A 98,244-nucleotide genomic window follows, 5' to 3' on the forward strand; every position below is an offset into this window, starting at 1 on the left:
AACCAACGGCAGGTCAACTGGCACTTCACCACCACCGACGCCCGCACCAAACTCCGCCACCTATACCCAGAAAATTAGACACGACGCTCTACTAGACGGTCTATTCCAAGGGTTCAGTGGTCGTAGGCGATCAGGGATCGCATGACGGGCTGGCCGGTGTGCCAGTTGTGCCAGATCGCGGCGGTCATGGCCAGGAGGCGTTGCAGGATGCGGACGGCCGCGCCCGCAGGGGTGCGGCCGCCGTGCCGTTCAAGGTGGAGTTGGTCTTTGAGGGTTTGGTTGACCGACTCGATGTTCTGGCGGACGGCGTGTAGGAGGGGCCGTCCGGGGCGTGGTGTTTCGTTGCGGGAGGCGGGTCGTATGACGTCGATACCTGTTTCGTTGAGCCAGTTCTCGGTGATGCGGTCGCGGTAGCCCTTGTCCACGATCAGGATGAGTCCGCCGGGGTGGTGGAACATGGCTGGTTGCAGCGAGATCAGGTCGATGAGGTCGTTCCGGAGCGCCGAGGGTTGCGGATCGGGCGCCATGGTCGCCGTACTCGTTGCGCCGCTTCTAGATCTGTTTTGCGGACGGCGCGGGCGGCGGTGAGGACGAGCTCGGCGGTCGCGGCAGCGGCTCGCCGCTGCGATTCGGGCGTGACGCTGGTGTAGGTGTCGGCGGTCAGCACGATGCTGGCGTGGCCGAGCTGGTCCTGGACGGTCTTGAGGTCGGCGTCGGCCTGGTGGGCGAGGGACGCGGCGCCGTGGCGCAGGTCGTGCAGGCGGACCGGCGGCAGGTCAGTCGTGCTGCGGAGACGGCAGAACCGGTGGCCAGCTGCCGTGCCCGCGTTCGACCAGGCGGGGGCAGGTGCGGTTCCGGCGGCGGCCGGCCTGGCCGCTGGCGCTGCAGGTGCAGGACTTGAAGATCACACCACGACTGGCCATGAGACATCTCCACATTGAGCGGGGTCGACTGACACCACCCAGGCTGTGACTCGCGATGCAAGCACGGTCCCGGGTTTACCGAGCTCGCACCTGATGGTGTCAGAAACCGCAGAGCACGTCTTCGTGATCGCTTGATCGAAACCGTGGCTCGCTTGATCACATTTCCGCACATGCCGATGAGCGCGCCGCGTCGCCGCTCCTGCGACAGCGTCGACGCCGCCGGCTCATCGAAGGACGGATCTGGTCATCCCCACGACCAGGACACTCCTTCGATCTCGACCCGAGATCGCATCGGCGCGAACGATGGTCCGCGCCACGCCGGTACGTGCCATCCGGACACCGCCACCGCAGCGCCCTAAACCTGCAGACCTCCGACAACGGGTAACGAAATCGGGGTAGGCGCACCGAGTTCCTTTACCCGTTGTGCGTCACCCGTTGGCAGCGGCCGTGACAACCGGGCCGATGGGTAGCGGGTTGGTCGGCGTGCTCCGATGTGAGGGGGCGTGTCGGTCACCGGTGAGCCGGCCACCGTGGGGTTGGTGTTAAACATTGTTGACACCATGTCAGGACTGCTTTACCTTCGATATGTCAAGTTTCTTTTACATGGGAGCAGGACATGTCCTCCGAAGAGAAGCGCACCTGGATCTATGCCGTCATCGGCGTCGCCGTCCCGGTCGCCTACCTGGCAACCGTCCTGTCCAAGGTGCCGGGCACGGACGTGGCGGGGATCGCCTACGTGAGACCGATGCTCACGGCGATCGGCGTCGGGATCGGCGCGGGCATCGTCCTGTCCATCGTGGCCGCCATGGCCTCGCCCAAGGACGCGGGCCGGACCGACGAACGCGACCGGGAGATCAACCGGCGAGGTGAGTACGTCGGGTTCTACGTCATGAGCATCGCCGCGATCGCGCCGCTGGTCCTGGCGATGGCGGAGGTCGAGCAGTTCTGGATCGCTCATGCGCTCTATCTGGCGTTCGTCCTGGCCGCGGTGACCTCGGCGGTGGTGAAGATCGTCGCGTACCGGCGGGGCTGGTAGCCGTGGGCAAGCCGACCAGAGTCACCAACTCGATCCGGGCGCTGCGCTTCGCCCACGGGGAGATGACGCAGGCGGAGCTGGCCGACCGCATCGGGGTGACCCGCCAGACCGTCATCGCCATCGAACAGTGCCGCTACTCGCCGTCGCTGGAGGTGGCCTTCCAGATCGCGCGGGTGTTCCGGGTGCCGCTCGACGACGTCTTCAGCTACCCCGAAACCGACACCGACCAGTAGCCCCCACAGCCCGACCCGGCGCGCGAGGCATCCGCCTCGCGGCCGGCTCCACGCACCCAAATCAAGGAGCGATCGCGCAATCCCACACCCGGATCGAGAAGGAGCCACGATGCACACGCTCACACGTACCGCCCGCATCACCGGACTGTTCTACCTCGGCAACGCCATCACCGGCGTCCTCGGATTCCTCATCGTCCGCCCGCAGCTCTTCGCAGCCGACGACCCCAATGCGACGCTGGCGAACCTGGCCACGCACGAGTCACTCGCCCGCGCCGGCGTTGCCCTGGAACTGGGCATGGTCGTCACCCAGACCCTCGCCGCCGTCTGGTTCTACCGCCTGTTCCGTACTGCAGACCCCTTTACCGCGAGCGGCATCACCGCCTTCGGCCTGATCAACGCGACCGTGGGCCTCATAAGCGCGGCACTACTGGCCACGGCGGTCGGGATATCGGTCGACCCGGTCGGCGACCCGGCGGCCAACGTCCAGGTCCTGTACCTGATCAGCGACAACCTGTGGGGGGTGGGAGCACTGTTCTTCGGCCTGTGGCTCATCCCCATGGGCTGGTGCGTGCTGCGTTCGGGCTGGATGCCCCGCGTCCTGGGCAGGATCCTCGTCGGCGGCGGGGTCGGGTACGTCCTCAGCGCCTTCATCAGATACCTCGCCCCCGACGCACAGATCGTCGCCGAGGTACTTACGTATCCCGCATCCGTAGGCGAGTTCTGGATGGTCGGCTACCTGCTCATCCGCGGCGTACGCCGGCAGGCACCGGACGAAGCGCCGCCGACCGTTACTGCTGGTTGAGCACGACCGGGATGTCCGGGCAGCTCAGGCACGCAAAGATGCGCAGGGCACCCCACCTGCCGACCATCACGCCGGTCGGTTCCTGCGCGGCGGCCGGCTGCGGATCGTTCGCGGGCCGCCACCGCCTCTCCGTACCGCCGTCGTACTCCTTCGAGTCGATCACCAGGACCAGCGAGGTCGGGCCCTCGCAATGCCGGCACCGCGTGTCACCCCAGGTCCGTCAGGCTCCAGTTCGCGTATCCGCCGACCTTCCATCCCGGCACCATGGCAAGGTCGACATAGGTCTGCCCGTCGTCGTCCTCGTCGGCTCGCTCATCCCAGGCGTCGATCCGCCTGACCAGGCCCATCGGCAGTTCCTGCGGGAACGGATACTCGAGCACCTGCTCCGGATGCAGACGGCACGGGACCTCGATCGAATGGCCCTGCGAATCGGCGTCGAAACCCGAACTGTCAACCATGTCCAGAACGCTGAACCGCCGTACTGCTGGCCAGCGGTACACCGAATTCGGCCGATATACGGCACCAAGGGATCATCGTGGCATCCGGATCTCCCAGAGCGCTCGCTACGCACCGAGGCGATGATCGCCTCGCGGGAACGTATGACCGTGCGCGAGCCTGTCCAGCGAAAAACCATGTTGTGTCGATGATCTGGCGATGTAGCGTTCGCCGAGTGTCCATGCAGGTGTCGGCGCTGCCTCCGGTCATCGACGTTCCACCGCCGATCGGCAGTTCCGCCTGGGATCGAGAGCTCGTGGCGCTCGGTGTCGACCGCGCGACCGTCGACCGGGAGTTGCGGCTGGCGGTCGCCGCCGGAATTGCCGAGCCCGACGGCCACGACGTATACCTCAACGACGCCTCCCCACAGACGGCGGCGGTACTTGTCCTGTTCCATCAGCAGCGTCCGTCGTACTCCGCACTGATGTATCTCCGCTTTGTCTGGGACGGTTCCGGCGGTCGGCTCCGCAGCTGGATCGTGCGCCAGTACGCCGCCATGCTCGTCCACGGCCCCCGTCCGGTCACCGATTCGGCCACGTACGGGCTGACGATCGACTATTTCGAGCATGACAAAGACGCTGCCGCCGTTCTCGCCGCGCTGCTGACACAGGTTCAGGCTGCGCAGTGGGGTGGAATCCTGCGCGCGGCGGGGCCGTTGCCATGGCCGGCGAAGCGGCACCTCTTCCTGACCGCCGCAGAGATGCCGGCACTGCACGCACCGCTCGGGGAGGCGATGGCGGCGTCCTTCTACGGCACGTACGGCGACATCGACGCGCCCGAGGCGGCCGAGCTGCTCCGGCGCATCACCGTTGTCGACGACCGGGTCCGAGCGGCTCTGGTCGAGGCCACAAGCCAGCCGATTGCTGATGCGGTCCGGTTCGGCGATCGTGGTGACCGACGCGCGTTGGGCCTATCCAGACAGCTTTCTGCTGGAGATGACCGCTGCCGGCGGCCAATGGCGTTGGTCCTCGCGATCCGAGCTGGTCGTCGACGGGCAGGCACGCGCCCGGATCGCACACTGGAGCTTTCCGTTCCGGCCCGAACTCGAGCACCTCACGCTGCCTGGCCGGACGCTGGACAAGCCGCAGCTGCACCGGATCGAAGGACCCCAGAACGACCCGCAGAACTTCGTCGACCGGGAACTCGAACTGTGGCCGGCCGGGCTGCGGGAGTACCTATCCCAGCACCGTTGAGCCGATCGGCAGCACATCCCGCCGCGCCGATGGGCGGACGATCTCAGTTGGCAGTGGTGAACCCAAACACCGCTTGATCGGGTGCCTGCACATGCCGCTGGTCGGGCGCTCTGCCTTCGACGGTCAGCGACTGGGCTGAGCGGCATTGACGCGCTCGCCGGTGTCCGACAAGCGAAGGTACGTTCCCCGAGACCTGTGCTGACGCAGGACCGTCACGATAGCTTCGATGGCCTGTGCACGCGGGATTGAGGCGTCGACCTCGACGTCGAGATTGCTTCCGGACACACCGACACCCGCACCTACGACCTCGAAGCCGTCCAGCTCATCCAAGGCATCTTCGAGGTCGTCGCGATCGACGGGGAGTTCGCTGGGGAAGTAGATGTCGATGTACACGCGCCCATTCTCTTCGACCCACCGCCAGGCGTCTGGCCACTCATCCGATCAACTCACTTCCGGCCACGCGATCGGCTTGGCCAGTTTGATCGGCTGCGCGGTAGCCGCCGACCGGGCGCTGCTTGCATCTGCCGTGGAGGTCGGATTCGTGTGGAAGGCGTCGCTGCTGGTGGATCACATCACCCGGTGACGCACGCCAGGCGGTACAGCTACGTTGGTCCGCCCGAGCTGCGCGACCGACTGGTGAGGGTGGACACGGTAGGTGTCGATACGGCTGCCACCCTCGCGCGCTGGCTCGCTGGGCGCGACCGCGGTGAGCTCGTCGAGCCGTTCACCTTCGTCGTGGCGCTCGACGGCGACCTCAGGTTGGCGCCCCGGCGCTCCGAGCATGTCGCACTGGCCGCCGGACACGATGTCCTCGCGGCCGGCGAGATTGCGTTCGCCCCCACCGCCGCCGGCTGGCACGTTGTCGAGGTGACCAACCAGTCCACCGGCTACTGCCCCGATCCGGACTCCTGGCCAGCGGTTGGCGAAGCGCTCGACCGCATCGACGTACAGCATCCAGATGACTTCACCGACAAGGTCATATTCCGGTGCTGCCCGGCCTGCCGCCAACGCAACGTCGTGCGGGACAACGACTTCGCCTGTGCCCAGTGCGACAGCGCCCTACCTATGCAATGGAACTTCGCGTCGAACTGATCGTCCACAATCCGCGGCATGCGAATCTGTCGCCGACCTTGCGCAACACCGCGCCACCAGGCGGACGACTTGATCAGCTGCACGCTATTTTCCAAGGTCAACTTTGGATCGATGGCAACGCCGGCACCCTGTCGCTGGCGCGGCGGTGACAGAATCGTGCGTCTATGGAACCGAGCAGGGTCCTCGCCGCGCTCGCCGACCTCGCCCCGGCCGGCCGGGAGCGCACGTTCGACGTCGCCAAGGGCGAACAGCCGATCGCCTGGCTCGACGACCCGGACCGGGCGCCGCGCAACCGCACCGTCGACCGGCTCGCCGCCCTCGACGCCCTGCACCGCGACGAGCGGATCCTCCGTCGGGGCTGGGCCTGGCTGCTCGGGGTCGCCGACATCGACGGCGCGATCCGCAAGCTACGGCTGCCGCTGATCGCCGAGCCGGTGCGGCTGGAGCGGACCGGCCGCGGCTACCGGGTGGTGCCCGCCGGCGACCTCGAGCTGACCCCGCTGGTCACCGACCGTGACCTCGCCGCCGTTCTGGAGTCCGCGCCCGGGCTGGGCACCGCCGCCTGGCTCAACACCACCGGCACGGCCGCCTGGGTCGCCACCGCCGCCGAGGCAGCCGGGCTGAAACCGGACCGGCTCGCCAACGACGACACGCCGATCAGCCGGCTGCCCGACGACGAGTTGGTCGGGCAGGCCGTTGCCGCCCTCTACGTGGTCCGCGACGTCTCCTCCGCCGGGCTGCGCGACACGCTGCGCGCCTGGGCGGCCCGCACCGGCCTGGACGCCACGGCGCTGGCCGTGGTGTACGGCGACGGCGCCGACGTTCCAGACATGTCTGACATGTCGCCCATGACTCGGGTCACGTCGCCGCTGCCCCTCAACGCCGCGCAGCGGGAGGTCGTCCGGCGGACCCGGTCCGAGCGGGTCGTCGTCGTGTCCGGCCCGCCCGGCAACGGAAAGAGCCATGCCGTCGTCGCCGCGGCGCTGGACACGGTGTACCGCGGCGGTTCGGTGCTCGTGGCCACCCAGGCCGCGCACGCCGCCGAAGTGCTCGGCGAACTGCTCGCCCGCTATCCGGGCCCGGAGCCGGTGCTGTTCGGCAACGCCGAGCGCCGCAACCGGTTCGCGGTGTCCCTGGCCTCCGGCCGGCCGGACGGCGTGAAGGCCCGCCAGCTGCACGCCGACCGGGAAGCCGTCGCCGCCGCGGCGGCCGGCGTGCACGCCGTCGAGCAAGGGCTCGCCGCGGCCCTCGACCTGGAGTGCCGGGCGGCGACCATGGCCACCTGGGAGCCGCTGCTGGCGGGCCTGCGCCTCGAAGCGCCGAGGGTTTTCGCGGACGGGTTCGACGTACCGAAGGCGAGGAGGCTGCTGCAGGGCGGTCTGGCCCGGCGGTGGCGGCTGCGCCGGCTGGCCGGGGTTGGGCAGGACCAGCTGCCGCCCGTGCTCGAGGCACTCGAGGCCGACCGAGCCGCTGCCGTCCTCGCGGTCGGCGGCGGCACCGACCTGGGCGCGTCCTGGGCCGCGCTCGTGGCCGCCGACGAGCGCCTGGCCAGGGCCGTCGGCGCCGCCATGCACAACGCCGCGGCCAGCGCCGGCCTCCGGCAGGGTCTCCGTGATCGTCCGGCGGGCTGCCGCTGAGAACTTCACCGCATAGGTCACTGCGATGTGCGCCTACGGGCGGCGAACTCGGCCACGACGTCGTCCAGGTCATGCACTCGGCCGGCGGCGATGTCGGCGGTTCCCTCGATGAGGCCCGCCAGGGCGGCCGGGTCGCTGAGGACCGCGACGGTCTCCTCCAGGGCCGCCAGGTCGTCGGCGGACATCAGTACCGCCGCAGGTCGCCCGTAGACGGTGATCTCGATGCGCTCGGACGGATGCAAGGGGCGGCCGTCGACGCGGGTGAATACATACCCGGTGTCCTGCCAGGCTCGACCGGCGGCGAGTCGTTCGAGGCGTTGCCTGCGGGCGTGCTCGCGGAGCGCTTGGACGGTGTGCCGGTCCAGTGCGACGACGCGGCGGCTGGCGGCGTTTTTCGGCGGCCCTTGGAGGATCTTGTGGCCGATGCAGGTGAGTTGCTGGGCGATGGTCATCGTGCCGTGTTCGAGGTCGACGTCGCACCACCGTAGCCCGGCGGCGTCGCCGCGGCGGAGCCCGCGTAGGGCGATGAGCCACCACATCGCGAAGAGCCGGTCGGCGGCAACTCGGTTCAGGAACGTGGCGAGGTGCTCGGCGGTCCAGACGGCGACCTTCTCCCGAACGCCCTCCCGCCGCCACACCTCGACCCGCTGCGGTGTCCGCACGACGGCGTGTGACCGGGACCGGCTGGGCAGTTCGATTCGGCGGGCGGGGTTGTCGCTGATCATGTCGTTGCGGACGGCGGCGTTGAGCGCGCCGCGCAGCGTGGCCTGGATGCGGTGCAGCGTCGCCGGCGCGAGCGGCTCCCCGGAGCGCGTCGTGTGTTTCGCGAGGTCGGCGAACATGACGGTCAGGTGCCGGACGGTGACCTCCGCCAGGCGGAGCTTGCCCAGGTGCGGGATGAGGTAATGCTCGATGTGCTGGGTGTAGACCCGCAGCGTGGTCGGCCGGATGGATGTGCGGGTGGTCAGCCGGTACCGCAACCACCGCTCGACGGTCCACCGCTGCCCGGTGAACCGTTCCAGGGACTGGTCGAGCATGTCGTCGCGGGCTCGGGTGGCGGCGGCCTGGGACGGGAACCCGCTGCGGCGTACCTGGGTGGAGCGGCCACGGATGTCGCGGACGCGGCAGTCGAACTGCCAACTGCCGTGCCCGCGCTCGGTCAGCCGCGAGCAGGTGCGGTTGCGCGCCGGCCGGGTCGACCGTCGAGGTCGCAGGTGCAGGACTTGAAGATCACGCCGCGGCTGGCCATGATGCACCTCCACGCTGAGCAGGTCACGAGCCGTCACCTCCAGGTTGCGCCTCCACGGCTCGACTCGCCGAACCTGCACCCGGCGCAACATTCTCCCGTTCGTGGCTGTGGCCTGCGGGAGTGTAGCCACCTGACCAGCAAGTTCGTGTGCCCCGCTGACGCTCGTTGCGGCCCGCTACGGCGGGCCGAGGGTGATGGTCCTGTCGCTCGGGGCGCCGACGGCCGTGGTCCTGGTCACCGTGCCGTCGCGGGTCAGGGTGCGCACCTCGCCGTCCCGGCCGGTGAGCAGCACGTCGTCGCTCACCCACACGGCGGCGAACGGGAACTCCACCCGCTGCCCGGTGAGCACGTCGAACCGCCACCAGTTGGTCGTCGTACCGTTCGGACCGTCCGACTCTCCGGGTTCGGGACCGGCGACGACGTACCGCCCGTCGGGCGACCAGGCGAACGGCCCGGCCGGCATCGCGGTCACCGGCAGCGACCTGGTGGGCTCGCCGGTCTCGGCGTCGAACAGCTGCAGGCCGGTGACCTGCTCCAGGGCAGCACCTTCCGAGCGGTAGGCGACGGCCATGACGATCTCCTTGCCGTCCCGCGTCCAGGTGAAGAAGCACCGGCTGCAGGGGTACCTGTCCGCGTCGATCCACTGCGTGCGCACCTTGCCCGTGCGGGCGTCGATCACCCCGAAGCCGACCTTGAACGGATCCTTCCGGGTCAGCCCGCCGACGAGCCGGTCGCCGGTCGGTGACCAGCTGTACGTGCCGATGAAGCCGGACGGCTCGACGGTCACCGGGTGGCCGCCACGCACGTCCGTCACCTTGGCCTCGCTCGGACCGGGCGTGACCAGGAGCCGGTCGCCGGTCGGGGCCGGCTGGCCCTGGTTGCGCACGGAGATGTACCGGCCGCTGGACCGCTCCAGCACCTGGTCCCCCTTCTCGATGACGACCCAGCCTCCGGGCAGTCCACCGGGGGTCGTGGGGGTCGGCACCTGCGTGGTCAGCCGGGCCTGCGGCCGGCTCGATCCGGCGGCCGCGGGTGGCGGGGCGACGACGCCGGGGCGGGACAGGACCGCCCAGGGCAGCACGACGGCGATCACCGCCAGGACCGCGCCGCCGGTCGCGGCCAGCCTGCGGTTGCGCCGGATGCGCCGGCCCTTGACCATGCTGCGCGCGGCGAGCCCGGCGGACGGCCCGCGCAGCTCGCCGGACATCTCGTCGATCGTCTCGTGGAGCAGCTCTTCGAAGCGCATCAGTGCCGTCCTTCCACGAAATCTTCGCTCCAGTCGAGCTGCGGCACGAGCTCGCGCAGCTTGGCCAGCCCCCGCGAGGCATGGCTGGCCACCGTGCCCCGGCGGCAGGAGAGGATCTCCGCGGTCTCCTCGACGCTGCGGTCCTCGAAGTACCGCAGGATCAGCACCGCCCGCTGCCGGGGTGGCAGCGTCTGCAACGCGTCGCGCAGCAGCAGCCGCAGCGCGATGTCGGCCTCCAGGTATCGGGAAGCGGCCCGCTCCGGCGGCTCCGCCACCGACACCTCGGCCTGCCGGCGCCGGCTGCGCCACCCGGACGCGAACTCGTTGTAGATCATGCGCCGCAGGTAGGGCTCCGGCTCGTCGATCCGCCGCCACCGTGCGAACGCCTTCGCCAGGGCGGTCTGCACGAGGTCCTCAGCGGCGTGCCGGTCGCCGGTCAGCGCGTACGCCGTCTTCAGCAACGCATGCGCGCGCTGCTCGACGAAGGCCGAGAACTCGGCCTCCAGTGAGTTCTGCACGACGGGTACCTCCTTCACCCCCCTCAGACGCCAGGAGTGCCGGAAACTTTGCACTCAATCCGCACCGGGTGTCCGGACCCAGGCGGGCAGCGGCTCACGCTGGGTGCGCCAGGCCGCGGGGATCGCGTCCCGGCCGATCGCCGCGGCCACCACCCCACCGACGATCGCTGCCGTGGTGTCGACGTCGCCGCCGGCCGCCACGCAGGTCAGGATCGCCGCCCGGTAGTCGGCGAGGTGGGTCGCGGCCGCCCACAACGCGAACGGCACCGTGTCCTGCGCCAGCACCCGCGACCCGTTGCCCAGGACGTACGCCGCCTCGGCGACCCCGGCCCCGAGCATCCCCCGGGCCCGCTCCAGCCCTCGTTTGACCTGGCTTTCCACCTGGTACGCGAGTCCTCCGCGGTTGCTCCGTGGTTGCTCGGATGTTCACCAACCTGGACGGACGCACACGGACGGAAAAGGAAAAGCCCCCGAGGTGCCACCTCGGGGGTTTGCTACGCAGCGTCAACAGCGCCTGGATCAGTGCGGATGTACCGGGACAGTTATAGACTCAACACGGACGATGCTCCGTTACCGTCTGAAATCATATAAATATGTAAAATTCGGACTTTTAATCCGTAGGTTCAGGGTTCGAGTCCCTGGCGGCCCACAACCCCGCCCCGCAGCCCCCATGCGCCGCGAGCGGCGCACTGCCTGCGCTTCGGGCGGCAGCTTCTGCGCTTCCGCGAACCCATCCCAGTGGCTCGGGTCCTTCGCCGGCCCGACGATGCACTAGACCGACGCGGCGAAGCCCTGGCATCGTCTTGCTGCCGGGGGTTCTGTTTCGTCCGGCGACAACGCCGGTGAGGGCGTCGCCGGAGCTCCTCGATGGCCTCGTTCAGGCGGCGGGCGTTGGCGGGGCTGGCCATCAGGTACGCCGTCTCCTTCAGTGACTCGTACTCACGCAGCGAGATGATGACTGCGGACTCCTGGCCGGAACGGGTGATCACGACCTCTTCCGCGTCGTCCACCACGTGGTCGAGCATCTTGGCGAGGTTCTGCCGAACCTCCGAGTAGCTGACCGTGCGCATGGCACCCCCGAACCTGGACCGAAACCGACGTACAGAAAGTTTGCGCCGAACCCGTCAGTGGTACACCGGATCACTGTCCGCCGGATCGTAGGCAGTCGTTGCGGGTACGCCAGGAGACGGCGGCCAGCCAGCTGGAGATGACGATAGCGCCGAAGGCGAAGCGCAGGCTTGCGGATTCCTCGCTCCACGGCAGCGCCGTGAGGATGAACGCGGCGGCGCTGCTGGCGTAGCTGTGGACCATCCACGCGCGGCGACCCTGGCGGGCGTACCGCCGGGCGAACACGAGGCCGGCCACGATCAGGGACATGAACGCCATGGCGCCGAAGACGGTGTGCAGGGTGTTGCTCGTGCTCAGGTGCTCGGGCAGCCCGGCGGGGGCGCCGGAGGGCCAGCCGAACGCGGGGTCGGGGGTGAAGATCCCGCCGCCGATCATCCCGATGCCGTACGTGCCGATCAGGGCGGGGCCTGCCCAGCCGGGCCTCAGCGCTCGCCGCAGTCCGACGGCGAATGCGAGCGCCAGCAGGCCGGTGAGCACGAAGGTGGTCACCTGCAGCCAGCCGAGGTCACCCAGGGTGAGAGCGCTCAGTGCATGCCGGCGCAGGTCGAATCCCGGGCGGGTGAATGCTTGCGCGAACGAGCCGCCGAGGAAGACGAACCCCGCGATCGCGCCGCAGTTCACCAGGTGCACGTTGCTGGGGCGGTGGATGGCCGTCATGGCGTGGATCTCTCCTGGAGGTCGGGTGAAGTTGCCTTTCCGCATGACTACGAACGGGACGCGGTCGGATGGACATCCGGTCCGGCCGCCGCAGCGGGAAGCCGGACGTTCCAACCGCGCGCGACGTCGACCGTGCGGCAAAGCTCCGGGAGAAGTCAGGGTCCGTACGACAGGGGAAGTAGCGGGGTCTGCGACGCTCGGGGAACGACCCGGCCGGGGAAATGCGGCACGCTCCACAGCTATGAAGTTCACGCCGCGGTGGCGGAAGGCGGTCCTGACCCTGCACGTGGTCACGGCGGTGGGGTGGCTGGGGACCGACCTGGTGCTGCTGACGTTCGGGATCGCGGGGCTGAGCGGGGGCGCCGGCAAGGACGTGGTCTACCCGGCGATGCGGATCGTCGGGACGGCGTTGTTCGTGCCGTTGACCTACCTGGTGTGGGTGGTCGGGGTGGTCAACGCGGTCGGGACGCCGTGGGGGCTGCTGAAGTGGTGGTGGGTGGCGGTGAAGCTCGGCATCGTCACGGTGATGCTGTTCCTCGTGACGTTCCTGCTGTACCCGGGGCTGCAAAAGGCGGGAGAACAAGGCGAGGCCCTTCCCCGCAGGGACCAGATCAACCTGGTGGTGGCGCCGAGTGTGTCATCGACGCTGCTGGTGCTGTCGACGGTGCTGTCGACGTATAAGCCGTGGGGGCGGAGAGTCCGGACAGCGCGGTGACGCCCCAGCAGGCGGCGCTCGCGCACGACAGCACCGCCATGGCGATCATCACCCGGTCGATCGACGTGCTCAGGTGCCAGTGGATGTCGTACGGCGTGATCAGGTAGATGAAGACGAGGCCGGCGGTGTGGATCGCCGTGACGGCCCACAGCCAGCCGTCGGCGCCGAGGTCGAGGTCGGCGCGGGCCCGGCGCAGGAAGAGGTGGCCGAGCAGGGCGGCGGCGACGGTGAGCAGGACGATCCAGCCGACCCGGCCGGCCATGAAGCCGAGGATCGTCGGCAGCCGGCCGAGGGTGTCGGCGTCGCCGTGCAGGAGGGCGTTGAAGCGGCCGCCGGCGAGGACGTCGGTCTCGGCGCCGAGGAGCCGGGCGGTCACCGACCAGACGGCGGCGACGCCCACCGGGATCCAGAGCGGCCCGGCACGGCGACGGAGCTTCACCGTGCCGACGAGGGCGAGCGCGACCACGAGGCTGAGGCCCTCGTTCTTCATGAGCGCGGCCGAGGACGCCAGGAACAGGGCGAGGGGCAGCAGGCCGGCGAACGGCCGGGCGAAGAACAGCAGCACGGCACCGGCGGCGAAGGCGCACGCGCACATGGCGTCGCTGAAGCCGGCGGTCGGGATGATCCAGAGCGGGGTCCAGGCGGCGTACCCGGTGGCGATCGCGGCGGGCCAGGACAGCAGCGCGTGACCGCGGGCGGTGGCGACGCGGACGGCGTGGACGAGCATGGCGATCGCGGAGAGGGTCAGGAAGCCGGTGACGAACGCGGCCGGGTAGAAGTCGCGGATGTCCAGCACCTGCCAGGCGAGCGCGACGGGCGCCGACGCGAGGGGCGGGTAGTCGGGGTGGCTGAAGGTGAGGACGGGGTTGCCGATCGCCGAGCGCGCGAAGTCGCCGCCCTGCGTGAAGTACCCGGCGTGCAGCCACCAGATGAGGTGGGTGTCCCAGGTGACGGGCTCGGAGCCGAGGCGCAGCATCGGCGGCACGAGGGGCAGGGTGGTCAGCGCCGCGTCGCGCCAGCCGCTGGACGGCAGCCTGGGCCGGTCGCGCAGCCGCCACGCGAGGACGCCGGTCAGCAGGTACACGGGGACGAACCAGACCATGAGCGGCCCGGTGAAGGCGAGCATGAGCAGCACGGCCGCGGTGGCGACGGCGGCGCCGGCGATGGGGGCGAGCACGAGCGCCAAGGGCACGGCGCGGGTCAGCGCGTAGGCGAGCGGCAGGCCGGCGACGACGAGGATGAGGACCGCCAGCACGGTGGTGATCATGCGGTCACCGGCTTGCGGGTCAGCAGCCGGACGCCGTGCGGCGCGGCCGGGTCCTCCTGCAGGTAGATCTCGAGATCGGGCTTGTCCTCGGGCGCGACGACGAAGACGCCGTGCATGTAGGCGAACTCGACGAGGCGCAGCTGCAGGTCGACGACCTTCTCCACGACCACGATCCTCGTGCCGGCCGGGACCTGGCGGTGCAGCTCGCGGCTCAGGTATTCGAGCTTCTCGCGATACACCCGGGTCACGTTCTGCTCGCCGGCGGCGCGCACGGTGTCCACGCCGACGCGGGTGGAGTAGACGGTGGGGCGCATCGCCTGCAGCAGTGCCGCCGCGCAGAGCGCGGCGACGAGGAGCCGCACGGCTGTTCGAGGAGTGGGCAACCGCATCGCCCCACCCTAAAAGAAGCACCTTGATCGTTTTGCCATCGGGCCGAATTGGCGGGCAATAGGGTCGGATCGACGAAGGGACATTGTGATGGCTTCTCGGCTCAACCCGTATCTCAGCTTCCGCGGCAACGCCCGCCAGGCGATGGAGTTCTACCAGGGCGTGTTCGGCGGCACGCTGCGGCTCAGCACGTTCGGCGAGTTCAACCCAGACGCCGGGCCGATCGCGGACCAGATCATGCACGGCCAGCTGGAGACCCCGAGCGGCTACACCGTCATGGGCTCGGACACGCCGCCGGAGATGGCGCACAACCCCGGCGACACCATCACGGTCAGCCTCAGCGGCGACGACAGTGCGGAGCTGCACGGGTACTGGGACAAGCTGTCGGCCGGCGGCCGGGTCAACGTCCCGCTGGAGAAGCAGATGTGGGGCGACGAGTTCGGCAGCTGCGTCGACCGGTTCGGCGTCCCGTGGATGGTGAACATCGGCCAGCCCTCGTAAAACCTGCAAAACCGACAAAGCGGCGGGATCTCGATGGAGATCGCGCCGCTTTTGCGTGGGAAGGGCGCCGCAACGATGGCGTCAGTTTTGTGCAACAAACCGACAAGCCGCCGACAATTCTGACTCTGTGCTTGCGTAAATATCTCGCAGGACCTTGTGGAGCGCGGGACGAGGGTCCTAAGGTCACCTCACCCTCATCCTCATGGCGCCGCCCCGCCGTAGAGCGTCTCGGGCGTCCGCCCTCCTCCCGAGAGAATCGAGTCTTCGATGTCACGGAGCACAGGACCTTTAGCGCGGTGGTCCAGCGGACCGCCGCGGTGGGCCGCGGCGGCGACGGCCGCTGCCGTCGGTCTCGGCGTCGTGGTCACCGGCGCCGCACCGGTCGCCGCGGCCGGAGCAGCGTCACCAGCGGTGACCCGCGCCGCCATCGACCCCGCGCTGAGCGTGGGCCGCGGTGCGAGCGTCGCCTTCGTCGAGCAGGAAGCGGAGAAGGCCAAGACGAACGGGACCGTCATCGGCCCGGACCGCACGGCCTACACGCTGCCCGCCGAGGCCTCCGGCCGCAGCGCGGTGAAGCTGACCCCCGGTCAGTACGTCGAGTTCACGCTGCCGAAGAACGCCAACGCGATCAACGTCCGCTACAGCATTCCCGACGCGCCCAACGGCGGTGGCATCACCTCGCCGCTGGACGTGACGGTCAACGGCGGCAAGAAGACCACGATGACGCTCACGTCGCAATACTCGTGGCTGTACAACCAGTACCCGTTCTCGAACGACCCGAACGCGGGCCTGTTGCACCCCGACTGGTGGATCACCGAGTGCGCCTGCGTGCCGGCCGCCACCACGCCCGCGCCGACCATCACCACCCCGTTCCGGCCGAACCACTTCTACGACGAGCAGCGCCTGCTGCTCGGCAAGACCTATAAGGCCGGCGACAAGGTGCGGCTGACCGCGCCGAGCAACAGCGCCGCCTGGACGGTCATCGACCTGCTCGACTCCGAGCTCGTCGGCCTTCCGAAGATCAGCCTCATCGCCGCGAACGTGTGGCTGTTCGGCGCGGACCCGACGGGCAAGCGCGACTCGGCCGACGCGATCGACAAGGCCATCGCGTTCGCCAAGAAGACCGGTCTCAAGGTCTACATCCCGCCGGGCACGTACCAGGTCAACCGCCACATCGTCGTCGACAACGTCACGATCGAGGGCGCCGGCAACTGGTACACCATCATCAAGGGCAAAGAGGTCGCGCTCAGCACGCCCGCCCCGGACAACTCGATCCACACCGGCGTCGGGTTCTACGGCAAGTACGCCCAGGACGGCGGCAGCAGCAACGTCCACCTGTCCGGCTTCTCGATCATCGGCGACGTGCGCGAGCGCATCGACACCGACCAGGTCAACGGCGTCGGCGGCGCGATGAGCAACTCCACCATCGACGGCCTGTACATCCAGCACACCAAGGTCGGCCTGTGGTTCGACGGCCCGATGACGAACACGAAGGTCACCAACAACGTGATCGTCGACCAGATCGCGGACGGCCTGAACTTCCACACCGGCGTCACCAACTCGAGCGCGTCGAACAACTTCGTCCGCAACTCGGGCGACGACGGCCTGGCCATGTGGGCCGAGAAGACCACGAACGCCGGCAACACGTTCGACCACAACACGGTGCAGACCCCGGTCCTCGCCAACGGCATCGCGATCTACGGCGGCAAGGACACCACGGTGTCCAACAACCTCGTCGCGGACCCGATCCGTGAGGGCAGCGCGATCCACATCGGCTCCCGCTTCGGCGCCGAGCCCTTCACCGGCTTCGTGAAGGTCACGGACAACACCACGGTCCGTGCCGGCACGTACGAGCTGAACTGGAACATCGGCCTCGGTGCCATCTGGTTCCTCGCGCTGGAGAAGAACATCGACGCGGACATCCAGGTGACCGGGGACCACTTCCTCGACAACACCTACAACGCGATCATGCTGGTCGCCGACTGGCCGGTGAAGGACCTGTACTCCATCACCAACGTCAAGTTCAAGAACATCCGGGTCGACGGCACGGGCACCTCGGTGCTCAGCGCCCGCGCCGCGGGCTCCGCCTCGTTCGAGAACGTGGACGCCCGCAACGTGGGCGCCGTCGGCATCAACAACTGCGGCACGTTCCACTTCACCCCGGCCGGCTCCGAGTTCTCGGTCGTCGACCTGGGCGGCAACGACGGCGGCGGCACCACGGGCCCGTGGCTCGCCCCGTGGGAGCTGCCGAACACGATCACCTGCGACGACCGCCCGCCGGTCGTCGTGCCCCCGGCGCCCCAGCCGTGGTGATGCACTGACAGCAGCACCCCTGTGACAGGGAAGGGCGGGCGCTTCGGGGCGCCCGCCCTTTTCCATGCGCCGAAAAGGTGGTGTTTTCACCACCCCTGGCCGGCCCGCTGGCGCCAGTGACCAGAGGCTGTCCATGGCGAAGAGTCGATGCCATGGACATCAACGTTTCCCGCCGCGCCCTGCTCGGCACCGGTGCCGCCCTCGGGGCGGGGTTCGTCGTCGGCGCACCCGCCGCCGCCGCGACCAAGGGTGCCGTGGCGATCGTCGGCTGCACCGTCATCGACGCGACCGGCGGCCCGCCCCGCCATGCCGACCGCCGACCGCCGACCTGGTCGTCCTCGACGCGGACCCGCTCGCCGACATCCGCAACACCCGCCGCATCCACGCCGTCGTCGTGCGCGGCGAGCTCATCACCCCCGAACGCCGCGACGCGATGCTGACCGCGGTCGCCGAGGCGGCCCGCACCGCCGCGCCGGTCGCGGCGCCGGTCAGGTGCTGCTAATGCGACTCGAGCAGCGGGACCGGCAGCGGCGGCGGCGGCGGGAACGGGGGCGGCGGCGGCAGGAACAGCAGGCGGTCGTTGAACGCGGCGGTGACGTCGGCGCCGATCCCGCAGCGGACCGCGAGGTCCAGCATCGAGGTGTACGGCCCGCGGGCGGCCCGGTCGGCGAGGATGCGACGGGCCAGGCCGCGGCGCAGGCCGGGGACCTCGAACAGCACGTGCTCGGGCACCGCGTTGACGTCGACGAGCCCGCCGTCCTTGTGGGTCCGCATGAGGTCGGGCCGGCCGATCGCGAACGCGAACCTCGACACCGGGTTGGTGACCAGCAGCTGCCGGGCCCGCTCGCGCCGGTCGATCGGGCCGTTGCGGCGGCGCCGCCACACGTGCCGCAGGTGCTCGTTGAGCAGCACCACGTGCACCGGCACGCCGAGCGAGACGAGGAACAGCGCCGACACGCTGACCACGCTGGCCCAGTCGGGCTGGGACCCGTCGTCCTCGACGGTCGCGATCATGACGACCCAGAAGGCGACGGCCACGGCGAAGTAGCCGATCGCGGCGAAGGCCAGCGGCGCGCTGCGCCGGCGGGTGGCGTGGTACAGCACCGGGACCCAGGCCAGCAGGGTCATCGTGCAGCCGCTGAAGAGGACGCCGACGAGCGTCTCCATCCAGGTGACCCACGGCTGGCGGTTGAACTCCCGGCCGAAGAACGGGTCGACCCCGACGGCGAAGGGGGGCCACCGCTGCGCGCCCGCCGGTGCCTTGACCAGCGGCGGAATTCCCGGGAACCGGGGCGGCACCGGATCCGCCGGGACCTGGTCCACGAGGAACGGCGCGGGGCTCACCGGCGACTGCGCGGCCGGCGCCGGGCCGACCGGGTCCCAGGACGCCGCCGAGACCGGCTCCGCGGCGGAGGAGGTCGTCGGGAGCACCAGGGACGGATCGGAGCGCAGGATCCGGCGCTGCAGCTCCTGCAGGGCCTCGCCGGGTTCGATGCCGTGCTCCTCGTCGAGCAGCGCCCGCAGCTCACGGAAGGTCTGCAACGCGTCGGTCGGGCGGCCGCTGCGGTACAGCGACAGCATCAGCAGCTCGCGCAGCCGCTCGTGCAGCGGGAACTCCTCGACCAGGGCGGCCAGGTCGGCGATCAGGTCGCGGTGCTCGCCGCGGCCGAGCCGGATCTCCGCGAGCGCCTCGGACGCCGACACGCGCCGCTCGCCGAGGCGCACCCGCACCGCCTCGAACACCGGCCCGCTCAGCCCGGCGAACGGCTCGCCCTTCCACAGCCGCAGCCCGGCGCGGAAGCCGTCGGCGGCGTCCTCGTCACGCCCGGCGGCGTGCGCGGCGGCGGCCGTGTCGACATACGCCTCGAACACGGTGACGTCGACGGCGGCGGGATCGATGGCGAGGCGGTAGCCGGCGTCGTCCAGGGTCAGCAGCCGTGACGGGGTCCGCGGGGACCGGTCCGGCTCCAGCAGGCGGCGCAGCGCGGCGATGTACTTCTGCAGGACGTTCGTCGCGTTCTCGGGGAGGTCCTGCGGCCAGACCGCGTCGATGATCTGGGCGGTCGGCACGGGACGGCCCGGCTGGAGCAGCAGCACGCCGAGGACCGCCCGCTGCTTGGCGGGTCCGAGGTCGAGCGGTCGCTCCCCGGCCCATGCCCGGGCCGGCCCGAGAATCTCGAAGCGGAAGACCCCGTCCATCCCTGCGTTTCCTTATGAGGTGGTCCGGCAAAGGCGCTGGTCAGTGCCGTAGCCAGTCGGACGGCAGCATACCGGCAGCGGCACGGCAGTGGGAACCGGCAGCATTTCGGCAGTCGGGACGGGCCGGCGACTCAGACGGGGGGTCGCCGTCCCGACCGGACTCAGGACGCGGACGCCCGCGTGAGGCGGTCGTGGATCGCGAGCCAGTCGTCGCCTTCCGGCGGGAGCTGGGCGAGGATCGTCGCCACGCCGGCGTCGTCGAGGCGGTGCAGGGCGGCGTACAGGTCGGCGCCGTATTCGAGTGGATCCGCGGACAGCAGCTCGACGTGCGCGCCCTCCGCGACCGCCGGCAGGTGGGTCAGGATGCCGACGGTGCCGGGGTCGGCGCCCTCGGCGAGGGTGGCGGGATCGTCGACGAGTCGCAGCCGGGCCCGCGGCGCGTAGTGCCGGTGCGCGAGCCCCGGCGAGCGGGCGTCTCCTTTGTCGAGCGCGCCGGGCAGTCGCAGGGCGCCGACGACGTCGCGGATCGCGCGGAGGCTCAACGCGCCTGGGCGCAGCAGCCGCGGCGGCGACACCGTGACGTCGACGACCGTGGACTCGATGCCGAAGCGGCACGGCCCGCCGTCGAGGACCAGCGGCACGTCGGGCAGGCTGCGGATCACGTGCTCGGCGGTCGTCGGGGAGATGCTCTCGGACCGGTTCGCGCTCGGCGCGGCGAGCGGCAGCCCGCACTCCCGCAGCAGGGCGAGCGCGACCGGGTGCGCGGGGACGCGGACGGCGACGGTCGCCGGTCCACCGCTCGCCGGCAGATGGTGCGCCCGCTCCACGACGAGGCTGAGCGGGCCCGGCCAGAACCGCTCGGCGAGCAGGCGCGCCGCCTCCGGCCACTCGTGCGCCAGCGCCTCGGCGTCCGCGGCCGACGCGACGTGCACGATCAGCGGGTTCCAGGAGGGGCGGTGCTTCAGCCGGTACACCTCGGCGATGGCCTTGGCGGAGAAGGCGTGCGCGCCCAGCCCGTATACCGTCTCGGTCGGGAACGCGCAGACGGACTCCTGCCGCAGCAGCTCGGCGGCGCGGCGCAGCCCGGCGGCGTCGGCCGCCACCACCCCTTCACTCACGCCCGCAACAGTAGAGGGTCACGCGGCCGGACCCCGTCGAGCATCGCCGCGGGACCACCCCGTCGCGGTCGGCGACTGTGCTGCTTCCAGCCGGAGACCACGGGTCACACCAGGCGGGTCAGCCACTCTCCGAGGAGGGTGCGCTCCGCGCTCGTCAGTGCCGTGAGGTCGGGCAGTGCCACCCGCAGCGCTCCGACCGCGCCGGCGAGACCGTCACCGGCGTGTGCGCGTGCGCCGGCGCCGTCGCTGGAGCTGGGACTGGAGCTGGGACTGGAACCGGCGCTGGAGGCCGGGCCGAAGCCTGAGCCGGGGCCGGTGAAGGTGACCGCGGCGATGGTCGCCTCGCGGGCCAGCGTCGGCAGGGCGGGGTCGCGCCGCTCGGGCGGCAGGGCGATGAGGGTGAGCGTCATGCCGCAGCCCGCGGCGTGGATCAGGTGCGCGGCGCGCTCCTCGCTGACCCGCAGCCGGCCGGCGGCCGCGATCCGCCGCACCTGCCCGGCCAGGACCTCGGCGGCGGCGCGGGCGGCCGGTGACCCGGTGCCGGGCCTGGGCTCGCCGTAGATCAGGGTGTAGACCGCGGGGTGCGCGAGCCCGAAGGCGACGTGCAGGTCCCAGCCGCGCCGCAGGTCCTCGACCGGATCCTCGGAGTGCCCGATCGCCGTTTTGCCGCTGAGGTACGACACGAAGCCGTGGCTGGCGACGGCGTCCAGCAGGCCCTGCTTGTCGCCGAAGATCCGGTAGATGGTCGGGGCCTGCACGCCGGCGGCGGCGCTGACCGCGCGGGTGGAGATCGCCTCGCGGCCGCCCTCGTCCAACAGGGCCGCGGCGGCTTCGACGATCTTCTCGCGGGTAGTGGTCACGGTAACAACGCTAACACTTGCGCGTTAGCGAGTTAATGCTAACGTCGAACTGTTAACGCCGCTAACATGCTGGAGGAAGTCGTGAACAGAGTCGCCGTCGTCACCGGAGGATCCCGCGGCATCGGGCGGGCCGTCGCCCTGCGCCTGGCGCAGGACGGGCAGGCCGTCGTCATCGCCTACGGCCACTCGTCCGCCCCCGCGGACGCCGTCGTATCCGAGATCACCGGCAAGGGTGGGCAGGCGCTGGCCATGCGGGCGGACGTCGGCGACGAGCAGGCCGTCAAGGCCCTCTTCGACGCCACGGAGCAGCACTTCGGCGGTGTCGACGTCGTCGTCAACGCGGCCGGCGTCATGACCCTGCGACCGCTGGCCGACATCGACCTCGACGAGCTGGACCGCATGCACCGCACCAACATCCGTGGCACGTTCATCGTCGACCGGGAGGCCGCCCGCCGGGTCCGCCGCGGCGGTGCGATCGTCAACTTCTCCACGTCGATCACGCGGCTGTCGCTGCCGACCTACGCCGCGTATGCCGCGAGCAAGGCCGCCGTGGAGGCGATCAGCCCGATCCTCGCCAAGGAGCTGCGCGGCCGTGACGTCACCGTCAACGCCGTCGCGCCCGGCCCGACCGCCACCGACCTGTTCCTCGACGGCAAGGACGACGCCACGATCGAGCGGATGTCGAAGGCGAACCCGATGGAGCGGCTCGGCACCCCGGAGGACATCGCCGAGGTGGTGTCTTCGCTGGCCGGGCCCGCTCGCTGGGTGAACGGTCAGACGATCTACGTCAACGGGGGAGCCGCCTGAGACAGTGTCGTCGGACTCTTGTCTCATCGCCGGCAGACGACACCAGCGCGAGGGATGTACCGTGTCGGGCACGAGGATGAATTCAAGTTGTCACGACGCCGGGCGCGGCACTGCCACCGCCGCTGGGGCGCACGGGAAACGGGGAGCCGACATGGGACGTGGACGGGCCAAGGCCAAGCAGACGCGGATCGCCCGGGAGCTGAAGTACTTCACCCCGCCGACCGACCTCACCGCCCTCCAGCACGAGCTCGCCGGCGTGCACCTCCCCGAGCCCGAGGACGCGGACTCCTCCGACTACACCCCGGACCGCGACGACCGCACGCCGCGCTGAAGCGGCCGGCGGGCGCCCGGTGGCGGCGAAATCCTTGGGATCTCCGCCGCCACGGGGCCATGGCCGTCAGCCTATGAGCTGCACCTCCGCGAGCTGCGTCTCGGCGGCGCCGTGGTTGGCCGTGATCTGCAGGCGGTAGCGTGCACCGGGGCCGGGTCGACCACGGCGAGGCCGCCGGTGAGCAGGGCGACCGCCCAGAGCTTCCGCATCAGCCGAACACCCGCAGCTCATAGATCCGGGTGGCGACCTCGGTGCCCTGGGTGGGCGTGCCGACGTTGAGCCGCACGTACCGGCCGGACACCCCGCTGACGGTGTGGGTGGTGTTCGCCGCGGTGTTGCCGGTGACGTTCACCGCCTGCGACCAGGTCGTGCCGTCGTTGGAGACCAAGATCGTGAACGCCTTCGTGTTCATGCTCGCGGCCTCGCCGCCGGCCTGGGCGTGCGCCAGCTCGAACCGGCTGATGCTCTTCGTGCTGCCCAGGTCGACCTGCAGCCACGCGCCGGCGCCCGACGAGCAGAACTTGTCGCTGTTGCCGCCGCTGACGCTGCCGTTGACCGCCTTCTCCGGCCCTTCCGACGCCCCGCACGGGGTGGAGCCGGTCGCGGGCCTGCCCTGCGCGATGTTGACTCCGGCGCCGACCGGCGCCCCGATCGCCACGTTGTCGAACGTGGCCGCCGCGTTGAACACCCGCACCCCGTCGCTGCCGGACGCGAACGTCCCGTCCGTGACGCTGATCTTCGGGGTGGTCATGTCGTTGACGTACACCTTGATCGACTGCCCGATGGCGGTGACCCGCAGGTGGTAGTTGGTGCCCGCGGTGACGGTCAGGTTCGCGGTGCCGAGCTGGGTCCAGTTGTTGGCGGCGCGGCCCAGCACGACCCGGCCGGCCGGGCTGATGCCCGCGTAGTAACCGTTGTAGCTGTCGGTGCCGCTGGCCGCGTTGCTCACCCGGAACGTGAGGCCGGCGTCGCCGCCGCCACTCGTCACCGTCACGTCGGCGTCGTAGGAGAAGTCGCCGAAGTTCGTGTCGAGCTGCGCCTTGCCGCCGAGGCTGTTCCCGGCCGTGTATCTGCCGCCCGTCGCGCTGAAGGAGCCGCCGTACGTCTTCCAGCCCAGCGCGTTGTTGTCGGCGAAGTTGTCCTTCACCCGCATCGTGATCCGCGGGATGGTGCCGTCGGCGTTGAACGTCATCCGGTCGTAGGCGAGCTGCCGGTGGTTGCCGTCCGTCTCACTCAACGGCCGGCGGTGGTAGAGGATGTACCAGGTGTCGGTGCCCGGCACGTTGATCACCGAGTTGTGCCCGGAGCCCTTGGCGACCGCGGAGTCCTGCGCGAGGACCTTGTCCAGCTTGTTGAACGGTCCCAGCGGGGAGTTCGATATCGCGTAGGACACCGAGTAGTCGGGGCCGGTCCAGCCGCCCTCGGACCACATCAGGTAATACCTGCCGTTGCGCTTGAACATCTGCGAGCCCTCGGTGTACCCCGACGGCGTGATCTCCTTGAACGTGCTGCCGTCGCCGAACGTCCCGAGGCTGATCATGTCGGCGTTGAGCTTCGCCACGTTCGCGTGGCCCCAGCCGCCGTAGTAGATGTAGGCCTGACCGTCGTCGTCGATGAAGACGTCCTGGTCGATCGGCTGCGCCCCGTTGTAGAACTGCCCGATCAGCGGCCTGCCGATCGCGTCCCGGTAGGGCCCGGCCGGGTTGTCGGCGACGGCGACCCCGATCCCGCCGAGCGCGGAGTTGTTCTGGATGTCGTTCGCGCCGAAGTACAGGTAGTACTTGCCGTTGCGCTGGATCGGCGCCGGCGCCCACATCGCGTAGCTCGCCCACGACACGTCGGCCTTGGTGAGCACGTTGGGATGTCTGGTCCAGGTGACCAGGTCGGTGGAGGAGAACGCGTCGAGGTAGGTCTGCTCGGAGTATCCCTTCGACGTCGTCGGATACACCCAGAACGTGTTGTTGTAGACCGCGACATCGGGGTCGGCGTACCACCCGTCGACGAACGGGTTGCCCGCCTCGGCGGTCGTGTAGTCGGGGATGGCGGCTTCGGCCGCGACGGGCGCGAGCACACTGCCCGCGATCGCGGCGACGGTCAGGACGGCGAGACGGCTGGCGGCGGTGAACATCGGTGGCGGCTCCGACGGTGACGCGCTGGCGGGCGCGGAAGGGGTGGAGGTTCCCACATGTTCCGTAAATATTGAACAGAACCCTCACCCTGGTCAAGGTTGTCGCACCACTTGAGCCACCAAACTCCAACACTTTCTGTCAAAACTTCCCCGAACCTGGGTCGGCGGTACGGTCTGCGGCGTGGACGTTGAGGTGCGGGCGGGGACCGTTGACGATGTGGGCGCGGTGCTGGCGTTCTGGAAGGTCGCGGCGGAGGGGACGAACCGCGGCGGTGACGACGCGGCCGCCGTCGAGGCGCTGATCGGGCGGGACCCGTTGGCGCTGCAACTGGCGGTCCAGGGCGGGGAGATCGTCGGGTCGCTCATCGCCGGGTTCGACGGGTGGCGGTGCCACCTGTACCGGTTCGCGGTGCACCCCGACCGGCGCCGGCAGGGGATCGGCACACTGCTGCTCGCGGCGGCCGAGGAACGGTTCCGGCAGTTCGGCGGGCGGCGGGTCGACGCGATGATCCTCGACGACAACACCCTGGCGCACCACGCGTGGCACGCCGCCGGATACGCGCCGCAGGACGACTGGCGGCGCTGGGTCAAGGGCCTCTGATCGCCGATTGGCCCTCGACGCCGCAAGCGTCCGGCTGGCAACGTCAAGAGCGTGATCACGATGGGCGCGGCGGTCGGCGTGGCGCTCGTGGCGTTGGGGATGGTGCTCACGCCCGGGCCGAACATGATGTATCTCGTCTCACGCAGCATCTCCCAGGGGCGGCGGGCCGGCATGATCTCCCTGGCCGGGGTCGCCGCGGGGTTCCTCATCTACCTGACGCTCGCCTCGGCCGGGCTGTCGGTGGTGTTCGCGACCGTGCCCGCGCTGTACACGACGGTGAAGCTCGCCGGCGCTGCCTACCTCGCCTACCTCGCCTGGCAGGCGGTCCGGCCCGGCGGCACGTCCGTCTTCGCGCAACAGGAGCTGCCACCGGACTCGACGCGGAAGCTGCTGACGATGGGGCTGATGACCAACCTGCTCAACCCCAAGGCCGCGATCATGTACGCGTCGCTGATCCCGCAGTTCGTCGACCCGCGCGCCGGGCACCTGATGACGCAGGGGTTTCTGCTCGGCGGGGTGCAGATCGCGGTGAGCCTGCTGGTCAACGCGGGCATCGTGCTCGCCGCCGGCGGCATCGCCGTCTTCCTCGCGGAGCGACCCATGTGGCTTCGGATGCAGCGGTACGTGACGGGCACGCTCCTCGGGATGATCGCGGTGAAGCTGGCCACCGACCGGGCGAAACCGCTACCCGTGTAACGAGGCCGCCTTCGACAGCAGATATCGCTGCTCGGGGAGGCTGGTCGTGCGGCGGGCGGCGACCTCGTACGCCGAACGCGCCGCCGAAACGTCGCCGGACATCTCCAGGAGGTGGGCGCGGACGGCCGCGAGCCGGTGGTGCCGGGCCAGCCGCTCGTCGGCGTCCAGCGGCGACAGCAGGCGCAGGCCGGCCTCGGGGCCCTGCACCATGGCGAGGGCGACCGCCCGGTTGAGCGTCACCATCGGGTTCGGCGCGACCCGCTCCAGCAACTGATACAGCGCGAGGATCTGCGGCCAGTCGGTGTCCGCCGCCGATGCGGCCTCGTCGTGGATCGCGGCGATCGCGGCCTGCAGCTGATACGCGCCCGGCGGCCCCTTCGGCAGCGTCCGGGTGATCAGCTCGACGCCCTCGGCGATCATCGTCCGGTGCCACGACGACCGGTCCTGCGCCGCGAGGGGGACCAGCGTGCCGTCCGGCAGGGTGCGGGCGGCGCGACGGGCGTCGGTGAGCAGCATCAGCGCGAGCAGCCCCGCGACCTCGCCGTCGTCGGGCAGCAGGCGGTGTACCTCGCGGGTCAGGCGGATCGCCTCGGCGGTCAGCTCGGGCCGGTGCAGGTCCTCGCCCGAAGACGCCGTGTACCCCTCGTTGAAGATCAGGTACAGCACCTGCAGGACGACCTGGAGCCTGGCGGCGCGCTCGGCGGGTGGCGGCATGCTGAACCGCGCGTCGGCGGACCGGATCTTCTGCTTGGCGCGGCTGATCCGCTGCGCGAGCGTGGCCTCCGGGACCAGGAACGCGTGCGCGATCTGCGCGGTGGTCAGGCCGCCGACGGCGCGCAGCGTGAGCGCGAGCTGTGACGCGCTCGAAAGGGACGGATGGCAGCACAGGAACAGCAGGAGCAGCGTGTCGTCTTTGTCGGGAATGTCAGTGCTGTCGGATGTTTCATGTGAAACAGCGACGGCGAACTCGCGGCGCCGGCGGGCGTCCTCGCTGCGGAACTGGTCCATCAGCCGCCGCGAGGCGACCGTGATCAGCCACCCGCGCGGCTGCTCCGGCACGCCCTCGACGGGCCACTGCGTCGCCGCCGCGAGCAACGCCTCCTGGACCGCGTCCTCGCAGGCGTCGAACTGCCCGTGCCGCCGGACCAGGACCCCGAGCACCTGCGGCGCGAGACGGCGGAGCTCCTCTTCGACGTTCACAAGGAGTCACCATCTCACGCCGCAGGTGGACGAGCCGTCAGCGACGGACGGTGCCGGCCGATCCGGTGCCGCGCCGGACCGGCTCCGCGCAGGCCAGGAGCTTCCCGCGGGGCAGGAACTCGATCGCGGTCGCGGCCCCGATCTCCGCCATCGGGGTGAACGTGTGCCCGAGCCCGCCCAGCGCGACGCCCGGCCCGGCGATGAACGCCGGCTCCGCCACCACGGCGGCGGTGTTGCGCTGCGTGGCCCGCGGCGCCGCGAGCGCCTCCGGCAGCGTCATGCCGAGGTCGATCCGGTTGATCAGGATCTGCAGCACGGTGGTGATGATCGTCGAGCCGCCGGGGGAGCCGAGCGCCAGGAACGGCCGGCCGTGCTGCAGGACGATCGTCGGCGCCATCGAGCTGCGCGGCCGCTTGCCGGGGCCGGGCAGGTTCGGGTCGTCGGCGGGCGCCTGGGTGTTGGTGAAGTTGAAGTCGGTCAGCTCGTTGTTGAGCAGGAAGCCACGGCCGGGGACCACGATCCCGTTGCCGCCGATCTGCTCGATGGTGAGCGTGTACTCCACGACGTTGCCCCATTTGTCGGCGACGGTCAGGTTCGTCGTCGACTTGCCGAAGTCGGTGCTCGCCCCGCCCGTCGCGGTGGCGCAGCCGTCGTAGAGGCCGTCCGGTACACCCGGCGGAACAGGCTTCTGCGCGGCCTTCGCCGGATCGATCAGGCAGGCCCGCTCGGCGGCGAAACCGTTGGTCAGCAGCGCGTCGAGCACCCGGCGCGGGGTGTTGTCGCCGACGTAGCGGTTGCGGTCGGCGAAGGCGAGGGCGCTCGCCTCCAGGTAGCGGTGCAGCGCCTGCGTGCCGTCGAGTTTGCCCAGGTCGGAGCGCTCGAGGATGTTGAGGGCCTCGCCGACGGTCGAGCCGCCCGACGACGGGGTCGCCATGCCGTACACGTCGTAGCCGCGGTAGTTCATGTGCGTCGGGTCGGGGCGGCGGACGTCGTAGTCGCGCAGGTCGGCCAGGGTCATGCCGCCGGGGCGGATCTCGTACTGCCACGGCTGGGCCGGGCTCGTCGCGACCGGCGGGTGCTGCACGGTCTGGACGATGTCGCGGCCGACCTCGCCGCCGTAGAACGCGTCGATGCCCCGCCGTCCGACCAGGTCATAGGTCGCGGCCAGGTCGGGGTTGCGCAGCGTGCTGCCGACCGCCGGCGGCTGCCCGCCCGGCAGGAACAGCGCCGCGGTGGGCGTGAACTGTGAGAACGCGGCGGCGTTGTCGCTGACCTGGGTCGCGAACGTCTTGTCGACGGTGAAGCCGCGCCGGGCCACGTCGGCGGCCGGGCGCAGGTTCGTCGCCAGGGACCGCGAGCCCCACCGGCGCAGCGCGGTGTCCCAGGTGGCGAGGGTGCCCGGTACACCGGCGGAGAGGCCACTGACGCGGGCCTCCTGGAACGCGTAGGGCTGACCGGTCGCCGGGTTCACGAACGCCGTCGACGTCATCGACCGCGGCGCGGCCTCCCGGCCGTCGAGGGTGGACACCTTGCCGCTGCGGGCGTCGTAGTACACGAAGAACCCGCCGCCGCCGATGCCGGCGGAGAACGGCTCGGTCACGCCGAGGGTCGCCGCGACCGCGACGGCCGCGTCGACCGCGTTTCCCCCGCGGCGCAGCACCTCCAGGCCGATCGCGGTGGCCGTCGGATCGACCGAGGTCACCGCCCCGCCGTAGCCGGTCGCGGTCGGGCCGTTGGTTCCAGCGGCAGCGGCAGCGGCGGGCGCGGCCGGCACGAGCAGTATCGGTATCAGGACGAGCGGGACGAGCCTGCGCACAATGCCTCCGGGAGGATCGACGGTGATCGTTCCTCCTGCCTACCGTCCCGGCGCTCCCGGCACAACCCGGAATGTCCGGCGGTACGCGCTCGGGGCGACCCCGATCGTGGTCTGCAGGTGCTGGCGCAGCGACGCGGCGGTGCCGAGCCCGGACCGGCGGGCGATCTGCTCCACCGCCAGGTCGGTGCTCTCCAGCAGGCCGCGGGCGTGATCGACCCGCTGCCGCAGCAACCACCGGGCCGGGCTCACCCCGGTCTCCTCGCGGAAACGGCGGGTGAACGTGCGCACGCTCATCGTGGCGTGCGCGGCCATGTCCTGCAGCGTCAGCGGCTCACCCAGCCGCTGCAGCGCCCATTGCCGGGTCGGGGCGGTCGTGGTGTCGGTGATCCGCGGCAGGGGGCGTTCGATGTACTGCGCCTGCCCGCCCTCCCGCCACGGCGGCACGACGCTGCGCCGGGCGGCCCGGTTGGCGACCTCGCTGCCGAAGTCGGTGCGCACCACGTGCAGGCACAGGTCGATCCCCGCGCCGACGCCGGCGGAGGTGAGCACGTCGCCGTCGTCGATGAACAGCACGTCGGGGTCGAGCTTGACCTGCGGGTACAGGTCCCGGAACTGGTCGGCCCAGCCCCAATGCGTGGTCGCCCGCCGGTCGTCGAGCAGCCCTGCGGCGGCGAGCACGAACGCCCCGGTGCAGATCGACATGACCCGGGCGCCGCGCGCGTGCGCGTCCCGCAGCGCCCGCGCGACCCCGGGTTCGACGCTCGCGTCCTCGACCGGGCCGCCGCGGTGGATGCCGGCCACGATCACGGTGTCGGCCACCTCGGTGATCTCCAGGCCGTGATCGGGCAGCACCTGGAACCCGGCCGCGCTGCGGACCGGCAGGCCACCCGGCGTGCACACCTGGATCTTGTACCGTCGGCGACCCTCGTCGTCGCGGGCGGCGCCGAAGATCTGTGGCGGGGTGCCGAGGTCGAACGCCACGACGCCGTCCAGGGCGATCACGGCGACCAGGTGCCTGTCCATGGCCCAATTCTTGCGCACTATGGCTGCCGGGCCACTCGCCTCTTTGTGCAAACTCCAAGACGATGCAGCAGTGAAACGACTCCACCCGGCCTGGCTGGTCGCCGCGGTTGCCTTCGTCGCCCTGGTCGGGGCGGCCGGCTTCCGGGCCACGCCCGGCGTCATGCTGCACCCGCTGCACGAGGAGTTCGGCTGGTCGCTGGGCACGATCTCGCTCGCGGTGTCGATCAACCTCCTGCTGTTCGGCCTCACCGCCCCGTTCGCCGCGGCCCTGATGGAGCGCTTCGGGATCCGGCGGGTCGTGGCGTACGCGCTGCTGCTCGTCTCCGCCGGCAGCGGGCTCACGGTGTTCATGCGGCACAGCTGGGAGCTCATCGCGCTGTGGGGCGTGCTGGTCGGCCTCGGCACCGGCTCGATGGCCCTGGCGTTCGTCGCCACGATCACCGGCCGCTGGTTCGTCAAGCGGCGCGGTCTCGTCACCGGCATCCTCACCGCCGGTGGCGCCGCCGGTCAGCTGGTGTTCCTGCCCGTACTGGCGCTGCTGGTCGAGGCGCGCGGGTGGCGGGCGGCGGCGCTGACGGTCGCCTTCGCGGCGCTGCTGGTCGTGCCGCTGGTCCTGTGGCGGCTGCGGGACAACCCCGCAGACCTCGGCGTGACCGCTTACGGGGCTACAGACGCTTCTCCTCCTGTGGTCGTTTCCGGTGGCGCGGCCCGCCGGGCGCTCGGCGCGCTGCGCGGCGCTGCCAGGGTGCCGGCGTTCTGGCTGCTCGCGGGCGGGTTCGCGATCTGCGGCGCCACCACCAACGGGCTCATCGGCACGCACTTCATCCCCGCCGCGCACGACCACGGCATGACCGAGCCGGTCGCCGCTTCACTGCTCGCGCTCATCGGGCTCTTCGACATCGTCGGGACGATCGCGTCGGGCTGGCTCACCGACCGGATGGACAGCCGTGTGCTGCTCGGCTGGTACTACGCCCTGCGCGGGCTGTCCCTGCTGGTGCTGCCGGTGCTCTTCGCCGCGACGGTCCGGCCGAGCATGCTGGTGTTCATCCTCTTCTACGGCCTGGACTGGGTGGCGACGGTCCCGCCGACGGTCGCGCTGTGCCGGGAGTACTTCGGCGCCGCCGGTCCGGTGGTGTTCGGCTGGGTGTTCGCGTCGCACCAGTTCGGCGCGGCGATCGCGGCGACCACCACCGGCCTGCTGCGCGACCGGATCGGCAACTACGACCTCGCCTGGTACATCGCGGGTGGCCTGTCCATCGGCGCCGCCGCGCTGTCGCTGTTGTTGCTGCGCACCCGGCGCGGGGTCGCGACGCCCGCGCCGGTCGCGGTGCCCGCCGTCTAGGGCAGTCGGTAGTCCAGGTCGGGGGCGATCTCCAGGGTGTCCATCTGGGCGCGCTGGAGTTTGCCGGAGTAGTCCCAGTTCATCGACTGCCAGCGGGTGAACTGGTCGAGCACCCAGACACCGGACTGGCGGCTGCCGTTGCCGGACTTGCCGTTGCCGCCGAACGGCAGGTGCGCCTCCGCGCCCGACGTCGAGTTGTTGACGCTGACCATCCCGGCCCGCGTGCGGCGGCGGAACGTGAACGCCTTGCCCGGGTCGGTGGTGTAGATCGCCGCTGACAGGCCGTAGCCCGGCGCGTCGGCGAGCTCGACCGCCTGGTCGAGGGTGGTGTAGGCGATCACCCCGACCAGCGGGCCGAAGGTCTCCTGCTGGAAGATCTTGTCCTCCGGTCGCACACCGTGGACCAGCACCGGATGGTAGAAGAGGCCGGCCTCCGGGTCGCCGACGAACCCCTCGCGCGGGTTCGCGGCGCCGATCCTGCCGGTCCGTCCGTTGATTTGGTGATGATCCTCGACCCAGCCGAGGTACTCGTCGAACCGGGCGGCGAACCGTTCGGTCATCAGCGGGCCGTAGAGCACCGACGGGTCGGTAGGGTCGCCGATGGCTGCTCTTCGGATGGCTTCTTCGAGCCGCGTGGTGAACTCGCCGAGGACGCTGTCCTGGACGATCAGCGTGCCGAGCGACGTGCACCGCTGGCCGGCGGTGCCGAACCCGGCGAACAGCGCGCCGTGCACGGCCAGGTCCAGGTCGGCGTCCTCGGTGACGATCATCGGGTTCTTGCCGCCGAGCTCCAGGCAGGCGCTCTGCAGGTGCCGGCCGGCGAGCTCGCCGATCCGCGCGCCGACCTCCGACGAGCCGGTGAACCCGACCTTGTCCACCAGGTTGTCCTGCAAGGCCCTGTCCAGACCCTCGAACGTGGTCGCCCCGTCGGCGAACACCACGTCGAACACTCCGTCCGGCACGCCCGCGCGCCGGATGAGCTGGGCGAACGCGTCGGCGCAGGCGGCGGAGTACTCGGCCGGCTTCCACACCACGGCGTTGCCGCACAGCAGGGCGGGCACCAGATACCAGCTGGGGACCGCGACCGGGAAGTTGCCGGCGGTGATGATCGCGGTGACGCCGACCGGCACGCGGAACGTGAACAGCTGCTTGTCGGGCATCTCGCTCGGCACGGTCTGCCCGTAGAGGCGGCGGCCCTCGCCGAGGAAGAAGTCGCAGGTGTCGACGATCTCCTGCACCTCGCCGCGCGCCTCGGCGATGGTCTTGCCGACCTCCCGTGTCACGAGTCTTGCGAGAGTCTCGAAGTTGGCCTCCACGAGCCGGCCCAGGTTGGCGATCACCCGGCCGCGGACGGGCGCCGGCACGTCGGCCCACTCCCGCTGCGCGCTTTTCGCCGCCCGGCACGCGGCGACGAACGTGTCGGCGTCGGCCAGGGCGACCTCGGCGACGACCTGGTCGAGGTGGGCCGGGTCGACCGAGAGGAAACGGGCATCGCCGGGCGCGTCGAGGGATCTGCCGCCGACGGTGGAGACGAGAAGCTTGCTCATGCCCCCATCTTGCCGTGCGGCGTGTCCGCCGGATGCTGCGACGTGGGCGGTGGCGCGAACGCCAGCTCGCCGCCGAACTGGTCGTGCAGCCGCACGTCGTAATAGTCGGCGGCGTCGGCGACCCAGTCGCAGGCGTTGCGCAGCTCGGTCGCGTCGAGGGTCTCGGCCATCAGTTCGTAGGAGGCGATGACGGAGTCGTCGCGCCAGAACAGGCGGACGAAGTTGAGCCTGCCGTTGAGGTCGTTGAGCTCGGTCAGCAGCTTCGGCGAGCACTCCAGGCGGCGCAGCAGCGGGGAGAAGACCCGCACGAACGGCGGATCGTTGGCGACCAGGCGCAGGTAGACCACGGCGGTGCCGCTGCGGATGGCGGCCGGGGTCGCGCTCAGGTCGGCAGGCACCGGCTGCCCACCGAGATAGTCGGTGAGCAGCCGGTGCACCCGCGTGCGCACAGCGTCGTCGATCGACACGCCGTCACCCTATCGAATCGCCGCCATGCTCAGTGATCGCCGTTCGCCGCTGGGCTTTGCCGGGGTGGCGGGTGGTCAGCCGCTCTTGCCGGGGCGGCCCGGGGGGAGGAAGCCGCGGCGGCGGGCCTCCTTCACCCAGCGGTGTGCGGTGCTGACCGGGACGCCGTGCTGGTCGGCGAGGTCGCAGGCGGGCCGCGGCGAGTCCTGGGCGAAGTCGAGATAGACGTCGGCGACCTCGCGGTAGAAGACATCCGGACGGCCACGCGACCGGCCGGCACCGCCGCCGGCGGCCCGGGACACCGCGAGAGCGGGCTCGACCATCTCCCATCCGGTGTCCACGACGACCGGCGGCACGACCGGCCGGGCCCGCAGGTTGAGCACCGGGGGCGTGTCGAACGACTCGTGGACGACCGCGAGCTGCGCGTTGGCGGCCGCCTCGATCCTGCCGACGGGGATCGCGCGAAGCAGGTCGGCGCTCGGGCTGCCGTCGATGTGCAGGCCCGTCAGCACCAGCCGACCACCGTCCGCGACGCCGACCCGCACCTGGACGCTCTGCGCCAGGGGCGGCTCCTGGCGCCATTCATACCAGCCATCGGCGACTGGAAAGAGCCGGCCACGCACCTGGCAAATCTAGACCACCTTTCCTCAAATCAACAATTGCGCGAACCTAGACGTCTAGATACGCTGAACTGGACACACCAGCCCAGCGGCTTCAACGGGGGGTGTTCGGAGCAGCCGATGCATGGCCGTGCATCGACCAGCTCCGGCCGAAGCTGCGGCACGTCCGCGTTCCAGGGGGAGCAGGGGGGAGGACGCGGACGGGTGGTCGCCGGGCGGATGCGCAGCGATGCGCGTTCCGCCCGGCGGCGACGGTGACGAGCCGCGGTCGCGAGGTCTCGCCGGGCGGCGCTCCGAGTCCTTGGCCGTCGGCGCCTTTTGTGTGAGCCCGGCCGGTGGGCTCAGTTGCGCCCGGTGAGGACGATGAAGACGCCGGCCAGGACGACGCCGACGCAGAGCAGCGACACCATGGCCACCGTGATGAGGACCCAGAGGATCGCGCCGAGCTTGCGGCCGGGGTTGATCTCGATCGGCGCGGCGGGTTCAGGGTCCTCGCCGGACGCACCGCCGGCCAGTTCGGCGGCCAGCTCGTCGGGGTCGCCCAGCAGGTCCAGCACCGAGTGCACCTCGGTCCCGGCGCCGGGCGCATGGTTCTGGTCGCCCGGCTCGGCCTGCCGGGTCTCGGCGAGCTTGGCGGCGATGTGGTCGCTGAGGTCGCTGAGCAGCTCGTCGCGACGGCCGGCAGGCACGCCGTGCAGCGCCTGCTCGACCGCGCGGAGATAGTCGTTGACCTGATGATCGTAGGCGTTCACGGCATCCCCGTCCGGAAAAACTGGCACTCTCCAGCATGATCAGTAAGACTTTTCGCACATGCACGCAGTCGTGGAGGGGAGCGATGTGAGCACACCGACCCGCTGGCTCGACGCCGATGAGCAACTCGCCTGGCGTGCGTTCTACTCCGCCGCGACGCAGCTCGTCGACCGGCTCGACCGTGAGCTCCAGCACGACGCGGGCATGCCGCACGCCTACTACGAGATCCTCGTCGTGCTGTCGGAGTCGCCTGGACGCACCCGGCGGATGAGTGAGCTCGCCGACCTCACCCGGTCCTCCCGTAGCCGGCTCAGCCATGCCGTCACCAAGCTCGAGGCGCGCGGCTGGGTCAGCCGGCGCGACTGTGACGACGACAAGCGCGGCCAGTTCGCGGATCTGACGGACGCCGGGTTCGCCGCGCTCGATGCCGCCGCGCCCGGGCACGTGGAGACGGTGCGCACGCACCTGTTCGACCCGCTCACCCCGGAGCAGGTCGAGCAGCTGCGGAAGATCAGCGAGGCGATCACCGCGTCGCTGCGCCTGCCCTCCTGATGTTCCCCGCCGCCCGGTGAACCGTCCGGCCGCCTCGATCCGATGAGGTGGTAGACGGCGGGGGAGCGATGGGGATCTCTGGTTCGGCGGTGGTGCGCGGAAGCGTGGGATGCCGCGTCAAGCCTTGTGTCGATCATCTTGTGTCGATACGTTCACGGCCTGCCGCGAGATAGTGGGGCCCGCCATGAAGCGTCTGAAACTCACGCAAGCCATCGCAGCCGCGGGCGTCGCGGTGGCCATGCTCGCCGCGGTGCCGGGGAGCGTGCCGACGCTCCCGGAGCAGGCGAAGACGCCCAGTGGCTATTCCAGCGGGGTGCCCCAGTGGGAGGGTGAGCCGTCGATCGCCAGCCTGCTCGCCGGCAACGTCGAGCGGCACGCCGAGCAGTTCTATTTCGTGCTCCCCGACCGCTTCGCCGACGGCGACCCGGCCAACAACACCGGCGGGCTGCCCGGCGACCGGTTGAGCACCGGCTATGACCCGACCGACAAGGGCTTCTATCACGGCGGCGACCTCAAGGGCGTCATCGACAAACTCGACTACATCGAGCATCTCGGCACCACCGCGATCTGGCTCGCCCCCGTGTTGAAGAACCGGCCGGTGCAGGGCAGCGGCGCCGACATCTCGGCGGGTTACCACGGTTACTGGACCACCGACTTCACCCAGATCGACCCGCACTTCGGCACGAAGGACGACCTGCAGCGGCTGGTCAGGCTCGCGCACAACCGCGGTATCAAGGTCTATCTGGACGTCATCACCAACCACACCGCCGACGTCATCCGGTATGCGCAGGACCAGTATTCGTATAGGAACAAGACGGATCATCCCTACAAGGACGCGGCCGGCAACAAGTTCGACGACCGCACGTTCGCCGACGGGCGGCACGGCTTCCCCGCGGTGAACGCGCAGTCGTTCCCCTACACGCCCGTCTTCGGCAGCGAGGCGGACAAGACGGCGAAGAAGCCGGCCTGGCTCAACGATCCGCTGATGTACCACAACCGCGGCGACTCCACGTTCAGCGGTGAGAACAGCGAGTATGGCGACTTCTTCGGCCTTGACGACCTGTGGACGGAGCGGCCCGAGGTCGTCCGCGGCATGACGAAGATCTACGCCGACTGGGTCAAGGACACCGGGATCGACGGCTACCGCATCGACACCACCAAGCACGTCAACATGGAGTTCTGGCCGCAGTTCGTCGAGGGCATCGACAAGGTCGCGAAGCCCGGCTTCTTCATGTTCGGCGAGGTGTATGACGCCGACCCCCAGTTCACCTCGACCTATGTGCGCAAGGGCCGGCTCCCGGCGACCCTGGACTTCCCGTTCCAGCAGGCCGCGACCGACTACGTCGCACGGGGCGGCTCCGCCGCCGGGCTCGCCGGCGTGTATGCGCAGGACGACCTGTACACCTCGGCCGGCACCACCGCCGGGACCCTGCCGACCTTCCTGGGCAACCACGACATGGGCCGCATCGGCATGTTCGTCGCCGGCGGCGGCACCGACCCCGCCAGCCACCTGCGGCGCGACCAGCTCGGCCACGAGCTGATGTTCCTCACCCGCGGGCAGCCGGTCGTCTACTCCGGCGACGAGCAGGGCTTCACCGGCGCCGGCGGCGACAAGGACGCCCGGCAGGACATGTTCCCCAGCCGGTCCGCCGACTACCTCGACGACGACATCCTCGGCACCGGCACGACCCACGCCACCGCGCACTACGACGAGGGCCACCCGGTCTACCGCACCATCGCCGACCTCGCCCGGCTCCGGCAGGCGCACCCGGCGCTCAAGCAGGGCATCCAGGTGACCCGCTACGCCGCGCAGGGCCAGGGCGTGTTCGCGTTCTCCCGGATCGACCCGAAGCAGCGGGTGGAATACCTGGTCGCGACCAACAACGCCACCACCACCCAGGCCGTCACCGTGCCGACATCCATGGCGAGCACCACCTTCGACCGGATCTACCCGGCGACCGGCGGGATCGCCGCGTCCGCCGGCGACGGCCGGCTCCAGGTCGACGTGCCGCCGCTGAGCACCGTGGTGTTCAAGGCCCGCGGCGCGATCGCCAAGCCGGCCGCCCGGCCGACCGTGCAGCTGGTCGCGCCCTCCGCCGGGCAACCCGTCCCGGGCCGCGCGGAGATCAAGGCGGAGGTCACCGGCGACCCGCTGTCGACCGTCACGTTCGCCGCGAAGGTCGGCAACGGGCCGTGGAAGCTGCTCGGCACCGACCACGCCGCGCCGTACAGCGTCTATCACGACCTCGACGGGCTGCCCGCCGGCACCACGCTGGAATACAAGGCCGTCGTGCGGGACGGCTCCGGCCGCGCCGCCGAGACGAGGATCACGGCGAAGGTCGGCACACCGCCGAGCGCGGCCGCACCCGACTACGCGATCGTGCACTATCAGCGTCCCACCGGCGGATATGAGCCCTGGAGCCTGTATGCGTGGGGCGACATCGAGTCGCCGATGACGTGGCCGGCCGGTGCCCCGTTCGCCGGCGAGGATTCGTACGGTCGCTTCGCATGGGTCAAGCTGAAGCCGGGGGCGGCGAATGTCGGCTTCCTCGTGGTCGACTCGGGCGGGGTGAAGGACGTCGCCGTCGACCGCTCGCTCGACCCGACGAAGACGCCGGAGATCTGGCTCAAGCAAGGAGACGCGACCATCTACACCTCACAGGCCGCGGCCACCGGCACCGTCGCCGTGCACTACGGGCGATCCGACGGCGACTACACCGGCTGGGGCCTGCACCTGTGGGGCGACGGGCTCGCGCCCGGCACCGGCACCGACTGGGCCACGCCGCGGCAGCCCGACGGCACCGACGCCTTCGGCGCCTTCTGGCACGTGCCGGTCACCGACCCGGGCAAACCGGTCAACTTCATCGTCCACAAGGGCGACGTGAAGGACCCCGGCGCCGACCAGCAGGTCCTGCCGAGCCGGCAGGGCGAGGCCTGGGTCCGCTCCGGCGAGGCGACCGTCCACCCGACCCGCGCCGCCGCCGAGCACACCGCCGTCCTGCACTACCGCCGCCCCGCCGGCGACTACACCGGCTGGGGCCTGCACGTCTGGACCGGCGCCGCGACCCCCACCGAGTGGGCGAGCCCGCTGCCGCCGGAGGGCACCGACGCGTTCGGCGCACGGTTCCGCGTCCCGCTGGCCGACAACGCCACGGTCCTCAACTACATCCTGCACAACGGCGACACCAAGGACCTGCCCAGCGACCAGGCACTCGACCTCGTCACCGTCGGGCACGAGGTCTGGATCCTGTCCGGCCAGGAGAAGTATCTGCTGCCGATCCCGCCGCAGGGCACCCCCGACACCGACCTGACGAAGGCCAAGGCGGTGTGGGTCGACCGCGACACCATCGCCTGGCGCGCCGGGCCGACCGACGGGCACTCCTATGAGCTGCTGTCCGCGCGGGCCGGTGGGCTGTCGGTCGTCGACGGGCAGGTCGTCGGCACCGCGACCGCGCTGCCGGTGCGGGCCGTCGGCAGCCTGACCGAGCCGCAGCGGGCGAAGTTCCCGCACCTGTGGGCGTATCAGGCGTTCCACGTCACCGGCGACCGGGCCGCGCTGGCCACCGCGCTGCGCGGGCAGGTCGTCGTGGTGGAGCGCGACGCCGCCGGCACCGTCACCGAGGCCAGCGCCGTGCAGGTCGCCGGCGCGCTCGACGACCTGTACGTCGGCGCGGTCGGGGCGAAGCTCGGCCCGCACTTCGACGGCGGCCGTGTCGCGGTCAGCGTCTGGGCGCCGACCGCGCAGAACGTCGCGCTGGAGCTGTTCGACGACCCCGCGGCGCAGCCGGTGCTGAAGACGATGAAGCGCGACGAGCACACCGGCGTGTGGAGCGTCACCGGCGACCGCTCCTGGAAGGGCCGCTACTACCGCTTCCGGGTCACCGCCTGGCAGCCCGCGGTCCGGGGCGTGACGACGGCGTCGGTGACCGACCCGTATTCGGTGTCCCTCGCCGCCAACTCCACGCACAGCCAGATCGTCGACCTGTCCGACGCCACGCTGCAGCCCGCCGGCTGGTCAGCGGTGCAGAAGCCGCCGGCGCCGGCCCGGCCGCAGATCCAGGAGCTGCACGTCCGGGACTTCTCCATCGCCGACACCACGGTGCCGGCGCAGCAGCGCGGCACGTATCTGGCGTTCGCGCAGCCGCAGTCGGCGGGCATGACGCACCTGCGGGACCTGGCGAAGGCCGGCACGTCCTATGTGCACCTGCTGCCGACGTTCGACATCGCCACGATCCCCGAGCGGCGCGCCGACCAGCAGCAGCCGCCGTGCGACCTGGCCGCGCTGCCGCCGGACTCCAGCCAGCAGCAGGCGTGCATCGCGCAGATCGCCGAGCAGGACGGCTACAACTGGGGCTACGACCCGTTGCACTACTCGACGCCCGAGGGCTCCTACGCGACCGACCCGCAGGGCACCCCGCGGATCAACCAGTTCCGCCAGATGGTCGCCGGGCTCAACGGCGCCGGCCTGCGGGTCGTCGTCGACGTGGTCTACAACCACACGACCGCCGCCGGCACCGACCCGCACTCGGTCCTCGACCAGATCGTGCCCGGCTACTACCACCGGCTCCTCGACGACGGCACCGTGGCCAACTCGACCTGCTGCGCCAACACCGCGCCGGAGAACGCGATGATGGGCAAGCTCGTCGTCGACTCGGTGGTGCTGTGGGCCAAGCAGTACAAGGTCGACGGCTTCCGCTTCGACCTCATGGGCCACCACCCGAAGGCCAACATCCTCGCCGTCCGCGCCGCCCTCGACCAGCTGACCGTCGGCAAGGACGGCGTCGACGGCAAGAAGATCCTCATCTACGGCGAGGGCTGGAACTTCGGCGAGGTCGCCAACGACGCCCGCTTCGTCCAGGCCACCCAGGCCAACATGGGCGGCACCGGCATCGGCACCTTCAACGACCGGCTCCGCGACGCCGTCCGCGGCGGCGGCCCCTTCGACGGCGACCCGCGCATCCAGGGGTTCGCGTCCGGGCTGTACACCGCGCCCAACGGCGACCCGGCCAACGGCACCTCCGCCGAGCAGCGGGCCAGGCTCCTGCACTATCAGGACCTGATCCAGGTCGGCCTCACCGGCAACCTCGCCGCCTACGAGTTCGTCGACTCCACCGGCCGCCGGGTCTCCGGCGCGCAGGTCGACTACAACGGCTCACCCGCCGGATACACGAAACTGCCGGCCGAAGGCGTCACGTATGTCGACGCCCACGACAACGAGATCCTCTACGACGCGCTCGCCTTCAAACTGCCGACCGGCACGACCGCCGAGCAACGCGCCCGCCTGCAGGTGCTCGCCCTGTCGACCACGGTCCTGGGGCAGGGGACGGGGTTCGTCACCACCGGCTCCGACCGGCTGCGTTCCAAGTCCCTGGACCGCAACTCGTTCAACTCCGGCGACTGGTTCAACCAGATCCGCTGGGACTGTGCCGGCGGCAACGGCTTCGGCGCCGGCCTGCCACCCGCCGCCGACAACCAGGACAAGTGGCCGTACGCCCAGCCGCTGCTCGCCAACCCCGCCCTGATCCCCGACTGCGCCGCCGTCGACCTGGCCGCGGCCCGTTTCCAGGAGCTGCTGCGCATCCGGGCCAGTTCCCCGGCGTTCGCCCTCACCACCGCCGCCCAGGTCCAGCAGCGCCTGGCGTTCCCCCTGTCGGGCACGGCGGCCACCCCCGGCGTGATCACGATGACCCTGGACGCCCGCGGCCTCGACCCGCGCTACCGCACCATCGTCGTCGTCTTCAACGCCGGCCCGGCCACCGCCACCCAGACCCTCGCCGGCTACACGGGCGCCCGGTTCACCCCGCACCCCGTCCAGGCCGCCTCGGCGGACCCGCTCGCCCGCCAGGCCACGTTCGACGCGGCGGGCGGCACGTTCACCGTCCCCGCACGCACCGTCTCCGTCTTCGTCCTGCCCGCCTAGCAGGAGGACCACCGTCCCCGGCGTGGTGGCGCCTCACCGCCACGCCGGGGCGAAGTCGGGGAGGCAATGTCCTCAAGAGCGGGTGGCTGGTGCCGTTTTGTCCGGTGTGAGGCATCATCGGGCGTTCAGTGTTGCGGGGCTGCTGCTGGTCGCGGTGCTGTCCGGGGCGACCGGAAAGCCGTCGCCGCCGCCCGGGCCGCCCTTGCCCGGACCGCCCGCGGTGATCGAGCCGGGGGCGCCGCCGTCCACGTTGCCCACGTTGACTGGGCCGCCGTCGCTGCGGGAGCCGTCCGGGCGGTCGGTGACGCCGTCGGTGAGCGCGGCGCCTTCGGAACAGAGCGTTAAGGCGACCTCAAGCCCGAGCCCCGTCGCGAAGACCGGGACCAGCCGCCGGTCGACCGGATGGATCGGGCTCGGCGTGGTCGTCGTGGTGGCCGGAGCAGTCGCTTTCGTCGTACTGCGACGGCGCCGTCACGCCTAGTCGCGAATCGCGGGCCGTTTGGTCAGTGCGGGCCGCCGTTCGGCGAGTGAAGTCTTATCGGCGAAGCGCGTTTCCAGTAGCGTGCCCTTTCGTGCTCCTTAACGACCTTTCCGGCTACAGCGGGTCGCGGGGGCGCCGTCACCTTCACTCTTCGCATGCGCGCGTGTACGTCGCGTGTCTTCTGTGACGGGCAGGGGATGACGGTTGGCAGGCAGCGGCTCCTCCCGAGCGACGTACGGCGTCGAGCCCCGCGCGATCGGCGGCGGCGTCAGGGGCAGTGGCGGCGGTCGGCAGCGCCGGTCGGGCGCGCCTGACACGTCGGTCGCCGGGCACCGGCGCGGCGGCGCGGCCCGGCCCAGCCGGCTGCGGTCCGTCCGGACGCAGCTGATCACCCCGATCGTTGTCGCCATGATCGGTCTGGCGGCGTTGAGCACCGCCCAGGCCGACACGGCCACATCCGCCGCGGCGGACGCCGCCCGCGCCCGCACGCTGGCATCCACCGCGACGAGTGCGGTCAGCTTCGTCCACGAGCTCGAACGCGAGGTCGCCGAGACCGCGGCACTGCGGCAACGTGGCGGCAAGTCCGGCGTCTCCCTCGTCGTCGCCCAGCGGGGGCGCACCGACGAGGCCGCGAAGCGGTATCTCGCCGACAGCCGCGCAGCGGTCAAGTCCGTGCCGGCCCTGGAACGCGCGGTCCGGACGGTCAACGACATCTACAGCCGGCTCGGCGCGACCCGCGAGGCCGCCGACAACAACGCCCCGATCACGCTCATGGCGGATCCGGTGTACCGGCCGCTCGCCGAGGCGCTGCTCGCGATCGCTGACGCCGTACCGGCGCAGATCGCCGACATCGAGCTCGCCAACGCCGCCCGGGCGGTCGCGTCGGTCGCCGCCGTCGAGCACTTCGCGGCGCTGGAGCGGGACCTGCTGCGCGTGGTGTTCTCCCGCGGCGCGCTCGAGCCCGGCGACCTGGGCGCCATGTCGGAGCTTCGGGGCGCCCGTGACCAGCGGGTCGCGGAGTTCCAGCGGGCCGCGACGGGCACCGAACGCACCGTGTACGACGACGAGATCCGCGGCCTGGACGTCGACAAGGCCGACAAGCTCGCCGCCGCCGCCCGCAACGCGGAGAAGGACCCGGCAGGGCTGAAGGTCGACGCCGACACGTGGTTCGTCGCGCAGTCCGGCTTCATCCGGCGGCTCAACAACGTCAGCCTCGACCTGTCCGACCGGCTCGACGGGCGCGCCGAGCAGATCGCGGTCACCGCGCAGCGGCGCGCGTGGGCGACGCTCATCGGCACCGCCGTGATCGGTCTCGCCGCGCTCGCGATCGCGATCACGCTGGCCGTACGGACGGCGCGGCGGCTGCGCAGGCTGCGGGCGGCGGCGCTGACGGTCGCGCGCCAGGAACTGCCGGACGTGATCCATTCCGTGACGACCGGCGCGCCGCTGCCGACGGCGACTGCGGCCGCCGCGGCGACCCGGAGCATCGCCGCCACCAACGACGAGATCGGCCAGGTCGCCGACGCGTTCGCCACCGTCCACCGCACCGCGCTGCGGCTCGCCGGTGAGCAGGCCGAGCTGCGCGTCGACGTGTCCCGCATGGCCGAGGTACTGGCCCGCCGCATCCGCACCCTCATCACCCGGCAACTGCGCCTGCTGGACGAGTTCGAACGCGACGAGACCGACCCCGACGTGCTGGCCCGCCTGTTCGCCCTCGACCACATCGCGGCCCGCCTGCGCCGCAACGGCGAGAACCTGCTGGTCCTCTCCGGCGGCGAGCCGGGCCGCCCGGCGACGCAGGCGATCGGCATCGGCGCGGTCATCACGGCCGCGGCGTCGGAGATCGAGGACTTCCAGCGGGTCGAGGTCCAGCCCGCCGACCTGGCCATCACGGGTCCGGTGGTCGGCGACCTCGTGCACCTCCTGGCCGAACTCCTCGAGAACGCCACCACCTTCTCTCCGCCGACGCAGCAGGTGCGCGTCGATGCCCGGCCCACGGTCGACGGGGCGATCATCCGCGTCCACGACAGCGGGATCGGCATCGCGCCCCGGCGCCTCGCGGAGATCAACTCCCGGCTGGCGACGCCGACGACGCTGAGCAGCGCGGCGGCCGGCACGATGGGCCTGCACGTGGTGGCGCACCTCGCCGCCCGGCACCGGATCCGGGTCGAGCTGCACGCCACCGGCAGCGGCACGGTCGCCTACGTGGCACTGCCGCACCGGGCACTGGAGCGGATCAGCGCACTGCCGGTCGGGGCCACGTCGGTGGCCGCACCGGTGGCCGCACCGGTCTTCGCCGTGCCGGTGTCGTCCGTGCCGGTGTCGTCGGCGCCCGTCTCGGCCGTGCCCGTCTCCGCGTCGCCGACCTTCGGGCCGCCGCCGGTCGTCGTGCCGTCGACGGTCGGCGCACCACTCGGCCGCCCCCGGGTCCCGCAGCCCTACGTTCCGCACCAGCCGGTGACGCGGGTTCCGCAGCAGGTTTCGCCGCGCGTACACCAGCAGCAGCCAGATCCGTCCGGGCCGCCCGCACCGTGGTTCCGCCCGTATCTCAGCAGCGGTGGCGACACCCCCACGCCGCCCGTCTCGTCCGCCCCGCCCCCGCCTGCCCCCGGTGCCTGGCCGCCGCACCCGGGGGTCCTGTCCAGTGCCGGAGATGGCTCGATGGACGACCAACGCGACCTACCCCGCCGTCGCCCCGGAGCGCAGCTCGCGCCCGGTGTCACCGAACCACGGCAGCAGCCGGCCCGCGGCAGCTCGGTCGACCCGGAAGCCGTCAGAAGCCGGCTGTCCGCGTTCGCCGAGGGTGTCTCGGCCGCCGGCCGCCGCGCGAACAGCACCACCTCAGGACAGAAGGACCAATGATGGCGATGCCAGACGCTCAGAACCCGACCGGCGCGGGCCAGCTCGACTGGCTCATGGCCAGTTTCGCCCGGCAGGTCCCCGATGTCGCGCACGCGATCACCGTCTCCGGCGACGGCCTGCGCCTTGCCTGCTCCGCCGACCTGCCGGTGGACCAGGCCGACCACCTCTCCGCCGTGATCAGCGGCCTGGCCAGCCTCACCTTCGGCGCCGCCCGCGTCATGCAGGCCGGCCAGGTGCGCCAGACCATCGTCGACATGGACGGCGGCGTCATGATCGTCATGTCGGTCGGCGACCGCGCCCTGCTCGGGGTGCTCGCCGCCCCCGGCTGCGACCTCGGCCAGGTCGGCTATGAGACGGCGATGCTCGTCCACAGGGTCGCCGACGCGCTCGACCCCCTGCCGCGGGATGCGATGCTCAGGTGAGGCGTTTCGCGGCGGTACTGGCGCTGCTGACGACGCTCGCCGGTTGTGGCTCCACGGCAACGCCGCAGGCCGGCGCGGGTCTGTGGCACGGCGGGCGCATCTACATCGCGACCGGCAACACGACCGGCGTCTACTACCAGTTCGGCGGCGGCTACGCAGACCTGGTCACCAGGCACGTGCCGGGCTACGAGGCGCGTGCCGAGGCGACCGGCGCCTCCGCGGAGAACATCCAGCGCGTCGCGACCGGGGACATGGACGTCGCTTTCAGCATCGCCGACATCGCGGGGGACGCCGTCACCGGCAAGGGCGCCTTCGAGGGCCGGCCGCAGAAGGTCGTCGCGCTGGCCAGCCTGTACCACAGCTACGCCCAGGTGGTCGTGCGCACGAGCCTGCGCATCACCAAGTTCACCGACCTGCGCGGCAAACGGGTCTCCACCGGATCCGCCGGCTCGGGCGCCGACATCTTCGCCGGCCGGCTCCTGTTCGCCGGCGGGATCAACCCCGACACCGAGATCGTCCGGCAGCGGCTCTCCCTGCCCGAGACGACCAAGGGCATGCAGGCCGGGACCACCGACGCGCTCGTCTTCACCGGCGGCCTGCCCACGCCCGGCATCGCCGACCTGCTGGCCAGCGCTCCCGGGGAATACACCCTGCTGCCGCTGGCCGATCTGCTCAAGCCGCTCACGTTCCGGTACGGCGCCGTGTACGCCGCGGGCAAGCTCCCCAAAACGACCTACGAGACCCCCGCGGACGTCGACACGATCGTGATCGGCAACCTCCTGCTGGTCTCGCCCGACATGCCCGAACAGCTCGCGCACGACCTGACCAAGATCCTGTTCGACTATCAGATCGAGCTGAGCCGCGTCCACCCGGAAGGCGCCAACTATGACAAAGCGCGCGCTCTGGGCACCGAACCGGTGCCCCTCCACCCGGGTGCCGCAAGGTTCTACAGCAGCGGCTGACCGCCGACGTTATGGATCTCTCATTCGCCGGACGCGAGGAGGGTGATCATGCCCGTGGGCTGTCAAGATGACCCGGTGACCGCCACTGCACACGACCTCGTCCGCCTGGACGACATCCGCGACGCCGCCGCGCGGATCTCCGGCCTCGTGGTCCGCACGCCCCTGCTGCCGTGCCCCTGGGCCGACGAACTGTGGCTGAAGCCGGAAAGCCTCCAGCCGATCGGCGCGTTCAAGCTCCGCGGCGCGACGAACGCCCTGCACCGCCTCGACCTGGACCGCCGCCGCGCAGGCGTGGTCACCCACTCCTCCGGCAACCACGGCCAGGCCCTCGCCTACGCCGGCCGGGCCCTGGGCGTCCCCGTCACCGTCGTCATGCCCGACGTCTCCAACCCTCTCAAGATCGAGGCGACCCGCGGCTACGGCGCGGAGGTCCTCCTCGTCCCCCAGGCCGAACGGGAGACCGTGGCCAGTGGCCTGGTCGCCGAGCGGGGCCTCACCCTCATCCCGCCGTACGACCACCCCGACATCATCGCCGGCCAGGGCACCGTCGGCCTGGAGATCTTCGAGGACCTCTCCAACGTCGACGTGGTCGTCGTCCCCGTCGGCGGCGGCGGCCTCTCCTCCGGCGTCGCAACCGCGATCAAGGCCCTCGCCCCGCACGTCGCCGTGATCGGCGTCGAACCCGCCGTCGCCGCGGACGCCGCCGAGAGCCTCGCCGCCGGCGTCGTGCGCATCTGGCCCGAGCAGCGCATGCTGAGCACCATCGCCGACGGCCTGCGTACGCCGCTGTCCGAGCTGACCCTCGCGCACCTGAGCACCCACCTCGACGCGATCGTCACCGTCGCCGAGGACGAGATCCTCGACGCCGTGAAGGTCCTCGCCCGCCGCGGCCGCCTCATCACCGAACCGAGCGGCGCCGTCTCCACCGCCGCCGTCCTCCACCACCGCGACGAACTCCCCGCCGGCCGCACCGTCGCCGTCGTCAGCGGCGGCAACATCGACCCCCGCCTGGCCGCCAGCATCTTCGCCGACTGACAGTTATCCACAGCCTGTGGGTAACACCTGTGGGCATCCTCCCGGCGCAACCCCCTCACCCGGGCAATCCTCAGCAACACGCAGGTGGATCCGAGGTGTACTCCGCGCGGTTATCCACAGCCCCGTCCACAGTCATCCACAGGTTTCCGGTGGGTTATCCACAGCTGGGGACATCTCCCTGTGGATGACCGCTCTTCCATCCACAACCCCACACCACCGGCAAGATCAGCGTCCGCCGCATGCGGCTACGCCGCTGCCGCCGTTGTGCGGCGCCCCCGCCAGCGGACACGGGGAGGCGTGCCCGGATACCCGGACGGACCCACACCACACACCGACGTCGACCCGCCGCCGGTGTCGGCAAGCGGCGCGGCGTGCGGTTCTCCACCGTCCTGCACCGCGCCGGGATCCGTCCCGACGCGGTCGACGCCGCCGCCCTGTGCGGCACCGCCGGGCCCGGCGGTCAGAAGACCCGAACGGTGGTGCACGGACCCGCTGCCCTGCCAGGTCAGCCCGCCACATTCGCCACGGTGCCGATGCGCATGATCCGGAAGCGTCCTGCGAACCGGATCGCGGGACAACGTGGTGGATCGCTGTGGTCAGCGGACCAGCGATCCACCGGGTAGTCACGGGTCGCGGTCGGTTGGCGGGTGCGGTGGGGGTCACCTCGGCGCGGCGGTCACGGTGACCGCGCAACCTGTGATGGAAGCGTCGGCCGGCCGCCGCAGCGTCCAGGCGGCGGAACCGGGCGCACCGGCACCGCGACGGGCCATCCACCATCTCCCCGGACACGACCCGGGGGCGTGAACCGGCGGCCGAACGAGCACCAGCCCGGGTCGCCGGAGGGCGGTCCGGCCGACGGCAACCGCGTCCTCGTCACGGGCAACCCGCAGCCTGCCGATCGAACGATGCCGCCCACCGCAGCAGGACAGGCACAAGGGGCGGATCTACCCCTCGCAAACTCAGACGGCATGTCCCGACGCCAGACCCGTCATGCAAGCCGACCCCGACCCAGGCGAGGCGCCCAGGCCGGGCGTTCCCGGCCGAGGCCATGCCCAGGGCCGACCCGCGCGGGAGCCGACCTCAGCGAAGCTCGAAGGAAGGGCCGACACAGACGAAGGCGAAAGGTCCAAGCAACGGCCGGCCCGAAGCGCCGGCCCGATCGAAGGCCGACCCATGCGCCCGCCCAAGCGAAGGCGAAGCGGGCCGGCCCAAGCGGAGGTCCAAAGCAAGGGCCGACCCAAGCGAAAGCCGTAGCGAGGGCCGGCCCAAGCGGAGAACCGTCAGGCGAGGCCGACGCGGTCGAGGACCCAGGCGGTGACGAACGCCTCCTCGCGCCAGGCGTCATAGCGGCCGCTCGGGCCGCCGTGGCCTGCGCCCATTTCGGTTTTCAGCAGGACGTCGGAGCCGGGGGAGAGGCTGCGCAGGCGGGCGACCCACTTGGCCGGCTCGTGATACAGGACGCGGGTGTCGTTTAGGCTGGTCACGGCCAGGATCGCCGGATACGGACGGGCCGTGAGGTTCTCATACGGGGTGTAGGACTTCATGTACGAATACACCTCGGGGTCCGCGAGCGGATTGCCCCACTCCTCCCACTCGGTGACGGTGAGCGGCAGCGAGGGGTCGAGGATGGTGTTGAGGGCGTCGACGAAGGGGACCTGGGCGACGATGCCCGCGAAGGACTCCGGGGCGATGTTGGCCACGGCGCCCATGAGCAGGCCGCCGGCGGAGCCGCCGCGGGCGATGAGCTTGTCCGACGACGTCCAGCCGGCCTTGACCAGGTGCTCGGCGCAGGCGACGAAGTCGGTGAACGTGTTCTTCTTCGCCAGGAGCTTGCCCTCGTCATACCAGCGGCGGCCCATCTCGCCGCCGCCGCGGATGTGGGCTACGGCGAAGACGACGCCGCGGTCGAGCAGGGACAGGCGTGCGATGGAGAACCAGGGGTCCATCGAGGCCTCATAGGAGCCGTAGCCATACAGCACCGCGGGGGCAGAGCCGTCGCGGGCGGTGCCGGCGCGCGCCACGATCGAGATCGGGACGCGGGTGCCGTCCTCGGCGAGGGCCCACTCGCGGTGCTGCTCATAGCGGGACGGGTCGAACTCGCCCAGGACCGGCTTCTGCTTGCGCAGGGTCAGCTCGCCGCTGCCGAGGTCGCAGTCGAAGACCGAGTCGGGCGTGACGAGCGAGACGTAGTGCAGGCGGAACGACGTGGTGTCGTATTCGAGGTTGGCCTCGGGGCCCGCGGAGTAGATCGGCTCGGGGAAGGCGATGTCATAGGGCGCGGCGCCCTGCAGCGGCACGACGCGGATGCCGGTGAGCCCGTCGCGGCGCAGCGAGACGACCAGGTGGCCGGAGAACGCGTCGACGCCGAGCAAGCGGGTGCCCGGCTCGTGCTCGATGAGCGTCGTCCAGGCGCCGGGCGCGTCGACGGAGGTGTAGGACAGCGCGAAGTCCTCGGCCTCGTCGTTGTGCAGGATCAGGAACCGGTGGCCGTGGTGCTCCACCGAATACTCGATGCCCTGCCGGCGGGGCGCGATCGACCGGGGCGGGCCGGTCGGCGCGTCGGCCGGGATGACCAGGACCTCGCTGGTCATCTTGCTGTGGATGTCGATGAGGATGAAACGCTCGGAGCGGGTCAGGTCGACGCCGACCCAGAAGCGCTCGTCGGTCTCCTCGTGGACGATCACGTCCTCGCTGGAGGCGGTGCCCATCGTGTGCCGCCAGACCCGGTAGGGCCGCCACGCCTCGTCGACCGTGATGTAGAACAGGGTCGAGCCGTCACCGGACCAGGCGGAGCCGTAGAACGCGTCCTCGACGGCGTCGGGCAGCAGCTCGCCGGTGTCGAGGTCCTTGACCCGCATGGTGAAGCGCTCGTCGCCGGCGAAGTCGGTGCTATAGGCCAGCAGGCGGCTGTCGGGGCTGATGTCGAATGTGCCCAGCGCGAAGAACTCGGAGTCGCCGGCGAGCGCGTTTCCGTCGAGGAGGACCTGCTCGTCGGGCAGGGCGCCGCCGTCGCCGACCTCGGGCGGGGTGGTCTGACCGGCCGTCACCGGGACGCGGCAGTGGATCCCATACTGCTTGCCCTCTTCGGTGCGCGTGTAATACCAGAATCCGCCCTTGCGGGTCGGCACCGAGAGGTCCGTCTCCTTGGTGCGGGACTTGAGCTCGTTGAACGCCGTCTCGCGCAGGCTCTCCAGGTGTGCGGTGGCGGCGGTGGTGAACGCGTTCTCCGCTTCCAGATAGGCGACCGTGTCTGGGTCTTCCTTGTCCTGGAGCCAGAAATACTCGTCGACCACGGTGTCGCCGTGGTGCGTCCGCTCGTGCGGAACCTGCTTCGCCGTCGGCGGCTGAGCGCCCGTCACACCTGAAGTCACGCCCAGCACGTTACCCGCACCCCCCGACACTTTCCGGTGCGAAGCCCCCCTCAAGACACCCCACGAAAAAAGCAACCAAGCGGGGAACTCGGCAGTCTGTCCAGGTAGGAGAAAGCGGCGCCGGTACCGTCATGGTCTCGAAGTTCGGGCGAGCCCATGGAGGAGTGCGGTGCGGCGTCGCGGGGTGTTGCACATCGGGGTGGCGGGACTGGCAGCGATGCTGGTCCAAGCGTGCGCCGGGGAGTCGAAGGCACCTGAAGTGCGGGGCGGCACGGCGTCGGGCTCCTCCGGCGCGGTCCAACCGTCCTCCACATTCGACCCCTCGGCGTACGTGCCCGCCGCCGTGCCGATCGCAGAGCTCAAGAAGCTTTTCGGCTACGACGCCAAGGCGACCCTCAACGCCCAGCTCACCGACAAGCGGACCGGCGACGGCGTGATCCTCGAGGACATCACGTTCTCCGACACGCGCGGTCGCGAGGAGATCCCGGCGTACGTGGTGGGCCCGGAGCGGTTCACCGGACGGCTGCCCGCCGTGGTCTACGCGCACGGCGGCGACGGCAACCGCGACACCCTGCTGAAGGAGGCGATGGCGGTCGCCAGGCTGGGCGCGCTGGTGTGCGTGCCGGAGCTGCCGCTCACCCCGACGGGCGACCCCCTCGCGGACAGCAAGGCGGCCGCCGACTCGGTGGTCGCCCTGCGCCGGGCCTTCGACCTGCTGATCCGCCGCTCCGACTGCGACGGCTCACGGGTGGGCTTCGCCGGGCACAGCTGGGGCGCCGCCCAGGGTGCCGTCCTGTACGGCATCGACTCCCGCATCACCGCGACCGTGCTCGCGTCAGGGTTCAGCAGGTTCTCCCGGTGGCTGGTCAGGGAGAAGACCCCGCAGGACTGGCACGCCTACCTGGACGCATTGTCCCGCTTCGACGCGGTGCCGTACGTCGAAGTGACCGGTCGCAAGCCGATGCTGCTGCAGTTCGGCAGGCAGGACACCGAGACGACGGAGGCCGAGCGGGCCGAACTCGCCGGCGGTGTGGCCGGGCCCAAGGAACGCAAGGACTACGACACCGGCCACGACCTCGTCGGCTTCGAAGCGGCGAGCAGCGACCGGGTGATGTTCCTACGGAAGCAGTTGCGGCTCAAGTAAGGACCCATTACGCTTTCGAACAGATGTTCGATGTCGCGTGGTGCACCATGTGCATCTTTTCCTGCGCTCGATCATATTTGAACGCGTCGTTGGGAAAGCCTGAGTCATGCCCTCACCGGCGGATCCAGGCTTCCGCGAATCCCGCCGACGAGCACTTCCCCGTGTGGTCGTCTCGTCGGACGGTCCAGCTGGTGCTGGCCCGTGAGCAGGGAAGCGTGGGCAGCGGTGAGCGTGATCGAAGCGTTGGCGGAGGCGTGCGGGCCGGAGCACGTGTGGGAGGCCGGCCCCGCGGACAGGGTGGACGGCGTGCCGGCCGGCTGGGTGGTGGCACCCGGCACCGCCGAGGAGGTCTCCGGCGTCCTGCGCGCCGCGGCCGCCGCCGGACTGTCGGTCGTGCCGTCCGGCGCCGGCACCAAGCTCGACTGGGGACCGCCACCCACACACGTCGACGTCCTGATCGACCTCGGCCGCATGAGCGGCGTCCTCGACCACGCACCCGACGAACTCGTCGCGACCGTCGCCGCCGGCACCCCGATGCGGGCACTGCGGGCGCACCTGCTGCGCGAAGGCCAACGCATCGCCCTCGATGTCGCCTCGCCCGGCGCGACCCTCGGCGGCGTCCTCGCCACCAACGAGGCCGGCCCGCTGCGCCACCGCTTCGGCACGCCCCGCGACCTGGTCGCCGGCGTGCGGGTCGCCCTGGACGAGGGCAGCCTGGAGCGGCACGTCGACGGGCACGACCTGACCCGGCAGATCTGCGGGTCGTTCGGCACCCTCGGCGTGATCACCGAAGCGACCGTCCGGCTCGAGCCGATGCCCTCCGCACGCGCCTGGGTGGTCCGCCCGGTGTCCACGCCGCGAGAGGTGCACCAGCTGACGGAAGCACTCGTCGGATCGTCGCTCGGCGCGGCCGCCATCGAGGCCGACCTGCCCGGCGGGGGCGCCGGACGACCCGCTGAGATCGCCGCGCTCTTCGAGGGCAGCCGGGCCGGCAGCGCCGCCCGGGCCGAAGCGGCCGCACACTTACTCGGCGGCGGCGCCGCCGTCGAGCACGCGCCGCCGGACTGGTGGGGACGGTATCCGTTCGACGCCGACGACGTGGCGTTGAAGATCTGGGGGCAGCCGAGTGAACTGTTCGCCGTCGTCTACGCCCTCCGCGACGCCGCCGGCATCCCCGTGCCGGTCCGCGGCTCGGTCGGCGCCGGCATCGCCCACGTGGCGCTGCCCGGCGGGATCCCGGCCGAGCGGCTCGACGGCATGCTCAACGCCGCGCGGACCGTGCTGATGGCCCGCGGCGGCGGCGGTTGCACACTGCTGCGCGGCCCAGCCGACCTGCGCGAACTCGTCGAAACGTATGGTCCCGGCCGACTCACTGACGCGACCGTCCGGCTGAAGCTCGCCCTCGACCCCGAGGAGCGGATGGCGCCCGGCCGCCTGTCCACGTGCTAGCGCGACTTCTCCGTCCACACCACCAGCTGGTCGACGCCGTCGATTTCGGTGGTGTACTGCCGGGAAGCCACCTCGACGAAGCCGAAGCGCCTGTGCAGGGCGATCACCTGCTTGTTCCACGCCAGGGTGCGACCACCGACCGACGTGAGCTTCATCTCGTCGAACGCATAGGCGACCGCGGCCTTCTCCAGCTCCATCCACGCCGGCAGCAGCTCACCGCGCTCCTCGAGCCCGTCGACGTCGAGGAAGAACCCCCACTCGGCAGTGGCCGCCGCCTCGTCGTGGTCGTTGAACGTGACGACGCCGCAGTCATTGCCCTTGTACGAGAAGATCAGCGCCCGGCGGGACGGATCCGACTGGACCTTCGACCACCACTGTGCGTGACCCTCCGGGGTGATGAACGCGGTATAGATACTGGCCCCGCGGGTCTTCGGGTGATTGCGCCAGCGGCGGATGATCTCGACATCCGATTCGTCGGCTTCGCGCAGCACTCGGAAACCTCCCCAGGGTCGGCCGTGACTCATTGAAAGACCGGCCAACGGTACACTCGCACGCGGATGCCAGCCCGTCTTCCCGATCGAACAGGACCCTGAGCTGATGAGCAACCTCGATCGTCTTCGTGTCGCCTTCCGCACCGCGCTGGCGCTGCCAGAGGATTATGACGTCGACAAGCTTGAATACCGGGGCATCGAGAAATGGGACTCACTGGCGCACCTTTCCCTGGTCGGCGAGATCGAGGACGCGTTCGACGTGATGATCGACACCGACGAGGTGATCGACCTCAGCTCGTTCGGCAAGGCCGTGGAGATCCTCGGAAAGCACGACGTTGAGTTCTCCGGCTGACGGCAGGATCGCGCTCGTCACCGGATCCTCGCGAGGAATCGGTCGGGCCGTAGCGCGCAAGCTCGCTACCGAGGGTTACGAACTCGTCCTCCACGGCATGCGGGAGGGCTCGGCCAAGACCACGGCCGACGAGATCGCCGCCGACTTCGGCATCGACCCGCTCGTCGTGCACGGCGACGTCAGCGACGCCGCCGAGGTCAAGGCCATGCTGCGGCTCGTCTTCGAGCGCCACCGCCGCCTCGACGCCCTGGTCGTCAACGCCGGCGTCCACGAAGCCGGCCTGCTCGGCATGATGGGCGACGCCGCCGTCGAGCGGCTGTTCGCGGTCAACGCCGTCGGTGCCACCTACACGGTCAACGGCGCGGTCAAGCTCCTGCGGCGCGGCAACGCACCGTCGGTCGTCCTGCTGTCCTCCGTCATGGGCACCGCCGGCGCCGCCGGTCAGGTCGTCTACGGCGCGACCAAGGCAGCCGTCGCGGGGTTCGCCCGCGCCGCCGCGAAGGAGCTCGGACCCGCCGGCATCAGGGTCAACGCGGTCGCCCCCGGCTTCATCGCCACCGAGATGCTCGAATCCCTCGACGAGACCGGCCGCGCCGAGCGGGTCGCCGCGACCGCCCTGCGCCGCCTCGGCGAGCCCGAAGACGTCGCCGACGTGATCGCGTTCCTGCTCTCCGATGCGTCCAGGTTCGTCACCGGCCAGGTGATCGAAGTCGACGGTGGCCTGGTCGTATGACACGCCGTGATGAGTCACCTACGGAATTCATGATTGTTTTTTCGGGAGTGCTACGGTGAGGAAAATCCGCGTCCACCTCAACGGCACCAGTACGCCGCGGAGCTGACAGCATGACGCTGCTGCACCCTGACGCCAGGCTGATCGACGCGGCGACCGACGCCGAGCTCGGTGGCGTGCCGCTGCGCGAGGCCGTGCACGCCGCCGTCGCCGGTTTCGCCGAGCTCACGCCCGGTGTGGTGTTCCTGCGCACGCCGACCACCGTCGAGGCGATCGTCCGCTACATCGGCGCGTTCGAGGCGGGCCGTCCCCTCGCCCTGCTCGACCCGGGCCTGCCCGCCGAGATCCTCGCCGACTTCATCGAGCGCTTCGAGCCCGCGGCGGTGTGCGGCCCCCTGCCGGAGGACGCGCACAAGGGGTACACCCGCCGCGGCGAAGACCTGTGGGAACGCGACACGCCGTCGAGCACCGCACCGCACCCCGACCTCGCCACGCTCCTCGCGACGTCGGGCTCCACCGGCAGCCCGAAGCTGGTCCGGCTGTCGCGCGAGGCGATCCTGGCCAACACCACGTCGATCATCGAGGCACTCGGCATCACCGGCGCCGACGTCGCGGTGAGCAGCCTGCCGTTCTACTACAGCTTCGGCATGTCGGTGCTCAACACGCACCTCGCCGCCGGCGCGACCGTGGTCGTGGAGTCCGAAGGCCTGGTCGCGCGCTCGTTCTGGCCCGCGATCACGAAGCACGGGGTGACCTCGCTCGCGCTGGTGCCGTCGCAGTACGAGATGCTGCGCCGCCTGCGGTTCGACCCGCAGCGCTACCCGAGCCTGCGCACGCTGACCCAGGCCGGCGGCCGGTTGCGGGCCGAGCTCGTCCAGGACTTCCATGATCGGATGGCGGCCGTCGACGGCCGGCTGTTCGTCATGTACGGGCAGACCGAGGCCGCTCCCCGCCTGACCACCCTGCCGGCCGGACGGCTCGCCGAGAAGCCCGGCTCGGTCGGCCCCGCCGTGCCCGGCGGCACGATCACCGTCCGGCTCGAGGACGGCGCCGAGACCACCGCGCCCGGCGTCGTCGGCGAGGTGCTCTACCGCGGCCCCAACGTGATGATGGGCTACGCCGAGACCGCCGCCGACCTGGCCCGCGGCGACGACAACGGCGGCCTGCTGGAGACCGGCGACCTCGGCCACCTCGACGAGGACGGCTACCTGTTCATCGACGGCCGGCTCAAGCGCTTCGGCAAGGTGTTCGGCGTCCGGCTCAACCTCGACGACATCGAGCAACTGGCCGCCGCTACCGGGCCCGGCGCCGTCGCGGCGATCTCCGGCGACGACAAGATCATTATTTTCGTGGAGAGTGACGGCGACCTCGCACCGCGGGTCACCCGGCTCGCGGACCAGCTGAAACTGCACTGGACGGGCTTCGAGATGCGCGGCATCCCCGCGCTGCCGCTGCTCAGCAACGGCAAGGTCGACTACCGAGCGTTGGAGTCCGCACGATGAGCGTGTTCACCCTGCCGCAGCCCGACCGTGAGGCCCAGCTGCTGCCCCGCCTGGTCGAGCTGACCGAGCAGCACCGGGTGCGGGGCGCGGCATACGCCAACATCCTCGCCGCCACGGGTCACCAGCCCGGCCGCGACTACGCCAAGGTCAGTGACCTGCCCTGGCTGCCGGTCCGGCTGTTCAAGACCCACGAGCTCAGGAGCATCCCCGAGGACGAGGTCTTCAAGGTCCTGACCTCCAGCGGCACCACCGGCGACGTCAGCCGCATCTACCTGGACAAGGCCGCCGCGGCCGCGCAGACCAGGATGCTCGGTCAGACCCTCCAGGCCGTCCTCGGCCCGAAGCGGCTGCCGATGCTCATCGTCGACACGACCGCGATCATCAAGAACCGCCGCTCGTTCAGCGCCCGCGGCGCCGGCGTCCTCGGCATGATCACGTTCGGCCGTGACCACGTCTGGGCCCTCGACGAGGACAGCAAGCCCGACCTCGAAGCCGTCCGCGGGTTCCTCGCGAAGCACGGCGACAAGCCCTTCCTGGTCTTCGGCTTCACGTTCATGGTGTGGCTCTATCTGTACGAACTGGCGCGCGACAACGACCTCGACCTCAGCAACGGCATCCTGGTGCACTCCGGGGGCTGGAAGAAGCTGGTGGACCAGCAGGTCGACAACGCCGAGTTCCGCCGGGCGTTCCAGGCCGACACCGGGCTGACCCGCATCCACAACTTCTACGGCATGGTCGAGCAGATCGGCGTCGTCTACCTCGAAGGCCCCGACGGCAACTCGTTGTACTGCCCCGATTTCGCCGACGTCGTGATCCGCGACCCGGAGACGTGGGAGCCGCTGCCGCCCGGCAGGCCGGGGCTGGTCGAGGTGATCAGCACGCTGCCGGAGTCGTACCCGGGTCACGTCCTGCTCACCGAGGACATGGGCGTCATCAACGGCATCGACGACGGCGCCTGGCCGGGCAAGCGCTTCTCCATCCTGGGCCGGCTGCCCCGTGCCGAGGCCCGGGGCTGCAGCGACACGTTTGTGGGAGCATCGTGAAAAGCGTCTTTCCGGAAATTTCTGATATATCCGTTGAGCGGCTGCTGGCGGAGATCACCGACGAGCCCGTCGGCGGCCGGCTCACCGTCGGCGACGACCGGGTCCGGGACTTCCTGATCGCGTTCTCCCGGCGGCTGCTCAAGCCCGACCTCGCCCGCCGCCACCCCGAGCTCGGCTCGCTCGGCTTCTTCCTCCGCAAGGGCGAGCTGGCCCGCGCCGTCGAGCGCCTCGCCGACGGCGTCGCCGGGCAGCGCCGCGCCCCCCGCGGCCTGGTCCTGCACTTCCCCCCGGCCAACGTCGACACGATCTTCGTGTACTCGTGGGCGCTGTCCGCCCTCGCCGGCAACCACAACATCGTGCGGGTCTCCGCCCGGGCCGCCGGCGCCGCGCAGACCGTCCTCGAGGCGCTCAACGACGTCCTCGCCGACGCGCACCCCGCGATCGCGCAGACGCAGCGCATGATCACGTACGACCGCGACGACGCGACCACCGGTGCCCTCATCGCCGCCTGTGACCTGCGGGTCCTGTGGGGAGGCGACCACTCGGTCAACGAGCTCCGCAAGCACCCGATCCGGCCCCTCGCCCGCGACCTCGCCTTCCCGGACCGCTCCTCGTTCGCCGCGATCTCCGTCGCCGGCTGGCAGGCGTCGTCCCCGGAGCAGCGCGTGGCCGCGGTCGACGGATTCGCCAACGACCTGTACTGGTTCGACCAGGCCGCCTGCTCCTCGCCCCGCGACCTGTTCTGGGTCGGCGCCGCCGAGGACGTCGGTCAGGCCCGCGTCGAGTTCGACGAACTGCTCAGCGACGTCGTCGCGCGGCGCGGCTGGGGCGTCGACCCCGCGATGGCCGTCGAGAAGTACGTCGCCACGTACGGGCTCGCCGCCACCGGCGCCGCCACCAAGATCTCCTTCACCGGCAACGCCGTCGCCAACGTCTCCCTCGCGGGCCTCGACGACCTGCAGCGGCACTGGCTCGGCGCCGGCACCATCTGCCACGTCACCGTCGCCTCACTCGCCGAGCTCGCCCCGGCGATCCAGCGCAAGGATCAGACACTCAGCCAGTACGGATTCACCATGTCAGACCTCGACGACTTCGTCACCACGCTCGCCGGCCGCGGCATCGACCGGATCGTCCCGTTCGGCCAGGCGTTGACGTTCGCGGGCACGTGGGACGGGTTCAACCTGCTCCACGAGTTCACGCGCATCATCACGATCCAGGCCTGACGGAGTACTCTCGCCGTACACGTTTTTGTGAGGAGCTCCACAGCGTGTCATTGTCCGTCGTCGTTCCGTGCTACCGCTCCGCGCGTATCCTTCCGACGCTGGTGGAGCGGCTCAACGGCGTCCTGCCAGGCATCACCCCCGACCACGAGGTGATCCTGGTCGTCGACAGCACCGACAACACCTGGGACGTCGCCAGCCAGCTCGCCGGCAAGTATGAACACGTGCAGGCGATCCGCATGGCCCGCAACTACGGCCAGCACAACGCCCTCATCGCCGGCATCCGAGCCGCTTCCTTCGACCGCATCATCACCATGGACGACGACCTCCAGCACCCGCCGGAGGAGCTGCCCAAGCTCGTCGACGCCCTCACCGACGACCTCGACGTCGTCTACGCGGTGTCCGAGCAGGAGGAGCACGGTGCCTTCCGCAACCTCACCTCCTGGGGCGCGAAGACCCTCGTCATGGGCCGCACGATGGGCATCCCCAACGCCGACGTCCTCGGCGCCCTGCGCATCTTCCGCACGTTCCTGCGGGCCGGCTTCGACCAGGTCAGCGGCCCCCACGTCTCGGTGGACATCGTCCTGTCCTGGACCACCACGCGGGTCGGCTCCACGAGCGTCCGCATGGACCAGCGCTCGGAGGGCCGGTCCGGCTTCACGTTCCGTTCCCTGATGAAGCACGCCGTCAACATGATCCTCGGCTACTCGACGAAGCCGCTGCGGCTCGTCACGTACCTCGGCTTCCTGATCGGCATCTGCGGCCTGGTCCTCACGATCAGGCTCATCTGGCTGTACTTCAGCGGGGACACCACCGTGGCCGGCTTCACCACCGTCGCCTCCCTGGTCACCGTCTTCTCATCCGCGCAGCTCATCGGCATCGGCGTCCTGGGCGAATACCTGGGCCGCGTCCACGCCCACGGCATGGGCCGCCCCACGTACGTCATCCGCGAACACGTCAACAGCACCCGCCGCTGACCGGCTCGCACCGCCCTCCTCCGGTTTTTGTCGTACCGCGGTGGTAAACCTGAATCGGGCGATGGCCGTTGGTGGGCATCTGTTGCCGGGGGGATGAAGCATGGATTCACGGGCGATGGCGATTTCGGTTGGCACTGGCATCGCGACGACCTGGCTTACCGCCAAGGTGATGAAGGAATTGAAGCTGCCGGCGATAGCGAGCCCGATCGTCGGGGCCGCTGTCGCCATGGCGGTCAACAAGCTCGTTTCCCGGCTGCGCTGATGACACCCGGTTCGCCGCAGTGAGCATGGCAATGCGCTGCGGCGAGGTGTCAGCGTGGCAGCGGCAAGGCGGTCGCCGAGGGCGTGCGTGCCCCGTTGCTGGCGAGCGTCGGCTGTAGACACGTCCGATGATGTGCGGCAGCCCAGCGATGCGGACGCCCGCGTCGGTGTGCTCGCTGCTCAAGGCCCGATCGCCGCTGGTTTCGGCTCAACGCCCCACCCGGCTGCGGGATCAGAGCGGTGGGTCTGATCGGCAGGGGTCAGAGTGGTGGGATCAGCGGCGGAAGGCCCAGAGCTTGCTGAGCTGGTAGTTGATGAGGGGGGCGACGACGATCAGGATCGCCTGGGCGATGAGGACCGGGACGTTGAAGACCTCGACCAGCAGAGGCAGGCCGAGCCACGTGAACAGCAGCGCCCACAGGCAGATCAGGTAGAACTTGAAGAAGCCTGAAAGGACCGGGCCCTTCGACTGGAAGACGAAGTAGCGCTGGAGCGGGTAGGTGACGACACCGCAGAGGAAGTTGGCGATGACGGTGGGGACCAGGTAGTGCATCTGGTCCGGGGTGAGGAAGTAGACCTGGCCGTAGAAGTCGTCGGAGGTCAGCAGGTAGAGCGCGGTGTAGAAACCGTAATACGAAACCGCTGAGACGCCGCCGACCGCGAGATACCGCACGCGGCGGTCGTTGTAGAGCGCGATCACCGTCCGGGCGAGCCAGGACCGCGGCGCCTGCGACGCCGCTGCGGAAGGCGCGGCGGTCATCCGCGGGGGTGGAACGACTCGACGGCGGTGATGACGAGGTCGATGTCGGCTTCGGTCATGGCGCCGTACAGCGGAAGGCGCAGCAGCCGGTCGGCGACGTCCTCCGTGACGGGGCAGCCGTCGGGGCCCGTGCGGCCGAACTTGACGCCGGCTGGGGCGACGTGCAGGGGCTGGTAGTGGAAGGTGCCCAGGACGCCGTGGCCGAGGAGGTGCTTCAGCATGCGCTGCCGGCTGTCGAGGTCGGGCAGGAGCAGGTAATAGAGGTGCGCGGGCTGCTCGCGGTCGTCGGGGACGGTCGGCTGCGTGACGCCGTGCTCGACGGCCCACGTGGCGAGGCGCTGGTGATAGCTGTCCCAGATGTGGGCGCGGCGGCGCTGGATGTCGGTGAAGTGCTCCAGCTGCGCGGTGAGGAACGCGGCGAGCAGGTCCGACGGGAGGTAGGAGGAGCCGATGTCGATCCAGCGGTACTTGTCGACCATGCCGCGGAAGAACTGGCCGCGGTTGGTGCCCTTCTCGCGGATGATCTCGGCGCGCTCGTAGTAGGTGTCGTCGTTGAAGATGAGGGCGCCGCCCTCGCCGCACTGGACGTTCTTCGTCTCGTGGAAGCTCTGGGTGGCCATCGCGCCGATGGAGCCGAGCTTGCGGCCGCGGTAGGTGCCCCCGATGCCGTGGGCGTTGTCCTCGATGACGACGAGGCCGTGCTTGCGGGCGACCGCCTCGATCGTGTCCATCTCGACGGCGACGCCGGCGTAGTGCACGACGACGATGGCCTTGGTGCGGGCGGTGACGGCGGCCTCGACCTGGCGCTCGTCGAGGTTGAGCGTGTCGGGGCGGCAGTCGACGAAGACCGGCACGGCACCGCGCAGCGCGTAGGCGTTGGCGGTGGAGCAGAACGTGAACGAGGGGACGATGACCTCGTCGCCCGGCTCGAGGTCCAGCAGCAGCGCGGTCATGTCCAGCGCGTGCGTGCAGGAGGTGGTCAGCAGCGTGTGCCTCGCGCCCAGGATCTCCGTGAGCAGCGCGCTCGCACGCTTGGTGAAGGGCCCGTCCCCGGTGAGCGGTCCACTCGTCATCGCCTGCTGCATGTAGCCGGTCTCGTCACCGGTCAGATAGGCCCTGTTGAATGGAACTGCGAGTTGGTTCGTGGGGGTCACTGCTGGAGCCTACCTAACGGTGTGGGTCATGCCGACGGCAGTTCATACACCACAGCGACCCCCGACCGATAACGTTCGGTAGCGAAGGCCGACAACTGTGGCGAAACATTGTTCTGGCTTTCGTCAACGAACAGCCAGCGTACCCCGTAGCGGTCGCGCAACAGTCCTACCGTTTGGGGTGACGGGTTGCTGAACGCTGCGTCATTGTCGGCGAGGATCTCGGGGCGCCAGTAGGGCACGTAGCCGACCCAGGTCTTGAGCCTCGCGGCCTCGACGTGCGCGGTCGTGGTGAAGCCCCAGCCCTCCACCAGCATGCGGCGTTCGCTGTAGGCGGTCATCGAGAAGTGAAGATCCGTGCAGTCCTTGTTCCACCGCTGGCAGTGCGCGTTGGTGGCGACGAGGTCGTCGGGGTCGGAGTGGTCGCGCAGCCAGCGGCCGGCCTCCAGGACGCCGTCGGAGACGATCTGCTCGCCCTTGACGACGTTCTTCCAGCCGACGTGTGTCGAGTCCCACAGGATCCTGTAGTAGTTCTGGAAGCTGGTGTTGATCCCATACCCCGCGAGGAGTGCCACGACCAGGGCGACGACCATCCCCCGGACGGCCGGGATCCGGCGGCGGGCCAGCAGCAGCCCGGCGGCGACCAGGGCGGCGACGACGGCGAGCGCCGCGTAGGGCAGGACGATGTCGCGGGTCAGCGCCGCATAGGAGCCGGTGTTGGCGATGTTGGGCACGTCGCCGCGGCCGGTGATCTGGATCGCCTGGGTGACCGCCATGCCGAGCACGACGAACCCGGCGAGGGCCCACGCCCGGCGGGCGGTCAGCCGGCCCGCGGGCAGCAGCGAATAGAGACCGACGATCGCGGCGACCGCGAGATAGGGCCGGGCGGCCTCGATGAAGAACCGCTGGCTGTCACCGGACTGGCCGGTCAGGATCGTCGCGCCGGCGCCGGCGACCCCGATGCCGATCATGGTGACGACGCCGGGCTCCGGCAGGCGGCGGCGCAGCAGCCCGGCGAGCCCCGCCCAGATGCACACCCAGCAGAAGAACAGCAGCACCGCCAGGACCGCCATGCGGCCGGCGACCTCGCCCGTGGCATAGCCGGTGCTGGTGCCGAGCGCGCCGGTGACGAGCGTGAAGAACGGCTTGAGCTCGGTGCCCTGGCTGGTGCCGCCGAAGAGCACGATCTGCGAGAAGACCAGGGCGCCGAACGTGATGCCGAGCCCGATCAGCGCGCCGCGGTGCAGGGTGCGGTGGAAGACCAGCTCGACGCCGACGACCAGCAGCAGGCCGCACAGCAGCAGCGGCAGATAGGTGGCCTTGGCGCCCATGAGGCCGGCCAGCAGGACCGTGAAGAAGACCCAGCCGCGCAGGTCGCGCCACTCCCGCAGACGGTCGACGAGCACGATCGTCAGCGGCACCATGAGCAGCGCGCCGAAGGTCTGCGTCGGGCCGCTCCACACGGTGAGCCGCAGCGACGAGCCGTCCTCCAGGGTGCTGAACGCGAGGTTCGTGTAGAACTCCCAGGTCACCCACTGATACGGGTTGGGCGACAACACGAACAGGGTCAGCACGCTCGCCGCGACGCCGCTCCACCAGCCGCCGGTGACCTTGCGGGCCAGCACGGCGACGAGCACGGCGAAGGCCATCAGCATCGGCAGCACCGACAGGCGCAGCAGCAGGACCTGTGGCTCGATCCCGGTCACCCAGCTGGTGGCGGCCATCTCGGGATAGACGAACCAGTGATACCAGAGCGGCTCGTCGGTGATCCACGGGACCATCATCGGCATGTGGTGCTTCGCCTCGCCGACCAGCGCGAGGTGGAAGGTCGAGTCGGTGTCCGGCGTCGAGTTGTACGGATACCGCAACCCATACAGCCGGTAGAACTTGAAGCTCCACAGCAGCGTCATGCCGGCGATCAGCGTCAGCATCCAGCGCCACAGCAGCGGCGGGACGGGCGCGTCGGCGGCGCTGCGCCAGAACCGGCGCAGCGACGGCACCAGCAGGAACACCGCGACGGTGCCGATCGGCCAGGCCAGGACCAGCAGCGGCAGCCCGAGGAAGCGGGCGCCGATGTAGACGAAGACCTCACCGATGTAGCCGAGGGCGAGCCCGGCCGCGACGTCGGCGACGAAGAACCCGCCGCCGCGGCTGAGGAACCGCCACCACAGCGTGCCCGGCAGCGCGACGCCGGCCGCCAGATACAGCGTGAACACGACCGTCGTGGCGGGCGGGACCTCGAAGAACCACAGGGCGGCGGTGGTCGCGACCCACAGCAGCGCGGGCGGCAGCCAGCCCGAGGTCAGCACGCGCCACCGGCGGGTGACCGACGGCTCCGCGGCAGGGCCGGTCACGCTGTGCGAGGTGGCGGTCTGCACGGTCTGGCCCCCCGAAACGATGGTTTTGGCGCTGAGCAGGTTACCTGACGGTCCCGGTCAGATGTGGTCTGCCGGAACGCCCATCATGCACCCCGAAATCCCACCCGCTACCCTGCGCGACCGCGCTGAAGCCGACCGTGGCGGGCAGCAGGATCGGCAGCTTGAAGGCCGCGTCGACGGTGTACGTGCCGGGCAGCCGCCCCTCCAGCGCGGCGAGGCAGCGGGCCTTCGTCCACATGCCGTGCGCGATCGTGCGCGGGAACCCGAACACCTTCGCCAGGACCCGTGACGTGTGGATCGGGTTCCGGTCCCCGGACACGGCCGCGTAGTCACCGCCGACCCGCCGCGGCACCCGCCACACAGCATGCTGCGAAGGCGCGGCGGACGGGACACCCGGCGAGGAGGAGCGGACGGTGCGCCGCAGATACGTCGACGTGGACGACCACACGAGCGCGCCGTCGATCATGGCTGTCGCGACGATGTCCAGCTGCGTGCCCTTGTCGTGAGGGCGCAGGGCGTCAGCTCGTACCGACACCTCGAAGGCGGCAGAGGACGGCAGAGGACCGTGGACCTCGGCACGGTTTCGCACGTGGATCAGCCCGAGCAGCGGGAACGGGAAGTCCCGACCCGTCATCAGCGCCATGGCCAGGGGAAACGCCACGACGTGCAGATAGGTGGCGGGCAGCTCGTCGCGCAGCCGGAAGCCGCAGACCCGGTTGTATCCGGCCAGGTGGGCACGGTCGACGGTGACCCCGCCGACCGTGAGCGCACCCGTCGGCAGCGCGGGGTCCGCCGCGACCCCGCGCCGCAGCGCCGCGGCCCGGTACAAGGGCCCCAGGCGGGGCATCCGCTCCAGGTCAGGCACCGAGCAGGCTCTGTCCGCAGACCCGCACGACGTTGCCGGTGACCCCACCCGAGGCGGGGTGCGCCAGCCACGCGATCGTCTCGGCGACGTCGATCGGCAGCCCGCCCTGCGACATGCTGTTCATGCGGCGGCCCGCCTCACGGATGAACATGGGCATGGTGGCGGTCATCTTCGTCTCGATGAAGCCGGGCGCGACCGCGTTGAGGGTCAGGCCGGCTGCGGCGAGCGCCGGGGCGTGCGCCTGGACGAGCCCGATGACGCCCGCCTTCGACGTGGCGTAGTTGGTCTGCCCGCGGTTGCCGGCGATGCCGGACACGGAGGAGACCGCGACGATCCGGCCGTTGCCGCCGAGCAGGTTCTCGGCGAGCAGCACCTCGTTGATCCGCTCCTGGCTGCCGAGGTTGACGTCGAGCACCGACTGCCACTGGCCGGCGTCCATCTTGCCGAGCGTCTTGTCGCGGGTGATCCCGGCGTTGTGCACGAAGATGTCGGCATGCACGTGCCGGGTCGCGATGAAGTCCGCGAGGCGGCGCGGCGCGTCGTCCGCGGTCAGGTCGAGCTGCAGGGCGGTGCCCTTGAGCTCGTTGGCGACCCTGCTCAGATCCTCGCCGGCGGCGGGCACGTCGAGGCAGACCACGTGCGCGCCGTCGCGGGTGAGCACCGCGGCGATCGCGGCGCCGATGCCCCTGGCGGCGCCGGTCACGATGGCGGTCTTGCCGACGAGCGGCTGGTCCCAGTCCTCGGGCACGTCGATCGCGGCCGGCCCGACCCGGATGATCTGGCCCGACACGTACGCCGACCGCCCGGAGAGCAGGAAGCGCAGCGTCGACTCGATCGCCTCCTCGGCGCCGGGCGCGACATAGACCAGCTGTGCGGTGCCGCCGCGGCCGATCTCCTTGCCGACGGACCGGACGAAGCCCTCCAGGGCCCGCTGGGCGGTGGCCTCGCGCGCGTCCGCGCACAGCTCGGGCTGGCTGCCCAGGACGATCACCCGGCCGCTTCCGCGCAGGGTGCGGATGAGCGGATGGAAGAAGTCGTACAGGGTGCGCAGGCCGTCCGTGCCGACGATGGCGGTGGCGTCGAACACGAGCGCCGCGGTGGGTCCCTCCAGTGGTGCGCCGAGCTTCTCCAGGAGCTTGCGGACCGGCTCGACCAGGCGGCCGCCGCCGCTGACGACGACCTGTCCGTCGATGAGTGGTGCATCCGGATCGTGCCGCCGCAGTTTCGGCGGGTCGGGCAGGCCGAGCCGTCTGATGAAGAACTTCCCGGCGCCCGAGTGGGCGAAGTTGGCGTAGCGATCGGTCATTGCAGTGCCTCCCCAGTCACAACAAACGCGCTAACCTACTCGCGAGTAGGATAGCGCCAGGCTGCCCTGCCGCACTGAAGGAGACTGCGATGGCCCCCGAAATGACCACGGAACGAGTGGCGATCGTCGGCGGTAATCGCATCCCCTTCGCACGCTCGGGCAGTGCCTACGCCATTGCATCAAACCAGGACATGCTGACTGCCGCTATAGATGGACTGGTGGCGCGGTTCGGCCTGGCCGGGGAGCGACTCGGCGAGGTCGCGGCGGGTGCGGTGCTCAAACACAGCCGCGATTTCAACCTGACGCGTGAATCCGTGCTCGGCTCCCGCCTCGACCCACGGACTCCCGCGTATGACGTCCAGCAGGCCTGCGGAACCGGTCTCGAGGCGGCGATCCTCGTCGCCAACAAGATCGCCCTCGGCCAGATCGGGTCCGGCATCGCCGGCGGCGTCGACACCACCTCCGACGCGCCCCTCGGCGTCAACGAGGACATGCGGCGGGTGTTCATGGAGCTCAACCGGGCCCGCTCGCTCGGCGCCAGGCTCCGCGCCGTCAGCAAGCTCCGCCCCACCCAGCTCAAACCGGACATCCCGCGCAACTCCGAGCCCCGGACCGGGCTGTCGATGGGCGACTCGGCGGCGCTGACCGCGCTGGAGTTCGGGATCACCCGCGCGGCGCAGGACGAGCTGGCGCTCGCCTCGCACCTGCAGTTGGCCGCCGCCTACGAGCGCGGTTTCTTCGACGACCTGATCACGCCGTACCTCGGCCTCCAACGCGACCAGAACCTGCGGCCCGACACGTCGCTGGAGCGGCTCGGCACCCTGAAGCCCGTCTTCGGCCGTGGAGCGTCGGCGACGATGACGGCCGGCAACTCCTCACCCTTGACCGATGGCGCCGCTGTGGTACTGCTGGCGAGCGAGTCCTGGGCCGCGGCGCGCAACCTGCCCGTCCTCGCCTATTTCGACACCGCGGAGACGGCGGCGGTCGACTTCGTCCACGGCGGCGACGGCCTGCTCATGGCGCCGACCTATGCGGTGCCCCGGATGCTCGCCCGCGCCGGGCTGAAGCTGCAGGACTTCGACTTCTACGAGATCCACGAGGCCTTCGCCTCGCAGGTCCTCGCCACGCTGAAGGCCTGGGAGGACCCCGCGTTCTGCAAGGAGCGCCTCGGCCTCGACGAGCCTCTCGGCGCGATCGACCGCTCCCGGCTCAACGTCAACGGCTCGTCCCTCGCGGCCGGCCACCCCTTCGCCGCGACCGGCGGCCGGATCGTCGCGACCCTGGCCAAGCTGCTCGCCGGGCGCGGCTCCGGCCGTGGCCTCATCTCCATCTGCGCCGCGGGTGGTCAAGGGGTGACCGCGATCCTTTCGAGGTGAGCGCGGCCGTGGATTCACCCATATCGTTGACGCCATGACGATCCAGCCGACGATGCTCCGGCCGCCGACGCCCCGACCCGGCTGGCAGGTCGCCGTCGGCCTGATCCTCACCCTGCCCGCGCTCGTGCTGCTGCTCACGTCCTACGTCGAGCCGCTGTACTGGACCGTGCGCTCCAGCTTCCGCGAGTTCAACGGGCTGCGCCTGTCCGAGGGCGGCGCGGCCGCCGGCTGGGACAACTACGACGACGCCTACGCGCAGGGCCGCCTCGCCGACGCCCACTGGTTCGCTCTCAGCCTCGCCGTTGTGCCGATTCTGCTGGTACTGGTCCTGGCGCCGGCCCTCGCATGGGCCGCGAACGCCGGCGGTACCAGGGCGAGATGGGTCACCCGGATCATCCTGGCGCTGCCGATCGCCGCCTACGCGCCCGTCGCCATCGCGGTCGCCCTGCGCGACTCGACGTCGACCCGGGCGTCGTACTGGCTGGGCACCTTCGGCCTGGTGGTGGCGCTCGCGACCACCGCCTACCTGGCCACGCTGCGCCGCCGCACCCTGGACTCGGCCCGCAGCCCCATCCCCGCCGCCCTCGTCGTCGGCGGCCTGGCCGTGCTCACCGTCGTCGCGGTCGCCCTGCAGGACTTCACGTTCGCGTTCCTCGGCGGCTTCGGCTCCCGCGCCGACCTCACCCCGGCCCGCCTCATGTACGAGGTCTCCTTCCGCACGATGAGCTTCGGCACCGGCGCGGCCACCTCGGTGACCCTCCTCGTGCCGCTGATCCTGCTCGGCCTGGTCGCGACGCTCCTGGTGATCCTGCCCCGCACCCGCCTCGAGGTGGACGCCCCGCTCGCCGCCGTCACGAAGACCCAGCCGGTCGTCGCCTGGGTCGTCGGCGGGGTCCTCCTGCTCGCCACGCTCGGCACCGTCTGGTCCGGCCTGTCGCCGTGGCTGTCGGAGATCACCAGCACCGGCCGTGCGGGCGCCCCGTCCACGTTCGTCAACACCTGGCTGCCGCCGGTCGTCTCCACCCTGATCGCCGTCACCGTCGCCGCCCTCGCCGCCTTCGGGATCAGCGGCCTGCGCCCCCTCGGCCGGCACAGCGAGTGGCTGCTGGTGCCGTTCGGCCTCTTCCTCTTCGTCGGCTCCGCCCCCCTCGCCCTGCGCAACTACGCCGCGGGCGCCACCGCAGACCGGCTCAACTCGTTCCTCGGCCTGATCCCGCCGTCCCGGGTCGCGATCCCGGCCCTGTTCATCCTGGCGCTGCTCTTCCGCGGCCAGGCCCAGCGCCGCGAGGTCCTCCTCCAGGAAGGCCGCCCCGCCCCGTGGACCGGCGTCCTCCTGCCGGCACTGCCGATGCTCGGCCTGGCCTACGTGGCGACCTGGCTCGTCCAGGTCCAGGACCTGATCTGGCCCCTGATCACCGCCGCCGGCGACCACGTGACCGCGCAGAACCTGCTCCTGCAGGAGACGTTCATGCGCCGCACCGCGAGCACGGACCTGCCCTACGCCCAGCTGATGCCGGTGTGGCTGCTCCTGCTGCTCTTCCTGGGCGTCGCCGCCGCCCAGGTCTTCTACCTGGACCGCGTCGCGCTGCGCGTCGGCCTCCCCGAACGCGACCACCCGCCCCGCACCTGACCAACTTGCACACCCTGCAAGGTAATACGCAGGAGCCCGGTGACGACCCGTTCCTGCGGTCGATGCGCACCAGGCCGTCGATCGAGCTCGACCTGGCGGCCTGAGAGCGGGCTGGGAACCCCCCGCCCCCGCGCCGGCGGCGCGGGAGAGAATAGGGCACGTGATTCCTAATGTGCTTGCTGGTCGGTACGCGTCGCCTGAGCTGGTGGCGATCTGGTCGCCCGAGGAGAAGGTGCGGTTGGAGCGGCGGCTGTGGCTCGCCGTGCTCACCGCGCAGCGGGACCTCGGGGTCGCGGTGCCGGACGGGGTGGTCGAGGACTACCGGCGGGTGCTCGACGACGTCGACCTGCACAGCATCGCGGAGCGGGAGCGGGCCACCCGGCACGACGTGAAGGCGCGGATCGAGGAGTTCTCCGCGCTCGCCGGGCACGAGCACATCCACAAGGGCATGACGTCGCGGGACCTGACGGAGAACGTCGAGCAGCTGCAGGTCAGAAGGTCCCTGGAGCTGATCCGGGACCGGATGGTGGCGGCGCTCGCCAGGCTCGCGGCGCGCGCCAGGCAGTACGACGACCTGGTCATGGTCGGCCGGTCGCACAACGTCGCGGCGCAGGCGACCACCCTCGGCAAGCGGTTCGCGAGCGCTGCGGAGGAGCTGCTCATCGCGTACCAGCGGATCGAGAACCTGCTGGAGCGCTACCCGCTGCGCGGGATCAAGGGGCCGGTCGGCACGGCCGCGGACCAGCTGGACCTGCTCGGCGGCGACGCTGACAAGGCCGCGGAGCTGGAGCGGCGGGTCGCGGAGCACCTCGGCTTCGGCACCGTGCTGACCAGCGTCGGCCAGGTGTACCCGCGCTCCCTGGACTTCGACGTGGTCTCGGCCCTGGCGCAGGCGGTCGCGGGACCGTCGAGCCTGGCCACCACGATCCGGCTGATGGCCGGCTACGAGCTGGCGACCGAAGGCTTCAAGAAGGGCCAGGTCGGCTCGTCGGCGATGCCGCACAAGATGAACACGCGCTCCTGCGAGCGGGTCAACGGGCTCGCCGTGATCACCAGGGGCTACCTGTCGATGATCGGCGAGCTGGCCGGCGACCAGTGGAACGAGGGCGACGTGTCGTGCTCGGTCGTCCGCCGGGTGGCGCTGCCGGACGCGTTCTTCGCCGTCGACGGGCTGTTCGCCACGTTCCTGACCGTGCTGGACGAGTTCGGGGCGTATCCGGCGGTCGTCGCCCGTGAGCTGGACCGCTACCTGCCGTTCCTGGCCACGACGCGGGTCCTGGTCGCCGCCGTCGGCAAAGGCGTGGGCCGTGAGGATGCTCACGAAGCGATCAAGGAGCACGCCGTCTCCGTGGCGCTCGCCATGCGCGAAAAGGGCATCCAGGACAACGACCTGCTGCGGCGGCTGGCCGGCGACGAGCGGCTGCGGCTGACCCAGGCCGAGATCGACGCCCTGGTCGCGGACCCGCGGCAGTTCGTCGGGGCGGCGTCCGCGCAGGTCAGCGCCATTGCGGAAGCTGTGACAGCGGTGATCGCGAAGCACCCCGACGCAGGGAGTTACGTGCCACCGCCCATCCTGTGAGCGCTGGATCTTGGCGCCGGAGCGGGCCGCTAAGATGCGTGTCGGGCGATGTTTCGGGCCTCGCCGCGTGATCCACCGAACCGTGACACGGCCGGTGATCTGCGGTGGAGCCCCGCCCGGTAGGCTCGTGTCGCTCGCCCTCGAGCGCCCGACTCAACTGTCAGGAGTGCCCCGTGGCCCGCGTCGTGGTGGACGTCATGCTCAAACCGGAGATCCTGGACCCCCAGGGTCAGGCGGTCGCGAACGCGCTGCCACGTCTCGGCGTCGCCGACGTGGCATCCGTGCGCATCGGCAAGCGGATCGAGATCGAGTTCGAAGGCGCCGCCGACCTCGACCGTGCCCGCGAGATCGCCGACAAGCTCCTCGCCAACCCGGTGATCGAAGACTTCACCCTGCGGGTCGAGGAGACGCCGGCCGAAGGCCTGGTCGACAAGGCGGAGCAGTGACCGCCCGCATCGGCGTCGTCACGTTCCCCGGTTCGCTCGACGACCGCGACGCCGCACGCGCCGTGCACCTGACCGGTGCGGCGCCGATCTCGCTCTGGCACGCCGACGCCGAGCTGTATGGGGTGGACGCCGTCATCCTGCCGGGTGGCTTCTCCTACGGCGACTACCTGCGGGCCGGTGCCATCGCCCGGTTCTCCGCGGTGATGGAGTCGATCATCAAGGCGGCCGGCGACGGCCTGCCCGTGCTGGGCATCTGCAACGGCTTCCAGGTGCTGTGCGAGGCGCACCTGCTGCCGGGCGCGCTGACCCGCAACCAGCACCTGCATTTCCGCAACCGTGACCAGGCGCTGCGCGTGGAGAGCACCGCGACCGCGTGGACGGGCGGGTTCCAGCAGGGCCAGGAGATCGTCATCCCGGTCAAGAACGGCGAAGGCTGCTACATGGCCGACGAGCGCACGCTCGACGAGCTCGAAGGCGAGGGGCGGGTCGTCGCGCGGTACGTCCGCGGCAACCCCAACGGCTCGCTGCACGACATCGCCGCGATCACCAACGCTGCCGGCAACGTCGTCGGGATCATGCCCCACCCGGAGCACGCCGTCGAGGTGCTGACCGGCCCGTCGATCGACGGGCTGGGCATCTTCACGTCCGTGCTCGCACACCTGGGAGCTCGTGTATGACCGCCACAACGGGTTTCGACACCGTCCCGAACGCCACCGACACCCCGGACGAAGAGCAGCCCTACGAGGAGCTCGGTCTCCGCGAGGACGAGTACGAGCGGATCAAGCAGATCCTGGGCCGCCGGCCGACGAGCTCGGAACTCGCCATGTACTCGATCATGTGGAGCGAGCACTGCTCGTACAAGAGCAGCAAGGTCCACCTGAGGCAGTTCAGCGAGAAGGCCCCGCCCTCCGACCTGATGCTGGCGGGGATCGGGGAAAACGCCGGGGTCATCAAGATCTCCGACGAGATCGCGGTCACGTTCAAGGTCGAGTCGCACAACCACCCCAGCTTCGTCGAGCCGTACCAGGGCGCGGCGACCGGCGTCGGCGGCATCGTCCGCGACATCCTCGCCATGGGCGCCCGCCCGGTCGCCGTGATGGACCCGCTGCGCTTCGGCGCCGCCGACCACGAGGACACCAAGCGCGTCCTGCCCGGCGTCGTCGCCGGCGTCGGCGGCTACGGCAACTGCCTCGGCCTGCCCAACATCGGCGGCGAGGTCGTCTTCGACCCGTGCTACCAGGGCAACCCGCTGGTCAACGCGCTGTGCGTCGGCGTGCTGCCGGTCAACCGCCTGCAGAACAAGGAAGCGCACGGCCCCGGCAACGTGGTCGTCCTGCTCGGCGCCAAGACCGGCCGCGACGGCATCGGCGGCGTGTCCGTCCTGGCCAGCGCGACCTTCGACGCCGACGGCCCGGCCCGCCGCCCGTCGGTGCAGGTGGGTGACCCGTTCATCGAGAAGCTGCTCATCGAGAGCTGCCTCGAGTTGTACGAGCGGGAGCTCATCGTCGGTGTGCAGGACCTCGGCGGGGCGGGCCTGACCTGCGCGCTGACCGAGACCAGTGCGTCGGCCGGCACCGGCATGGACGTCAACCTCAACCTGGTGCCGCTGCGGGAAGCGTCGATGGACCCGCAGGAGGTCCTCGCCAGCGAGTCGCAGGAGCGGATGCTCCTCATCGTCGAGCCCGCGAAGCTCGACGAGGTGCTGCGCGTCGCCGAGCGCTGGGGCGTCATCGCCACCGCGATCGGCCAGGTCACCGACGGCGGCCGCCTGATCATCAGCTGGCACGGCGAGGTCGTCGTCGACGTCCCGCCCGGCTCCCTCGTCGACGACGGCCCGGTCTACGCCCGGCCGATGCGCGAGCCCGCCGACCTGATCCTGCTGCAGGCCGACCGCGCCGAGACGCTGCCCCGGCCGCGCACCGGCGTGGAGCTGCGCGAGACGCTGCTGCGCCTGGCCGCCAGCCCCAACCTGTGCGACAAGAGCTGGGTGACCGAGCAGTACGACCGCTACGTGCAGGGCAACACGATCCTGGCGCAGCCGGAGAACTCGGGCGTCATCCGCATCGACGAGCAGACCGGCCTCGGCATCGCGATCTCCACCGACGGCAACGCCCGCTTCGCGCGGCTCGACCCGTACAACGGCGCGAAGCTCGCCCTCGCCGAGTCCTACCGCAACGTGGCCGCCTCCGGCGCCACCCCGCTCGCCGTCACCAACTGCCTCAACTTCGGCTCGCCGGAGGACCCGCAGGTCATGTGGCAGTTCGCGGAAGCGGTCCGCGGCCTCGCCGACGGCTGCCAGGAGCTCGGCATCCCCGTCACCGGCGGCAACGTCAGCTTCTACAACTCCACCGGCTCGCAGGCCATCCACCCCACCCCGGTCGTCGGCGTCCTCGGCGTCATCTCCAACGTCGGCTCCCGCGTCCCGATGGGCTTCGGCGGCGACAGCGACGTGATCATGCTGCTCGGCGAGACGCAGGAGGAGCTGTCCGGCTCCGAGTGGGCCTGGGTGACCCACAACCACCTCGGCGGTCAGCCGCCGCGGGTCAACCTGGTCCGGGAGCGCATCCTCGCCTCCGTCCTCACCGAGGCGGGCGAGCGCGGCCACCTGTCCTCCGCGCACGACCTCTCCGACGGCGGCCTCGCGCAGGCTCTTGTCGAGACGACGCTGCGGTACGACCACGGCGCCAACATCACGCTGCCCGAGGGGCTGAACCCGTTCGTCGCGCTCTTCTCCGAGTCGACGGCCCGGGCGCTGGTGTCCGTGCCACGCGGCCACGAGAAGGCGTTCGCGGCGCTGTGCGCCCAGCACGGCCTGCCGGCCGTCACGATCGGCACGGTCGACGGCCGCAGCCGGGCGCTGGACGTGCGCGGGCAGTTCACGATCTCGCTGGACGAGATGCGCTCCGCCTGGAAGGGCACGCTGCCGTCGCTGTTCGGCGAGGTGTCGACGGAGGCTCCCGCGTACGCGTCCGACTCGTCTGCTGCGTCTCCTGCTGCCTCGTCTGCTGCCTCGTCTGCTGCATCGTCTTCGGAGGCTGCTCCGGAGGCTGCTGCGGGGATCTTCGATGCGGTCGACGCGCCGGAGGTGCCTGAGGTGCCGTCCACCGCGCCGTCTTCGGCTCCGCCCGCTGCCGCCGCCCCCTCCGACCCGGACGACGTGCCGCCCAGCGATCCTGACGCCTGACGATGGCCGAGGGCGTCTTCAGCCAGCCCGGCTCGGGCGCCCGCTTCGACTGGGGCCCGGCAGGCGCCGCTGAGCTGTCACGCGTCTGCTCGGTCCTGGTCGTCGTCGACGTCCTGTCCTTCTCCACCGCGGTCGACATCGCCGTCGGCCGCGGTATGCGGGTCCACCCGTTCCCGTGGAGCGACCAGGCCCGCGCGTACGCCGACCGCATAGGCGCCGCGGTCGCCGTCGGCCGCCAGCAGGTCTCGAAATCCTCGCCGTGGTCCCTGTCGCCGGCCGCGCTGCAGGCCGCCCCCTTCGCCGCGGAACTCGTCCTGCCCTCACCCAACGGCGCCGCCATCTGCTCCGCCGCCGCCTCCACCGGCGTCCCGGTCGTCGCCGCCTGCCTCCGCAACGCCCCCGCCGTGGCCCGCTGGCTCCACGCCCACGGCCACGGCACCCCCACCACTCCCATCGGCGTCGTGGCCGCCGGCGAACTCTGGCCCGACGGCACCCTCCGCCCCTGCGTCGAGGACCTCCTCGGCGCCGCCGCCGTCCTGGACGGCCTGTCGATGCTGGGCGTACCCCTGTCGGTCGAAGCAGCCGTCAGCCTCGCCGCCCTCGCCGCGGTCCGCAACGTCTCCGCCGCCGTACGCCGCTGCGTCAGCGGCCAGGAACTCATCCAGCGCGGCTTCACCGACGACGTCCGCCTCGCCGTCCAGTCCGGCATCTCCCACACCGTCCCGGTCCTGACCGGCCAGTCCTTCGCCCCCGCCTGAGCCGCTCACTTCGGTACAGTGATGGCCGTCGACAGGAGGCCGTCATGTCCGGACCTTCGATCACCGGCGATCTCGACCCCTTCACATGGAACCAGCGCGAAGCCGTCGACTACGAGGTCGCTCTGGAGCTGATCGCCGAGGCCATGGCCGTCTACACCGCCCTCGCCAACCAGGCCGAAGGCACTGAGGCGGAGCGCCTCCGGTCGGAGCGGGCCCGCTGCGTCCAGGACCGGCTCGCCCTGCGGGACGCCGACCACGCGACGGTCAAGCGCGTCACCACCGAATACAGCGACCTGATCCGCCGCCTCCGCGAGGCGCGACGTTGACCCACCCGATCGACCCGCGCCGCTACCTGCTCAGCGACGCGGACTCACACCGCATCGTCACCGACGAGATCGTCCCCGAGCAGCTGGTGCACGGCGTCCCACAAACCGAGCCGGTCGTGGTGTTCGTCGCGGGCCAGCCCGGCGCCGGCAAAACCATGACCACCCGAATGGTCGAACGCCGCCTGGGCATCGTCGACTGCTACCTGAGCCAGGTCCAACACCAGGACCGGCCGCCTGACCGCCCGCGATAACCACGACGACTCCTACCGCGGAACCCACTCCATCGACGCTGACCGCACGGTCGACGCCGTCATCGTGTACCGCCGCTGCAACACCCTCTGTACGAGAACACTCTCGACGCCAACGGCGAATGGCACGCCCCACAGGCCACCGCCGCAGCGATCGCCACCGCCCCTGGACCCGGTCCTTCACCGCCGAACCCACCGCGTGGCGACCCAGACCGGTCCGGACTGGCACGGAGGAAACTCGCTGCCATCTCCACCAGACTCGCCGAACCCAACACCGCCCCGCCGCCCTGCTCCTCAACACGACGAGGACGGGTTCGCCACCCTCCACCGCGCCGCGAACGCGATCAGGACCGCCCGCCAGAACGCCGTCGGCCCCGACCCAGCCCCGCGCTCAGACGACCGGCTGCCCACCGTTGCCGAATCGTCCTCCGCAGAACGCGACCACGCACAATGGTCCTGACCGAATCGCAGCAGCGTTCGCCATTGGCAAAGGTGCCTACCACCTTCGGCATGCTGCCGTGTCGCTGCGGCTCAACTGACCCAATGACATGCTTCAGTCGCGCCGTCGGACGAACGCCTCCTGCGAACCGTCCAGAACGAAGCCATATTTGCCAATCAATGGGTTTTGCGGAAGGGTAGCAAAATTGTAAATTCAATTAATCTGACGTTTATCACTCCTGCAGCAATCTGCGAAGATCATCTGCGTCGGGATCGCCGAGGTCGGCTAGGATTTGAAGCGCATGCATCCGTGCTCGCTTCGCAGCATCCAGAGAACCCATGGCAGTCAGGCTGAAGGCCATCTCACGCAAAACCCAGGCTTCATGCCTCCTGTCACCTGCGGCGCGAAAATTGTCTAGGGCCTGGAAGAATTCTTCCAACGCTCTAGGATGCTCCACCTTCTGGGCAAAGGTAATAGCGGCATGGTATCTGGCTAAAGCAACACTCCACATATTCTCTAGCGTCAGAAAAATTCTTATTGCCGAGTCGAGGTCTCGAATTGCGCCATCAAGCTGCATCAACCCTCGTCGCGCGACGCCCAAACTAAGCAGCGCCATTCCCTCGCCTCGGACTTCGCCAATCTCCCGGAAGGTCGAAAGCGCTTCCTTTGAAAACTCAATAGCTTTGCCGAAATTCTTTAGCTCCTGATGTGTCAATCCACATCCGCGCAGGGCGAAGCCTTCGACCCATCGGTCGGGCGCCCGCCTACTTACGTCAATCGACCGCATGTAGCGTACTAATGCCTCAGAATATTCGCGCCGATCCCAGAACGCGTCTCCTTGCAGCATTAGAGCGAACGCCTCTGTGGCCAGATCTCCTAAAGCATGCGCTGCGCGAATTGCCGTTTCATGGCTAGAAATCCAATCCGACCAGTAAGATCGGCGTTCAAGGTAGCCCATGAATGAAAGCGCTATTTTCCAGGCTAATTCAAGTTCGCCGTATCTCTCTGCAACGGAGACGCTTTCGAGCACATTTGGGCGCTCCAAATCACACCAGTCTAATGCTTCACCGATATCGACAAAGCCGCCACCTTGATATCTCTCGCCCAGAGATCCGATCTGAATTGTCCGTCCTTGGGGCAGTATCCTCCGGTGAGAACTGTGGGCTCTAGCGAGGTACCAGGTCAAAACACGGTGCACTGCCTCGTTTCGCTCAACTGTCGAGGAATCTGCCTCGCCACGCTCAATAGCGTAGGCCCGCAAAAGATCGTGAAGTCGGTATCGCCCAGAGCCAACTCGCTCTACCATATGGATGCCGTTGAGAACGTCGAGGACCCGACGGGCGCGGGGCTCGGTAATGTCCAGGAGTGCCGCGATGGCCGGAGGGCCGAATTCCTGTCCTGGATGCAGACCTATAGTTCTGAAACTCAGAGCCAGATCCGATTGAAGAGATTTATAGGACCACGACAGAACCGTCCGTACCTCGCTTAAGTCGTCGTCCGCAACGAACGCATCTAGAAGCCGCTCTTCTGTGGCGAGCTCTTCCACCAAGCTTCGAAGAGATTCGTCCGGCCGTTGAAGGGCTCGGTCCGAAACGATCCGAAGCGCCAGAGGTAGAAACGAGCAGAACTGCGCCAGCTCCTCTGCCGCTCCCACTTCGTCCTCGACGCGGGCATTACCGATAATCGCCTTCAGAAGGGCCAGAGAGTCTTCAGGTGTAAGGGTGTTGAGAGCCACCCGTTCGGCCCCCTCTCGCACAGCTAGCCCTGTTAGTCGGCTACGGCTCGTGACTACCACCATAGACAAAGCTGAGCCGGGCAATAATGGCCGGACCTGTTCGGGCGTCGATGCGTTGTCTAATACGATGAGGAGACTTCGATGTGCAAGCAAAGAGCGATAAAGTGCAGACAACGAATCCAGGTCCTGCGGCATTTTGGTGGAGGGAACGTTCATCGCCCGCAGGAAGTCCTCTAGCACCTGGCTCGGCAGTGCAGGAGCAAGCGCATCATACCCACGCAGATTTACGAACAAGTCGCCATCCGGAAATTGATGACGCACGCGGTGGGCCCAATGAAGCGCCAATGCCGTTTTTCCGATGCCGGCCGCTCCGGACACTGCAGATATTACAGCGGCCGCAGGGCCCGACCCCTGCATACGTTTCTTGAGGAACTCGTCAAGCCGGCGGAGATCGACTTCCCTGTTGACAAAATGCCCCGTAGCTGGTGGAAGTTGGCGTGGCGTTGGCAAGTCCTCGCGGATCGGGACGTTAACATTTATATCGCCTTGAAGGAACCCAGTCTGAATTACTGTGCTAGCGTCTCCTGAGAATTCATTACCGATACGAGCATCGAGTGCTTGACGTTCGTCACCCGTCATTTTGGGCACTTAAGACTATAGCTGAATAATTGTCGAAGAACTCACTGGCCAGCATTCCCATTAGAACCACGTCACAATATCTTCCGCCGAAGAACTCATGTTCGCGGAGGCGTCCTTCGATGGAATATCCGAGCTTGCGATGCATCGCAAGAGACGGCTCGTTGTGTCCGTATATTGAAACAGAACTCTTGTGGTAGCGCCTTTCGCCGAACATATATCGCAGAAGGAGCACGGACGCTTGGCTGCCGTAGCCTGACCGCTGGTAGCTGGGTTCGATTGCTAGCCCATGTTCGAAGCTTCCGGACCTCGCATCAGCGCTTTTCACCGATATTGCACCAACCATACCCGGCGTCGAAAGACGCTCAATGGCCAACGCGAAGACTTCTTCGTCTCTTACTCGCCTGCTTAGGTTGCAGACTTCATTTTCGTAGTCCGAATCGGACATGGGTGGAACGATTCGGAAAACGTTGCGTGATGCAATCGAATCCTCATTGAACTTCGCGTAATACTGGGCATCTTTGGGTTCGATTGCTCGCAACCTTATCGCGCTGCCCACCCACGCCGTCTGGGCGAACCTCACAGTTTGCCTGTACCTACTGCTGGAAAGGAGCTGTGTGTTTCCAAGCCCGGTCTCGATATTCAATAAAGGTGGCCGTGACTGCTTCGTCTGTGATTTCTTCGAGTCCAAGGAACTGATCATCATCAGCAAAATGCAGGATGTATAGCCGATTTGAGTCGAACAACCAGTAGTCGACTGAAGGTAGGCCGATGTCCTGTGCTACCGATCGACTCAAGTACCTTACGTCTTCCCCGGCCTCGACATTGTAAGGCGTCATCGATATTTCGAACCGAAGAAAGTCGCTCGGCGGCTCATCAACGACTCGGATGCGTTCCACGCAAATACCCTTGCCAGTCGTTTCTCGCATGAGGTCGAGCCACGGTTGGTGCCATTCGACACCTGGATCATCACCCTTCAGGAATGCTTGAAAGGCATCGTCTTCCGAAGCGACTCCGTAACCTCTTCTGACCTCAAGTTTAAAAGCCGACGACTGAACGCTGGCGAAGATTCGCGGGAACGCGTCCGGGTCATTGATTAGCTCAGTCACATTAGCCCTTGTTGTTTTCGAAGGTTGCCATGAGCGAGCGCGGAACCACAACGAACGACTCGCCTGGAAGGACGTCACGGAGCTGTGACAGTGCTTCTTCGTCTGTCAGCGTGTAACCTTGGACAACGATGTCGCCAGTGTCCGTCTCGTACAACGTCGGACAAGATCCGCCGTTACTACTAGATCCAAGGAACTTGAGCTTCATTGGGTCCCCCCTCGGGCGTAGTTAGACCTGTGTCGCAAGGTACTCTCAGGTATTGATCGAATCAACAGCCGGAAACTCCGTGATTTGCCGACCAATCGATCGCTGTGCTCCGCGAAGGGGACAAGTCCAAGCTGAGCGGATCGTCGCCTGACGCTAGGGAGTGATGTTGGAACCTCTGTCGATAGCTATGGTGTCAGCTGCCCTTGGGGCTGCATCGGCCGCCGGCGCTTCAGAAGCGGGTAAGGACGCTTGGATCGCTCTCCGGAGCCTGGTAGGTCGAGCGTTTCATCGCGGGGACGAGCGCAACGTTCTCGAGGCGATCCAAGTTGACCGAGGCGACGACGAGCAGATACGCCTCATCGCCCAGGCGTTCATCGACCGTGCCGCTGTCGATGCTGACTTCAGAAATGATCTCCATCGGTGGGCGTCCGACGTCAGAGAGGCCGATGGACACTCTGGCGATGTAACGAATACTGTGACCGGCGATGCCAAGATCGATGGCGCGCTCTTCCAGGGCCGAGACTTCAGAGGCCCGTTTTACATTGGGAAGCCGGAGACTGGGGTCTAGGAACGTCAACAGCGGCTCGCATCGACGCGGTGTCGGCGGGAGGTCCGTGACCCATTCGGCGATCGCGGTGTGGGGACGGAATTCGGCCACCATCGCGCAGGCCGTCGCGGTGACCACCACCGCCAGTGGCGAATGCCACGGCGAGCGCGTGGATCGCGTACCGCGACCAAGGCTGTGGACGGGCCGACGGTCAACTCGGGCGTGCAGAGCCAGACAGTCCGGCCGGTGCGGCAGGCAGTTGCGGCAGGCAGTGAGGCGATCAGCGATGATGGCGATGACTCACTGCGGGAACGATCAACAGGCGTGGGAACCTCGATAGTCTTCTGAACCGGTCATGCCCGCCCTGCTGTCGTCAGCAAGGGCGTGCCTACACCAATCGTCTCGAGCCGGACGCTGCCACGACTCTGCCGGGCCCTGGGTACGCGTCCGCACTGGTGATCCCCTATGAGGTGTGATCGTTGGGCTGACGAAAGCCCGCGTTGTGGACGGGTAGCGGTCAGGCAGCATCAGTCCCGAAAGAGTCCTACTGCATGGCGAGGATGCCGTGTGCTAGGCCGAATTTCTGCTGGAAGGCTCTGGCGCCAGTCCGTCGGAGTCAGACCAGCGGATGACCGGTGGCCTGGCCTCGATGTTCATAAAGATGAGCCTCGTGCACAGCTCATGAGCCACAGCAGGTTTCGATGAGATCCAGCGAGACTGCCGACCGATAGATGAGAACGGCCACGGGGCATCGTTTCCGCTGCTCAGCGGGCGTTCTTGGTGGTGCTGTGCGGAGGGCGTGGGATTCGAACCCACGGAGACGCGGAACGCCTCACCGGTTTTCAAGACCGGCGCCATCGGCCACTAGGCGAGCCCTCCAGTGGAACGTCGAACAGTCTGCCAGATCGCCCCGGGGCGGTGTTGGTCACCCGTGTGAGGGACGCCGGACGTGTCGGGGGCGGTGGCGGACTGGGCGACCGCGACCAGATGACATCGTGACACTCCGCCCCAAATGTCGCATCTGATTAGCGGGAGCTGCGCAAACTCAGAGCAGGAAACGACAGGCGGGGGCCAGCGGTATGCATCTCTTCTTCAACGATCCACGGGTCGCGTACGTCACCCGGCACCGGCGGATCGTCCGGCATCCACTGATGGCGTTGGTCGCGGGTGGGGTCGGGGTGGCGGCGCTGGGGGTGGTGATCGGTGCGGCGGGGTGGGAGCCGCCACAGCAGGGGGGCACCACCGCGCCGCGGGCAGCAGCCCATCAGGACAAAGCAGTGGGCATGGCGGTGCCGGACCCGGTCGACTTGTACGGCGTCCCGGCCGCGCCTCAGCCCGTCCTTGACCTGGGTGCGCCGCCGAGGTCGCTTGCGGCGCCGGCCAGACCGCAGCAGCAGGCGGCCAAGGCACAGGTCAAGCGGGTCGAGAAAGCGAAGGCGCCCCAGGTACCGACGCCGCAGACGACGACCGGGCCGGCAAAGACGCCAGAGCCCACGGTGGAACCGACCCCGGACCCGACGACAGCGCCGGCGACAGCGCCGGCGACAGCGCCGGCGACAGCGCCGGCGACGGAGCCCACAGCGCAGCAGGGCCAAGGGTGGCCGCACCGCGGGCCGTGGGGGCAGTGGGGGCCGTGGGGGCAGACAGAGGGGCAGGCAGAGCAGAGGCAGGATCGAACGGCGATCACGCCGTAGCGCAAGATGGACGCATGCGCGCGATCACGATCGAGCAGCCTGGTGGTCCTGAGGTACTGCGGTGGACGGAGGTCCCCGATCCGGTGCCCGGGCACGACGAGGTGCTGATCGAGGTGCACGCGGCGGGCGTCAACCGGGCCGATCTTCTGCAGCGGCAGGGGCTCTATCCACCGCCGGAGGGGGCGCCGCCGTATCCGGGCATGGAGGTGTCCGGACGGATCGTCGAGTCGAGGACGCACCACTGGCAGGTCGGCCAGGAGGTGTGCGCGCTGATCTCCGGTGGTGGCTACGCCGAGCTGGCGGTGGCTCCGGTGGGGCAGTTGCTGGCGGTGCCGAAGAACGTCAGCCTCGAAGACGCCGCCGCGCTGCCCGAGGTGGCGGCGACGGTCTTCTCCAATGTCGTCGAGGTGGCCGGGATCAAGCCGGGGGAGACGCTGCTGGTCCACGGCGGCGGCAGCGGGATCGGCACGTTCGCGGTGCAGCTGGGCAAGGCCCTCGGCGCGCACGTGGTGACGACGGCGCGGGCGGCGAAGCACGAGGCGCTGACGAGACTCGGCGCGGATCGGGTGATCGACTACACGGCCGAGGACTTCAGCGAGACCGTGAAGGCCGACGTCATCCTCGACATCATCGGCGGCGCCTACCTCAAGGGCAACGTGAAGGCGCTCAACGAGGGCGGCCGCCTGGTTGTGATCGGGATGCAGGGCGGCAGGAAAGCGGAGCTCGACCTCGGGGCGCTGCTGGCGAAGCGGGGAAGCGTGTTCGCGACGGCGTTGCGCTCCAGGACCGCGGCGCAGAAGGCGGCGATTGTCCGAGGTGTACGGGAGGAGGTCTGGCCCCTCATCGACGAGGGGTTGATCGGTCCGGTCGTGCACAGCCGGGTGCCGCTGCCGGACGCTGCCGACGCTCACCGGCTGATGGAGTCCAGCGAGCACCTCGGGAAGATCATTCTGACGAAGCCGTGAGGATCACCGGGCCGGGGCCGCGGGCGGCGAGCTTGTCGGCGGTGTTGGCGAGGGTGCAGCTGCGCAGCGACAGGCAGCCGCACCCGATGCAGCCGGTCAGGGTGTCGCGGAGCCGTTCGAGCAGGGCGATCTGCTCGTCGAGGTGGCCGCGCCAGTTGCGGGACAGGCGGGCCCAGTCGGCGCGGGTCGGAGTGCGGCCGGCCGGCAGTGAGGCGAGCGCCTCCTTGATCGTCTCAAGGGGGATGCCGACCTGCGCGGAGATCCTGATGAACGAGACCCGGCGCAGCACGGTGCGCTCGTAGCGGCGCTGGTTGCCGCCGGTGCGGGTGGAGTCGATCAGGCCGAGCTTCTCGTAGAACCGCAGCGCGGAGGGGGCGACCCCGCTGCGCGCCGACAGTTCGCCGATCGTGAGGAGCTCAGCCATGCGGGTCAGCGCTTTTGGGACGGCTTACGGACGCGTTCGCGGGAGAGGATCCACAGCGCCTCGACGCCGTCTTTCCAGGTGATCTTCTTGCCCTCTTCGCGGGTGCGGGCGCGGTAGCTGATCGGCACCTCATAGGGGCGGTGCCGGTTGCGCAGGAGCTTGCCGGTGACCTCGGCCTCCATGCCGAAGCCGGCGGACTTGATTTGCAGTGACCGGTAGAGCTCGACGGGCATGAGTTTGAAGCAGGTCTCGAGGTCGCCGAGGTAGCAGTTGTACAGCATGTTGGCGGCGGTCGTGACGGCCTTGTTGCCCATGACGTACCAGAAGGAGAAGCTGCTGTGGCTGCCGAAGGTGCGATTGCCGTAGACCACGGTGGCGCGGCCGTCGAGGACCGGCTCGAGCAGCTTCGGGATGTCCTGCGGGTCGTATTCGAGGTCGGCGTCGAGGATGACCATGTAGTCACCGGTCGCGTGCTCGACCGCGGTGCGGATCGCCGCGCCCTTGCCCTTGTTCCTCGGGTGCAGGACGACGCGGACGCGCTCGTCGTGCAGCCCGTTGAGGATCTCCGCGGTGCGGTCCCGGCTGCCGTCGTCGACGATGACCAGCTCGGTCTCGGTCGGGTAGTTCACGTCCAGCGCCTGTTTGACTGCGTCGGCGACGCGGACTTCCTCGTTGTAGACCGGCATCAGGATCGACAGCTTCATCACGATCTCCGAAGGGTTCGGGCTGGGACCATCAGACTAGCTTCCCATCACCCGTGCGTGTGATTCCGCGTTGGGGGTCGCTGACCTCGTACGGTGTCGCCTATGACGAGCGCAGCGAAGCAGTTGGGCGACGAAGCGTACATCGCGGTGACGACGTTCCGCCGCGACGGCACCCCCGTGTCAACGCCCGTGTGGGTGGCGCCGGAGGGCGAGGCGCTGATGGTCTGGACCGTCCGCGACTCCGGCAAGGTCAAGAGGATCCGCCGGGACGGCAAGGTGACGGTCGCGCCGTGCACGGTCCGCGGCGTGCCGACCGGCGACGCGGTGCCGGGGCACGCGACGATCCTCGACGCCGAGGGCGGGAAGACCGCCCGTGAGCTCATCAAGCGCAAGTACGGCCTGCGCGGCCGCCTCTTCGTCTGGATGAGCGTCCGCCGGCGGGGCGCGGACGGCACGGTGGGGGTGCGGATCACGCTGGTCTGAACGGCCAGGCCCCGCACAAAACAACGCGCTCGGATCACCGGGGGGTGACGATCCGAGCGCGTTGTCATGTGCGGAAGCGTGGTGTTTGGCACCGGAGGAGGGTGCGAGGTAGGGTTGCGCCTCAGTCGCCCTGGCGCTGCTGCGGGATCTGTCCCTGGAGCAGGGCGCGCACCTCGGATTCGCGATAGCGGCGGTGCCCACCGAGGGTGCGGATAGCGCTCAGCTTGCCCGCCTTCGCCCATCGGGTGACGGTTTTCGGGTCGACGCGGAACATCGACGCGACCTCAGCCGGCGTTAGCAACGGCTCAGGCTCATGCGTGCGAGATGGCATCGGTCACTCCTCCACAGGTACCCAGGAACGTCGGACGGGGTCCCGCCGGCCGACGCGTTTCCTATGGTCCGGCTAGTCCCCGATGTCCGACATGGGCCGAACGGCTGAAGGTCCCTGTATGGACGGATGATGAATAAGTGAATTTTCCCATTTTGATGACACGAAATGGGATAAAGCGGGGCCAGATGTGACGCTCTGTGGGTGAGCCGATACGAATCTAGCTCACCCGACCGGGTGAGCGGTAGCCCACAAAGTCCTCCCAATAACCCATAACGGACACCCCTTCGGAGCGATTCGGTTGCGAAGGGTGACACCCGTTCGGGGGCGCCGAAATTCGGACATCCACGCCAGCCAATGCCCGACGAGGGTCCGCCGCGGGGTGGTCCGCCGGGTGGTTTCCGGGCAGCCGCAAACAAGGCGTTCCCCGTGATCCGGAAGACTTCTTGCCGCTGGAGCGACAAGAACTCTTCCGGATCATGGAAACGGTTGGCTAGTTGCAGCGCTCCAGGAGCTGGACCGCGCGCCAGCGCTCGACCAGCTTTTCGTAGACCTCGGTGGCCTCGTCGGCGTCGCCGCGGGCCACGCTGGACAGGCCTGCCGAGACCAGGCCGGGGGAGTCGTCCTCGACGAGGGTTTCGTCGGGGAGGAGGTTGACCAGGCCGCCGTAGTCCAGCTCGACGATCGAGCGGGAGTGGAACTCCTCCAGCCAGCGTGCGGTCTCCTCGACCGCGACCGTGATGGGCGCGTCGCCGATGGCGCGGCGCAGGACGGCATAGGCGCGGTGGGCGCGGCGGCGGGCCTTGGAGATCTCGGTGCGGTAGCGCAGGACCCGGCGGCCGGGGCGCAGCGACAGCTCCCGCTCCTCCAGGTCGACGAAGACGAACCAGCGCAACGGCACGCCCCACGTGGCGACCTGCTCGTGGACGCGGGGCATGCCGCGCTCCAGGACGTTGTCGCCGCTGCGCCAGTCGTCGACGATCGTCTGGGCGAGGCCGGCGAGGGCCGGTGGGACGAAGGCGTCGGCGATCACGCTCGGCACGCCGTCGCGCGCGGTGAGAGCCGCCTCGGCGACGCGGATGCGCAGGTTCCACGGGCAGACGAGGAGAGTGTCGTCGGCCTCCAGGACATAGGCCTCGTCGGGGAGGTCGGGCAGCCGGGTCCAGCCGGCGCCGAGCGCCTCGATGACCGAGGTCCGCTGCCGGCCGGGGCCGTCGGACAACGCGACAGCCCTGCCCTCCTTCACGTAGCGACGCCAGTACAACTGGTGGTCGCGGTCGAAGGCGGCCAGCGGCTCGTATACCCGCAGGTATGACGCGAAGAGCGACGGCACGGCCCGATCGTCGCACGAAACAGTCGTCTGTCGGTATTAGGGTCGGTATACAGGCGCCGTCTCACGAGGATCGGGCCCCCCACCGACACAGGAGCATCCATGGGTGTCTTCACCACCAGCCACGAGCAGGTCGTCTTCTGTCACGACCGGCCGTCCGGCCTGCGCGCGATCATCGCCATCTACTCGACGGCGCTCGGTCCGGCGTTGGGCGGGACCCGTTTCTATCCGTACGCGTCGGAGGACGACGCCCTGCACGACGTGCTCGAGCTGTCGCGCGGGATGGCGTACAAGAACGCGCTCGCGGGTCTGGACCTCGGCGGCGGCAAGGCCGTCATCTGGGGCGACCCGGAAAAGGACAAGAGCGAGGCGCTGCTGCGCGCCTACGGCAGGTTCGTGCAGTCGCTGGGTGGCCGCTACTTCACCGCGTGCGACGTGGGCACATATGTGCAGGACATGGACGTCGTGGCGAAGGAGACCAAATTCGTCACGGGACGCTCCGAGTCGCACGGCGGCGCGGGCGATTCGTCGGTCCTTACCGCCTACGGGGTCTTCCAGGGCATGCGCGCCGCCGCTGAGCACCGCTGGGGCAGCCCCACGCTCGCCGGCCGGCGGGTCGGCATCGCCGGTCTCGGCAAGGTCGGCAAGCACCTCACCGAGCACCTGATCGAGGACGGCGCGTCGATCGTCGCGACCGACGTCGACGAGCGCGCCGTGGAGTGGGTCCGCGCCACCTATCCCCAGGTGGACCTCGTGGACAGCAGCGAGGCTCTGGTCATGGCCGATCTCGACGTGTACGCGCCGTGTGCGCTCGGCGGTGCGCTCAGCGACGAGACCGTGGCCGTGCTGAAGGCCAAGATCGTCGCCGGCTCGGCGAACAACCAGCTGGCTCACCCGGGGGTGGAGAAGCTGCTCGCCGAGCGCGACGTGCTCTACGCACCCGACTACGTCGTCAACTCGGGCGGGGTCATCCAGGTGGCCGACGAGATCGAGGGCTTCAACTTCGCCCGGGCCCAGCAGCGGGCGTCCCGGATCTTCCACACGACGCGGGAGATTCTGCAGCTCGCAGAGGCCGAGCGGGTCCCACCGGCGGTTGCGGCTGATCGACTCGCCGAACGGCGGATGGCCGATGTCGGAAGGCTCCGTACGATCCTGTTGTAGGACGTGACGACCACGGTACGACGGTGGTGCTTACCCGACCGGTCCGGTCGGGTAAGCAACGCCACCGAATTGGTCGGTAGGGGCGAGATGCCGAAAGGTGCCCTCGACATGTACCGTAAGAGCCACGAGAGATGCCTGACGTTGTCGGGGCCTGCCGGTAATGGCTGCCCCGTAATTCTGTGCGAGGGGGTCGAGCCATGGGGCGCGGCCGTGCGAAGGCCAAGCAGACTAGGGTGGCCAGGGAGTTGAAGTATCACTCCCCAAACACCGACCTCGACGCGTTGCAGCGCGAGCTCGCGGGCAGCCCGAAGTCTTACGACGACTACGCCGGTTCCGGCGAGCAAGTCGACGATGAGGCCGACGACGAGGACGACGGTAACTACGACGACTCCTCCAGCGACAGCGATTGGCGCTCACGGAGTCGTTGATCATCGGTCTACCCGGCTGACGGGCACGTGGCGACCCCACGTGCCCGCGTCATGTCCGAGACACCCGCGCGGTGGCCGTTCTCTCGACGGCTCGCCGCGCGGGTGTTCAGGCATAGCCGGACGGTCCGGGACCGACCCTCGAAGGGGACCGACCCTCCAAAAGGGCCTGACCTCCACAGGGGGCCGATCCCGAAACAGGGGGCCGATCCCGAAACAGGGGGCCGATCCCGAAACAGGGGGCCGATCCCGAAACAGGGGGCCGATCCCGAAACCTGACGCTTGCTGGCAGCAGCCCTCAACGGGGACGGTTGTTCCAGTTGTAGAAGGTAGGGATGTTCTCGAAGTGGTTCCAGGCGCAGACGGCGTTCGCGCCGTCCTCACCACTCGCCTCTGAGCGGGCGGCCCTTGCCACGGCGGCCTCGTCGAGCAGCACACGAAGGCCGTCAGCGGCTCCGTGGACGCGCTCGGTGACCGGGTCAGCGTGCTCCGGCATGGTCCAGCACTCCCTCCAGAAGGCAAATCTTGCTGTTCCGGCAGTGATTCGTCTCCGTACCGTCGAACCTGCCGTGCTCGAAGTAGCGGTTCGCCGCGTGGGCGCCGCCGCAGAAGCCGAAGTACGGGCAGGTCGAGCGGCACGCCTCGACACCGCGCAGGTACTCCGGCACCCATCCGGCCGAGCCCGCCGCGTCGGCCAGGATGACGGACAGCGGCGTCTCCAGGACGCTGCCGGACGAGAAGTCGCCGTAATGGGCGTCGGTGAAGCCCGCCAGCTCGGGTGAGAGCAGGAAGACCCGGCCGTCGGCGGCGATCGTCGGGATCGGGTCGAGCGCGGCGGGCAGGATGCCGTCGGCGCCGCCGGACAGGACCGCGCCCGCGTAGCGCAGCGTCCACTCGATCTCCCGCACGTGGATGCGGGGGTCGCGCCGCCACGCCGCCACGAGCTCGGCCCAGAACGCGCGGACCGCGCCGGCGCCGAAATCGTTGTCGCGCGCGTTGACGCCCTCCTGCTCCTCGATGTTGATCCCGAGGACGTCACAGCCGAGGCCGAGGAAGTAGTCGTAGAGCCGCGTGGCCAGGCCGGGCGCGGGACCCGTCACGACGCACAGCGCCGAGAAGGGGATCTCGTGGCGCCGCAGCGTCTCGATGCCGCGGTGGATCCGCTGGTACGCGGGGGAGCCCGCCCGGTCGATCCGCTCATCATTCAGGTCGGGTGGCCCGTCGACGCTCACACTGATGTGCATCCGGTGCTCGGTGAAGAAGTCGCACCAGTCGTCGTCGATGAGCGTGGCATTCGTCTGCACATGATGCTCGACGCCCTCGAAGGGGGCCATCAGCTCCCGGAGGGCGGCTCGGCCCGCTGCCAGGGGCTCGCCGCCGTGCCAGACCACGGAGAAGCGGTCGTTGCCGGCGGCCCAGCCGTTGACCGACGCTGCCACAGCACTGGCGGTCGAGGGGCTCATCCGGTCGTTGCGGGACCGGAACGGCAGGTAGCAATACGTGCAATCAAGGTTGCACAACGTCGTGGGCTGCATCACGACATAACCTGGGATCTGCGAGATGCCCCGCATGCCGCTCCACGACACCGCCCCGTCCTCCTTTTGGGTGTAGGGACGTGTCGCCTCAGCCTAGGTCTCTTGCACCGTTGCGGTAAGACCCCGGTGACCGGAATAGGCGAGATTTCCCCGATCCCGCCTATTCCGACAGCAGATGGTCAGCCCCGCGTGTGCGAGCCGACCATCTGCACCTGGCCGGTGCCCTCGATGACCTCGCCGACCTGCCAGGCGTCCAGGCCGCGGCCGGCGAGGAACGCCAGGGTGCGGTCGGCGTCCTCGGCGGAGACGACGGTCAGCATGCCGATGCCCATGTTGAAGGTGCTCTCCATCTCCATGTCATCGATGCGCCCCTTGGTGCGCACGAGGTCGAAGATGGGCTGCGGCCGCCAGGTCGAGCGGTCGACGACGGCGTCCACGTTCTCCGGCAGGACGCGGACCAGGTTGCCCGGGATGCCGCCGCCGGTGACGTGGGCATACGCGTGGACCTCGCTCTCGGTGATGAGGTCGAGGCAGTCCTTGGCGTAGATCCGGGTCGGGGTGAGCAGCTCCTCGCCGAGGGTCCGCTGCGAGCCGAACTCGTCGATGACGCTGTCCAGCCGCATCCGGCCGGCGCCGAGCAGCACGTGCCGGACCAGCGAGTAGCCGTTGGAGTGCAGGCCGGTGGAGCGCAGCGCGATGACGACGTCGCCGACCTCGACCCGGTCACGGCCGAGGATCTTGTCCTCTTCCACGACGCCGACGCCCGTGCCGGAGATGTCGTACTCGTCGGGGCGCATGACGCCCGGGTGCTCGGCCGTCTCGCCGCCGAGCAGGGCGCAGCCCGCGTAGCGGCAGCCGTCCGCGATGCCCGCGCCGATCTCGGCGACCCGGTCCGGCACGACCTCGCCGCAGGCGATGTAGTCGAGCAGGAACAGCGGCTCGGCGCCGCAGGCCACCAGGTCGTCGACGACCATCGCGACGAGGTCGATGCCGACCGTGTCGTGGATGCCCATCGCCTGGGCGATGGCGAGCTTCGTGCCGACGCCGTCGGTCGACGAGGCGAGGATCGGGCTCTTGTACTTCTTGAGGTCGAGCCGGAACAGCCCCGCGAACCCGCCGATGTCACCCATGACCTCGGGCCGGTGCGTGCGGTGCACCTTGGTGCGGAGCAGCTCGACGGCCTTCTCGCCGGCGTGGATCGACACGCCCGCGTCCGCATATGTCACGGTGCGCCTGCGGCTCCTGCCGTTACCGGCGGTCCACAACTGCCGCTCGGGGGTGCTGCCCTGGCCGGTCTCACCGGCCTTGTCGGCGCGCTCATCCACGTGCGTCACTTTCTCCCCTTTGATTGCCTTGGCGGCGACCACCGCATGGTGCTACGGGTGGGCGGGTCACGGGCGCAGCAGTGCGCCCGAGCCGCCCGGACTGGCGGCGACGCTGATCGCGCCGCCGTCCGTCGTGGTGGAAGCGGCCCCCGCGGCGCGCGCCACACCTTCCAGGACGTGCTTGCCGATCACGTTGTCGGCCGGCAGTTCAATCGGATACTGACCGTCGAAGCACGCGCTGCACAGCCGGTTGGCCGGCTGCTCGGTCGCGGCGATCAGGCCGGGCAGCGACACGTAGCCGAGCGAGTCGGCGCCGATCGACCGGCGGATCCCTTCGAGGTCGAGCCCGTTGGCGAGCAACTCCGCCCGGGTGGCGAAGTCGATGCCGTAGAAGCAGGGCCATTTGACCGGCGGCGACGAGATGCGGACGTGCACTTCGACTGCGCCAGCTTCTCGCAGCATACGAACGATCGCACGTTGGGTGTTTCCGCGCACGATGGAGTCGTCGACGACGACGAGACGCTTGCCCCGCACGTTGTCGCGCAGCGGGTTGAGCTTGAGCCGGATGCCCAGCTGGCGGATCGTCTGGGACGGCTGGATGAAGGTGCGCCCGACGTAGGCGTTCTTGACCAGGCCGTGGCCGAACGGGATGCCGGACTCGGCCGCGTAGCCGATCGCCGCGGGGGTGCCGGACTCGGGCACCGGGATGACCATGTCGGCCTCGACCGGGTGCTCCTTGGCGAGCGTGCGGCCGATCGCCACGCGCGCGGCGTGGACGTTGCGCCCGACGATCGTCGTGTCGGGGCGGGCCAGGTAGACATACTCGAACAGACAGCCCTTGGGGTCGGGGGTGCCGAAACGCGTCGAGCGCAGGCCGTGCTCGTCGATCGCGATCAGCTCGCCGGGCTCGATCTCCCGCACGACGCTGGCGCCGACGATGTCGAGCGCGGCGGTCTCGCTCGCCACCACCCAGCCGCGCTCGAGCCGGCCGAGGACCAGCGGGCGGACGCCGTTGACGTCGCGCGCCGCATACAGGGTGTCCTCGTCCATGAAGACGAAGCAGAACGCGCCCCGCAGGGTCGGCAGCACGTCCATGGCGGCGGCCTCGACCGACAGGTCGGGGCGGGCCGCGAGCAGCGCCGTCACCAGTGCGGTGTCGTTGGTGGAGTTCATCTGGTCGCGGTCGCCGAGCTCGGCGACGCGGCGGGCCAGCTCGGCGGTGTTGACCAGGTTGCCGTTGTGCGCCAGGGCGATCGTCGTGCCGCCCCGGTCCTCGCCGGGGGCGGTCGAACGCAGCGTGGGCTGCGCGTTCTCCCAGTTGGACCCGCCGGTGGTGGAGTAGCGCGCGTGGCCGATGGCGATGTGGCCGTGAAGGCTCGCCAGGGTCGGCTCGTCGAACACCTGCGACACCAGGCCGAGGTCCTTGTACACCACTACGCCTGAACCGTCGGACACCGCGATGCCGGCCGCTTCCTGACCACGGTGCTGCAGTGCATACAGCCCGTAGTAGGTCATCTTCGCGACCTCTTCGCCCGGCGCCCATACGCCGAACACACCGCATTTGTCCTGTGGACCTGGACGCTGGGGGTCGAGCTCGTGGCTCAACCGGCCATCGCCTCGGGGCACGTTGCCGCTCCTGTCGTCGCAGTTGCTGAGGGTCGTCGGCGGTGTGGGTCGAGGGGAATCCGACCTGATAGGCGCCGGAAATTCGGTCGCCTTCGCGTCCCAAAGTGTACGCGAGGAATTTGACATGACGCACAGCCACAGTTCGCACGCTGTTCGTAACCAGTGTTACGCACGAATTGCGCAGTTACAAGGGCAGATAGGCGGATAAATCCGCGCGAACTCCGCTCGCGCGGATCTTCCCGCTGGTGACTGCTTCATGCCATGATTTCCGACCCGTGGCGATCTCGAGCCAGGTGGCGGGGTCGGTCTCCACGACGTTGGGTGGCGTACCTCTCGTATGGCGCGGACCCTCGACACATTGAATCGCACCGTATGGAGGAACCCGCACCTCCACCGAACGGCCGGGAACACGGGACCGCAGGTCAGCCAGGAGTTCCCGCACCGCGTCACGCAGCGCGAATCTGTCCGGCACGACTCCGGCATCCATCGCATCAAGGACGGTTTGCACCGTTTCGGAATATCGGTGCGGAGTGGACATGCCCGGACAATACGACCGGGTGTGGGCCGGTCGCAACACCCTGCGCCTTTCGCCGACCCCTGTGGACAAGGCATAGTTTGCTGCGGCGCACCATGCAAAGCGAGCCCCGCTCGCATGTTGGACCATCGACAGACATGCTCGGCAGAGACGCTCGGGTGAAGTCAAGATCCGGAGGGGTGTGGACGTGACTACCCACCGACGAGCCTTGCTGCTCCGCGCAGGGGCGGCGGCCGTACTGGTGACGGGCGCGCTGGTCGGCACGGCGGCGACGCCTGCCTTCGCAGCGGTCACTTCGAACGTGACTTCGGGCTCGTTCGACATCAACCCCGGCGAGACCAAGAACATCTCCGTCGCCCTGAGCAGCGACGCGGGACCGGCTGAAACGGTCACCGTGCGTGTCAGCGTCAACAACGCCAACCTGACCGTCAAGGGGATCACCTCGGACAGCGGCTGCGACTCCGGCGGAGCGTCGGCCGAGTGCGCGAACGTCACGGTCCCCGCCAATGGCAACAAGACCGTCACGTTCCAGGTGCAGGCGAAGAGCCCCGGCACGATCCCGGCCGGCACGACCCAGCAGGCCGAGGCGAGCGTGACGGCGCCGGGCCTGACGGGCAGCGGCAAGGTCACCATCAACGCCAAGGGCCCCGCGGCGACGCAGCCCGCGGCCAACACCGTCAACGAGGTCTCGGGCACGGTCAACGACTCGACGACCGGCAAGGCCCTCAAGGGCGCCTCCGTCTCCATGGAGGACGGCGCCGGCAAGAGCCGCACCACGACCACCAACGACGCCGGTGTGTACCGCTTCCTCGGCACCGAGTCGAACCCGATCGCTCCCGGCAACATCTCGCTCGCGGTCACGATGAACGGGTACGACGCCGGCTCGAAGAGCGTCACCGTGCAGGCCGGCAAGTCGGCCACCGGGCAGCGGATCGCCATCGTGCCGGTCGGCTCGACCGCGTCGCCGATCATGCCGCCGAGCGCCGAGGACTCCGCGCCGGCCGGTGAGGAGTCGCAGTCGGCGGCGCCCAACGCGGGCAACACGTCCAGCACCTCCAGCGACGGTGGCAGCGGCCTCTCCTCGTACATCCTGATCGCGCTCGGCGCGCTCCTGGTCGTCTTCGGCATCGTCGCGATCGTGCTGCTCCTGCGCCGTCGCGGTGACGACGACGAAGAGGACCTCGACGAGGAGCCGGGCCCGCGGCGCGGCGGCGGTGGCGGCGCACGCCCCGGCTACCGGCAGGCCCAGGCCGACCCGACGATGGTCGGCGCGATGGGCGGCGCGCCCACGATGATCAACCGGGGCGCCGCCAACGACGCCACCGCGATCGTGCGGCCCGGCCGCGTCACCGACTACGACGTTCCGCCGGACCCCTACGGCGCACCGCTGCCGCGGGCCGGCTCGGGCTACGGCGCGGGTGCCGCGGGTGCGGGCTACGGCGCCGCGAACGGCGGCGGCTACAACGACCAGGCGGGCTACAGCGACCAGGCCGGCTTCGCGCAGCAGGGTGCCCCCTCGGCCGGCGCGGGCTACGGCCCGTCGTCCCGCCCGGCGGTCGACCCCTACAGCCCCGAGTACGGCGCGAACGGCGGCGGCTACAACGACCAGGCCGGCTACGGCCCGGGCGGCGGCGGTGGCGCCGGTGGCGGTGGCGGCGGCGGTTACGCCGACTCCACCCAGCGCTGGGAGCCGAGCGCCGGCAACGGCTACGCGGGCGGCCAGGGCGGCGGCGCGGGCTACGGCTCCGGCGGAGGCGGCGGTGCCAACGGCTACGGCGCCGAGTCCGGTCAGAACGGCTACGGCGGCGGCTCCGGTGGCGGATACAACGGCAACGGCGCGAACGGCTACGGCGCCGACCAGGGCGGCTACGGCGCAGGCGGTCAGGGCGGCTACGCCCAGGGCGGCGGTCAGGGTGGCTACGGGGCGGGCGACGACGGCTACGGTCCGGGCGGCGGCGGCGGCGGCGGCGCGAGCGCGGGCGGTCAGGGCGGTCAGGGTGGTTACGGCCCGAGCGCCGGCAACGGCTACAACGCCCAGGGCGACTACGACGGCCCGTACGCCGGCCGCGGCGGCTACGAGCCGGCCGCCGGATACGAGCGCGACGGCTACGAGCGCGTCCCCGAGCCCCCGCGCGCAGGCAGCGGGTATGACGGCGGCAACGACAACTACGAGCAGCGCGGCGGTTACGGCGACCCCCAGCAGGGTGCCCGCGGCGGCGCGGCCGGCAACAACAACTACGAGCAGCGCGGCGGCTACGGCGACCCCCAGGGTGCCCCCCGCGGTGGCGCGGCCGGCAACAACCGCCGGTCCCTGGACTGGCTGGACGACTGACCTGCCCCGATGCACGAGGAGAACGGCGCCCCCCAGTGGGCGCCGTTTTTCATGTCAGCGGCCGGTGGAAGTGGAGTGCGGCTGACCGGGAAGGCGGAGCCGCCCTCCGCGGTCAGTGCCCTATGTGGTGTGGGTGCGGAGCGCGACCGCCGAGGACCGGGAGACGCACGCGGGATCCATGCTGACGTCCAGGCTCGTCGACGGGCGCGGGTGCATCACCCGGAGCCAGCGCACCTTGCGCAGCATCTTGGCGGCCGGGCCGGGCTCCCGGTGGCGGGGCGTGTGGCCGATCATGCTGCTTCCTCAATGAACCATGTCACGCAACAGAGTGTGCGCGTCCGGCCACGCGATCGTCAGCATGCGAACGGCTCTCCTCCCGCACTGGTCAGCTTCCCCCGGAAGGAGGCGAGTAGGTAAGGCCGGTGCGTTGAGTACCGCTACTGGTAGCGGTGGCCCATCTCGGCGTGGATGGGCTCGCCGGTGGCGAGTGCCGTCAATGCCAACGACAACCGGCGGCGCAGGGACGCGCGGATCGTGGCGGCCTCCAGCGGCAGCCACCGGAAGCCGGTGAGCTCGTCGGCGGCGGGGCGCACCACCTCGGCGGGGTCGAGGACGCCGCCGTCGAAGACGAACTGCACCTGGTCGCTCCAGGGGCCGCGGCCGGGCGTCCAGTCGACGACCAGGAGGCGGCCGACGGGCCGGTCGAGGCCGAGCTCCTCGAGGACTTCCCGCCGGCAGCCGGCGGACGGGGGCTCGCCGGTCTCGACGATGCCGCCGGGCAGGTCGAGATAGGGCTTGTAGTTGGGCACCACGAAGAGGATCCGGTCCGAGGAGTCCCTGATCAGGGCGCCCGCGGCGACCGTCTTGTGAGCCATCCGCCGGGCGATGCCGGGGTTGAACTCGGCCTCGGGCGGGCCTTCCTCGGCGAAGAACGACGTGGTCACGGTATCCATCCAGTGTCCATCCAATGGGGTACGCCGGTCTGCTGATGGTGAACGCATCTTGCGTAATGCAAAGGTAACTGGGCGTCAACCGAGGGGGGAGGTGGTGGCCGATCGGACCGGTCCTCGTCGCAACGGGTCCCGTGCGCTGGGGGTAGTTCGCGGGACTGGGGGTGGTGCCCGCGCGGGGCACCGCCCCCATGAAGCCCCATGAAGCCGGACGACCCGAAAGACAAGGCTAGCCGGACCGGCGCATGTGCAGGCGGACCGTGGTGCCGGCCGGCCCGGTGCGCATCTCCAGCAGGTCGCAGATCTGCCGGGCGATCCACAGGCCGTGCCCGCGCTCGGAGTGCGGGTCGGAGCGCAGGAATCCCAGGAAGTTGCCGGTGGCGGTGCCGGTGTCGGTGATCTCGCAGATGACCCGGCGGTCGGTCGCCCACATGCGGGCCTCGCCGCTGCCCCCGCCGTGGCGCAGGACGTTGGTGGCGATCTCGTTGACGGCGAGGACGAAGTCGTCGATCCGGACCTCGGCGACGCCGAGCCGCAGGGCATGATCGGCGACGAACTGCCGCACCGGCGCGAGGTCGGGATGGATGGGGATCCACTCGACGCCGCCGGTCGGGTACGGCGCGAGCGGCGTGTTCCGGGACGCGTAGTACGACGCGGGATCGGTGAAGTCGGCGCTGAGCTCGCTGGCGGTGCCGACGGCGAGCCGGGGGTGGGTGCGCCGGGCGTCCTCGAGGATGGCGCCGGCGAGGGTGCTGCTGTCGTAGCCGCACATGACCCACGCTCGGGAGTCGGCGAGCGCGACGTTGACGATCGACTCGTACCGGCCCCACTCGGACGTCTCGAGGTCGTCGCGGCCGGCCCAGACGGGCTCGCCGATGACCCGCAGGAAGGCGCTGTCGCCGGCGAGGGCGTCGATGCGGCGGTGGTGCGCGTCGAGGGTGCGTCCGGGGGAGTCGAACCAGCCGGCCGGCTCGAGGAAGGTGACCTGGTCCGCGGCCCCGTTGAGCCGCTCGCGCAGGAGGTGGGTGTTGCCGGTGGAGGTGACGGCGAGGACGGTGTCGCCGCGGTGCACGCCCTCGATGATGAACGGCACGGCCGCCGCGAGGAACTGCTCAGGCGAGTCGAACAGCAACGCCTGGTGGATCAGGGTCATGTCGCCGGCACCCCCGCGTCCCCGATGATCAGGCCCGGCGTGGGGTCCCAGCCGGCGATCCGCAGCACGTTGTGCGGGGTCGAGGCCAGGTGGCGGACGTGCAGCGCGCGGTCCGGCGGGAGCGCCTCAGCGGCGCGGACCAGGGTGCGGATGCCGGCGACGTCGATGAAGCGCAGCTCGGCGAGGTCGATCACGACGATCGGCTCGGGCCAACCGGCGGTGTGGGTGAGCGCCTCGCCGAAGGGCCCGGCGGTCGACTCGTCGACGGTGCCCGCGATGCGCAGGCCGCGGGGCGAGAAGCTGGGCACGATGCGCAGGCGGCGGTCGTCGTGCAGCGGGTCGATCCGCACCACGGCCGGGTGCAGGGCCACCAGGCCGGAGAAGTCGGCCTTGTCGAAGAGGCGCTCGTCGTACTGGCAGATCGCCGCGAGATCGCCGGAGCCGGTGACGGTGGACGCGACCTCCGACTCGTATTCGTGCAGCCGGACCGTGTCGGGCAGGGTGCGCAGCGCCCAGCTCATCTCGCCGGTGAGGCGCAGGCCCTGGAAGCCGGCGGCGCGGGCGTCGCGGACCGCGTCCCTGATGCCGCCGACGACGACGCCGGGGTCGAAGTGGTCGTCGGCCGTCGGGCGGATCTCCAGCTGACCGCGGGCGACCGCGAGGGCGCCGTCGACACCGCGCGGGTCGAGCCACGCGTCGATGGCGCCGGGTGCGGTCCGGTCGGAGAAGTAGAGGACCCGCTCACCGCGGACGAGGCCGTCGGCGATGTAGGCGGACACCACCTCGCGCTGCTCGAGATCGCTCGCGAACGGCAGGCACAGGTGATCGCCCAGGCCGACGTGCCCGGTGTGCTTGGTGGAGACGCTGTCGTCGATGTCCCTCAACTTACCCAGACGCCGCGGAAATGATGTTTCGCAGACCCCTAGG

At 69.9% G+C, this 98,244-nt stretch carries 90 protein-coding genes, 2 tRNA genes and 3 pseudogenes; 45 read left to right on the top strand and 50 right to left on the bottom strand.

Going from position 1 to position 98,244, the window contains the following annotated elements; all coding sequences use genetic code 11:
* Positions 1 to 113: 113 nt before the first annotated feature.
* Together ABZS58_RS08850 and ABZS58_RS08855 are read right to left on the bottom strand one after the other, a co-directional pair.
* Positions 114 to 527, bottom strand: a complete 414-nt coding sequence (locus ABZS58_RS08850) for a transposase (RefSeq protein WP_354779191.1) — start codon at positions 525 to 527, stop codon at positions 114 to 116.
* Positions 476 to 805, bottom strand: a pseudogene (locus tag ABZS58_RS08855) (tyrosine-type recombinase/integrase); the annotation flags it as partial. The pseudogene ABZS58_RS08855 and the gene ABZS58_RS08850, both read right to left, overlap by 52 nt.
* 734 nt (positions 806 to 1,539) lie before the next feature.
* Here ABZS58_RS08855 and ABZS58_RS08860 point away from each other — a divergent pair.
* The 3 genes from ABZS58_RS08860 (at position 1,540) to ABZS58_RS08870 (ending at position 2,994) form a co-directional block, all read left to right on the top strand.
* The gene (locus ABZS58_RS08860) at positions 1,540 to 1,959 is read left to right on the top strand and encodes a hypothetical protein (RefSeq protein WP_354779193.1); all 420 of its coding nucleotides are present in this window, start codon (positions 1,540 to 1,542) and stop codon (positions 1,957 to 1,959) included.
* 32 nt (positions 1,960 to 1,991) lie between these two features.
* Positions 1,992 to 2,192, top strand: coding sequence for a helix-turn-helix transcriptional regulator (locus ABZS58_RS08865; protein ID WP_354779691.1), 201 nt, complete (start codon positions 1,992 to 1,994; stop codon positions 2,190 to 2,192).
* A gap of 109 nt (positions 2,193 to 2,301) precedes the next feature.
* Positions 2,302 to 2,994, top strand: a complete 693-nt coding sequence (locus tag ABZS58_RS08870) for a DUF4386 domain-containing protein (RefSeq protein ID WP_354779195.1) — start codon at positions 2,302 to 2,304, stop codon at positions 2,992 to 2,994.
* Here the strand turns inward: ABZS58_RS08870 and ABZS58_RS08875 are convergent.
* Positions 2,981 to 3,157 carry a hypothetical protein gene (locus tag ABZS58_RS08875; RefSeq protein ID WP_354779197.1) on the bottom strand — a complete coding sequence of 59 codons (177 nt, stop codon included), beginning with the start codon at positions 3,155 to 3,157 and terminating at the stop codon, positions 2,981 to 2,983. The genes ABZS58_RS08870 and ABZS58_RS08875 overlap by 14 nt on opposite strands.
* Before the next feature lie 43 nt (positions 3,158 to 3,200).
* Entirely contained in the window at positions 3,201 to 3,452 is a 252-nt protein-coding gene (locus ABZS58_RS08880; RefSeq protein ID WP_354779199.1) for a hypothetical protein, read from the bottom strand.
* Between the two features lie 212 nt (positions 3,453 to 3,664).
* Between ABZS58_RS08880 and ABZS58_RS08885 the strand changes: the two genes are divergently transcribed.
* A complete protein-coding gene (locus tag ABZS58_RS08885; RefSeq protein ID WP_354779201.1) occupies positions 3,665 to 4,759 on the top strand; it encodes a hypothetical protein in 1,095 nt (364 codons plus the stop codon).
* Between the two features lie 46 nt (positions 4,760 to 4,805).
* Here the strand turns inward: ABZS58_RS08885 and ABZS58_RS08890 are convergent, their stop codons facing one another.
* Positions 4,806 to 5,075 (bottom strand): hypothetical protein, encoded by a 270-nt coding sequence (locus ABZS58_RS08890; RefSeq protein WP_354779203.1) that lies wholly within the window; start codon positions 5,073 to 5,075, stop codon positions 4,806 to 4,808.
* Between the two features lie 186 nt (positions 5,076 to 5,261).
* Here ABZS58_RS08890 and ABZS58_RS08895 point away from each other — a divergent pair, with 186 nt between their 5' ends.
* A complete protein-coding gene (locus ABZS58_RS08895; RefSeq protein WP_354779205.1) occupies positions 5,262 to 5,774 on the top strand; it encodes a hypothetical protein in 513 nt (170 codons plus the stop codon).
* A gap of 164 nt (positions 5,775 to 5,938) precedes the next feature.
* On the top strand, positions 5,939 to 7,411 hold the full coding sequence (locus tag ABZS58_RS08900; protein ID WP_354779207.1) for an AAA family ATPase: 1,473 nt from the start codon (positions 5,939 to 5,941) through the stop codon (positions 7,409 to 7,411).
* A 17-nt stretch (positions 7,412 to 7,428) separates the two neighbouring features.
* Here the strand turns inward: ABZS58_RS08900 and ABZS58_RS08905 are convergent, their stop codons facing one another.
* From ABZS58_RS08905 to ABZS58_RS08920, 4 genes are all read right to left on the bottom strand, one after another.
* Entirely contained in the window at positions 7,429 to 8,739 is a 1,311-nt protein-coding gene (locus tag ABZS58_RS08905; protein ID WP_354779209.1) for a type II toxin-antitoxin system prevent-host-death family antitoxin, read from the bottom strand.
* A 96-nt stretch (positions 8,740 to 8,835) separates the two neighbouring features.
* Positions 8,836 to 9,906: a hypothetical protein gene (locus tag ABZS58_RS08910; RefSeq protein WP_354779211.1), complete on the bottom strand. Its 1,071-nt coding sequence runs from the start codon at positions 9,904 to 9,906 to the stop codon at positions 8,836 to 8,838.
* Entirely contained in the window at positions 9,906 to 10,424 is a 519-nt protein-coding gene (locus ABZS58_RS08915; protein WP_354779213.1) for a SigE family RNA polymerase sigma factor, read from the bottom strand. Before ABZS58_RS08915 ends, ABZS58_RS08910 begins: the two co-directional genes overlap by 1 nt.
* A gap of 54 nt (positions 10,425 to 10,478) precedes the next feature.
* On the bottom strand, positions 10,479 to 10,805 hold the full coding sequence (locus ABZS58_RS08920) for an ADP-ribosylglycohydrolase family protein (protein WP_354779215.1): 327 nt from the start codon (positions 10,803 to 10,805) through the stop codon (positions 10,479 to 10,481).
* A 204-nt stretch (positions 10,806 to 11,009) separates the two neighbouring features.
* Between ABZS58_RS08920 and ABZS58_RS08925 the strand changes: the two genes are divergently transcribed.
* Positions 11,010 to 11,073: transfer RNA gene (locus tag ABZS58_RS08925), tRNA-Lys, on the top strand.
* A gap of 208 nt (positions 11,074 to 11,281) precedes the next feature.
* Here ABZS58_RS08925 and ABZS58_RS08930 read toward each other — a convergent pair.
* Both ABZS58_RS08930 and ABZS58_RS08935 read right to left on the bottom strand, forming a co-directional pair.
* A pseudogene (locus tag ABZS58_RS08930) lies at positions 11,282 to 11,494 on the bottom strand (type II toxin-antitoxin system prevent-host-death family antitoxin); the annotation flags it as partial.
* Between the two features lie 70 nt (positions 11,495 to 11,564).
* Positions 11,565 to 12,209 carry a DUF998 domain-containing protein gene (locus ABZS58_RS08935; RefSeq protein WP_354779216.1) on the bottom strand — a complete coding sequence of 215 codons (645 nt, stop codon included), beginning with the start codon at positions 12,207 to 12,209 and terminating at the stop codon, positions 11,565 to 11,567.
* A 241-nt stretch (positions 12,210 to 12,450) separates the two neighbouring features.
* On the opposite strand from ABZS58_RS08935, the gene ABZS58_RS08940 reads away from it, so the two are divergent.
* The gene (locus ABZS58_RS08940; RefSeq protein ID WP_354779218.1) at positions 12,451 to 12,924 is read left to right on the top strand and encodes a hypothetical protein; all 474 of its coding nucleotides are present in this window, start codon (positions 12,451 to 12,453) and stop codon (positions 12,922 to 12,924) included.
* Here the strand turns inward: ABZS58_RS08940 and ABZS58_RS08945 are convergent.
* Positions 12,821 to 14,191 carry a hypothetical protein gene (locus ABZS58_RS08945; protein WP_354779220.1) on the bottom strand — a complete coding sequence of 457 codons (1,371 nt, stop codon included), beginning with the start codon at positions 14,189 to 14,191 and terminating at the stop codon, positions 12,821 to 12,823. The genes ABZS58_RS08940 and ABZS58_RS08945 overlap by 104 nt on opposite strands.
* Positions 14,188 to 14,580, bottom strand: coding sequence for a hypothetical protein (locus tag ABZS58_RS08950; protein WP_354779222.1), 393 nt, complete (start codon positions 14,578 to 14,580; stop codon positions 14,188 to 14,190). Before ABZS58_RS08950 ends, ABZS58_RS08945 begins: the two co-directional genes overlap by 4 nt.
* Positions 14,581 to 14,668: 88 nt before the next feature.
* On the opposite strand from ABZS58_RS08950, the gene ABZS58_RS08955 reads away from it, so the two are divergent.
* The 3 genes from ABZS58_RS08955 to ABZS58_RS08965 all read left to right on the top strand — a co-directional run bounded on the left by ABZS58_RS08955 (position 14,669) and on the right by ABZS58_RS08965 (position 17,832).
* The gene (locus ABZS58_RS08955; RefSeq protein ID WP_354779224.1) at positions 14,669 to 15,079 is read left to right on the top strand and encodes a VOC family protein; all 411 of its coding nucleotides are present in this window, start codon (positions 14,669 to 14,671) and stop codon (positions 15,077 to 15,079) included.
* 267 nt (positions 15,080 to 15,346) lie between these two features.
* Positions 15,347 to 17,392, top strand: coding sequence for a glycosyl hydrolase family 28-related protein (locus tag ABZS58_RS08960; RefSeq protein ID WP_354779226.1), 2,046 nt, complete (start codon positions 15,347 to 15,349; stop codon positions 17,390 to 17,392).
* Between the two features lie 152 nt (positions 17,393 to 17,544).
* Positions 17,545 to 17,832 carry a hypothetical protein gene (locus ABZS58_RS08965; RefSeq protein ID WP_354779228.1) on the top strand — a complete coding sequence of 96 codons (288 nt, stop codon included), beginning with the start codon at positions 17,545 to 17,547 and terminating at the stop codon, positions 17,830 to 17,832.
* 58 nt (positions 17,833 to 17,890) lie between these two features.
* Here the strand turns inward: ABZS58_RS08965 and ABZS58_RS08970 are convergent, their stop codons facing one another.
* The 3 genes from ABZS58_RS08970 to ABZS58_RS08980 form a co-directional block, all read right to left on the bottom strand.
* Entirely contained in the window at positions 17,891 to 19,591 is a 1,701-nt protein-coding gene (locus ABZS58_RS08970) for a BTAD domain-containing putative transcriptional regulator (protein ID WP_354779230.1), read from the bottom strand.
* 161 nt (positions 19,592 to 19,752) lie between these two features.
* Entirely contained in the window at positions 19,753 to 20,694 is a 942-nt protein-coding gene (locus tag ABZS58_RS08975) for an L-threonylcarbamoyladenylate synthase (protein ID WP_354779693.1), read from the bottom strand.
* Between the two features lie 119 nt (positions 20,695 to 20,813).
* Positions 20,814 to 21,569 carry a TetR/AcrR family transcriptional regulator gene (locus ABZS58_RS08980; protein ID WP_354779232.1) on the bottom strand — a complete coding sequence of 252 codons (756 nt, stop codon included), beginning with the start codon at positions 21,567 to 21,569 and terminating at the stop codon, positions 20,814 to 20,816.
* An 81-nt stretch (positions 21,570 to 21,650) separates the two neighbouring features.
* On the opposite strand from ABZS58_RS08980, the gene ABZS58_RS08985 reads away from it, so the two are divergent.
* Both ABZS58_RS08985 and ABZS58_RS08990 read left to right on the top strand, forming a co-directional pair.
* Positions 21,651 to 22,376 (top strand): SDR family oxidoreductase, encoded by a 726-nt coding sequence (locus tag ABZS58_RS08985; protein ID WP_354779234.1) that lies wholly within the window; start codon positions 21,651 to 21,653, stop codon positions 22,374 to 22,376.
* Between the two features lie 151 nt (positions 22,377 to 22,527).
* Positions 22,528 to 22,707 carry a DUF3073 domain-containing protein gene (locus tag ABZS58_RS08990; RefSeq protein WP_354779236.1) on the top strand — a complete coding sequence of 60 codons (180 nt, stop codon included), beginning with the start codon at positions 22,528 to 22,530 and terminating at the stop codon, positions 22,705 to 22,707.
* 208 nt (positions 22,708 to 22,915) lie between these two features.
* Here the strand turns inward: ABZS58_RS08990 and ABZS58_RS08995 are convergent.
* A pseudogene (locus tag ABZS58_RS08995) lies at positions 22,916 to 24,709 on the bottom strand (family 43 glycosylhydrolase); the annotation flags it as partial.
* A 307-nt stretch (positions 24,710 to 25,016) separates the two neighbouring features.
* On the opposite strand from ABZS58_RS08995, the gene ABZS58_RS09000 reads away from it, so the two are divergent.
* Together ABZS58_RS09000 and ABZS58_RS09005 are read left to right on the top strand one after the other, a co-directional pair.
* On the top strand, positions 25,017 to 25,436 hold the full coding sequence (locus tag ABZS58_RS09000; RefSeq protein ID WP_354779238.1) for a GNAT family N-acetyltransferase: 420 nt from the start codon (positions 25,017 to 25,019) through the stop codon (positions 25,434 to 25,436).
* 51 nt (positions 25,437 to 25,487) lie between these two features.
* Positions 25,488 to 26,132, top strand: a complete 645-nt coding sequence (locus tag ABZS58_RS09005) for a LysE family translocator (RefSeq protein WP_354779240.1) — start codon at positions 25,488 to 25,490, stop codon at positions 26,130 to 26,132.
* Here ABZS58_RS09005 and ABZS58_RS09010 read toward each other — a convergent pair.
* The 3 genes from ABZS58_RS09010 to ABZS58_RS09020 form a co-directional block, all read right to left on the bottom strand.
* Positions 26,121 to 27,332, bottom strand: a complete 1,212-nt coding sequence (locus ABZS58_RS09010) for a DUF6596 domain-containing protein (protein ID WP_354779242.1) — start codon at positions 27,330 to 27,332, stop codon at positions 26,121 to 26,123. The two genes, ABZS58_RS09005 and ABZS58_RS09010, sit on opposite strands and share 12 nt — an antisense overlap.
* Positions 27,333 to 27,369: 37 nt before the next feature.
* A complete protein-coding gene (gene ggt / locus ABZS58_RS09015) occupies positions 27,370 to 29,115 on the bottom strand; it encodes a gamma-glutamyltransferase (RefSeq protein WP_354779695.1) in 1,746 nt (581 codons plus the stop codon).
* A 72-nt stretch (positions 29,116 to 29,187) separates the two neighbouring features.
* Complete coding sequence (locus ABZS58_RS09020) at positions 29,188 to 30,171, bottom strand: helix-turn-helix domain-containing protein (protein WP_354779244.1); 984 nt, start codon at positions 30,169 to 30,171, stop codon at positions 29,188 to 29,190.
* 70 nt (positions 30,172 to 30,241) lie between these two features.
* On the opposite strand from ABZS58_RS09020, the gene ABZS58_RS09025 reads away from it, so the two are divergent.
* On the top strand, positions 30,242 to 31,513 hold the full coding sequence (locus ABZS58_RS09025; RefSeq protein WP_354779246.1) for an MFS transporter: 1,272 nt from the start codon (positions 30,242 to 30,244) through the stop codon (positions 31,511 to 31,513).
* Here the strand turns inward: ABZS58_RS09025 and ABZS58_RS09030 are convergent.
* From ABZS58_RS09030 to ABZS58_RS09045, 4 genes are all read right to left on the bottom strand, one after another.
* On the bottom strand, positions 31,510 to 33,060 hold the full coding sequence (locus tag ABZS58_RS09030; RefSeq protein ID WP_354779248.1) for an aldehyde dehydrogenase family protein: 1,551 nt from the start codon (positions 33,058 to 33,060) through the stop codon (positions 31,510 to 31,512). The two genes, ABZS58_RS09025 and ABZS58_RS09030, sit on opposite strands and share 4 nt — an antisense overlap.
* On the bottom strand, positions 33,057 to 33,527 hold the full coding sequence (locus ABZS58_RS09035) for a hypothetical protein (RefSeq protein ID WP_354779250.1): 471 nt from the start codon (positions 33,525 to 33,527) through the stop codon (positions 33,057 to 33,059). Before ABZS58_RS09035 ends, ABZS58_RS09030 begins: the two co-directional genes overlap by 4 nt.
* Positions 33,528 to 33,602: 75 nt before the next feature.
* Complete coding sequence (locus ABZS58_RS09040) at positions 33,603 to 34,148, bottom strand: hypothetical protein (protein ID WP_354779252.1); 546 nt, start codon at positions 34,146 to 34,148, stop codon at positions 33,603 to 33,605.
* Positions 34,149 to 34,486: 338 nt separating this feature from the next.
* Positions 34,487 to 34,897 (bottom strand): hypothetical protein, encoded by a 411-nt coding sequence (locus ABZS58_RS09045; RefSeq protein ID WP_354779254.1) that lies wholly within the window; start codon positions 34,895 to 34,897, stop codon positions 34,487 to 34,489.
* Positions 34,898 to 34,982: 85 nt separating this feature from the next.
* Between ABZS58_RS09045 and ABZS58_RS09050 the strand changes: the two genes are divergently transcribed.
* The gene (locus ABZS58_RS09050) at positions 34,983 to 35,447 is read left to right on the top strand and encodes a MarR family transcriptional regulator (RefSeq protein ID WP_354779256.1); all 465 of its coding nucleotides are present in this window, start codon (positions 34,983 to 34,985) and stop codon (positions 35,445 to 35,447) included.
* A gap of 184 nt (positions 35,448 to 35,631) precedes the next feature.
* Positions 35,632 to 41,367, top strand: a complete 5,736-nt coding sequence (gene pulA, locus ABZS58_RS09055; RefSeq protein ID WP_354779258.1) for a pullulanase-type alpha-1,6-glucosidase — start codon at positions 35,632 to 35,634, stop codon at positions 41,365 to 41,367.
* A 114-nt stretch (positions 41,368 to 41,481) separates the two neighbouring features.
* Here the strand turns inward: pulA and ABZS58_RS09060 are convergent, their stop codons facing one another.
* Complete coding sequence (locus ABZS58_RS09060) at positions 41,482 to 41,625, bottom strand: hypothetical protein (RefSeq protein ID WP_354779260.1); 144 nt, start codon at positions 41,623 to 41,625, stop codon at positions 41,482 to 41,484.
* A 427-nt stretch (positions 41,626 to 42,052) separates the two neighbouring features.
* Between ABZS58_RS09060 and ABZS58_RS09065 the strand changes: the two genes are divergently transcribed.
* The 4 genes from ABZS58_RS09065 (at position 42,053) to ABZS58_RS09080 (ending at position 47,129) form a co-directional block, all read left to right on the top strand.
* Positions 42,053 to 44,710 (top strand): sensor histidine kinase, encoded by a 2,658-nt coding sequence (locus ABZS58_RS09065; protein ID WP_354779262.1) that lies wholly within the window; start codon positions 42,053 to 42,055, stop codon positions 44,708 to 44,710.
* A 5-nt stretch (positions 44,711 to 44,715) separates the two neighbouring features.
* Complete coding sequence (locus ABZS58_RS09070; RefSeq protein ID WP_203848489.1) at positions 44,716 to 45,132, top strand: roadblock/LC7 domain-containing protein; 417 nt, start codon at positions 44,716 to 44,718, stop codon at positions 45,130 to 45,132.
* Positions 45,129 to 46,094 (top strand): TAXI family TRAP transporter solute-binding subunit, encoded by a 966-nt coding sequence (locus ABZS58_RS09075; RefSeq protein WP_354779265.1) that lies wholly within the window; start codon positions 45,129 to 45,131, stop codon positions 46,092 to 46,094. The genes ABZS58_RS09070 and ABZS58_RS09075 overlap by 4 nt, the downstream gene beginning before the upstream one ends.
* Positions 46,095 to 46,169: 75 nt before the next feature.
* Positions 46,170 to 47,129, top strand: coding sequence for a threonine/serine dehydratase (locus ABZS58_RS09080; RefSeq protein WP_354779267.1), 960 nt, complete (start codon positions 46,170 to 46,172; stop codon positions 47,127 to 47,129).
* A gap of 1,280 nt (positions 47,130 to 48,409) precedes the next feature.
* On the opposite strand, the gene ABZS58_RS09085 is transcribed toward ABZS58_RS09080, so the two are convergent.
* The gene (locus tag ABZS58_RS09085; RefSeq protein WP_354779697.1) at positions 48,410 to 50,488 is read right to left on the bottom strand and encodes a S9 family peptidase; all 2,079 of its coding nucleotides are present in this window, start codon (positions 50,486 to 50,488) and stop codon (positions 48,410 to 48,412) included.
* A gap of 229 nt (positions 50,489 to 50,717) precedes the next feature.
* Here ABZS58_RS09085 and ABZS58_RS09090 point away from each other — a divergent pair, with 229 nt between their 5' ends.
* Complete coding sequence (locus ABZS58_RS09090; RefSeq protein ID WP_354779269.1) at positions 50,718 to 51,644, top strand: hypothetical protein; 927 nt, start codon at positions 50,718 to 50,720, stop codon at positions 51,642 to 51,644.
* Positions 51,645 to 51,869: 225 nt separating this feature from the next.
* A complete protein-coding gene (locus ABZS58_RS09095) occupies positions 51,870 to 53,093 on the top strand; it encodes an FAD-binding oxidoreductase (RefSeq protein ID WP_354779271.1) in 1,224 nt (407 codons plus the stop codon).
* Here the strand turns inward: ABZS58_RS09095 and ABZS58_RS09100 are convergent.
* A complete protein-coding gene (locus ABZS58_RS09100; RefSeq protein WP_354779273.1) occupies positions 53,090 to 53,584 on the bottom strand; it encodes a GNAT family N-acetyltransferase in 495 nt (164 codons plus the stop codon). The genes ABZS58_RS09095 and ABZS58_RS09100 overlap by 4 nt on opposite strands.
* Before the next feature lie 106 nt (positions 53,585 to 53,690).
* Here ABZS58_RS09100 and ABZS58_RS09105 point away from each other — a divergent pair, with 106 nt between their 5' ends.
* The 7 genes from ABZS58_RS09105 (at position 53,691) to ABZS58_RS09135 (ending at position 59,670) form a co-directional block, all read left to right on the top strand.
* Positions 53,691 to 53,936, top strand: coding sequence for an acyl carrier protein (locus ABZS58_RS09105; RefSeq protein ID WP_354779275.1), 246 nt, complete (start codon positions 53,691 to 53,693; stop codon positions 53,934 to 53,936).
* Positions 53,920 to 54,669 carry an SDR family NAD(P)-dependent oxidoreductase gene (locus ABZS58_RS09110; protein ID WP_354779277.1) on the top strand — a complete coding sequence of 250 codons (750 nt, stop codon included), beginning with the start codon at positions 53,920 to 53,922 and terminating at the stop codon, positions 54,667 to 54,669. Before ABZS58_RS09105 ends, ABZS58_RS09110 begins: the two co-directional genes overlap by 17 nt.
* Positions 54,670 to 54,779: 110 nt before the next feature.
* Entirely contained in the window at positions 54,780 to 56,168 is a 1,389-nt protein-coding gene (locus ABZS58_RS09115) for an AMP-binding protein (protein WP_354779278.1), read from the top strand.
* A complete protein-coding gene (locus tag ABZS58_RS09120; protein ID WP_354779280.1) occupies positions 56,165 to 57,211 on the top strand; it encodes an acyl-protein synthetase in 1,047 nt (348 codons plus the stop codon). Before ABZS58_RS09115 ends, ABZS58_RS09120 begins: the two co-directional genes overlap by 4 nt.
* 26 nt (positions 57,212 to 57,237) lie before the next feature.
* Entirely contained in the window at positions 57,238 to 58,434 is a 1,197-nt protein-coding gene (locus tag ABZS58_RS09125; protein ID WP_354779699.1) for an acyl-CoA reductase, read from the top strand.
* A 44-nt stretch (positions 58,435 to 58,478) separates the two neighbouring features.
* The gene (locus ABZS58_RS09130) at positions 58,479 to 59,408 is read left to right on the top strand and encodes a glycosyltransferase family 2 protein (protein ID WP_354779282.1); all 930 of its coding nucleotides are present in this window, start codon (positions 58,479 to 58,481) and stop codon (positions 59,406 to 59,408) included.
* A gap of 100 nt (positions 59,409 to 59,508) precedes the next feature.
* The gene (locus tag ABZS58_RS09135) at positions 59,509 to 59,670 is read left to right on the top strand and encodes a hypothetical protein (RefSeq protein ID WP_354779284.1); all 162 of its coding nucleotides are present in this window, start codon (positions 59,509 to 59,511) and stop codon (positions 59,668 to 59,670) included.
* Positions 59,671 to 59,943: 273 nt separating this feature from the next.
* Here ABZS58_RS09135 and ABZS58_RS09140 read toward each other — a convergent pair whose 3' ends face one another.
* The 5 genes from ABZS58_RS09140 to ABZS58_RS09160 are packed head-to-tail and all read right to left on the bottom strand — an operon-like array spanning position 59,944 to position 66,129.
* Positions 59,944 to 60,429: a GtrA family protein gene (locus tag ABZS58_RS09140; protein WP_354779286.1), complete on the bottom strand. Its 486-nt coding sequence runs from the start codon at positions 60,427 to 60,429 to the stop codon at positions 59,944 to 59,946.
* Positions 60,426 to 61,583: a dTDP-4-amino-4,6-dideoxygalactose transaminase gene (rffA, locus tag ABZS58_RS09145; RefSeq protein WP_354779288.1), complete on the bottom strand. Its 1,158-nt coding sequence runs from the start codon at positions 61,581 to 61,583 to the stop codon at positions 60,426 to 60,428. Before rffA ends, ABZS58_RS09140 begins: the two co-directional genes overlap by 4 nt.
* 26 nt (positions 61,584 to 61,609) lie before the next feature.
* On the bottom strand, positions 61,610 to 63,958 hold the full coding sequence (locus ABZS58_RS09150; protein ID WP_354779290.1) for a hypothetical protein: 2,349 nt from the start codon (positions 63,956 to 63,958) through the stop codon (positions 61,610 to 61,612).
* 40 nt (positions 63,959 to 63,998) lie between these two features.
* A complete protein-coding gene (locus ABZS58_RS09155) occupies positions 63,999 to 64,823 on the bottom strand; it encodes a MaoC/PaaZ C-terminal domain-containing protein (protein WP_354779292.1) in 825 nt (274 codons plus the stop codon).
* Positions 64,816 to 66,129, bottom strand: coding sequence for a 3-oxoacyl-ACP reductase (locus ABZS58_RS09160; RefSeq protein WP_354779294.1), 1,314 nt, complete (start codon positions 66,127 to 66,129; stop codon positions 64,816 to 64,818). Before ABZS58_RS09160 ends, ABZS58_RS09155 begins: the two co-directional genes overlap by 8 nt.
* Positions 66,130 to 66,230: 101 nt before the next feature.
* On the opposite strand from ABZS58_RS09160, the gene ABZS58_RS09165 reads away from it, so the two are divergent.
* The 9 genes from ABZS58_RS09165 (at position 66,231) to ABZS58_RS09205 (ending at position 75,679) form a co-directional block, all read left to right on the top strand.
* Positions 66,231 to 67,505, top strand: a complete 1,275-nt coding sequence (locus ABZS58_RS09165; RefSeq protein WP_354779296.1) for an acetyl-CoA C-acetyltransferase — start codon at positions 66,231 to 66,233, stop codon at positions 67,503 to 67,505.
* Positions 67,506 to 67,539: 34 nt separating this feature from the next.
* The gene (locus tag ABZS58_RS09170) at positions 67,540 to 69,135 is read left to right on the top strand and encodes a sugar ABC transporter permease (protein WP_354779298.1); all 1,596 of its coding nucleotides are present in this window, start codon (positions 67,540 to 67,542) and stop codon (positions 69,133 to 69,135) included.
* A gap of 160 nt (positions 69,136 to 69,295) precedes the next feature.
* Positions 69,296 to 70,714: an adenylosuccinate lyase gene (purB, locus tag ABZS58_RS09175; RefSeq protein ID WP_354779300.1), complete on the top strand. Its 1,419-nt coding sequence runs from the start codon at positions 69,296 to 69,298 to the stop codon at positions 70,712 to 70,714.
* A gap of 173 nt (positions 70,715 to 70,887) precedes the next feature.
* A complete protein-coding gene (gene purS / locus ABZS58_RS09180) occupies positions 70,888 to 71,160 on the top strand; it encodes a phosphoribosylformylglycinamidine synthase subunit PurS (RefSeq protein WP_354779302.1) in 273 nt (90 codons plus the stop codon).
* Complete coding sequence (purQ, locus tag ABZS58_RS09185) at positions 71,157 to 71,837, top strand: phosphoribosylformylglycinamidine synthase subunit PurQ (RefSeq protein ID WP_354779304.1); 681 nt, start codon at positions 71,157 to 71,159, stop codon at positions 71,835 to 71,837. The genes purS and purQ overlap by 4 nt, the downstream gene beginning before the upstream one ends.
* The gene (gene purL, locus ABZS58_RS09190) at positions 71,834 to 74,344 is read left to right on the top strand and encodes a phosphoribosylformylglycinamidine synthase subunit PurL (RefSeq protein ID WP_354779306.1); all 2,511 of its coding nucleotides are present in this window, start codon (positions 71,834 to 71,836) and stop codon (positions 74,342 to 74,344) included. Before purQ ends, purL begins: the two co-directional genes overlap by 4 nt.
* 2 nt (positions 74,345 to 74,346) lie before the next feature.
* On the top strand, positions 74,347 to 75,102 hold the full coding sequence (locus tag ABZS58_RS09195; RefSeq protein WP_354779308.1) for a 2-phosphosulfolactate phosphatase: 756 nt from the start codon (positions 74,347 to 74,349) through the stop codon (positions 75,100 to 75,102).
* Between the two features lie 44 nt (positions 75,103 to 75,146).
* On the top strand, positions 75,147 to 75,428 hold the full coding sequence (locus ABZS58_RS09200) for a hypothetical protein (RefSeq protein WP_354779310.1): 282 nt from the start codon (positions 75,147 to 75,149) through the stop codon (positions 75,426 to 75,428).
* On the top strand, positions 75,425 to 75,679 hold the full coding sequence (locus ABZS58_RS09205; protein ID WP_354779312.1) for a zeta toxin family protein: 255 nt from the start codon (positions 75,425 to 75,427) through the stop codon (positions 75,677 to 75,679). The genes ABZS58_RS09200 and ABZS58_RS09205 overlap by 4 nt, the downstream gene beginning before the upstream one ends.
* Before the next feature lie 668 nt (positions 75,680 to 76,347).
* On the opposite strand, the gene ABZS58_RS09210 is transcribed toward ABZS58_RS09205, so the two are convergent.
* From ABZS58_RS09210 to ABZS58_RS09230, 5 genes are all read right to left on the bottom strand, one after another.
* A complete protein-coding gene (locus ABZS58_RS09210; protein WP_354779314.1) occupies positions 76,348 to 78,489 on the bottom strand; it encodes an NB-ARC domain-containing protein in 2,142 nt (713 codons plus the stop codon).
* On the bottom strand, positions 78,479 to 79,069 hold the full coding sequence (locus ABZS58_RS09215; protein ID WP_354779316.1) for a GNAT family protein: 591 nt from the start codon (positions 79,067 to 79,069) through the stop codon (positions 78,479 to 78,481). The genes ABZS58_RS09210 and ABZS58_RS09215 overlap by 11 nt, the downstream gene beginning before the upstream one ends.
* Positions 79,070 to 79,082: 13 nt before the next feature.
* Positions 79,083 to 79,595 carry a DUF6879 family protein gene (locus ABZS58_RS09220; protein ID WP_354779318.1) on the bottom strand — a complete coding sequence of 171 codons (513 nt, stop codon included), beginning with the start codon at positions 79,593 to 79,595 and terminating at the stop codon, positions 79,083 to 79,085.
* A gap of 434 nt (positions 79,596 to 80,029) precedes the next feature.
* Positions 80,030 to 80,488, bottom strand: coding sequence for a hypothetical protein (locus ABZS58_RS09225; RefSeq protein WP_354779320.1), 459 nt, complete (start codon positions 80,486 to 80,488; stop codon positions 80,030 to 80,032).
* Between the two features lie 650 nt (positions 80,489 to 81,138).
* Positions 81,139 to 81,226, bottom strand: a tRNA-Ser gene (locus ABZS58_RS09230).
* 829 nt (positions 81,227 to 82,055) lie between these two features.
* Between ABZS58_RS09230 and ABZS58_RS09235 the strand changes: the two genes are divergently transcribed.
* Positions 82,056 to 83,006, top strand: coding sequence for an NAD(P)H-quinone oxidoreductase (locus ABZS58_RS09235; RefSeq protein WP_354779322.1), 951 nt, complete (start codon positions 82,056 to 82,058; stop codon positions 83,004 to 83,006).
* On the opposite strand, the gene soxR is transcribed toward ABZS58_RS09235, so the two are convergent.
* Positions 82,987 to 83,430: a redox-sensitive transcriptional activator SoxR gene (gene soxR, locus ABZS58_RS09240; protein WP_354779324.1), complete on the bottom strand. Its 444-nt coding sequence runs from the start codon at positions 83,428 to 83,430 to the stop codon at positions 82,987 to 82,989. The two genes, ABZS58_RS09235 and soxR, sit on opposite strands and share 20 nt — an antisense overlap.
* 5 nt (positions 83,431 to 83,435) lie before the next feature.
* Entirely contained in the window at positions 83,436 to 84,134 is a 699-nt protein-coding gene (locus ABZS58_RS09245; RefSeq protein WP_354779326.1) for a glycosyltransferase family 2 protein, read from the bottom strand.
* 102 nt (positions 84,135 to 84,236) lie between these two features.
* On the opposite strand from ABZS58_RS09245, the gene ABZS58_RS09250 reads away from it, so the two are divergent.
* Positions 84,237 to 84,617: a PPOX class F420-dependent oxidoreductase gene (locus ABZS58_RS09250; RefSeq protein WP_354779328.1), complete on the top strand. Its 381-nt coding sequence runs from the start codon at positions 84,237 to 84,239 to the stop codon at positions 84,615 to 84,617.
* 121 nt (positions 84,618 to 84,738) lie between these two features.
* Here ABZS58_RS09250 and ABZS58_RS09255 read toward each other — a convergent pair whose 3' ends face one another.
* Entirely contained in the window at positions 84,739 to 84,948 is a 210-nt protein-coding gene (locus ABZS58_RS09255; protein ID WP_033365012.1) for a BldC family transcriptional regulator, read from the bottom strand.
* A gap of 490 nt (positions 84,949 to 85,438) precedes the next feature.
* Positions 85,439 to 86,278, bottom strand: a complete 840-nt coding sequence (locus tag ABZS58_RS09260) for a hypothetical protein (protein ID WP_354779330.1) — start codon at positions 86,276 to 86,278, stop codon at positions 85,439 to 85,441.
* 99 nt (positions 86,279 to 86,377) lie between these two features.
* On the opposite strand from ABZS58_RS09260, the gene ABZS58_RS09265 reads away from it, so the two are divergent.
* Together ABZS58_RS09265 and ABZS58_RS09270 are read left to right on the top strand one after the other, a co-directional pair.
* Positions 86,378 to 87,436, top strand: a complete 1,059-nt coding sequence (locus ABZS58_RS09265; protein ID WP_354779332.1) for a Glu/Leu/Phe/Val dehydrogenase dimerization domain-containing protein — start codon at positions 86,378 to 86,380, stop codon at positions 87,434 to 87,436.
* Between the two features lie 197 nt (positions 87,437 to 87,633).
* Entirely contained in the window at positions 87,634 to 87,864 is a 231-nt protein-coding gene (locus ABZS58_RS09270; RefSeq protein WP_203849284.1) for a DUF3073 domain-containing protein, read from the top strand.
* A 295-nt stretch (positions 87,865 to 88,159) separates the two neighbouring features.
* On the opposite strand, the gene amcA is transcribed toward ABZS58_RS09270, so the two are convergent.
* From amcA to ABZS58_RS09295, 5 genes are all read right to left on the bottom strand, one after another.
* Positions 88,160 to 88,357: a multiple cyclophane-containing RiPP AmcA gene (gene amcA / locus ABZS58_RS09275; protein WP_327007511.1), complete on the bottom strand. Its 198-nt coding sequence runs from the start codon at positions 88,355 to 88,357 to the stop codon at positions 88,160 to 88,162.
* Entirely contained in the window at positions 88,341 to 89,432 is a 1,092-nt protein-coding gene (amcB, locus tag ABZS58_RS09280; RefSeq protein WP_354779701.1) for a cyclophane-forming radical SAM peptide maturase AmcB, read from the bottom strand. Before amcB ends, amcA begins: the two co-directional genes overlap by 17 nt.
* A 143-nt stretch (positions 89,433 to 89,575) precedes the next feature.
* Positions 89,576 to 90,730: a phosphoribosylformylglycinamidine cyclo-ligase gene (gene purM, locus ABZS58_RS09285; protein ID WP_354779334.1), complete on the bottom strand. Its 1,155-nt coding sequence runs from the start codon at positions 90,728 to 90,730 to the stop codon at positions 89,576 to 89,578.
* Positions 90,731 to 90,787: 57 nt separating this feature from the next.
* Entirely contained in the window at positions 90,788 to 92,347 is a 1,560-nt protein-coding gene (purF, locus tag ABZS58_RS09290) for an amidophosphoribosyltransferase (RefSeq protein ID WP_354779336.1), read from the bottom strand.
* Between the two features lie 184 nt (positions 92,348 to 92,531).
* On the bottom strand, positions 92,532 to 92,885 hold the full coding sequence (locus ABZS58_RS09295; RefSeq protein WP_354779338.1) for a sterol carrier family protein: 354 nt from the start codon (positions 92,883 to 92,885) through the stop codon (positions 92,532 to 92,534).
* Between the two features lie 298 nt (positions 92,886 to 93,183).
* Between ABZS58_RS09295 and ABZS58_RS09300 the strand changes: the two genes are divergently transcribed.
* On the top strand, positions 93,184 to 95,214 hold the full coding sequence (locus tag ABZS58_RS09300) for a hypothetical protein (protein ID WP_354779340.1): 2,031 nt from the start codon (positions 93,184 to 93,186) through the stop codon (positions 95,212 to 95,214).
* 120 nt (positions 95,215 to 95,334) lie between these two features.
* Here the strand turns inward: ABZS58_RS09300 and ABZS58_RS09305 are convergent, their stop codons facing one another.
* The 4 genes from ABZS58_RS09305 to ABZS58_RS09320 form a co-directional block, all read right to left on the bottom strand.
* The gene (locus ABZS58_RS09305) at positions 95,335 to 95,508 is read right to left on the bottom strand and encodes a hypothetical protein (RefSeq protein WP_354779342.1); all 174 of its coding nucleotides are present in this window, start codon (positions 95,506 to 95,508) and stop codon (positions 95,335 to 95,337) included.
* Positions 95,509 to 95,651: 143 nt separating this feature from the next.
* On the bottom strand, positions 95,652 to 96,167 hold the full coding sequence (locus tag ABZS58_RS09310) for an NUDIX hydrolase (protein WP_354779344.1): 516 nt from the start codon (positions 96,165 to 96,167) through the stop codon (positions 95,652 to 95,654).
* A 226-nt stretch (positions 96,168 to 96,393) separates the two neighbouring features.
* Positions 96,394 to 97,317, bottom strand: coding sequence for a sensor histidine kinase (locus tag ABZS58_RS09315; RefSeq protein WP_354779346.1), 924 nt, complete (start codon positions 97,315 to 97,317; stop codon positions 96,394 to 96,396).
* Entirely contained in the window at positions 97,314 to 98,201 is an 888-nt protein-coding gene (locus ABZS58_RS09320) for an MEDS domain-containing protein (RefSeq protein ID WP_354779348.1), read from the bottom strand. The genes ABZS58_RS09315 and ABZS58_RS09320 overlap by 4 nt, the downstream gene beginning before the upstream one ends.
* Positions 98,202 to 98,244: the final 43 nt, after the last annotated feature.

Origin of the sequence: Dactylosporangium sp. NPDC005555, assembly GCF_040605635.1 — a bacterium.
Taxonomy (GTDB): Bacteria; Actinomycetota; Actinomycetes; order Mycobacteriales; family Micromonosporaceae; genus Dactylosporangium.

Excerpts from the sequence above, each read along its gene's own strand:
- ABZS58_RS08850 (WP_354779191.1), bottom strand. The coding sequence starts at position 527 with ATGGCGCCCGATCCGCAACCCTCGGCGCTCCGGAACGACCTCATCGAC.
- ABZS58_RS08860 (WP_354779193.1), top strand. The coding sequence starts at position 1,540 with ATGTCCTCCGAAGAGAAGCGCACCTGGATCTATGCCGTCATCGGCGTC.
- ABZS58_RS08870 (WP_354779195.1), top strand. The coding sequence starts at position 2,302 with ATGCACACGCTCACACGTACCGCCCGCATCACCGGACTGTTCTACCTC.
- ABZS58_RS08880 (WP_354779199.1), bottom strand. The coding sequence starts at position 3,452 with ATGGTTGACAGTTCGGGTTTCGACGCCGATTCGCAGGGCCATTCGATC.
- ABZS58_RS08900 (WP_354779207.1), top strand. The coding sequence starts at position 5,939 with ATGGAACCGAGCAGGGTCCTCGCCGCGCTCGCCGACCTCGCCCCGGCC.
- ABZS58_RS08910 (WP_354779211.1), bottom strand. The coding sequence starts at position 9,906 with ATGCGCTTCGAAGAGCTGCTCCACGAGACGATCGACGAGATGTCCGGC.
- ABZS58_RS08935 (WP_354779216.1), bottom strand. The coding sequence starts at position 12,209 with ATGACGGCCATCCACCGCCCCAGCAACGTGCACCTGGTGAACTGCGGC.
- ABZS58_RS08940 (WP_354779218.1), top strand. The coding sequence starts at position 12,451 with ATGAAGTTCACGCCGCGGTGGCGGAAGGCGGTCCTGACCCTGCACGTG.
- ABZS58_RS08945 (WP_354779220.1), bottom strand. The coding sequence starts at position 14,191 with ATGATCACCACCGTGCTGGCGGTCCTCATCCTCGTCGTCGCCGGCCTG.
- ABZS58_RS08950 (WP_354779222.1), bottom strand. The coding sequence starts at position 14,580 with ATGCGGTTGCCCACTCCTCGAACAGCCGTGCGGCTCCTCGTCGCCGCG.
- ABZS58_RS08955 (WP_354779224.1), top strand. The coding sequence starts at position 14,669 with ATGGCTTCTCGGCTCAACCCGTATCTCAGCTTCCGCGGCAACGCCCGC.
- ABZS58_RS08960 (WP_354779226.1), top strand. The coding sequence starts at position 15,347 with ATGTCACGGAGCACAGGACCTTTAGCGCGGTGGTCCAGCGGACCGCCG.
- ABZS58_RS08965 (WP_354779228.1), top strand. The coding sequence starts at position 17,545 with ATGGACATCAACGTTTCCCGCCGCGCCCTGCTCGGCACCGGTGCCGCC.
- ABZS58_RS08970 (WP_354779230.1), bottom strand. The coding sequence starts at position 19,591 with ATGGACGGGGTCTTCCGCTTCGAGATTCTCGGGCCGGCCCGGGCATGG.
- ABZS58_RS08990 (WP_354779236.1), top strand. The coding sequence starts at position 22,528 with ATGGGACGTGGACGGGCCAAGGCCAAGCAGACGCGGATCGCCCGGGAG.
- ABZS58_RS09020 (WP_354779244.1), bottom strand. The coding sequence starts at position 30,171 with ATGGACAGGCACCTGGTCGCCGTGATCGCCCTGGACGGCGTCGTGGCG.
- ABZS58_RS09030 (WP_354779248.1), bottom strand. The coding sequence starts at position 33,060 with ATGAGCAAGCTTCTCGTCTCCACCGTCGGCGGCAGATCCCTCGACGCG.
- pulA (WP_354779258.1), top strand. The coding sequence starts at position 35,632 with ATGAAGCGTCTGAAACTCACGCAAGCCATCGCAGCCGCGGGCGTCGCG.
- ABZS58_RS09070 (WP_203848489.1), top strand. The coding sequence starts at position 44,716 with ATGCCAGACGCTCAGAACCCGACCGGCGCGGGCCAGCTCGACTGGCTC.
- ABZS58_RS09090 (WP_354779269.1), top strand. The coding sequence starts at position 50,718 with ATGCTGGTCCAAGCGTGCGCCGGGGAGTCGAAGGCACCTGAAGTGCGG.
- ABZS58_RS09105 (WP_354779275.1), top strand. The coding sequence starts at position 53,691 with ATGAGCAACCTCGATCGTCTTCGTGTCGCCTTCCGCACCGCGCTGGCG.
- ABZS58_RS09115 (WP_354779278.1), top strand. The coding sequence starts at position 54,780 with ATGACGCTGCTGCACCCTGACGCCAGGCTGATCGACGCGGCGACCGAC.
- ABZS58_RS09120 (WP_354779280.1), top strand. The coding sequence starts at position 56,165 with ATGAGCGTGTTCACCCTGCCGCAGCCCGACCGTGAGGCCCAGCTGCTG.
- ABZS58_RS09135 (WP_354779284.1), top strand. The coding sequence starts at position 59,509 with ATGGATTCACGGGCGATGGCGATTTCGGTTGGCACTGGCATCGCGACG.
- ABZS58_RS09140 (WP_354779286.1), bottom strand. The coding sequence starts at position 60,429 with ATGACCGCCGCGCCTTCCGCAGCGGCGTCGCAGGCGCCGCGGTCCTGG.
- ABZS58_RS09160 (WP_354779294.1), bottom strand. The coding sequence starts at position 66,129 with ATGACCGATCGCTACGCCAACTTCGCCCACTCGGGCGCCGGGAAGTTC.
- ABZS58_RS09165 (WP_354779296.1), top strand. The coding sequence starts at position 66,231 with ATGACCACGGAACGAGTGGCGATCGTCGGCGGTAATCGCATCCCCTTC.
- ABZS58_RS09170 (WP_354779298.1), top strand. The coding sequence starts at position 67,540 with ATGACGATCCAGCCGACGATGCTCCGGCCGCCGACGCCCCGACCCGGC.
- purL (WP_354779306.1), top strand. The coding sequence starts at position 71,834 with ATGACCGCCACAACGGGTTTCGACACCGTCCCGAACGCCACCGACACC.
- ABZS58_RS09195 (WP_354779308.1), top strand. The coding sequence starts at position 74,347 with ATGGCCGAGGGCGTCTTCAGCCAGCCCGGCTCGGGCGCCCGCTTCGAC.
- ABZS58_RS09200 (WP_354779310.1), top strand. The coding sequence starts at position 75,147 with ATGTCCGGACCTTCGATCACCGGCGATCTCGACCCCTTCACATGGAAC.
- ABZS58_RS09210 (WP_354779314.1), bottom strand. The coding sequence starts at position 78,489 with ATGACGGGTGACGAACGTCAAGCACTCGATGCTCGTATCGGTAATGAA.
- ABZS58_RS09235 (WP_354779322.1), top strand. The coding sequence starts at position 82,056 with ATGCGCGCGATCACGATCGAGCAGCCTGGTGGTCCTGAGGTACTGCGG.
- soxR (WP_354779324.1), bottom strand. The coding sequence starts at position 83,430 with ATGGCTGAGCTCCTCACGATCGGCGAACTGTCGGCGCGCAGCGGGGTC.
- ABZS58_RS09245 (WP_354779326.1), bottom strand. The coding sequence starts at position 84,134 with ATGAAGCTGTCGATCCTGATGCCGGTCTACAACGAGGAAGTCCGCGTC.
- ABZS58_RS09250 (WP_354779328.1), top strand. The coding sequence starts at position 84,237 with ATGACGAGCGCAGCGAAGCAGTTGGGCGACGAAGCGTACATCGCGGTG.
- ABZS58_RS09255 (WP_033365012.1), bottom strand. The coding sequence starts at position 84,948 with ATGCCATCTCGCACGCATGAGCCTGAGCCGTTGCTAACGCCGGCTGAG.
- ABZS58_RS09265 (WP_354779332.1), top strand. The coding sequence starts at position 86,378 with ATGGGTGTCTTCACCACCAGCCACGAGCAGGTCGTCTTCTGTCACGAC.
- ABZS58_RS09270 (WP_203849284.1), top strand. The coding sequence starts at position 87,634 with ATGGGGCGCGGCCGTGCGAAGGCCAAGCAGACTAGGGTGGCCAGGGAG.
- amcA (WP_327007511.1), bottom strand. The coding sequence starts at position 88,357 with ATGCCGGAGCACGCTGACCCGGTCACCGAGCGCGTCCACGGAGCCGCT.
- amcB (WP_354779701.1), bottom strand. The coding sequence starts at position 89,432 with ATGCGGGGCATCTCGCAGATCCCAGGTTATGTCGTGATGCAGCCCACG.
- ABZS58_RS09295 (WP_354779338.1), bottom strand. The coding sequence starts at position 92,885 with ATGTCCACTCCGCACCGATATTCCGAAACGGTGCAAACCGTCCTTGAT.
- ABZS58_RS09305 (WP_354779342.1), bottom strand. The coding sequence starts at position 95,508 with ATGATCGGCCACACGCCCCGCCACCGGGAGCCCGGCCCGGCCGCCAAG.
- ABZS58_RS09310 (WP_354779344.1), bottom strand. The coding sequence starts at position 96,167 with ATGGATACCGTGACCACGTCGTTCTTCGCCGAGGAAGGCCCGCCCGAG.
- ABZS58_RS09315 (WP_354779346.1), bottom strand. The coding sequence starts at position 97,317 with ATGACCCTGATCCACCAGGCGTTGCTGTTCGACTCGCCTGAGCAGTTC.